This is a genomic window from Nocardia sp. NPDC051832 (genome assembly GCF_040681285.1).
In the GTDB taxonomy this organism is placed as follows: domain Bacteria; phylum Actinomycetota; class Actinomycetes; order Mycobacteriales; family Mycobacteriaceae; genus Nocardia.
The window spans coordinates 1245035-1360377 of sequence record NZ_JBFAYL010000002.1; the positions used below are offsets into that span (position 1 = coordinate 1245035).

Annotated in this window: 97 protein-coding genes (1 of these 97 cut by a window edge); 39 read left to right on the plus strand and 58 right to left on the minus strand. The window is 66.6% G+C overall.

Annotated features, from left to right (window positions below; all coding sequences use genetic code 11):
- The first annotated feature begins 24 nt into the window (after positions 1-24).
- The 4 genes from AB0M14_RS15660 to AB0M14_RS15675 all read left to right on the plus strand — a co-directional run bounded on the left by AB0M14_RS15660 (position 25) and on the right by AB0M14_RS15675 (position 6123).
- Positions 25-1425: a hypothetical protein gene (locus AB0M14_RS15660; protein ID WP_364994582.1), complete on the plus strand. Its 1401-nt coding sequence runs from the start codon at positions 25-27 to the stop codon at positions 1423-1425.
- Between the two features lie 111 nt (positions 1426-1536).
- A complete protein-coding gene (locus AB0M14_RS15665; protein ID WP_364994585.1) occupies positions 1537-3024 on the plus strand; it encodes a hypothetical protein in 1488 nt (495 codons plus the stop codon).
- Between the two features lie 32 nt (positions 3025-3056).
- Entirely contained in the window at positions 3057-4253 is a 1197-nt protein-coding gene (locus AB0M14_RS15670) for a hypothetical protein (RefSeq protein ID WP_364994588.1), read from the plus strand.
- A 481-nt stretch (positions 4254-4734) separates the two neighbouring features.
- Positions 4735-6123 carry a hypothetical protein gene (locus tag AB0M14_RS15675; protein ID WP_364995879.1) on the plus strand — a complete coding sequence of 463 codons (1389 nt, stop codon included), beginning with the start codon at positions 4735-4737 and terminating at the stop codon, positions 6121-6123.
- A gap of 534 nt (positions 6124-6657) precedes the next feature.
- On the opposite strand, the gene AB0M14_RS15680 is transcribed toward AB0M14_RS15675, so the two are convergent.
- Together AB0M14_RS15680 and AB0M14_RS15685 are read right to left on the minus strand one after the other, a co-directional pair.
- Positions 6658-7236 (minus strand): GNAT family N-acetyltransferase, encoded by a 579-nt coding sequence (locus AB0M14_RS15680; protein WP_364994589.1) that lies wholly within the window; start codon positions 7234-7236, stop codon positions 6658-6660.
- A complete protein-coding gene (locus tag AB0M14_RS15685; RefSeq protein WP_364994592.1) occupies positions 7233-8591 on the minus strand; it encodes a helix-turn-helix transcriptional regulator in 1359 nt (452 codons plus the stop codon). The genes AB0M14_RS15680 and AB0M14_RS15685 overlap by 4 nt, the downstream gene beginning before the upstream one ends.
- Before the next feature lie 578 nt (positions 8592-9169).
- On the opposite strand from AB0M14_RS15685, the gene AB0M14_RS15690 reads away from it, so the two are divergent.
- From AB0M14_RS15690 to galE, 4 genes are read left to right on the plus strand one after another with little or no spacing between them, the layout of a single operon-like run.
- On the plus strand, positions 9170-9571 hold the full coding sequence (locus AB0M14_RS15690) for a hypothetical protein (RefSeq protein WP_364994595.1): 402 nt from the start codon (positions 9170-9172) through the stop codon (positions 9569-9571).
- A 23-nt stretch (positions 9572-9594) separates the two neighbouring features.
- A complete protein-coding gene (locus tag AB0M14_RS15695) occupies positions 9595-10962 on the plus strand; it encodes a phosphomethylpyrimidine synthase ThiC (protein ID WP_364994598.1) in 1368 nt (455 codons plus the stop codon).
- 1 nt (position 10963) lies between these two features.
- Complete coding sequence (locus tag AB0M14_RS15700; protein WP_364994601.1) at positions 10964-11998, plus strand: hypothetical protein; 1035 nt, start codon at positions 10964-10966, stop codon at positions 11996-11998.
- Entirely contained in the window at positions 11999-12979 is a 981-nt protein-coding gene (galE, locus tag AB0M14_RS15705) for a UDP-glucose 4-epimerase GalE (protein WP_364994603.1), read from the plus strand. It abuts the gene before it with no gap.
- 132 nt (positions 12980-13111) lie between these two features.
- Here galE and AB0M14_RS15710 read toward each other — a convergent pair whose 3' ends face one another.
- From AB0M14_RS15710 to AB0M14_RS15730, 5 genes are all read right to left on the minus strand, one after another.
- On the minus strand, positions 13112-14887 hold the full coding sequence (locus AB0M14_RS15710; protein ID WP_364994606.1) for a TerD family protein: 1776 nt from the start codon (positions 14885-14887) through the stop codon (positions 13112-13114).
- 325 nt (positions 14888-15212) lie between these two features.
- Positions 15213-15701: a hypothetical protein gene (locus tag AB0M14_RS15715; protein ID WP_364994609.1), complete on the minus strand. Its 489-nt coding sequence runs from the start codon at positions 15699-15701 to the stop codon at positions 15213-15215.
- A 25-nt stretch (positions 15702-15726) separates the two neighbouring features.
- Positions 15727-16125, minus strand: a complete 399-nt coding sequence (locus AB0M14_RS15720; RefSeq protein WP_364994611.1) for a VOC family protein — start codon at positions 16123-16125, stop codon at positions 15727-15729.
- The gene (locus AB0M14_RS15725) at positions 16125-17276 is read right to left on the minus strand and encodes an alcohol dehydrogenase catalytic domain-containing protein (protein WP_364994613.1); all 1152 of its coding nucleotides are present in this window, start codon (positions 17274-17276) and stop codon (positions 16125-16127) included. Before AB0M14_RS15725 ends, AB0M14_RS15720 begins: the two co-directional genes overlap by 1 nt.
- Positions 17269-17700: a tautomerase family protein gene (locus AB0M14_RS15730; protein WP_364994617.1), complete on the minus strand. Its 432-nt coding sequence runs from the start codon at positions 17698-17700 to the stop codon at positions 17269-17271. Before AB0M14_RS15730 ends, AB0M14_RS15725 begins: the two co-directional genes overlap by 8 nt.
- A gap of 66 nt (positions 17701-17766) precedes the next feature.
- On the opposite strand from AB0M14_RS15730, the gene AB0M14_RS15735 reads away from it, so the two are divergent.
- The gene (locus tag AB0M14_RS15735; RefSeq protein WP_364994620.1) at positions 17767-18381 is read left to right on the plus strand and encodes a helix-turn-helix domain-containing protein; all 615 of its coding nucleotides are present in this window, start codon (positions 17767-17769) and stop codon (positions 18379-18381) included.
- A gap of 284 nt (positions 18382-18665) precedes the next feature.
- Here the strand turns inward: AB0M14_RS15735 and AB0M14_RS15740 are convergent, their stop codons facing one another.
- Positions 18666-19229 carry a GNAT family N-acetyltransferase gene (locus tag AB0M14_RS15740; protein WP_364994622.1) on the minus strand — a complete coding sequence of 188 codons (564 nt, stop codon included), beginning with the start codon at positions 19227-19229 and terminating at the stop codon, positions 18666-18668.
- Positions 19230-19539: 310 nt separating this feature from the next.
- On the opposite strand from AB0M14_RS15740, the gene cutA reads away from it, so the two are divergent.
- Positions 19540-19872, plus strand: coding sequence for a divalent cation tolerance protein CutA (cutA, locus tag AB0M14_RS15745; protein ID WP_364994625.1), 333 nt, complete (start codon positions 19540-19542; stop codon positions 19870-19872).
- 228 nt (positions 19873-20100) lie between these two features.
- Here the strand turns inward: cutA and mobF are convergent, their stop codons facing one another.
- The 3 genes from mobF to ssb form a co-directional block, all read right to left on the minus strand.
- Positions 20101-24657 carry a MobF family relaxase gene (gene mobF, locus AB0M14_RS15750; RefSeq protein ID WP_364994628.1) on the minus strand — a complete coding sequence of 1519 codons (4557 nt, stop codon included), beginning with the start codon at positions 24655-24657 and terminating at the stop codon, positions 20101-20103.
- 609 nt (positions 24658-25266) lie between these two features.
- Complete coding sequence (locus AB0M14_RS15755; RefSeq protein ID WP_364994630.1) at positions 25267-25596, minus strand: hypothetical protein; 330 nt, start codon at positions 25594-25596, stop codon at positions 25267-25269.
- A gap of 262 nt (positions 25597-25858) precedes the next feature.
- Positions 25859-26350: a single-stranded DNA-binding protein gene (ssb, locus tag AB0M14_RS15760; protein WP_364994633.1), complete on the minus strand. Its 492-nt coding sequence runs from the start codon at positions 26348-26350 to the stop codon at positions 25859-25861.
- 485 nt (positions 26351-26835) lie between these two features.
- Between ssb and AB0M14_RS15765 the strand changes: the two genes are divergently transcribed.
- Positions 26836-27060, plus strand: coding sequence for a hypothetical protein (locus AB0M14_RS15765; RefSeq protein WP_364994635.1), 225 nt, complete (start codon positions 26836-26838; stop codon positions 27058-27060).
- A gap of 46 nt (positions 27061-27106) precedes the next feature.
- On the opposite strand, the gene AB0M14_RS15770 is transcribed toward AB0M14_RS15765, so the two are convergent.
- The 21 genes from AB0M14_RS15770 to AB0M14_RS15870 all read right to left on the minus strand — a co-directional run bounded on the left by AB0M14_RS15770 (position 27107) and on the right by AB0M14_RS15870 (position 47216).
- The gene (locus AB0M14_RS15770) at positions 27107-28000 is read right to left on the minus strand and encodes a bifunctional DNA primase/polymerase (protein WP_364994638.1); all 894 of its coding nucleotides are present in this window, start codon (positions 27998-28000) and stop codon (positions 27107-27109) included.
- A 145-nt stretch (positions 28001-28145) separates the two neighbouring features.
- Positions 28146-29969: a ParB/RepB/Spo0J family partition protein gene (locus AB0M14_RS15775; RefSeq protein ID WP_364994640.1), complete on the minus strand. Its 1824-nt coding sequence runs from the start codon at positions 29967-29969 to the stop codon at positions 28146-28148.
- 120 nt (positions 29970-30089) lie between these two features.
- Positions 30090-30311: a hypothetical protein gene (locus tag AB0M14_RS15780; protein WP_364994643.1), complete on the minus strand. Its 222-nt coding sequence runs from the start codon at positions 30309-30311 to the stop codon at positions 30090-30092.
- 56 nt (positions 30312-30367) lie between these two features.
- Complete coding sequence (locus AB0M14_RS15785) at positions 30368-31600, minus strand: hypothetical protein (RefSeq protein WP_364994645.1); 1233 nt, start codon at positions 31598-31600, stop codon at positions 30368-30370.
- Positions 31601-31659: 59 nt separating this feature from the next.
- The gene (locus AB0M14_RS15790) at positions 31660-32247 is read right to left on the minus strand and encodes a hypothetical protein (RefSeq protein WP_364994648.1); all 588 of its coding nucleotides are present in this window, start codon (positions 32245-32247) and stop codon (positions 31660-31662) included.
- Between the two features lie 343 nt (positions 32248-32590).
- Positions 32591-33214, minus strand: a complete 624-nt coding sequence (locus tag AB0M14_RS15795; protein ID WP_364994650.1) for a hypothetical protein — start codon at positions 33212-33214, stop codon at positions 32591-32593.
- 155 nt (positions 33215-33369) lie between these two features.
- A complete protein-coding gene (locus AB0M14_RS15800) occupies positions 33370-34809 on the minus strand; it encodes an ATP-binding protein (protein WP_364994652.1) in 1440 nt (479 codons plus the stop codon).
- Positions 34806-35762, minus strand: coding sequence for a DNA-processing protein DprA (dprA, locus tag AB0M14_RS15805; RefSeq protein ID WP_364994655.1), 957 nt, complete (start codon positions 35760-35762; stop codon positions 34806-34808). Before dprA ends, AB0M14_RS15800 begins: the two co-directional genes overlap by 4 nt.
- A complete protein-coding gene (locus AB0M14_RS15810) occupies positions 35759-36856 on the minus strand; it encodes a DUF4192 family protein (RefSeq protein WP_364994658.1) in 1098 nt (365 codons plus the stop codon). The genes dprA and AB0M14_RS15810 overlap by 4 nt, the downstream gene beginning before the upstream one ends.
- A 271-nt stretch (positions 36857-37127) precedes the next feature.
- Positions 37128-37430 (minus strand): hypothetical protein, encoded by a 303-nt coding sequence (locus tag AB0M14_RS15815; protein WP_364994660.1) that lies wholly within the window; start codon positions 37428-37430, stop codon positions 37128-37130.
- Positions 37427-38542, minus strand: coding sequence for a DUF4192 domain-containing protein (locus AB0M14_RS15820; protein WP_364994663.1), 1116 nt, complete (start codon positions 38540-38542; stop codon positions 37427-37429). Before AB0M14_RS15820 ends, AB0M14_RS15815 begins: the two co-directional genes overlap by 4 nt.
- A 191-nt stretch (positions 38543-38733) precedes the next feature.
- Positions 38734-39477: a DUF2637 domain-containing protein gene (locus tag AB0M14_RS15825; RefSeq protein WP_364994666.1), complete on the minus strand. Its 744-nt coding sequence runs from the start codon at positions 39475-39477 to the stop codon at positions 38734-38736.
- A 173-nt stretch (positions 39478-39650) separates the two neighbouring features.
- Positions 39651-40775 carry a site-specific integrase gene (locus AB0M14_RS15830; protein WP_364994668.1) on the minus strand — a complete coding sequence of 375 codons (1125 nt, stop codon included), beginning with the start codon at positions 40773-40775 and terminating at the stop codon, positions 39651-39653.
- Complete coding sequence (locus AB0M14_RS15835; RefSeq protein WP_364994670.1) at positions 40772-41326, minus strand: hypothetical protein; 555 nt, start codon at positions 41324-41326, stop codon at positions 40772-40774. The genes AB0M14_RS15830 and AB0M14_RS15835 overlap by 4 nt, the downstream gene beginning before the upstream one ends.
- Positions 41327-41460: 134 nt before the next feature.
- Complete coding sequence (locus AB0M14_RS15840; protein ID WP_364994672.1) at positions 41461-41907, minus strand: hypothetical protein; 447 nt, start codon at positions 41905-41907, stop codon at positions 41461-41463.
- Between the two features lie 116 nt (positions 41908-42023).
- Positions 42024-42947 carry a hypothetical protein gene (locus AB0M14_RS15845; RefSeq protein WP_364994675.1) on the minus strand — a complete coding sequence of 308 codons (924 nt, stop codon included), beginning with the start codon at positions 42945-42947 and terminating at the stop codon, positions 42024-42026.
- Positions 42934-43317 carry a hypothetical protein gene (locus tag AB0M14_RS15850; RefSeq protein WP_364994677.1) on the minus strand — a complete coding sequence of 128 codons (384 nt, stop codon included), beginning with the start codon at positions 43315-43317 and terminating at the stop codon, positions 42934-42936. The genes AB0M14_RS15845 and AB0M14_RS15850 overlap by 14 nt, the downstream gene beginning before the upstream one ends.
- Positions 43253-44035, minus strand: coding sequence for a hypothetical protein (locus tag AB0M14_RS15855; RefSeq protein WP_364994680.1), 783 nt, complete (start codon positions 44033-44035; stop codon positions 43253-43255). The genes AB0M14_RS15850 and AB0M14_RS15855 overlap by 65 nt, the downstream gene beginning before the upstream one ends.
- Positions 44036-44230: 195 nt before the next feature.
- Positions 44231-44905: a DUF3137 domain-containing protein gene (locus AB0M14_RS15860; protein WP_364994682.1), complete on the minus strand. Its 675-nt coding sequence runs from the start codon at positions 44903-44905 to the stop codon at positions 44231-44233.
- A gap of 18 nt (positions 44906-44923) precedes the next feature.
- Positions 44924-45517, minus strand: a complete 594-nt coding sequence (locus AB0M14_RS15865; RefSeq protein WP_364994685.1) for a LemA family protein — start codon at positions 45515-45517, stop codon at positions 44924-44926.
- A 160-nt stretch (positions 45518-45677) separates the two neighbouring features.
- Positions 45678-47216, minus strand: a complete 1539-nt coding sequence (locus tag AB0M14_RS15870) for an alanine/glycine:cation symporter family protein (protein WP_364994688.1) — start codon at positions 47214-47216, stop codon at positions 45678-45680.
- A 309-nt stretch (positions 47217-47525) separates the two neighbouring features.
- Here AB0M14_RS15870 and AB0M14_RS15875 point away from each other — a divergent pair, with 309 nt between their 5' ends.
- From AB0M14_RS15875 to AB0M14_RS15910, 8 genes are all read left to right on the plus strand, one after another.
- Positions 47526-48452 (plus strand): ABC transporter ATP-binding protein, encoded by a 927-nt coding sequence (locus AB0M14_RS15875; protein ID WP_364994690.1) that lies wholly within the window; start codon positions 47526-47528, stop codon positions 48450-48452.
- Positions 48449-50074, plus strand: a complete 1626-nt coding sequence (locus tag AB0M14_RS15880; protein ID WP_364994692.1) for a polyketide antibiotic transporter — start codon at positions 48449-48451, stop codon at positions 50072-50074. The genes AB0M14_RS15875 and AB0M14_RS15880 overlap by 4 nt, the downstream gene beginning before the upstream one ends.
- Before the next feature lie 34 nt (positions 50075-50108).
- Positions 50109-50552, plus strand: coding sequence for a DUF6653 family protein (locus AB0M14_RS15885; RefSeq protein WP_364994695.1), 444 nt, complete (start codon positions 50109-50111; stop codon positions 50550-50552).
- Positions 50549-50818 (plus strand): TetR/AcrR family transcriptional regulator, encoded by a 270-nt coding sequence (locus AB0M14_RS15890; RefSeq protein WP_364994698.1) that lies wholly within the window; start codon positions 50549-50551, stop codon positions 50816-50818. Before AB0M14_RS15885 ends, AB0M14_RS15890 begins: the two co-directional genes overlap by 4 nt.
- A gap of 166 nt (positions 50819-50984) precedes the next feature.
- Complete coding sequence (locus tag AB0M14_RS15895) at positions 50985-51506, plus strand: hypothetical protein (RefSeq protein WP_364994701.1); 522 nt, start codon at positions 50985-50987, stop codon at positions 51504-51506.
- Positions 51507-51681: 175 nt separating this feature from the next.
- A complete protein-coding gene (gene nhaA, locus AB0M14_RS15900) occupies positions 51682-52989 on the plus strand; it encodes a Na+/H+ antiporter NhaA (protein WP_364994704.1) in 1308 nt (435 codons plus the stop codon).
- A gap of 107 nt (positions 52990-53096) precedes the next feature.
- Positions 53097-53474 carry a hypothetical protein gene (locus AB0M14_RS15905; RefSeq protein WP_364994707.1) on the plus strand — a complete coding sequence of 126 codons (378 nt, stop codon included), beginning with the start codon at positions 53097-53099 and terminating at the stop codon, positions 53472-53474.
- Positions 53390-55051 carry an acyltransferase family protein gene (locus AB0M14_RS15910; protein ID WP_364995831.1) on the plus strand — a complete coding sequence of 554 codons (1662 nt, stop codon included), beginning with the start codon at positions 53390-53392 and terminating at the stop codon, positions 55049-55051. The genes AB0M14_RS15905 and AB0M14_RS15910 overlap by 85 nt, the downstream gene beginning before the upstream one ends.
- A gap of 9 nt (positions 55052-55060) precedes the next feature.
- Here AB0M14_RS15910 and AB0M14_RS15915 read toward each other — a convergent pair whose 3' ends face one another.
- The 5 genes from AB0M14_RS15915 to AB0M14_RS15935 all read right to left on the minus strand — a co-directional run bounded on the left by AB0M14_RS15915 (position 55061) and on the right by AB0M14_RS15935 (position 64337).
- Positions 55061-60076, minus strand: coding sequence for a DNA repair ATPase (locus tag AB0M14_RS15915; protein ID WP_364994709.1), 5016 nt, complete (start codon positions 60074-60076; stop codon positions 55061-55063).
- A complete protein-coding gene (locus AB0M14_RS15920) occupies positions 60073-61935 on the minus strand; it encodes a flotillin family protein (protein WP_364994712.1) in 1863 nt (620 codons plus the stop codon). The genes AB0M14_RS15915 and AB0M14_RS15920 overlap by 4 nt, the downstream gene beginning before the upstream one ends.
- A complete protein-coding gene (locus AB0M14_RS15925; RefSeq protein WP_364994715.1) occupies positions 61935-62564 on the minus strand; it encodes a hypothetical protein in 630 nt (209 codons plus the stop codon). Before AB0M14_RS15925 ends, AB0M14_RS15920 begins: the two co-directional genes overlap by 1 nt.
- A 238-nt stretch (positions 62565-62802) precedes the next feature.
- Complete coding sequence (locus tag AB0M14_RS15930) at positions 62803-63099, minus strand: hypothetical protein (protein ID WP_364994718.1); 297 nt, start codon at positions 63097-63099, stop codon at positions 62803-62805.
- A gap of 2 nt (positions 63100-63101) precedes the next feature.
- On the minus strand, positions 63102-64337 hold the full coding sequence (locus AB0M14_RS15935) for a cation:proton antiporter (protein WP_364994721.1): 1236 nt from the start codon (positions 64335-64337) through the stop codon (positions 63102-63104).
- A gap of 327 nt (positions 64338-64664) precedes the next feature.
- Between AB0M14_RS15935 and AB0M14_RS15940 the strand changes: the two genes are divergently transcribed.
- Both AB0M14_RS15940 and AB0M14_RS15945 read left to right on the plus strand, forming a co-directional pair.
- On the plus strand, positions 64665-67520 hold the full coding sequence (locus AB0M14_RS15940) for a hypothetical protein (RefSeq protein WP_364994724.1): 2856 nt from the start codon (positions 64665-64667) through the stop codon (positions 67518-67520).
- Positions 67513-72471: a hypothetical protein gene (locus tag AB0M14_RS15945; protein WP_364994727.1), complete on the plus strand. Its 4959-nt coding sequence runs from the start codon at positions 67513-67515 to the stop codon at positions 72469-72471. Before AB0M14_RS15940 ends, AB0M14_RS15945 begins: the two co-directional genes overlap by 8 nt.
- Here the strand turns inward: AB0M14_RS15945 and AB0M14_RS15950 are convergent.
- A complete protein-coding gene (locus tag AB0M14_RS15950) occupies positions 72468-73163 on the minus strand; it encodes a hypothetical protein (protein ID WP_364994730.1) in 696 nt (231 codons plus the stop codon). The two genes, AB0M14_RS15945 and AB0M14_RS15950, sit on opposite strands and share 4 nt — an antisense overlap.
- Before the next feature lie 120 nt (positions 73164-73283).
- Positions 73284-73979 carry a hypothetical protein gene (locus tag AB0M14_RS15955; protein WP_364994732.1) on the minus strand — a complete coding sequence of 232 codons (696 nt, stop codon included), beginning with the start codon at positions 73977-73979 and terminating at the stop codon, positions 73284-73286.
- Positions 73980-74158: 179 nt separating this feature from the next.
- Between AB0M14_RS15955 and AB0M14_RS15960 the strand changes: the two genes are divergently transcribed.
- Both AB0M14_RS15960 and AB0M14_RS15965 read left to right on the plus strand, forming a co-directional pair.
- On the plus strand, positions 74159-74806 hold the full coding sequence (locus AB0M14_RS15960) for a response regulator transcription factor (protein ID WP_364994735.1): 648 nt from the start codon (positions 74159-74161) through the stop codon (positions 74804-74806).
- A 1-nt stretch (position 74807) separates the two neighbouring features.
- Positions 74808-76448, plus strand: coding sequence for a GAF domain-containing protein (locus tag AB0M14_RS15965; RefSeq protein ID WP_364994738.1), 1641 nt, complete (start codon positions 74808-74810; stop codon positions 76446-76448).
- Between the two features lie 8 nt (positions 76449-76456).
- Here AB0M14_RS15965 and AB0M14_RS15970 read toward each other — a convergent pair whose 3' ends face one another.
- The 6 genes from AB0M14_RS15970 to AB0M14_RS15995 form a co-directional block, all read right to left on the minus strand.
- On the minus strand, positions 76457-80794 hold the full coding sequence (locus tag AB0M14_RS15970) for a HAMP domain-containing protein (protein ID WP_364994740.1): 4338 nt from the start codon (positions 80792-80794) through the stop codon (positions 76457-76459).
- A 35-nt stretch (positions 80795-80829) separates the two neighbouring features.
- Positions 80830-81246, minus strand: coding sequence for a response regulator transcription factor (locus tag AB0M14_RS15975; protein WP_364994743.1), 417 nt, complete (start codon positions 81244-81246; stop codon positions 80830-80832).
- A gap of 403 nt (positions 81247-81649) precedes the next feature.
- Positions 81650-82327 (minus strand): hypothetical protein, encoded by a 678-nt coding sequence (locus AB0M14_RS15980; RefSeq protein WP_364994745.1) that lies wholly within the window; start codon positions 82325-82327, stop codon positions 81650-81652.
- Between the two features lie 156 nt (positions 82328-82483).
- A complete protein-coding gene (locus AB0M14_RS15985) occupies positions 82484-83449 on the minus strand; it encodes a hypothetical protein (RefSeq protein ID WP_364994748.1) in 966 nt (321 codons plus the stop codon).
- 275 nt (positions 83450-83724) lie between these two features.
- Positions 83725-84555: a SigB/SigF/SigG family RNA polymerase sigma factor gene (locus AB0M14_RS15990; RefSeq protein WP_364994751.1), complete on the minus strand. Its 831-nt coding sequence runs from the start codon at positions 84553-84555 to the stop codon at positions 83725-83727.
- Positions 84556-84676: 121 nt separating this feature from the next.
- Entirely contained in the window at positions 84677-87421 is a 2745-nt protein-coding gene (locus tag AB0M14_RS15995) for a LuxR family transcriptional regulator (protein WP_364994754.1), read from the minus strand.
- Positions 87422-87494: 73 nt separating this feature from the next.
- Between AB0M14_RS15995 and AB0M14_RS16000 the strand changes: the two genes are divergently transcribed.
- The 4 genes from AB0M14_RS16000 (at position 87495) to AB0M14_RS16015 (ending at position 90636) form a co-directional block, all read left to right on the plus strand.
- Positions 87495-87944: an SRPBCC family protein gene (locus AB0M14_RS16000; RefSeq protein ID WP_364994757.1), complete on the plus strand. Its 450-nt coding sequence runs from the start codon at positions 87495-87497 to the stop codon at positions 87942-87944.
- A gap of 25 nt (positions 87945-87969) precedes the next feature.
- Complete coding sequence (locus AB0M14_RS16005) at positions 87970-89172, plus strand: MFS transporter (protein ID WP_364994759.1); 1203 nt, start codon at positions 87970-87972, stop codon at positions 89170-89172.
- A gap of 2 nt (positions 89173-89174) precedes the next feature.
- Positions 89175-89594 carry a Dabb family protein gene (locus AB0M14_RS16010; RefSeq protein WP_364994762.1) on the plus strand — a complete coding sequence of 140 codons (420 nt, stop codon included), beginning with the start codon at positions 89175-89177 and terminating at the stop codon, positions 89592-89594.
- A gap of 172 nt (positions 89595-89766) precedes the next feature.
- Positions 89767-90636, plus strand: a complete 870-nt coding sequence (locus AB0M14_RS16015) for an SDR family NAD(P)-dependent oxidoreductase (RefSeq protein ID WP_364994765.1) — start codon at positions 89767-89769, stop codon at positions 90634-90636.
- Between the two features lie 8 nt (positions 90637-90644).
- Here the strand turns inward: AB0M14_RS16015 and AB0M14_RS16020 are convergent, their stop codons facing one another.
- Positions 90645-91607 carry a methyltransferase gene (locus AB0M14_RS16020; protein ID WP_364994768.1) on the minus strand — a complete coding sequence of 321 codons (963 nt, stop codon included), beginning with the start codon at positions 91605-91607 and terminating at the stop codon, positions 90645-90647.
- A 72-nt stretch (positions 91608-91679) separates the two neighbouring features.
- Here AB0M14_RS16020 and AB0M14_RS16025 point away from each other — a divergent pair, with 72 nt between their 5' ends.
- On the plus strand, positions 91680-92126 hold the full coding sequence (locus tag AB0M14_RS16025) for a MarR family transcriptional regulator (RefSeq protein ID WP_364994771.1): 447 nt from the start codon (positions 91680-91682) through the stop codon (positions 92124-92126).
- Positions 92127-92130: 4 nt separating this feature from the next.
- Here the strand turns inward: AB0M14_RS16025 and AB0M14_RS16030 are convergent, their stop codons facing one another.
- Complete coding sequence (locus AB0M14_RS16030) at positions 92131-92526, minus strand: DUF6223 family protein (RefSeq protein WP_364994774.1); 396 nt, start codon at positions 92524-92526, stop codon at positions 92131-92133.
- Between the two features lie 185 nt (positions 92527-92711).
- Between AB0M14_RS16030 and AB0M14_RS16035 the strand changes: the two genes are divergently transcribed.
- On the plus strand, positions 92712-93812 hold the full coding sequence (locus tag AB0M14_RS16035; RefSeq protein ID WP_364994776.1) for a histidine kinase: 1101 nt from the start codon (positions 92712-92714) through the stop codon (positions 93810-93812).
- On the plus strand, positions 93809-94471 hold the full coding sequence (locus AB0M14_RS16040) for a response regulator transcription factor (protein ID WP_364994779.1): 663 nt from the start codon (positions 93809-93811) through the stop codon (positions 94469-94471). The genes AB0M14_RS16035 and AB0M14_RS16040 overlap by 4 nt, the downstream gene beginning before the upstream one ends.
- A 1-nt stretch (position 94472) precedes the next feature.
- Here AB0M14_RS16040 and AB0M14_RS16045 read toward each other — a convergent pair whose 3' ends face one another.
- Positions 94473-95090, minus strand: a complete 618-nt coding sequence (locus AB0M14_RS16045; protein ID WP_364994782.1) for a TetR/AcrR family transcriptional regulator — start codon at positions 95088-95090, stop codon at positions 94473-94475.
- Between the two features lie 36 nt (positions 95091-95126).
- Here AB0M14_RS16045 and AB0M14_RS16050 point away from each other — a divergent pair, with 36 nt between their 5' ends.
- A complete protein-coding gene (locus tag AB0M14_RS16050) occupies positions 95127-96560 on the plus strand; it encodes a serine hydrolase domain-containing protein (RefSeq protein ID WP_364994785.1) in 1434 nt (477 codons plus the stop codon).
- Here the strand turns inward: AB0M14_RS16050 and AB0M14_RS16055 are convergent.
- The gene (locus tag AB0M14_RS16055) at positions 96544-97500 is read right to left on the minus strand and encodes an alpha/beta hydrolase (protein WP_364994788.1); all 957 of its coding nucleotides are present in this window, start codon (positions 97498-97500) and stop codon (positions 96544-96546) included. The two genes, AB0M14_RS16050 and AB0M14_RS16055, sit on opposite strands and share 17 nt — an antisense overlap.
- 120 nt (positions 97501-97620) lie before the next feature.
- On the minus strand, positions 97621-98250 hold the full coding sequence (locus AB0M14_RS16060; RefSeq protein ID WP_364994791.1) for an NAD(P)H-dependent oxidoreductase: 630 nt from the start codon (positions 98248-98250) through the stop codon (positions 97621-97623).
- A 76-nt stretch (positions 98251-98326) separates the two neighbouring features.
- Between AB0M14_RS16060 and AB0M14_RS16065 the strand changes: the two genes are divergently transcribed.
- Complete coding sequence (locus AB0M14_RS16065) at positions 98327-98689, plus strand: helix-turn-helix domain-containing protein (RefSeq protein ID WP_364994794.1); 363 nt, start codon at positions 98327-98329, stop codon at positions 98687-98689.
- Here the strand turns inward: AB0M14_RS16065 and AB0M14_RS16070 are convergent, their stop codons facing one another.
- From AB0M14_RS16070 to AB0M14_RS16085, 4 genes are all read right to left on the minus strand, one after another.
- Positions 98690-99511: a mycofactocin-coupled SDR family oxidoreductase gene (locus AB0M14_RS16070; RefSeq protein WP_364994797.1), complete on the minus strand. Its 822-nt coding sequence runs from the start codon at positions 99509-99511 to the stop codon at positions 98690-98692.
- Positions 99508-101085, minus strand: a complete 1578-nt coding sequence (locus tag AB0M14_RS16075; protein ID WP_364994800.1) for an NAD(P)/FAD-dependent oxidoreductase — start codon at positions 101083-101085, stop codon at positions 99508-99510. Before AB0M14_RS16075 ends, AB0M14_RS16070 begins: the two co-directional genes overlap by 4 nt.
- A gap of 12 nt (positions 101086-101097) precedes the next feature.
- Positions 101098-101706, minus strand: a complete 609-nt coding sequence (locus AB0M14_RS16080; RefSeq protein ID WP_364994803.1) for a TetR/AcrR family transcriptional regulator — start codon at positions 101704-101706, stop codon at positions 101098-101100.
- Between the two features lie 63 nt (positions 101707-101769).
- Positions 101770-102648, minus strand: coding sequence for a serine hydrolase (locus AB0M14_RS16085; protein ID WP_364994806.1), 879 nt, complete (start codon positions 102646-102648; stop codon positions 101770-101772).
- Between the two features lie 48 nt (positions 102649-102696).
- Between AB0M14_RS16085 and AB0M14_RS16090 the strand changes: the two genes are divergently transcribed.
- On the plus strand, positions 102697-103668 hold the full coding sequence (locus AB0M14_RS16090; protein ID WP_364994809.1) for a LysR family transcriptional regulator: 972 nt from the start codon (positions 102697-102699) through the stop codon (positions 103666-103668).
- 80 nt (positions 103669-103748) lie between these two features.
- Here AB0M14_RS16090 and bla read toward each other — a convergent pair whose 3' ends face one another.
- Complete coding sequence (gene bla, locus AB0M14_RS16095; protein ID WP_364994812.1) at positions 103749-104651, minus strand: class A beta-lactamase; 903 nt, start codon at positions 104649-104651, stop codon at positions 103749-103751.
- Positions 104652-104743: 92 nt separating this feature from the next.
- The gene (locus tag AB0M14_RS16100) at positions 104744-106393 is read right to left on the minus strand and encodes an alkaline phosphatase D family protein (protein ID WP_364994815.1); all 1650 of its coding nucleotides are present in this window, start codon (positions 106391-106393) and stop codon (positions 104744-104746) included.
- A 336-nt stretch (positions 106394-106729) separates the two neighbouring features.
- Here AB0M14_RS16100 and AB0M14_RS16105 point away from each other — a divergent pair, with 336 nt between their 5' ends.
- Entirely contained in the window at positions 106730-107743 is a 1014-nt protein-coding gene (locus AB0M14_RS16105) for an LLM class flavin-dependent oxidoreductase (RefSeq protein WP_364994818.1), read from the plus strand.
- 225 nt (positions 107744-107968) lie between these two features.
- Here AB0M14_RS16105 and AB0M14_RS16110 read toward each other — a convergent pair whose 3' ends face one another.
- The gene (locus AB0M14_RS16110) at positions 107969-108838 is read right to left on the minus strand and encodes an AraC family transcriptional regulator (protein ID WP_364994821.1); all 870 of its coding nucleotides are present in this window, start codon (positions 108836-108838) and stop codon (positions 107969-107971) included.
- 100 nt (positions 108839-108938) lie between these two features.
- Here AB0M14_RS16110 and AB0M14_RS16115 point away from each other — a divergent pair, with 100 nt between their 5' ends.
- The 5 genes from AB0M14_RS16115 (at position 108939) to AB0M14_RS16135 (ending at position 114411) form a co-directional block, all read left to right on the plus strand.
- Complete coding sequence (locus AB0M14_RS16115; RefSeq protein ID WP_364994823.1) at positions 108939-109991, plus strand: saccharopine dehydrogenase NADP-binding domain-containing protein; 1053 nt, start codon at positions 108939-108941, stop codon at positions 109989-109991.
- 900 nt (positions 109992-110891) lie between these two features.
- Positions 110892-111887 carry a hypothetical protein gene (locus tag AB0M14_RS16120; protein ID WP_364994826.1) on the plus strand — a complete coding sequence of 332 codons (996 nt, stop codon included), beginning with the start codon at positions 110892-110894 and terminating at the stop codon, positions 111885-111887.
- 11 nt (positions 111888-111898) lie between these two features.
- Entirely contained in the window at positions 111899-112222 is a 324-nt protein-coding gene (locus AB0M14_RS16125) for a hypothetical protein (RefSeq protein ID WP_364994828.1), read from the plus strand.
- Positions 112223-112462: 240 nt separating this feature from the next.
- Positions 112463-114094, plus strand: coding sequence for an ABC-F family ATP-binding cassette domain-containing protein (locus tag AB0M14_RS16130; RefSeq protein WP_364994830.1), 1632 nt, complete (start codon positions 112463-112465; stop codon positions 114092-114094).
- Between the two features lie 83 nt (positions 114095-114177).
- Positions 114178-114411: a helix-turn-helix domain-containing protein gene (locus tag AB0M14_RS16135; protein WP_364994832.1), complete on the plus strand. Its 234-nt coding sequence runs from the start codon at positions 114178-114180 to the stop codon at positions 114409-114411.
- 3 nt (positions 114412-114414) lie between these two features.
- Here AB0M14_RS16135 and AB0M14_RS16140 read toward each other — a convergent pair whose 3' ends face one another.
- A protein-coding gene (locus tag AB0M14_RS16140; protein ID WP_364994835.1) for a hypothetical protein crosses the window boundary here: on the minus strand, positions 114415-115343 show its 3' portion. Its footprint extends 34 nt past the window's final position; 929 of the gene's 963 nt are visible here — the last part of the coding sequence; its start codon lies beyond the right edge, outside the window; it ends in the stop codon at positions 114415-114417.

Consider the following 115343-nt stretch of genomic DNA (forward strand, 5'->3'; position numbering starts at 1 on the left):
GGAGTCAACGCACAGGAGGACAAAATGGATGATCCAAACGGAACACATTCCGGCACAACGCAATCCGAGATGCGCCGCGACTACGAGACCGTGTACGCGCTGCGGCAAGCAAGCCTGAACACTGTGACCTCACTCGAATACGACCACCTGCGCGATGACGCCGATCGGCACGAACGGCGCTGGCTGGCCCGCACCGACGGATGGGCGGCGGAGTGGGAATTCCTGGACAACGCGGTGCAAGGTTGGGCCGAGAATCCCCCTGCCATGCGCCGCGCACGCTACGAGCTGCTGCGCAAAGTGGTTCTCGGGCGAACCCACCTCGAACAGGTCAAGATCCGGGTCGCGAGTCTGCTGCAGGCCGACCGCCTCACCGGCCGAAGCGGACGCTCACTGCACAGCACTCGGCGAACCTGCGGACCCCTGGCCTATTTCGCGTCCTACCGAGAGCTGTTCTGCCACAACAACGATTCCTTCACACTGCATACCAGCTGGTGGCACGCCCGACGATGGCTGGGACAGCAGGCACAGACGCACCCCGGTAATCGCTACGCCGCAGCAGAAATCGTCGCCGTCGACTGCCTCAGCGGCAAGCATTACCCACTGATCGACGCCAACGCCACCACCAACGCCGAACTGGCCGCGGAAATGGCGCACCTGAACAGGCTCCTGAGCGACTACCCAGCTGCGGATGGCCAATTGCACGCCGCGGTGCGCTACGACGAACTCGCCGCCGCCTACCTCGCAGCGTTCACCGCCGCCAACCATCCCGGCGCGAGTGCGCACCGGATCGAACATCGCTTGCACGCCGACGATCTGCGTGACCAAGCCCTCGATCTCGCAGCCCGCCTCGGTGTTCCCTCCGCCGACCATCTGGCAGCGCTCGACCGTGACATCGCCGAGCGCGCACGAAACACACCCGCACCAGCAAGTGGATGGCTCGACGCGTGCGCCCACAAGTACCGGGCCGACAGACAGCGTCCGGGCCAGGCGGGATTCTTCATCCGGTACCGGATATCGCGCGGTGCCCCCGTCGCCCTCCAAATCGGATGGAACCCGACAAACCCACAGCGCCCATGGCAGGGGCAGGAAATACGGCTGAGTCGTGACGGCACACCGACCGGCCACCGCCGTGCGATCGGTGAATTCTCCAGTCTGAACGAATTGCTGCGCAGCGTCGAACAGCGCTGCCGGTCAACGTACCTCGGTGGATCTGGCGCCGTGCACCCGTATGCGTCCCGCCGGCTGCACGAGTGGAACGACTACCTGGCCGAAATCGAACACGCATCAAAGACCAGCGCGGCGATTCGAGACGCCATACAGGCCGGTAAACCCTACGAGCTGATCCTGACCCGCTGGATCACTTCGACCGACCCGCCCGAGGCCGACATTGCTCGGCCAACCCGCGGGCTCAACGCCATCGACTGAGCACTCGGCCACACCGTCGTCACCGTGACGACTGTCCGTCACCGCAGTCGAATTCCATTTCAGTACAACGCAGTTCGAAGGAGAACGCGTCACAGCCAAGGAGGCGCAGCCATGGACATCAACGGCGATGACACCCCCGCGCCTCTCAACGAAGCAGCGCTACGCGCGGCCTTCAGTCGCCACTACCAACTCTGTCATGACAGCCTGCACGTCAAATCCTTCACCGAATACGCCCGTCTACGCCAAGCAGCCGAGGACATCCAACAACAGTGGGAGAACGCACCCGGCGGCTGGGGCGCCCAGTGGCAGTTCCTCACCAGCGAAGTCCAGCGATTCGCCGACCAGCCGCGCCAGGCCCGAGAAACACTGTATCGACTAGCCCTGGGACAGCCTGCGCCAGGACTGAGCACGATCGAAATCAACAGCGTGACGCAGGCCGCGGAATTGACCAACCATGGTCGTTTGCTCGAACGTGAGACATCCAGCGGCTTAGTCTATTTCGCCTCCTACTACCAGCACGACCCCGAAGAGGTCGCCTTCGGCCAGCTGACCAGTTGGTGGCGGGCACGCAACTGGCTCTATGACCAATCCGTGCAACACCCCGACGGGCTCGTCGACGTCGAGATCGTCGCCCTGGACTACGTCAGCGGCGCCGAATCTCGGCTGCTGTCCGGGCGAGGCGTCACGGACGACGACCTGCGCACCGAGCTCGACCAGCTGACCGAAACCCTCGGTGGCGAACGCGCACCCGACGGCAAACCCTTCGTCGACGACCTGCACTACGACGTCCTCACCGACCTCTACACCGACGCCGTCACCGCAGCCAACCACCGCCACGCCGGCCGGTACCGCTTCGAACACAAACTCCACGCCGACGACCTCCGGGACCAAACCCTCGATTTCGCCGCCCACATCGGCCGCAACGCCACCGACCACCTCGCCACCATCGACAACGCTGCACAACGCCGAGCCGCGACCACTCCCGCCTCCACCACCAGCTGGCTCGACACCGCGGTCCACGACGCACACACCGAACGACACCGCCTCGACGAGCACGCCTTCAGCATCCAATATCCGGCCAGCGCCGAACCCCGATGCGCGGTCCGAGTCGGATGGAACCCCTCCGATCCCGAACGTCCCTGGCAGGCAGAAGAACTGCGCCACACCGGAAACGATGATCACACCGGTGAACTGACCCCTATAGGCCGCTACCGCACACCCGGCGAGCTCGTCGACAACCTCAAACAATGGTCGGCAGGACGCTACGGCGATCACGACGGCGCCCAACTTCACTACGCGGCCCGCCGGCTCTACGACTGGCAACATCGCATCACCAAACACGACACCCAGATCGCCTCGAGCGAGCGCATCCGCGACGCCATCCGCGCAGGCACGCCACACAAAATCCGCCCCATCCGACCATCGCAGTCTGGCGGGGAAACCGAAATCGCATCGCTGCCCAAGGCCCAGCCGCCGGTCCATGACACGCAAACAACCCCGCCCGCAGTACAAGCCGATCACCAACAGGCCGCACGGCAGCGACGCAAGCGCCTACAGCGCCAACCCAGGCGCAACCGCCCCCACGGCCGCCGCATCTAACCCGATCGCTTGTCCCCTGAGGAGGTATGCCAATGGCCGAACCTGCAAGACCGCCGTTGAGCGCAGATGCCGGCGCCCAAACCATCGCAACGATCCGCGCCCTCATCAATGCCCAGAAGTTCAGCGCCGCCAAACAACAGCTGCGCCACGTCCAGAGCCGGGTCGACGAGCCGACCTGGGCAATGATCGTCGAGATCGCCACGACGTTGCGATTCAAAACTCACGAACTGGCGCTAAAGAACCTGCGTACCCTCTGGGCAAACAACGAACCATATCGGCCCCTGATCGAAGCATGCGTACCGAAAACCGATGATCACCAACATGTTCCAGAGACTGAGCTAGCGCCGGTGAAGTCTGCGACCGCCTACCGACTAGCGGCCCCAGTCAACAGCGCCGAAGCCTACGACGACGAACTCGGCAAAGACGAGCGGTCCGACCCCGGAACCCTGCGCGCGGAACTCATCGTCGACCGACGCGACTACGACGAGGACGCAGCCGCCAAAGTTCGCTTCGGCCTCTGTGTTTCATGCCGCCTCGAACGCGCTGGCATGGACCACCTCACCCCCCGCCTCGTAGCCGGCCGAGGCGACGATGGACTCTGCGGCCCCTGCCGCGAAGACGGCCGCCCCTGTGTTCCCGAACTACCTGTCGGCCACAGCATCCGCACAGCGGTCGCAGCCCGCATGCAGTACCTCGCCGAACACCATCCCAGCCCCGGTCTCGGCATCTACCGCCAAGAATGGCGTACCGCCGCGACCCCGCAGGCTCGCGACGCCATCACCTCCTGGGTCAAAGCGCAAGGCCACAAACCTGCATTGCCATCAGGCTCTTCATCCGATCCCGAGTCGGCCGATCTCAACGGCCGATGTGTCAGTTGCGGCGAGAACCGCCAGGTCCGCACCAAGCATGACCCGACGACCGATCGTGACCTCAACTACTGCGTAGATCACTATCCCGGACTGGACGGCAAACCCGTCGCAGCAGGAACAATCGGGCTCGACCGGACATCGCGACTGTTGCGAGCGGACCGAGCAGGCATCTCCGATGCAGGTTCACAGGGAGGCGATGCAAAGCCCGGAGAGCGGCCTCAGCAACGTCCTCCCGCGGGTGCGCCCCAGGCCGGCCAGCCTTGGGTGGAGAAGAGTCGAGTGCGGACCGACCCCAGTGATCGGCGGCGTAAGACGCGGCGGTATCCCATTGCCAAATCCTCGGGCCGTCGGATGGTGTGAAGGGGATCGAGTCGGGTCCGGAGGGCTAGGGTACTCGGGTGTCGTTCGAGAACTGCGACATCACTTTCGCCAACCCCCAGTGGCGGATCGTCGCCTCCACCACGTCACAGATGTTCGTGAATCACGATGCCAGAAGCCACCCGGCGGACATCCACGCCTCCTCGCGCGCTGTCAGAGCCGCCCCCGCGCGGTCCGCAGCGGCTGGCAATACCTAGCTGAGATCAAAGGCCCCTGGGCATCTCGGGGCCGTCGCAGTATCCGCACATGGTTCCCCTCTATTGTCAACCCGCGGACGCGAGGGTGGGGGTTTGCCTGTTGAGTACGTCCGGGTTGCGGCTTGTCCGGAGGGCGGTGTTCGGGTTGGAGCCGGTCGCGCTGGAGTCAGTCGGGTGACTTGATGGATATCGACGTCGAACCCGCCGAACATTTCGAATCGACTGATAACAAGAGCAGAATTGAGTAACAAGAGCAGAATCGAGGCGTGACCGTACCCAACATCCCCGAGGCTGAGGCGTTTATCCACTTCAAGCTCAGCGAGATGGCATCCCGGAACGAGCACCACGAGTTCGAGGAGATCGCGACCCGGATCGCGCGCAAGCGAATCAGCTCAAACATTCTGATTGCCACGGGGCCGGTCAGCTCCGGCGGTGACCAACAGCGCGACGCCGAGACCTTCACAACCCGAATCCCTGACGAGTTGCCGCACTCCGCGGGATTCTCCGCATCTACTTCGACTAAGCCGATCGTTGTCGCATGCACTGTTCAAAGGGATGGGCTCAAGAAGAAAGTCCTCGATGACCTTGCTGGTATCTGTGCCAAGGATGCAGACCCTGTCGGCCATGTCGCGTTCTTCAGCGTGCACCCAATCTCCGAAGGCGTCACCCATGGCTTGAAGACGATCGCCCGCGAAACCTACAACCTTACTCTCGACATCTTCTGTGGGGCTGACATAGCGACGTTCCTCGCGGAAGCCGATCTCATCTGGGTCGCCCAGCACCATCTTGACCTGCCAACTTCAATGATTCCGCTGCCCGAAAGAGACCCCGCACCTGAGTGGTATGCCGATCTATTAGAGGATCTGCGGCGCAACCGCGGGCCAGCGGCCTTGACGCCGGCATCGCAGGGGGAAGTTGCTCGCGGACTGCGGTACGCCACCTGGGATGAGGACACGAACGCTGATTTGCCCGAGTGGCTGGACTTTATGGGGGCTTTCCTTGTCGACCCGGACGGCGGCAAGGAGACGGACCTGGTATTCCGTGCGTGTTATGAGATGGCGATTGCTCGCTTCCGGGGCATGGGGATCGCCATTGGAGCCGAAGACCTTGTTCGACGAGCCGTTGACTATGCCTGTGGAAGCGACCACCCGAACATTGTCGATGACGCCGTCGTCCTGGCGAGTTATTGGAGTGCCATGTGGAGCGTCGGGGTGGGTCAGGCGGCCTCCGCGGAGATCGCGACAGCGCTGAACCGCCTGCAGACACACGTGACCGAGAAACTGGACGCCACAGATCCGATGACTCATCCGATTCGCGCTGCGACACTGACAGGTGCTCTCGCTTATAGCCACCTCGTGCCGGACTGGCGCACGAGGGAACAAGAACACGGCCGACCCGAACCCGTCGACGCAGGGTCGCTGGCTGGTGTGAAGCTCGACGAGTTCAATGTCGACCTCACGGATGACGAATTTGATATTGACTACGGGGATTTTATCGACATCGACTCCGCCATGCGCTACCTTGACGAGCTCGTCGACCTGCTACCGAGAGCACGGGTTGGCACTCCATCTACATACAGTCAAGTTGACTTGGATGCGATCGCCGACGAACTCAACGGCAGGCCTCGACAAACCCTGGGATTCCGCACACCATAAGAAGCACTCGAAGAGGTGTTGCGTTGACCACCTGAGCCCGCGCCGCTTGCGGGTCGCTTCGCGACCGGCGGAGCAGCGGCCTGTCGAGCGTGCTGATCTGCCTGATGATCGTGCGTGTTCTTTGACCGGGGGTGGTCCGTCCGAATGACTGCTCTATGCCGAATTCCGGAAGGCAGCGGGGTCGCCGCCAGACCTCGTGTGCTCGGTCGCGAACCAGGAATGCATCGCCGAGTATCCGGGCAGCTGCGCTTCGGGAGTTCCTTCGGCTCGGAAATGTTCGATGGTCCAAACGCGGGGCAGGGCATTGGTTTCCGAGCGGATGCTGTCGATCCAAACTCGCTTAGCTGGGCGACTGGGCTGACATCGTCCGGCGTCGCGCTGGTGGCCGGTGTAGCGGGGTTCTCCGAGGATCTGGATCCGTGTGAAACTGCTGGGCTTCCTACGGGTTCCGTGCCGAGGAGCTGTCATGGGAAGGTGTCGACCGGATGCGGTCCCCTATCGGCCACCGCGCCGACCCTCATGCCCATCGGGACGCTACTGCCAACGATTTTCGAGAACCAGGACATCGAACTGCGGTGCCGGTCCTGGTCGCAGGTTGCCGACGCGCTCGGCTCCCCAATGCCGGTAGATCGCATAGGCATTCGTGTTAGCTGGATGGACCATCCAGGTCACCCTCGGTTCGGGGCGATCTGTGAGTAGTGCGCGAAACAAGATGCCTCCGATTCCTTGTCCGTGGCGCTTCTTGTCGACCATGAGCTCGCTCAGGGCGAACGTTCTTGTTCCGTCCTCGGCGGTGAACTCGTCGAGGGGCGGCTGTCCTGGTGCGAGCACCAGCCTGGTCCACCAGGAGGTGCCAGCAGCTAACGGCCAGCCGAATGCCTGTCCGACAGCCTCATCGTCAATCACGCCCAGGACCATTGAAAAGCCCGGGTTAAGGGAATACTTCTCGAAGCGCTGCATGAAGGCTTCGGTGGAGTCGAACGGATCTCCGGTCGCGATCGCATCCGCGTACCCGCGGGCGTGCACGTCTGCGATCGTGTCCCGAATTTCCTTGGCCTGTTCTCCGGAGAATCGCTGCAGCACGACATCTTTCGGCACGTCTGTCTCGCTCATACTCGGGACGACAGTCGATCGTATTTTTGCTGAAACTCCAAGTGGTGGAGTTTGGTGGCGGCGGCCCGAACCGGTTCCAGGACGCGAAGCGTTCGACTCGAAGAGATCTTGGCGGTGGCGATGCGGGTCAAGACGTCGTCTGCTTCCTTTACTGCTGTATCGACGTCGCCGACGCCGGCCAGGGAAGTCGCGAACCAGGCTCGATATGTGGCAGCGTTGCGTTGAGCAGCATGTTCGGCCGCAACCTGTTCGAACAGCTGCGTCGATCTGGTCGAGTCGCCGAGGTGCATGGCACCGCTCGCTTCATGGTACCGAACCTCGTTGTGGCACATGAACTTAAGCCAATCAGGGCAGCGATCGAGCGGCTCGTGATCATGAGCACGATCCATCTCGCGCCATGCAGTGGCAATCGCGCGCTCAAATCCCGATCGATCGCCGAGACAGGCGTGCGCGAGAGCCTCGCGCGCAGCGATAAGAGCATGGACTCGCCCCGAGGACTGGCGCCGTGTCAAGTCTGCGGCTCGTTGCGTCAGCCGAAGCGCGACCCGGGGGTGTGCGCTACCGCGCCGAGCCAGGGTGATGGTCTGGAGGGCGCTATTCAGACAGGTGTGGGCCGCCAGCTCGTCGTCACCGACGAAGTTCGCCAGTGCCATCGCATCCCGGTAGCCGGCGGTGGCCTCGCCTTGGTTGTTCGCGTCGTAGAACAGCCACCCAGCGGTGACTGCCATGTTGCCTACCGCAGATGTAAACGTAGGAACGGCCGCGCTTTCGATGTCGGCGGTCTCCAGTATCTGCATGGCGGTTTTGAGCTCAACCCGCGCCGCTTTGGCCAGCACGCCCCCGCCGACTGTCTGGTCGGTAGTGACATAGCCCTCGACTCTGTCCGCTAGGCGCTGAGCATCGAAAAGGCTGACGCGGGCCGGGAGCGGCAGGGTTAGGGCGGTCAGGCCCGCCGCGGTTCCCCCGGCGAGCAACTGTCGCCTCTTCATGTCGTCCTCCTCGTCTGGGTAGTCCCAAGCAACGGAGTGCGCGTTCTGGACCTCCCGCGGCTGCGACTCAGCGACTTCGGCTATGGAGCTAGACGTCAGGCTACTCGGGGAATCCGAGTAGAAGCCCAGAAGTCGAGCAGGAATGCCGAACGATTGCGAGATCTTTGCGATGAGGGTGGCACTGATCAGATGGCGTTCTCCGCGGATGACGGCGGACACGCGAGACTGAGAAAGGTCGACCAGAGCACCTAGATCGGTTTGTGACAGTCCGGTGTGGTCTCGGATTGCGATAAAGACGGTACGGAAATCATGGGCTGCCAGCGCATTTCTGATCGCGGGGGCATCGAAGAAGTCTGTTGGCAGCAATTGCTTAAAGCCTGCCGCACGCGAACATGACACGCAGCGGGGTCCGGCAATGCCCGCCGGAACTGTTGCGCGACAGATATGGCAGGAACGTCCCCCTGCTCCCATGGTCCACCCTTAGTCGGCCGACTTCGCGGTGTCATAAGCCTAAGCGCAGATTCCATGCCCAGGAAGCGAATCAGTGATCTCCGCTAGCCCCGCTGGGACTAGCCCCGTTGGGCGTTGGAACCAACCGATCAATTCGCGACGCTAGTAGCGGCACCCCGACGCCGGGCAGTGGCGATTTCCTCATCTCGGATATGCGAAATCGGCTGGCGGAGAGAGGTTCCGCGCGGTCGATCCGGCGTCGGAGTGCCCCTATCGAGAGGCACCGGCATGGCCGCGATTGTGTGGATCGGTTCAGCTGCCACGGCAGCGGGACTGCTCTTAGCTGCGGCGGTTGTTCTCTGGCCTGAACGGCCGAGAGGCCCCCGCGTATGGGAAATCCAGCAGCGACTCGACAACGAGGAGCGAGGCTGGAGATGAGACCCCTACTGTGCGAGGGTGCCGGCGCTCGGCTGATGTTGCCTAGCGTCCAGGAGTTGATCGACGCCTTCCGTGGTACGCGGGGCGTGCTGCCGGGCGATCACCTGATCCTGCGGTGGGCCGGCGTGTTGGCCCACCTGCACCGGGTCCGCCACATCGATGACACCAGAGGTCGCGTCGACCGTCGCAGGGCTGAAGTTGTTGCGCTGATTGATGATTGGGTCACCACTCACATCTGCCCAGGAGAAGCCGCCGTCGGCCGGGTCGCCGACGAGTTCGCCGAGGCATACGTCAGCGCCGAAATCGGACTCATCTCGCAGGGCGCAACCACAAGCGCAATCCGCGAAGCCTGGGACCACGCTCTGTCGCGCGCCATCGCCTGGGAGAGCCAATGCGCACAAGTGATCGCCAGCTTGTCTCCGATCCCGTGGCCCATCGAAACATCGCAACCGGAATAGCTCCGACCGGAAGGAACCTGGAAATGATCGATCTTGCAACGGATTCCCAGTTCAGGACTATCTGTCACGATGAAGGATTGAATCCCGTCGCTGCGGCTGGTCGGGTCAAGGACGGAACAATGGTGTTCCTTCGATCGATGGCGAGCCGACACATGGGGTCGTTCAGTCCTCTGCTCGTCGGTGCAGACACGCGCCGCAAAGTCACCGCGCTGATCGGGTTGGGCCCGCGTGACAACAATCGCCAGGCCATCGTCGATAGCATGTCGGTCATCTTGGCGGCGGGCCCAGATGCTGTCATGGATCTCACCACAAACCCTGAAGGGGTGGCGCTCCGCAGCGAACTGAAAGAGGTCGTGGGTGTCCCGTTGGGTGCGTGTCTGACCTACGACCTCTTCGCTGATCCGCGAAAGAAGCTGGGCCGTACAGAATTCCTGGATCGCTTCGAACTCGGCCTGACCCCCGGGGTCGACTTCGTGCTGATCCACGCGGGCATCACCCCAACCCTGGCGGAGGCTAGCGAGAAGTCCGGTCGAATCATGCCCACCACCTCACGCGGTGGCGGACTCATCGCCCGATACATGCGCATGCACCACTGCGAGAACCCATTGATCGAATACTTCGACGGCATCCTCGATATCTGCCGCAGCATGGAGGTTGTCCTCGATCTCGGGGACATCTTCCGACCCGGAGCGATCGCCGACGCGGGCGACGAACTGAAATGGCAGGAGATCGAGCTGCTCTCCCTCCTGCGTGCGGAAGCGCTCCGCGCCGAGGTTCAGGTGCTGTGTGAGGCCGGTGGACATATTCCACTGCAACGGATCCCGGAGCTCATCCCCAGCTACAAACTTGCGCTCGGTGGTGCGCCGCTGTGGCTGGCCGGTCCCATGGTGATCGACAACGGTGTCACTCTCGACGACACCGTAAACGTTCTCGGCGTCGCTACCGCAGGGCAGCACGGTGGCGATATGTTTGCCTCGATCACCCACAACGAGCACTACGCCATGCCCACCGCACCGGACACCGCAACGTCGGTACGGATGGTTCGCGTAGCAATCGCAGCTCTGGACGTGGCCCGTCAGTGGGAACCCGAAATCGCCAGGCAGCGCGCGATCAGTGTGGCGCGCCGCGCCAACGACTGGGAGATCCAAACAGGGCACGCTCTCTACCCCGGTCTGGCAGGCAACGTCTTCATCCAGCACGGCCTGCGCAGGGGAGCACCCTGCACCATCTGCGGGCCGCTGTGCCCCCACATCACCGCGAAGAAGGAACATGAAGAGGTGCCGGTGGCGGCCCAACAGTCCGGACCGATCCCGCTGCCCAATCCCGCAATACAAGCCGGCAATCTCGAAGGCGATGAGGCGGCCACGGCGATAACTGCAACGGGGGAGTGAGATGGACGCCGTTGAGTTGGCTGGACGGCTGACCGCTCGACTGTGTGACGCGGTGAAGCTGGAGCAGGTCGCAACTCAGATCGCCCACGATCTGCTCGCTCTAGGCGAGTGCGTCCCTGCGGACGACTGGTTGATCGTCGGTGGGAGCCTCGCGCGGGGCGAGCCCACATTCATCGACAGCCCTTTGAGCGGCGAGAGTCTACTGATCAGCGACGTCGACTTCCTCTACGTCCACTACGGCGACGAACCCTCCACACCGATCGCCGAGCTGCGGGCCAGCGGTGAAAAGATGTTCGCCACTGTCGATCTGATGACCCTGTCCCTCGGCGACTACCGCGCCCTGCAGACATCGCTGGGGTTCGACTTCAAGGACATCGGCCTATCGGTAACGGACCGCGGGCTACCTGATCACGACCCAGTCAAACTCGATGCCCGCGACGCCTATGAGATCTTGCTGTACTACATCCAGGCCTACTTCTGGCTAGGCGTCCACGACCAATGGTGCGCTGGAACCGACACCATCGGCTTCCACCTGATGATCAGCCGACTCTGCATGAAGGTTCTACGCGCAACCGCGATGCTCGACGGAGCCTACGCGGCACACGATTTCGACTGGATGACGCCAGAGCTAGCCACGTCGATGCGCTCCGAACTAGCCTGGCGCCGCGAACCCACACAGCCAGCACTGGATCCCGGTCGCTTCTGGACATACGTACATGAGGCGTTCCAGCGGTTCGACCTTGAGTTCGGCCAACCACGTTCGGACGCAGTCAACTACAGCCGATACGCGACGACCAGCAGCGGTCGAGTAGTGGCACGCCACCATCAATGCGCTCACGATCTCGCACGAGCTATGGCAGCAGCATGGGTCCGTACCCTCGGACCGGCGGATCTGGCTACGGCGAAGCACCGCGCCTGGCACCAGATCACCCGATGGACGGGCACCGGCAAGCAGCCGACACCCGAGGACTACTTTCGGAGGCACAAGCAGGAAATCTACGACCACCTACTCGCCATGAAAGTGCAGGTCAGATAAGTGAAACTGCTGGTTACCGGAGGCGCGGGTTTCGTCGGCGCCACCGTCACGAGGCTGCTGCTGAACGCCGGGCACGAGGTGATCGTGGTGGACGACCTGTCTCGCAACGATGCCAGCCAGATACCCCACGGCGCTGACCTCATCGAGTTACGCGTCCAGGATATTGCGCAAGTTCTCACCCTCGGAGCCGGAATCGACGCCGTGCTGCACTTCGCCGGCCTGATCGCCGCGGGCGAATCGATGGTCCACCCAGAGTGGCACTGGGACAACAATACTCGGGCATCGCTGGCCTTACTTGACGCGATGCGTGCCGCCGAGGTCGACAAGCTCGTGTTCTCCTCGACCGCCGCCGTCTACGGCGAGCCGACCGAACTTCCGCTGATGGAAACAGCCCCGACCGACCCGGTCAATACATACGGCGACACCAAACTCGCAATCGACCGGGCGATCACCACATTCTGTCGCGCGTTCCCGTTCGGCGCTACCTCGTTGCGTTACTTCAACGTTGCGGGCGCACACGACTGCGGCGACGGAACGATGATCGGCGAGCGCCACAACCCGGAAACACACCTGATTCCACTCGTCCTCGATGCCGCCCTCGGCCGGCGCGACAAATTCAGCTTGTTCGGAGACGACTACCCGACTCCCGACGGGACCTGCGTGCGCGACTACATCCACATCACCGACCTCGCACGCGCGCACCTGCTCGCCCTCGATGCGATCCAGCCCGGCGAACACAAGATCTATAACCTCGGCAACGGAATTGGTTTCTCGAATTTGCAAGTGATCCACGCAATTCGGGAGGTGACCCAGATGCCTTTCGAGGTCGAGCACGCCCCGCGACGGCCTGGGGACCCCGCAACGCTGTTCGCGTCGTCCGAGCTCGCCCAGCGGGAACTCGGATGGGCACCGGAGAAGCCTGACATCGTCGACATCGTCCGCGATGCGTGGCGCTTCCATCAGCTGCAAGACCCAACTTAGAGGCTGTGCAGCCGATGCAGACTGCTGAAATGAGTGGCGGGAGGCCGGCCCTACTGCACTGCGCTGTCTTGTCCAGTTGGCTATGAGCACTCGTGGCGGTATCGACCCGTCAGCTCCGCAATGTGATTGAGCCTATTCATCGACGTTCACTCCGTAAGCACAGGCCAGTGCCGCTAAATCAGTCGGGTACCCCTGGCCGACCGCCCGCAGCCGCCAGACATCATTGCGCAGATAGATCTCGGCCAGGACCAGAGTGCGTTCCTCGGTTGCCGCGTCCATCGTCGCCTGGGCGACGATGGCGGCGTCGGCACCTGGTGCTACTTCCAGTTCGAGCGCGCCGACCTCGCCGAAGGTGACACCAGCACCATCCAAAGCCGCGGCCAATACGATCCGACAACAGTGCCGGGGCAAGTGGTCCAGCCTGACTGTTACGGACTGCTCGTCGGGCCCGTCGACGGTCAACCGTGCACCGCTGGATTCGGGCTGGTTGTAGAAAACGAAGTCGCCGTCGGCCTGTACCTGCTCGTCTCCGTCGACGAGGAACGTGACCAGATCCACTGCCCAGCTTTGGTTCTGCACCCAGGACGCGCGGATTGTCCAGGTCGCGCCATGCTCGGCAATCGGCAGATCGATCACTTGGCCGCGAGCGAGCGAGACCGGCTCGATTGCTGATGCGTCGGCTTCTGAAGCTGGTGCGAGCGGCGTCTGCACCGTCAGCAGTCCGGGGCCGTGGATCGGTATCCCCATCTCGGAGGCCTTCTTGGCCCGGCGGTCACCTTCACCGCCCGGCAACGCGAGCACGTCGGTCACTTTGGCGGACATGTTGACAGCTGCCGACCCACCGAGCTCCACTATGCGAATTCGAGCGGCGGCGGCCTGATCATGTGTTCCGCCGACGACCAGGACGCGTCGTCCCACCATTGGACCGGTGGGCGCGACAGGCTGACGCGCTGCCTGTGTGCGCGAAGGGCTGGCCCGCGTTTGCTGACCTTTGCGTGTTCCTGACAGGACGTTGCCGAGGAGCAGCTGGAATCTGGCTTCCGAGATTATGGGGGTGCCGAGCTCAACTGCCTTGCGCGCCTTGGCTGTTGCTGCGTTGGGTGTGTTGGTGACAAGAAGGCTGGTGCGGCTGGTCACCATGCTGGTGACCTCGAGTCCGGCCGCCTCGGCGCGTGAGACCAGGGCTTGTCGCTCAGTCGCGGTGTCACCGGTGAAGGCGACCTTCATGCCCTGTATGAGGACACCGCCGGTCTCGAGCCGCCCCGGGTAAGTATATGGGCAAGGTTGCTTGGGACTGGTGCGCTCGGTCGGCAGACCCCATGCACTCTGGTAGTTCTCTTTCGGAGGACAACGCAGCAGCGGTGGCGCGATACCGAGGCGGGCGGCGTCGGCGACCAGTGCCCGGAGTACGCCAGCCAGAACTCGTGTGTCGTCCAGTGCGTCATGGGCTTTGGATCGTGGCACGCCGTAGTAGGTGGCGAGCGTGTCGAGTTTGCAGTTCGGGGTGGGTGGCGCGACCCGTCGCGCGAGAGCGAGGGTGCAAAGTCGGCGCGCTACCGGAAGGTCGGTGCCGGTCCTGCCGAACTCGCTCGCGAGGAATCCGTAGTCGAACTGTGCGTTATGCGCGACCATCACCCGCCCGGACAGCAATCCCGACAGCGCCTCGTGCACGTGCTCGAATCGCGGTGAGCCGCGCAGTATCTCGGCGGTCAGCCCGTGAATATGCACCGGCCCTGGGTCGCACCCCGGGTCGAGTAGCGTATGGAACTCACTGGCCACTCGACCGTCTGCGTCCAAAGCAAGCGCCGCAACTGAAAGCACCCGATGCTCCGCCGCCCGTAGCCCCGAAGTCTCCACATCGACAATGGTGTAGGCGCTGAAGCCCGCTTCGATAGATTCTGAGCGCACAGTCGAATTCCCTCGCACGGCCTGATGATCGGTGAGCGACCGTGGAACGTTGCATCCAGTGGTCGGCGTGACGCACCACAGCAAGGACTGCCGAAGTTCGTCGTCGTCCTTGGGGTATCAACGGGTCCGGGCATCGACCTCGGTTAGTCCCATCCCGCGAAGCCCCGCGTTGCATCATGTCGGGTGCTCGCGTAGACGGACGTACGGGCTCGCCCACAGCCGGGCAGAAGTGGAACCGGGTTTCGCGCATCTGATTGGGCGGATACCGCGTTTTCCTAACGCCCGCCCAGCGGCGAGAGAGTGCGTGCTGGAAGGGGTTCTTGATTCAGCCCTGTGTGGTCACTGCGATGTGGGCGCGAACGGCTGCGGCTTTCTGCTCGGAGAATACGCCGCTGGCGAGTAGGTCGAGGATGGAGAGTACTCGGCCGCGGGAACCCCAACTGCCGTCGCTGATGACCCGGAAGTTGACCCACCAGGTGGGTGGCGGTGTGCTCGCACCGGTGGCTTCGGTCAGTGCGGCGTAGATGCGTTGGATAACCTCGGCGCGTACCTGCTGGCTCCAGTCGCCGTCCATGACGGCGATATCGATGACTATGAGGTCTTGCGGCGGTTGCTGATCGCTGACCAGCACGCCGCCGATCGCCATCGTGTCGGGTTCGCGTTCGACGAAGTGCACCTGAAACCCGGCACGAGCAGCCTCGAGGAACTGCCCGATCTCCGGTACGAGCACGGCGTCGGTGAGTGAGCGTGCCAGCTCTCGGCGCTGTTCGAGGGACAGACGCTCCTTCTGGCTGGTTACGGTGATGATGGTCATGGCTTCAAATCCTTTGAGACGGAGGCTATTTCAATCCGAAGAACTCGTGTAGTGCAAGCGGGATAGTTCCGGGGTCCGGTTGGAAGATCTCGATGAGTAGGTCGTCGGGTCCCTGGGCCATCGCGTAGGAGGCGGTGGGTTCGGCGCGAATATCGGTGACCGAGTAGCCCATCGCACGTACCCGGTCGACGACCGCGACCAATTCATCGGTCTGGATGCCGACGTGGTGCACGGTGCCCTGCCCAGCCCGCTTCGGCGGTTGGTCGTAGAGGTGGATCCGGCCGGTTCCGACGCGGAGAAAGACATTTCGCGCTCCCGCGAATTCGGCGTCGTAGACGACCGTGCCGCCGAATCCCTCCCGCCAGAAGGCGATGGTTGCTTCGATGTCGGTAGCCATCAGGTGCGTGTGGTGCATGTTGATCATCACGCGTCTCGTTTCACGGCGCTGGCATGCAGGGGTTTGCGGTGCAGGACGAGTTTGGTGGTGTGGGCCTTGTACGCCTCGGGTGCGTCGTCCCAGTCGGTGGTGAGGGTGGTGACCAGTTCTGCGGGGAAGTCTTGGTGGGCAATGAAATCCAGCAGTTCAGGCAGGATCGGCCGGACGTTGGAGACGCCGATCTTCAGGGTGGCATCGTTGGCGTACATGTGCATCAGCGGGACCTTGGTGCCGACCGGCAGGTAGTAGCCGACGGGATGACAGAAACCACCCGGTGCCAGCGAACGCAGAGCGGCATCGACGCCGGCGGCCGAGGAGGTGCCTTCCACGACGATGTCGTAGTCGCCCCGCGGAATGTCGGCGAGCCGTAGCTTGCCCTTCGACGCTGTGGAATGCGGCCGGGCGCCGAGCTTTTCGGCGATATCGAGCCGTTCACGCCGATGATCGACATAGTCGACGACCTCAGCCCCGTGCCGGACCGCCAACCCTGCCGCATACAGTCCGATGCTCTGCGCCGCACCACCCAGGACGAGGACCTTGCCGCCCGGACGCGCCCGCAAGCCCGGTACCACGCACCGCCAGGCATCGGAGAGGTTGTCGCTGGCCGCGGCGACCCGCAACGGATCGACGCCAGCGGGGACCGGGACGAGCATGTGGTCGGCGAACGGGATTCGCAGCAGGTCTGCGACCATCCCGCCCCACGGGCCACTAGCTGGGCCGAATCCGAACGCGGCCAGCGTCGACGTGCGGGTGGTCGAGCATTTCGCGGTGAGTCCGAGACGGCATTCGCGGCAGTCCCCGCACGAGACCGCCCAGGGCACCACGACCACGTCACCACGACGCAGAGTCGTGATGCCCTGGCCGACCTCCACGACCTCGGCGATGCATTCGTGGCCGATACCGAACGGACCTCGGAATGGCACCGGCCCGCAGATGCTTCCCACGACCGGATCGATCAACCCGGCGCGCATACCGAGTTGCATCGCCCGCGACACATGGCGGTGGATAGGCAACGTGTCACCGTCACAGCGCCCCGCGACGAACGGGCGCACGAGCGCGTCTCGGTCTTCCCGCAGCACCGGTTCGGGCTGTTCGCGCCATTCCAGGTGGCCGGTTCGAATGAATTGCAGTTCACGCATTTTCGCGCTGCCCCTGCGCGAGGGCGGCCAACTCCTTGAACTTCACGATGTTGCCGGCGGCGCCCCACGTCCCTTCCGGCTGTTCGTGGATCAGCACCCATACGCGCAGTGCATCGTTTTCGCTGAGTCCCGCGGCGGCGAGGATCTGCGCGGTGACCTCCTCGACGAGTCCGGCCTTGCGGCGCTCCGACAGCCCACCTTCGGGGACGGTCACGTCCACGCGGACCCGCGGTAGGTCGTCAGCCAGGGCAGCGAAGCCACCGTCTGCGACCTCCTCGACCCGGCACCACGCCTGCGCCCGGAAGAACGCGGTATCGGGCGCGCCTTCCCACTTCAACAGGGCCTGCGGGAGCGACTTCAACAGCTCGCCACGCGCCTGATCAGCCAAGACCCCAACTGGCACTGTCAGATGAATCATCGGCATCGACACGCTCCTTCACAGCTCGATCAACGGTCCATAACAGTCGTTATAATCGAGGCACGCTACAGTATGACAGTTGTTATAGACAAGGAGGCGCTGGTGCCGGACTCGCAGGACTCGCGTCGCAAGCTCGTGGCCGGGGCGGCCGACATGATCAGACGCCGCGGCCTCAACGCCACCAGCGTGCGAGAACTGGCCAAGCACGCACGCGCCCCGCTGGGCTCGACCTACCACTACTTCCCCGGCGGCAAGACCCAGCTCGCCACCGAGGCCGTCACCTTCGCCGGTGACCTGACCGCGGCGCTACTCGCCCGTGAGCTCGAGAACGGGCCCGTCGAAGGTCTGCGCGCCTTTCTCGGCATGTGGCGAAAAATAGTGGTGGACACCGACTTCCAGGCCGGCTGCCCGGTGCTGGCAGTCTCCATCGAAGACCTCCCCGCGGGTGACGAAGCCCCCCATCAAGCCGCTGCCGCCGCCTTCACCCACTGGACCGAGTTGCTGACGACGTCGCTGTGCGAGCACGGAGCCGACCCAGCAGATGCCGAGCACACCGCCACATTGATCGTCGCCGCTGTCGAGGGAAGCGTCGCAATCTGCCGCGCCGAGCGCAGCAGCCGAGCACTGGACCACATCAGTCACAAGCTCGAACGGGTCGTCGAAGACGCAATAAGGCGGGACTCGTAACGGGATCGACCGCCGTGAATCACGGGCGCTCGGTAGCTGAGCGGACAAGCTGCTCCGACGGCGTAACCGCTCATCGGTGCGGGCTCGCCGCCGAGATCATCGCTGCCCGTCGATCTTCCGCTGACCCCCGCCAATCGCTTCGAACCGCGTCGCCGTGGTTCGACCAATAGTCCGCATACAGAGGTCAGGCGCGCAGCGTTGTCGTCGGCGACCGTACGGATCAGCATGGAGGTGTGGGCGGGCTCATCGCTGGTGCGCGAGCTCGACACAACCCTGCACCGGTATCAGTTCACGGTGCCGATAGGCCGTGTATAGACATCGAAAACCGGCGCAACCCAGCCCGCATCTGGTGGGCTGTCCTGACGGCCAACCAGACGCCAGCCGGTCGCCGCGTAGAACCGCGCCGAGTCTGTGAGGTCCGGGATCATTCCGAGAGTGGCGCGCTGCTCCTGCCGTTCGGCCAGTAGGGTCTCCATCAAGCGTGCCCCGATTCCGTTGCGTCGCCATCGGCGGCGGACCCCGATGTCGATCACGGCGAACGAACGCCCTTGCCATTCGGCGGTGAACCCGGCCGGAAGCGGGTCACGCATCCCCTGCCACCATCGTGCGGACTTCAACCCGTACCCGTACACGAACCCCGCCAGTTCCCCTAAGCATTCGGCGATCGCACACCCGAAACTCGGGTCCGACAACATCCTCAGCATCGCGGCACGATGATGCTCGGGGGACTCCGCGATATTCGGAGGTTCGGAGAACACCTCGGAGTAGAGGGCGCAGACCTCGTCCAGGCGCGCTTCAGCCTCTGCGGCGGTGACTACACGGACCGACACCTTCTGACTGATGGCCATACTTGCCGACGATAATCGCGGTCGCGGGGGTCAGTGTCGGTTAGTCCACGGACTTGTGTGCGGTGCGGATTCGCTTGGCGTGCTCCCGAGCTTCCGTGGATGGAGTCGATCCGTACAGCATTTCAAGAGCCAGCTCGATGATCTGCGCGATCTCAAGGAGTTCCTTCGCCGTCAGGCTGTCAGCATGAGCTCCCCGCCACTCTCGACGTGTCCAGCAACTCGGCGACTGCCGGGTTAACGGGTTTGTCGGCTTTGAGGTAGCGAGCTCGGATCACCTCCCGCCCAGCGGAATTCTCCTAGGCTGACCGCCATGGCATCCACCCCCGTTTGGACCGTGACCACCACAACGCCCACCGAGCAGGCCGCCGAGGAGATCGCGAAAACCGTCGTCGCCGAACAGCTCGCCGCCGCCGCATGGATCAGCGGCCCCATGAAATCGGTGTGGTGGCATCTCGGAGAATCCGGCACCGGACAGGAATGGCGTGTCGAACTCCGGACACCCGCCGGGATCGTGGACCGGCTGATGCACCGGATCAAGGATTTGCATCCATGGGACAACCCAGAATTGATCGGCGTCCCGATCGGTGCGTGCGCGGACGCCTATATCGAGTGGGCCCAGAAATCTACAATCGCTGCGGAATAGAGGCTCGCGCCCCTGCCACCCGCGTGTGCAGGGCCACCGCGCTCGCGAAGCCGGCCGTCCCACGACGCTGCGCAGTCGAAATCGTCTGCGTTCCTAGAGAATAAACGGCGAGCGGCCGTTATCCGGTTGTGCGAGGGTCGTTGTCGGGGCGATCGCGGTTCAGAGCTCAGGTGTTGTCCTAAATCCGGTGAAACCGGACACGGTAAGCAGTTCCGGGACTGGCGCAGTTCACCGGAGTGGGCGACGTGGTTGCTGCGTCGGAACCGTCCCGCGACGGTAGCGGCGCTGTAAGCGGGATGTCCGTGCCTGCGTGCCGACGCCTTCTCGTTCGTTCTGAGCAGGATGAGGATGGTCCGGGTGCGTCCGTGGTGGAGCAGCTGTGGGTGAGTCGACAGCTGCAAGTTGCGCCTGTCCCACCTCGATTCGGCGGTGTAGTTCGCAGACGAAGTCCAGCAGGCTCGCGTCTCGGCTCGGATAGTCGGGAATGTGATGGTGGCGTAGTGAGGTGTGGGGGATGCTGAGGCTGAGTGTCGCCGTGCCGAGCTGGCCGACGAGTTGCTGGCTGGTTTCGTCTCCGTCGGACTGGTTCGGGTTGGGAAGCATGTGCGCTGTCCGGTAGATGGGTTGGTTGTAGTTGCTGATCCATTCGTCGGTGCGTCGTCGGAGTTCGAGGGCTGGGTCTCGGGTTTCGGCGAGGGATTCACCGTCGTCGGTGTAGTTGTTGGTCGCGATCGCGGTGAGCAGGGTTGTGGTGTCGAGGTTTTCGGCGTGTGCGGCTGCCAGGTCATCGAGGAGTCCTCGCCAGTGTCTTGAGGTGGTCGCGAGCCGGTAAAGCGCCGCGGGCAGCGCCCGGTAGAGGTGGTGTTCGGTGTGGCCGTCGATGAGTTGCTTGATGTAGTACTGGTAGTCGCGGTGCATTCGTTCGATCCAGGCCGGACTGGGCAAATCCGAATCCGATGTAACCGCACCAGCTTCGTCATCGCTGGTGGTGATGACCCCGGAGAGCTCGGCGGGCGTTCCAGTGTCTTCGGCTGTCGCGGATCCAGGTAGAACGGCATCGGCGGTAGGTGTCAGGATGCGGCGCCTAAGCTCACGCGCGTAGGTGTCGAGTTCGATGTCGGTCCCGGGGCACGTGCTTGGGACCGGCGGGCAGGCCGCCTCGCACGGGGCATCGCGCAACGCGCGGAATCGTGAGGGCAAAGCCAGCACCGCAGCGGAGTTCGTGTCCAGGAATGAACGCAGCACGACGGAGTGCTCGGCGCGGCCGAGCGTTTCCACGGCGGTGAGGACCATGGGGGTCGGGGTCACGGGAAGGTGCTGACGGACCCAAAGGTCAGCTCGTGCGCGCAGGACCGCGGCCGGATCGTGGGCGCTGGCCAGGGTCTCTCCCAGGTCTTGATAATTGTTGGTGGCAATCGCGGTCGCGAGTGCGCCGGTGTCGAGCCGATGGGCGTCGGCCAGGGCCAGAGTGTCGCGGAGTTCGCGATATTTCGACGACTGTTTCGCGAGGTGGAACAGGTAGACCGGTAGCGCGCGCTCGAGGTGATAGTCGACAAAGTTGTCGGCCAAGACCTCGTGGGTCTGGCGGTAGGCGGCGTGGGTGCGGAGGTCGGCGGCGGCTTGCTCGACGCGCATGACGTCGTGGGCGGAGAGGTTGTCGTCGTCGCGGGACAGGACGCGTGCGAAGCAGCGAAAGGGTTCGCTGGGGTCGTCGGGCTGCTGGTCACCGGAAATATCGACCAAGGTGTCGGTGGCCAGGAACAGGTGGTTGTGCTCGGTCGCGCGGGTCAGACCGACGTAAGCCAGGGCGCGGCCGAGGGTTTCGTTGAGCAGGGTGTAGGCGCGGCGCACGGTCATGCCTTGGGCGCGGTGCACGGTGGTCGCGTAGCCGAGTTCGACGTGTTCACGAATGTAGTCCGGCGGCAGCACGACTCGGCCGCGGTGGGTGGTGCCGGTGGCGGTGATCGAGCCGTCGTGATGGACGCGGTGGATCCGCCACAGGTCACCGTTGTCGATCTGGGTGCCTTTTCGCCGTCCGCCCATGACGCGCAGATGGGGATTGTTGCATCGGGTGACGATCATGTCGCCGCGATATCCACGGTGCCCGTCCGACAACACCACTCGGCCCCCGCTGTCACGGACTGTACCGGTGGCCAGGTGGGCGGCTTGGGCGGCGGCATTGAGGACCGAGACGTCGGCGAGGGTGGCCGCGATCATGATCGCTGGGATTCCGGCGCGAGTGTCGGTGAGGTAGCGGTCGAGAATCTCAGTGCGCAGTTGGTCGCTCATGCCGTGGGTGACGCGGCCGTTCGATTCGTAGAACTCCCATGCTTTTTCGGCGTTGCCGGCGCGTACGGCGAGGGTGGCGGCGGCTTCTTGCGGATCTTCGAACCGCACCAGGGCCGTGAGTTCGGGGGAGCAGTTGTCGCGGGCGATGGTGCGGATGATGCCGCCGGCTTCGACGGCGGCTAGTTGTTCGGGGTCACCGACACACCGGATGACCGCGCCGTGTTCGGTGGCGAAGGCGAGGAGTTCGTCGAGGTCGGCGGTGGCGGCCATGGCGGCTTCGTCGACGAGCAGCATCGTGCCCGGCACAGCTCCGGTGGGCCAGTTGTAGCGGGCTTGGACGAGGAGTTTGCGGATGGTGTGGGCTGGAGCGTTGATCGCTTTGCCCAGTTCGCGGGCCGCCGCGGCGGAGGGGGCGAGGGCGATAATGTTGCGGCCGCTGCGTGCCCAGGCGTCGGCGACGGCGGCCATCATGGTCGTCTTACCGCTACCGGCCGGGCCGATCGCGACCGTGAATTGCGTTCCCGTCGTGCACAAGTAGTGCACGATCGCCTGCTGGCCGGCGTTGAGTTCGCGTCGCTGACGGCGGGAACGGGCGAGCGCTCGGCGGACGGTGCGGTCAGGCAGGATTTCGGCGGTCGGTGTTCGGGCCGCGTCCATGAGTCGCTTTTCGGCGTCGAGGACGGCTTGGCTGGTCCAGCGGTTGGCGCCGGTGACGGTGAAAACGGACTCCCCGTTCGAGCGTGCGAGTGCGGTCGGGGTGGGGTCAGGGTCGATGCTGAGCTGCAGGCTGTGCTCGTCCCGGATGAGCCCGGTCGTGGCTTCGACGGCGTCGCGCAAGCCGGTGTCGTCGTCGAACACGCAGACCGCGAGCCGGTCCTCGACCGCGGAACGAATGTTGGCTTCGGTCCAGGTGGCGCGGCGGCGGGCGATGATCTCGCAGACCTCGACCGCGATCGTCTCCGGTTCATAGATTTCGCGCCGGCGCGCGGTGCAGGTCTGCTCGATCCTGGCCAGCACGCTGTCGTCGGGCCCGTTCACCAGGGTGGCTCGCAGCGCGGTCACCGCGCGGGTACGCGCGCCGGGTGTGTCGAAGACGCAGCGACGCAGTCGATTTGCGAGGGCGTCATCGAGGCCGGCAGGGGGAGCGGCCAGCAGCTGTTCGGCGCCACCGAGCTCGACGCCGACAGCAACCAGGATCTCGTCGTGGTCGAACGGTCGCGGAGCCTCCGGGTCGGTGTGTAGCTGACGGAGACGGTCGACGAAGTGGGCACCGCGACGGCCGAAGACCGCGGCGAAACGGGTCTCCCATTCGTCGAGCATCGCCCCCAGCGTTTTCTGCAAGGGTTTCGCCGAGCGGGTCTCGAGCGTCGCTTGCTGGGCGAGCCGGTACTGGGTGACGGTGCCGGGGTTGCGGCCGTTGTGGGTGGCTCGATAGTCGGCGACGAGCTGTTCCAGGCGTGCAACGATGGTGGGGCGGCGGGAGAATTCGTCGACCATCGCTGCGGTGACTCCGACGACTTCCAAGACGGGTTGTTTGCCGCGACCCCGGGCGCGTTCTTCGAATCGGAATCCGAGCCGGCGGCGGATCTTGGCGGCGACGGTGGCGTTGTAGCGCGAGGACAGCGACACCGCCGCGGCATAGAGTGAGCGCGCGTCCAGCGCCGACCAGGTGCCGTCGACACCGCAGACCTTGCCTGAAATGACCGCGTGCGTATGTGGATTCGGGTCACCGGCGCGGTTGTCGAAATGATGGAACGCGGCGACGATCAGCCCGGTCGCGTCGATTTGCATGACCCCGTTGTGACCGCGCCGGGTCACCGCGTAACGGGTTTCGGCGAAGGCCAGGACCTCCTGGACGGCTTCGAGATGGCACGCCCAGATCTGTTCGCGGATCTCCGGCGAGGCCAATCCCCACAGGATCGAGATCGATTTGGCCGGTGTGAAGACGCAATCGAATCCGGCGACAGCCTTGCGCGAGTTGGCCTTCTCAGCAGTCAGTGCGGCCTGGACCTCTGCCGTGTGCGGTGGCCGGCCGAGTTCGGCGGCGAGGTGCTGATGGGTGGCGTCGGTGCGCAGGACGGTGCGTTCGTCCCAGGACGGGCGGCGGTGTTCGGTCGCGACGAATCGATCGACCGCGAGGTTGTAGAGGTCGGCGATCGGTGACGGTTTGCTGGAGAATTCATAGAACATGCGCCCGAGTTGCGAATCCGCGATCGCTTGCTTCGCAGATTTCCCGGAAGCGATCGCGGCGGCGATTATGGCGTCGGCGTCCGGATGTAATCCCTCGCCGAACAATGCCTGCATTTGTGCTTCGGTGATGGTCCCGGACAAACCGAGCTGCGCCGCACCGCGTCCCATCCACTTCCCGGCAGGGGTGCCGTGTTCGGTGTAGTAGGCGGTGAGGTCGCGGGTGCGATCACGCAGCCGATCACCGCTGGCCACCTGCATGGTCAGGTACTCGTAGCCGTCGCCGGCGTGGAGGCGGTGAAGGGTCATCACCCTTTCCGGAATAGCGCGGAAAACGCCGCCGGTAAATCATTACTCCGGAGTAGGCATGGTGATGCAAGAGGTGTGATCGGTAAATGAAAGGAACCCCATATGGGGAGTGGCGCAACCGATCCGGACAGGATTGCTGAGGTGACGGAATGAATGCGATCGTGGAACGAGAACACGAAATGGAACCAGCAGAGCTGGGAACGAGAGTGAATTCCTGGCACACGCTCAGCCGCGCGGACGCGCGGCGATGAAGGAGGTGGCGGAATGGAGAAGGTAACCGCACGGAAATGGGCACGCGCTGCGGTGGCCCGGCAGCTGGCCGAGGCGACCCGAGTGGCGCGCGCCAACGAAGCCGACCTGGTGGAGTTCGGCCGCCATCAGACGAAGCTGGAGCGGGCCGCGAAGCGACGGGACACAGTGATCGACGCGGCGGCAACACGATACGAACAGACCGCCGCGGACGCGCGCGCCGCGCAAGGTGCGGCGCTGGCGCGCCTACGGGAACGGGGGATGGCGGATCAGCGGATCCGCGAGATCACCGGTGTCGACCGAAAACAGCTGCGCGCGCTGCTCGAGGCGGGCGCAGCCACTTCGAGCCGACAGGCTCGTTCACGGCAGGGTGCGTCGTCGGCGAACGACGATGAGACTGCGGCGGGGCCGCGTCCAGGCCAGGCCGGGCAGGCTGAAGAACCGCAACGCGATCACCGAGGCCCACGCCCCGTGCTTGAACGCCCACGCCCAATGCCCGGCCAGCCACACCACGACACCGAAACCTAACCACGCCAGCTTGTCCGGCAGAGCACGCTCGGGCAGGAACGCGATCGCAGCCAGCGAGTCCACGGTCAGCAGGAACCCGGCGATACGGGCCAGACCCGGAAACCCCCACCACAAGACCAGGCAGGCCAACACAGCGAAAGCGATGAGGCTGAACAAACCCATGACCGAACTCCTTCTGGACGTGAAACGGCTTGCGGGAAGAGAGGATCGTCCGGGCGCGGGCCAGCGCCGTTGCTGGCCCTGCCGACCTCGTTGTCGGTGCCGGACGTTCGGGTGGACAACCCCGCCGTGGACCCCGGGTCACGAGGTGACAGCGGGGCCGTGACCCCGAGACGAATGAGTGGAGGAAAACGAGTGGCGCGCAGTCTCACGGGGTGGATCGGGGGTGCCGGGCGTGACCTGGACGCCCGGCACCCCTGATGCTCTAGAACGGAGCCACGGCCCCCGTCCCGGCGAGCGCGGGCTCGGACTTGGGGCTGCGGGGCCGCTTGCGGGCGCTGGTGCCGGTGGCCTTGGCGGGGGTCCGCTGCTTGTCCGGTTCGGGCGCGGCGGCGCTGGCGGGCTCGCCCATGGTCGCCGTGGCGTAACGCAGCGAGGGCGCGATCTCATCGGCGATCACCTCGGTCGAGGTACGGCGCACGTCCTCGCGGTCGGTGTACTCGCGCTGCTGTATCCGCCCGTACACGATCACCCGATCCCCGCGGTCGAGGCTGGCCGCCATGTTCGCGGCCAACTCACCGAACGCGGTGCAGCGCATGAAGACCGTGTTCCCGTCGCGCCATTCACCGTTGCGGAACACGCGAGTGTTCTGGGCGACGGTGAAGGCGATGAACGCGGACTTCTCCGGGGTGCCCGCGTAGTAGTCCGGCTTCGCGGTGAGGTTGCCCATGACGGTGATGAAGATTTCTCCGGCCATGACTGATCACTCCTTGAGATCGAGGATTTATTGGTCTCGACCGACCCCCCGTTTCCCCACCCAGAATGGGTGGTTCTGTGGGGCTGTCGATCTGGGCACGGGTTATCGGGGGTGTGCCGGGCTCGCCGGCGGGGGTTCTGCGGCGCGGGGTGGGGGCGGCCTGAGCGCCAGCGAAGGCGCGTCCCCACGCGGTGGCGCAGGTTCATCGGCGGTTCACCCGGCATGCCCCTGATCCGCTGGCAACAGATCGACCGACCCACAGGAACGCCCGAATCTTCTCCTCATCCCCACTGCACAGGCCCGGAACTGAAAGGTCGTCGCAAACTCCGGCCAAATCTCATTCGCACGCCGAGGTTGAACGGCGGTCCAGGGGTTTGCGGATAAAGAAGTGGAATCGAGATCGCCGCTGCAGAGCGCGCTCAATAAAATGGAGTCGCGTTCGCTAATTCCATCCATGCAGTCTCTGACAAGCGGAGGTGGTCGATATGCGTTCACGGCACTACTGCGCGGCACTCGCGTCAGCTCTCACCTGCACTGCCCTGATGTTCGCCGGTGGCCCCGCGCAGGCCCAGCCCCCACCCCGCCCGGGACAAGCGTGCTCGGTCGAGGGAGCCACGACCCGCGACGCGCAGGGTCGCACGATGTGGTGCAACCCGATGATGACCGGAACCCGCGATCTGGTCTGGCAGTTGCGACCCGCCACCGGCTGACCACGCAGCGCTACGGCCTCAGGTTGACGCGAAACCCGGACGGTCCTCAGACCTGGGCCGGGTCGGAGCTGATGGCTGAGGAATCGATCCGCCGGGGCCGGTCGGCTCCGAGCTTGAATGCACTGGTGATGGTGCGCTCGACCTCGACTGCGGTGAACCCGTCGGTGCCGATGTGTCGGGCTGCCGCCGTTACCAGCGCTCGGCGGGTGTCGTGTTCGTCGAGTTCCCCACCTGCCACCAGGCGGCCCAGCGTGAACGCGGCCCGAAACAGGCTGTGGTTGCGGGTGCCGACGCGCGCGGCGGTGACGGTGTGGAGCTCGCTGGTGAGGATGGCCGTGAGGTATCTACCCGGCTGATGTGGCGGTTCGACCGGGCCGTGGGCGGGCGGAGATGGTGAGGATTGGAGCTGGTGGCGCAGCCAGGCGGGGAGCTGGCGGGCAGGGCGCGGGTCGAGTATCCGGTAGCTGCCCGCGGTGGTGCGGGATTCGGCTGCCACGATGTAGCCGCCTCTGCCACGGGAATCGATTCCCGCACCGAGGCGACCCACGGTGCAAGAGGGTGCCTCACCGTCACCCACCCGGTAATACAGGTGCCGGCCGCCCGAGGGTGTGGCCACGGTGTAGGTGAACAGCGAGCGCGTGGCGTGGGCGGCGGCGGCCAGGTCAGCGAGCAGCTGCCAGCTCGCAGGGTCCGCGCCGCGCGCGGCGCGGTGGTCGAGGGTGTCGAGGTCGATGACCAGCAGCCCGCTGGGCTCGGTCGCGACCGCGATGTTGTAGGCCGGGTTGTGCGCCCACCACTCGCGGATCTCGATTGGATCGGTGCTCGCCTGCTGAGGCCAGTGCTCGACGGCCGGGGTCTTGGCCCCGGGACGCAGCGGAAAGACGAACCAACCACGCGCGGCGGCGGCCAACGCCGCGTCGCGAAGTTCCTGAGCGGGCATGATCGAAACCTCTCATTTACGGACTGGGCCGCCGCCGGAGAAAGCCAGCGAGAGGCGGCGAGGAATTCGAGCACCTACTGACATTCGCACCCAGGGCGGCAGATGAAGGCGCGTGATCATCTGCCGCCAGGGTGCGAAGGATGCTCTACTTCGGTGTGATGTCGATGGCGTCGGCGGAGATCTGGCCGCAGGCCGCGCGCTCGACCCCGTGCAGTTCGTAGCCGAGCTCGGGCAGGAACTCCAGGTAGTGCTTGACCCGGCGGTCGACGTAGCCCCAGCAGCTCTTGCTGGTGGTCGACTCGTAGGTGCCCAGGATCAGGCCGAGCAGCAGGACCTGGCAGCGTGCGGGTTTGGCCGATTCGATCGCCTTCTCGAACTCCGGTCGCCAGCCCTTGATCCCCAGCAGAACCATGGCGGTTTTGAACGCGTCATGGGTGTCGAGCAACGAGGCATCGGTGCTCATCGACTGCAACACGAACTTGATGGCCGCCGCGAACGAACTCTGCCGTGCCAGCCATTTGGTCAAGAACTCCATGCGCGCCGCCTTCGCAGCCGCGCCTTGCTTGTCGAGCTCTTCGCGCCGCTGCTCGGCCCGGCGGAGCGCTTCCTTCTTGGCCGCAGCGGCCTCCTCGGCCAACCGCGCCGCCTCGACCCGCCTGGCCTCGGCCTGGGCGCGGGCCGCTTCGGCCTCGACGCGGGCGGCCTCTGCGGCTTCCGGATCTATCTCGGGCTCGGGGTGCTCGGGGACGCCCTCGGTCTGCGCCGGGTCCACGATGCTCGTACCGCCCGGCACTATCACCTGGCCGGAGTCCTCGTCATCACCAGTCGAGGCCAGGTCGGGGTCGGGCTCCTCCACCACCGGGGTGGGGAAGTGCAGGCCGGCGGCTTCGAGTTCGTTGGCGGGCAGGAAGAACTCGGGTTGCCACCGATCGCGGCGCTCGACCTCGCGGGCGTGCCGTTTGCCTTCGGCGGGTGTGGAGTCGGGCTTGCGCTCGGTGCTCCAATCCACTGTTGCCTCATCGACGGTTTCGCCGGTTTCACGATCGACCACCTCACCGTCTTCGACCGAGTCGCAGAAGACGATCCACCGCGTCGGGTCGGCCATCACCTGCTCGACCCCGACCGGCTGATCGTCGGCGGTGAGCAGGTCCTCGTAGTAGATGTAATCCGGATCGGGTTCGGAGCCGTCGGGCCACTCGGTGACCACGCCGAGGCCCGCGAGCGCGTAGGGCAGCGCGGCCGCGAGCATGGCGCGGGCCGCTTCACGATCCTGGGCGATCCGATGGGCTTGGAAGGAGAAGTCGCTGCGCTGGCAGCTGGTGAGCCGGTTGACGGCCTCGGTGTCGCCGACGCTGTCGTATTCGGCGATCAGCGCGGCCTGCTCGAAGTCGAGCTGATCGGCATCGACCAGATTCCGGGCAGTTCGGGATGCGCCGACCTTGCCGGCCAGTTTGATCGCCCCGGTCTTGGTTTGCAGCTCCTCGGCCAGCCGCGTCGCCGAGGCCCCCAAGTCCAGAGCCAGCGCGATTCCCGCGGCCCGGTCACCATCGGTGAGCGCGATACGCCGGTCGTTGATGGTGATCTGGGAGATCACGCGCTTGATCTCGGCTTCCTTTTTCGCCAGCTCGGCCGCCGGTGCGATCCAGACCGGGATCTGCGCGCAATCCAACGCCAACGCGGTCAGGGTGCGGACCTGGCCGTCGATGACATAGATGCCGTCGGGTTTGCGTTCGGCCAGGATCGGCACCAGCACACCGTGGCGGCTGATGGATTCCAAGTACTCCGGGTAATCACCCAGATCAAAGGACTCACGGACATTGTCGTCCACCCGCAACTCGGCAGGGCTCAGAAACAGCGCCTCGACCCCGGCCGTCACGGCGGAGGTCGGCGGCTGGCTGGGAGTGGGTTGTGCTGTCGCAACGGTGGCTTCGAGGTCGGACACCGCGACGGTGTCGGTTGCAGTCGACATAGGTTGCTCCTCAACGAAAGTCGGGCAGGAACCCGCGCAGCCCACGCTGCTCGAGTTCCTGCCCGGGATGGGAAGGGGATCGCTGCCCAGGCGAGCCGGACAGCGGGAGAACGATTGCTGCTAGCGGGTCTTGCGGGGCCGGGGCGCGACGTTGACCGGGTCGAAGCGCAGCACGCCTTCGACGGTGAGCAGGGTCCAGAACTTGCCCTGCCAGTCGCGGCGGCGCTTGCGCCAGTCCGCCAGCGCCTTCTTGTCCAGGCCGGTGGTTTCCCCGGCGCTGCCGAGATGCTGACGCCGGTCGAACTCGGCGCGGGTGATGGTGTCGGTGACGGGTTCGGACATGAGGTGAGAATCCTTTCCTGCGAACGGAATCCGGGAAGCGAAGAACCGAGATGTGATCAGGCCATGGCCATCGCGCTGAGCGCGAGATCGTCGAGCAAGTCAGCGCGGTCGGGGTCGGGCAGGGTCTGGGAGTAGCTGGTGACCGCGTTGGCGATCCCGGCGCCGGTGAGCTGCCCGCCGGCCACGAAATGCGCCAGAATCCCAGAACGCTCGGACTCGCTGAACCCGAGATTCTTGGCGATGACCTCGATGGTCTTGTCCGGCTGCGAAATCGGTGTCGTGGCGGCGTCTTCGAGTTCGGCGACCCGCTCGCCCAGGAACTGCGGCGAGAGCCACTCACCGACCTTGTCGCGGGTCTCGGCGGTGATCACCGCCAGCCGTTTACGTAGCGTGTCCTGCGACCACCCCACCGCCCCGAGCTCGAGCTTGTCGCCGAGATGACGCTTGGTGAACGCGAACATCGGCAACGTGAGCCCGTTGCCGCAGATCTGGATGACCAGCTCAGGCTTCAATGTCAGTGCGTGATGGCCGGTTTCGCTGTTGGAGAACCGGAACCCGGCGAAGACCACCGGCTCACTGCCCGGCGCGTAGCCTTGGCCTTCGCCAGCGGCCAGTGACCGCAGCGACCCGATGCTGCCCGCAACGCGCTGGCGTTCGGCCTCGAGGTCGGGATTGGCGAACGGGTTGCGGTAGTCACGCAGGAAATGCGGGGCCAGCGCCGCCACACCGGGGGAGTAGACCTTGCACCGCAGCGCGGTCTCGCTGAGATCACATGAGCGGAACTGGGCCTGGTCATCGGCTTGGCGGATCCCGTCCATGACCGCGGTGAGCAGATCGAGATTGTCGACGATGCCGTAACGGTCGGACAGAAACGCCCGCACCACCCCGGCCTGCCCCGGAGTGTTGGAGGTGAACAGGCGCAGCAGAAACTGCCGGGTATCCGGCTCGGCGGGGGTGTCCGGGTGCGGTCGGCCGTGCAGCCAGCCGTTGACGTTGGCGTCGTAGAGGTCGAGACGGTCCTGCTCGCGCAGCTTGCGCAGGTAGCGGACCGGGATATCGAGTTTGGCGGCAACCTGGGAATCGGCCGCCGCGGTCGGCAGGTAGAGGCCGTCGATCGGGGTGACTCCGCGTTCGTCGACGGCGGGCTCGACACCGGACAACTCGATCAAACCCTCGCGGGCGTGCACCGCCGTGGCGGGCGCGACGACATCGATCTTGGTGGCCTGCTGGGATTCGAGCAGGGTGAGCATGTCACGCAGCGTGGCGTGACGGACAGTCGTAACAGACATCGAAAATCCTTTCTGTGCAATGGATTACGAGCAGAAGACACCTGTTCGTGGCGGCGGGGTTATTCGCTAGCTCCGGCCTGGTTGCGCAGGGAGGTGAGCAGTGCGTAGGCGGCTTCCTCGGCCGCCTTGGCGGTGCGCAGCCGCTGGTAGTGAGCGCTGCGGCGGATGGCCATCACCTGGTCGCGGTGGGTGAGGCGCTCGCTGTGCCGGCTGGCGCGCTCGTAGCGGTATTCCGCGACCCGCAGGTCGGTGAAGAACTCGGCCGCGATCGCCTGCACCAGATCGCAGACCGCCTCCCGGGTGTCCTGCGGTTTGCGGATGAGTTCGCGGCTGTAGTCGGTGATCAGATAGCCCGATTCGCCGAGCAACTCGATCTGGTGGCCGAAACGCAGCCCGATCCAGTCCGGGTAGAACGCGACTGCGCACTCCACCGTGCCCAGCCATTCGCGGTCCACGGTCAGCCCGAAGCACCGGAACCTGGCCGCCGGACGCGCCTCACGGTGCCCGTCGACCAGGATGTGATGCTCACGCAGGTCCACGAACACCTGCCCCTGCATCGGGAAATCGTCCGTGCGGAACAGCTGATACGTCGCACCGTGATCGGTGGAATGCTTGCGGGGGAACTCGGTGAAAGCGGGAACGGACATGAGAAGTCCTCTCTGAGGGATGAATTGGGATGGACGCATCCCATGCATGAGCAGCCGCGCGAAATCGGCTCGGCTGTAACTGGATTCAGCACGTTCGATAGCGCTGTGGCCGGGGTCGGTGGGGCGCACCACGCACACTGCGGCGAAAGCGGGGACGGTCAAGCCGAACCGGATGAATCCCGCCCCAGTGGCGAGGGGAAATGCGAATGAGCGGGGCCGCGAACGGCTTGACCGTGCCCGCTGCCGGGGTAGCGTGTGCCCGCCCCACCGACCCGGCCGCACGCCTTGCCCTCGCCCCGCTTGGACTAGATAGTCCTGACGGGGCCGTTGGCAACGATGGGTGTCAGCCCAGGTCGAGTGTCAGTTGGCTGCTGGCTCGGGAGTAGAGGCAGTCGACAGCTTCGCTGTGATGTAGTCCGGCGCAGATGATTTCGGAGAGCCGGCGCTCGGCGACCTTGAGCTGGTTGCGGGCGAAGCGCTCATTGTCATCGATGCGGGACTTCTCCAGGGCTTCGTGATTTGCGCTGGCCTGCGCCAGCTCAGGCCAGCCCGGGAACCCGGCGACCCGCCACATCCGCAGATACAAGCCCACCGCCGAAGACCGCAACGGGCTCAACTGACTGACTTGCAGTAGCGCGCAACAGATCTCGGCTGCCGTGCCCGGGCGGGTGTCCTCGCCGGCGGCGACCCGGTCGAGCAGCTCGCGGCAGTGCGATCGATACACGAACTCGGTCTCCATCCGCTGATGCGTCGAAGCAAGCAATGAGAAGCTGTGGAAAAGACGATCGGAATGCTCGGGATGCCGCGCGCGGGTCTTGTCGATCTCTTCCTCGGCCCACGCCATGGTCTCGAAGCTCATGCCCAGAGCGCTACCGAAATTCTCGCCCAGCAGGGCAGAACAGGCGGCGAGGCCCTTCGCGAAAGCCGCAGTGTCAACGAATCTCACGGCAGGGTCAGTCGTGGTCATCGAAAGATTTCCTTCCTCTTGAGAAATCGCCGCCCCGACGCCGGACGCCCTGCCCCGGAGACAGAAAGGCTCGCCGGCCGCGAAAGCGGCAAACGGGCCTATACCGGACGACGATTGGTTTGGACGTCGAGATTGCGCTCGGGGTGGCTGGTAAGTCAGCTGGTCGCGGAGTGACGCAGTCCGAGGGCCGTGTCGAGATCACCGGTGCTCGGTATGGTCGCACCGCGTAGATCGCATACCGTCCACGCCACCGCCAGCAGCCGTGCGGCCTGGTGCGTGGTGCAGATCGCGTGCTCGATCAGAGAGTCGAGATATCGCAGCACCTCGGAATCGGGCCCAGTCGCTTCCCGCAAAACCGCCACTGGCACTTCGGCATTCGACGCTGCGCCGAGCCTTGACCAGCGTTGGCGTGCCACCTCCCGCGCTTCAGTCACCCGGGCGCGGCCGGGTACCTGGCTGCCTTGGTATGGCCACACCGCGGCGGGTTCGATCCACACCCGAAGATCGACCCGTGTCTCGATCTCCGAAGGCCAGGCCCATCTCCTGGAACCGCAGCGGTGACCGATCTGGTCGCGCTGGCGCGCAGAACAGGTGCACACATGGTCGGTCAAGACCAGGTTGAGCGAGGCGGGGTAGATCGGGCGCAGCGTCTGGCCGCGGTAGTCCTGGCTGAGCTCGATACTGTGGTGATCGATCAGGTGCGCCAGCACGGGGGTGGCTTTGACGGGGAAGTGGGCGAGCTCGGTGCACACCAGTACGCCGCGGTGTGCCCGGATCATCGTTTCCCGTAGGGCTTTCGGCGAGATCGAGTGATGAGCGTGCACCAGCGGAGCCGCCGTCGGCAACGGCGCGACCCGGGTGACCTCTCGCTGCGTTCGCCACATCACCGCATCCAGTGCCTCTGAGGATCGAAGCGGCTCCAGCAGTGCGTGCAGATAGCCCGCGACCGCCTGCGTCGGCGCGTCCGCGCCACCGGACACCGCCAGCACGTGGCCACCGGCCGCCGCGATGACGGCGGCCTCACGAACCTTCGGATCGGCCGGTACCTGTACCCAACCTCTGCCTGGGGAGTAGTCGGGGCAGGAGCGGCGCAGCCATCGCACCACCGCGGCCAGGTTCGATGCCAGAAACACTTCGATGTCGGTGAACGCCGACAGGACACCGGCGTAGGCGGCTGGGACTACGACCCGCGCGAGTCCGGTCCGCTTGGCCGCCCACACCGCTTCGAGAAGGTCACCGCCGTGCAAGCGCCCATCGACATCGAACTGGCCGATGAACACCGTCTCGGCCAGCAGCGCCGAGGGCACCACCCCATCGGCGGCCAGGATAGTGACGGCCAGCGCGAGATCGTGTAGGCCGCTGCGCGCAACGGAGGTGTTGAGACCGGTCACCTGGGTTCGCTGGTGCGGATATCGCACGCCGCTGCCGGCGATCGCGGAGCGGACACGGTCGCACTGCTCGGGTCCGATCGCGATCATTGACGGCTCGCGGTCGTCGTCGGCGCGCGCGGTGATCACCGCGACGTCGTACTCCTCACCGGTGGCGACGATCGTCCACGTCCACACGCGCGGTCGGGCAGAGCTGGTGGCGGTCATCGGCTCGCCGCCGTGACCTCGGCGGCCACACCCCGAAGGCAGGAAAGCTCCGGGGCCGCAACCCCTCCCAGAGCCTCGATGATGTCGTAGGCGCTGGTGACCAGTCGCGCCTCTCCTTCGGCGATGAATCGGTGACACCCCTTCGACGCCTCGGAGTTGACTCGGCCGGGCACCGCGAAGACCAATGCACCGCAGCGCCCAGCCCAGCGCAGCGTGGACGCAGACCCCGAACGCAACCCGGCCTCCACCACCACGACCCCCGCACTGAACGCGGCGATCAACCGGTTGCGGTTCAAGAATTTGGAGCGGGTCACCCGCACCCCCGGCGGATACTCACTGACCACCAACCCCTGCTCGGCGATCCGGTCCAGCAGGTCCGCGTGCTGATTCGGGTAGGGCCGATCCAGCCCGCACGGCATCACCGCGATCGTCGGTCCCCCGGCCGCCAACGCGGCCTGATGAGCGCGCGCATCGATACCCAGCGCGGCACCGGAGATAACCGTCCACCCGTTCTCCGCCAGGCCGCCGGCGATCTCGGTCGCGACCCAGTTGCCGTAGTCGGTGCTGGCCCGCGCACCGACCACCCCGACCGAACTCGCGGTCAGAGCGTGCAACGAGCCGGTGCCACGGACCCACAACGCCAACGGTCGGGCATCGCCCGGGCTTTCCGAACCCGCCGGCAGACACGCCAGCGCCTCGCACGGCCATTCCTCGTCGTCGGGGGTTATCAAGCGGCCACCGAGACGCTCGACCTCCTCCAGCGCGCGGGCCGCGGACTCGAAACTGGCTGCCGTGAAATCGGATTCGCCGACTGGGATCCGCCCCGTCGCGATCCGGGTGGCGGCGTTGATCACGCCGATCTCGGCGACCAGGTCGGCCAACACGATCGAAGGGCCCGCCGCCGCACACGACAGCAACGCCCACGCCATTCGGCGATTATCCGCAGAACTCATGACAGTGCTCCCTTCACATCGCCGTCTTCGATATCCAGCTCCACACCCAGTTCCCTGGCCACCTCCACTCCTTCGCGGCAGATCTCCCGCATCTCCGCGCCGGTCATCGGCACCGTCCACGCGGCCTCGAGCAGCGGCACGATCCTCAAATGCGGGTTGGCGGCTTTCGCAGTCCGCAGCGCCCGCTGAGCCAACTCTCGATCGCCACGCACGTAAGCGGCCACCGCCAGCAAGACCGCGGCCTCGGCGCGCGCCAGATCCGGCAGCACCGGCACCAGCTGCGTCCACAACCGCTCGGATGCCTCGGCGTGGATGCTCAGCGGCAGCGCCACCAACGCATCCGACACCTGCGAAACAAGCAGGGCCACACCGATTTCCGCCATCGCGGTCACGTCGAGCATGTGCTCGGCGGGCTGGGTGACGACTTGCACCACGCGTTCGAGCTCGGCGCGGCGATGCTCAGTCATCAACCCTGCCTCCTCGGCGGTGCGGGCCCTTCGAATCACTTCGTTGAGAGCGATAAGAAAGGCGCTACCCACCCGTTCGAGGGTGCTGATATCGGCAACCGGCAGTGCCTGTACGACCCTCGAGTCCGCCAACCGCACCATCTGTACGTCCGCCGCGCCGTCCGGGGCGGGCAGGGCCGATCGAACCTGACCGCTGCGGACCGGCCCGAGCAGACTCCACCACTGGATGTCGGGCTCGATCCGCGCCACGGCCCACGCCCCGGCCAGGTCGGTGTCGATGGTGCGGCAATGCTGGTGGATCGAAGCCAGCAACAGTCTCGGCCAGCCGTGCTTGTTGGCCGCTGCGGTCGACCAGGTGGGGTAGGGGTCGACCAAGATGGCGAGTGCGGCTTTCACCTCGTCCTCGGCGCAGGCGCGGCTGATCAAGTGGGCCAGGTTGTTCTCGCATTGATAGATCGGGGTCGGCGGCAGCTCGACGGAGAAAGCCTTGATCACCAATCCGCCCAGCTTCGGACGGTCTCGCATTGTCACCATCAGCAAAGCTCGTTCAGGAATCGGATGTCCCAGCAGTTCGGGCACTATGGCGATCAGGTGGCCGGGGCTCTGGAAATGTCTCGTCGGATCCATGCGCTCTCACTCCTCGAATCAGGAAGGAAAACCCCGAAAACCGACCGACGCAGTAGATGTCGTGGTCTCGGGGTGGTGGGCGCAGCGCGTCGACATCGGCGGCGTGGTGGCCGGTCAACCGATACACCGGCGGCGGGAAGCCGGATCGGGGACTGTGTTCGCCGGACAGGGTGGTCTCGGGGCGGTTGACCGGTCGCGCCGCCGATGTAGCGTTGCGCCGGGCCACCACCCCGAGAACACGACCGCCCTTACTCTTCCAGCCTCGGTGCTCTCAGCCGAAGGCGTCGATCGCCTGGCCGTTTCGCCAGTTCTCCCATGCCCGGAAGATGGCGGGCCGTGACCGTCCCTGGGCGACGACGGCGGCATAGGCTTTTCCGAAGTCAACTGCGTCACCGGATCCAATACCAGCGTGATCGCACCAGCCGCGCGCGTATCCGATTGCCTCCCAGCACATCACCCGCGCGTCCATCGAACCGTCGATCGCTCGCTGCCACTCCTCGAAGCTGGGCACGCGAGCCGAATCCGGTGTGGGGTGCGACGAGGTGGTCATCTCGGGCTTGTCGAGATCGCTCACCGTGACACCTCCGAGCTCCGGCGCAATGGCCCCAGATCGACTCCGAGGTCGGTGGCCACGTCGTGACCGCTACGAGCTACGCGTCGCAACGGCCCGGGGCGCATCCCCGTACGCAGACCCGTCTCCAGCTGTCCGGCCATGAAGTGGCTCGGCTCTACCGCCAGCGCCGCATCGAAGGCCATCCCGGCGAACGGTCCATCACCGCGCACATAGGCACTGAAGCCCAGCACGGCCGCTGCGTCGGCACGTTCGGCACCGGGCAACGCTTGCACCATTCGCAGCCAGAGCTGTTCAGCGGGACCGGCGTATGTGGTGTACGGCAGGGCATACAACGTTCCGCGAACCGTTGGCTCTCGCAGTGCCCCAACGAGCTCGGCGATGGCCGCCGGGCTAGGTATTTCGCCGCAGGCTACATCCGCGATCCTCCACAGCACCATCTCCAGCAGAGCGCGGTGGTACCCGGCCAGCTCGTTGTGCCGGAGGGCGCGGAGATACCGAGCTTGGCGGCGTCGCTCCGCGGCAGCGAGTTCGACCGATACGACCTCGGCCTGGACAAGATTGGGATACAGCAGCGATTCGAGATCGGCGCGAGAGCGGTAAATCGGTCGACCATCCAGAGCGCGTGCCATAGCGATCGAGGACACGCCCGGGTCAGGGACGACCCCGCCGTCAGGTCTGGTCAACAGCGACCACCACAGCTGGTCGCCGTCCGTCGCCGGAACAGCCCAGGCTCCCGCGAGCAGGACCTCGTGCACGGCCAAAGAGCTGTCCAACGCAGAGGCGAGTATGGAGTACTGCGCGGTCCAATGATGGGGTGGCTCTGCGGGATCGGGAACTCCGAGGCGATCGTCGATGACCACTGCTAGCACTCGATCGGCCTGGTCGGCCGTGCAGATCCGGGCAACATTGAGCGCGATCGCTCTGAGCTGTTCACGCTGGTCGCCCGTCGGTTTCAGATTGAACCGAACAACTGAGCTCAGGGTCGGACTGGCATCCGCGGAACCGGGCCTGACAGCGGCTACGACCAGCGAGCGATGGGGAACGAACCCGAGCAGTGCGGGGATCGAGCTGATCAATTCGGCAGGGTCGGTGATGTGAAGGGAATCGGTCATGGTGGCTGCTCCTCGAGGTCAGAACCCGGGAACACGGATGGAAGTGACAGGAAACCCGTGCGCCCTGGGTCGGTGGGCGCAGCGCGTGAACACCGGTGACGCACAGGGGGCGTCAAGCCGCATGCTTTTCGCGGCTTGACCCCACGCGTCACCGGTGTAGCGTGCACACGCCCACCGACTCGGGGCGCATGTCATACAAGGCTCAGAGGCCGCCCCTTTGACATCGCGCGGGATCGCGAATCCTGAATATTTCGTGCGTCGCGGATAATTCGACTGACGGTGGAGCGACTGGGGTCGATAACCTCAGCAATCCGGGTAGGGCTCCAGCCGTCGTCGAAGTGACGGGTGAGAATCTCGGCGACCTGTTTCTCATCGCGACGTCCCGACGGGTCCTTGGCGCAGACGAGGGCGGCTAACGACGACCACCGTTCTGGACTCTCGGCCGAGACCGGTGCGAGCGTCGTAGCTCGTACCGTGTCCGACGAGCGGGAGTCGAGGACGATCTGTGCGTCTACTCCTGCTGCGGTGCCGGGTGCCGCATGTGCGCAGGTAGCCTCCTGCGTGCGCACGGTTTCAGCCTTCGTGCGCACGTACTTTTCAGCCGGGGTGTGTGCCAGAGCGAGTAGCGCGACCGTGGCCTGTGCTGCCGAGCCCTCGATGATCACCGGAAACAGCCATGCAATTTCGGTGGGCACAGCTGCTAGCACCGCGAGCGCACGTAGAGCGGTGAACGAAAGCCAGAACGCCGCAACGGTCAGGGCAACCGTCATCGTGGTGGCGATCGCAGGGACGATCCGCCCAGCGGTCTCGGCGCGCAAGAGAATGCCGACACCGTGGACCGCGGCGAGCAGAACCAGGGGCGGGACCGCGGCCACAGCGGCCGCGATCACGAGATAACCCGCAGCGTGCAGTACCGCGTGCGTTGCGTTGCCCACGACGCTGACACAGGATGCCGCTGCCAGCACCCGCCAGAAGAAGCGGTGTGCACGGTCTCGCCCGCCAGGGCTGGACGCGGCTCCTACGCCGGCAGTAGACGTGACCATCTCACTGACCCCGACCGGCCTGTGCGCACAGGCGGTGAGTAGCCGTACAGAGGATTTATGACTCATCACGCGGCGACTCCCATCGGGTCGAATGGAATCTGGTCAGCCTGATGCCAGAGAAGGCCAGGATTCGCCGCGAGGGGATGAGGCTCACAGGTCAATGCGGCGAGCGCTGCGGCGACCTCTTCTATACCCGCTCGGGTATAGATCGTCGTAGCGCCACGGCTGTGCTCATGGGCATGTCCGGCATACGTTTTCGCAACCGAGTGGCCGAAATTTCGTTCCACCCAGCGGAGCGTTGTATGCCGAAGCCAGTGCGACGAAATCCGATGGGTTGCCACCGCGGGTATTTCACGGCCGATGCGTTCCCACATGACGTCGTAACGGCGTTTGCTAATGGGCATGCCGTCTTGGTAACGCAGGAGCTGTCGAGCAGCATCAGGCTTGAGCGGGCGCCCGTTCCGAGTCTTCCTGCGGCCTGGGTCGTACCGCTCAACCCGCTCGCTGTAGTGGTTCTGCAACGCGACCATCAAGGTGGGAGAAACGGGTTGCCACCGCTCGGTCTGGCCCTTTTCTCTAAGGAGTACGAGGCACTGCGCGGGGTCGAGGTCTTGGCTTCGCAACGCCAGCGCGCCGCTGAGACGGCAGGCGGTTTCGATGTGCAGCCGGATCAGGAGGGTGTCGAGATCTGGGTCGGTGCCGCCTTGGTTTGCGACCTGGTTGATTTGTGCGAGCAACGGGTTGGGGATTGCTCGGCGATTCGATGGCAAAGGCCGAGGGCGCTCCAAGCAAGCCGAGGGGTCGTTGGTTTTGGAGATGTACCGGTCATCCACGGCGAATCGATAGAGGCAGCGCAGTGCGTGGTAAAAGTGCTCGACGGCGTACCTGCCGCCGCGATCTGATCGACAGATCCGCCGCTGTTGCCGAGCTGATTCGATAAGAGCCTTGAACTCGCTGACTGTCGGTTCATCAAGCCGCTTGTCTGGCCAGATCTTCTTCCAGTAGGTCATATATATGTCTCGGGTGACCGTATCGGGCATCGCGGCGTACACGACCGGGATGTACTCGGCAAACGTCGGAACCTGCCGTCGAATCGGAGCTGCATCGCGCAGATCGTCGACACTGACGCCGAGCCGATCGATCAGCATGATCGCGGTGGCGATATCCGAATTCGTCGCGGGGATGGTCATTTCTCGCCTCCGTTCTCTCGGTTTACGAGACGGTCGATGACCATGGCGTCGAGTACGTACAGAGGAAACACGACCAGGCGGCCATGTTCAGTGTCGGCTGTCATGAGCACTCGATCACCGGCCCGGATGCCGGTGCTCCTGCGGATTTCCGAGGTGATCCGCAGGTTGCCGTCGTTATGAACACGCAATCGGCGGGACCCCGGCCGCCCGATCACGACCAGGCCATCGCGAATTCGGTAATCGAGCTCATCGCCACGCTGCCAACCGAGCAATGAAAGCAGCTGCTTTTGGATGACACGGCCATCGCTGTCGACCGTGCTCATTCCATGGAACGACGAGCGCCGCTGCTCCGGTCTGATCCGCGGGACGGAAGCGAGAGGCAACCCGGCGGGTTTGCGCGGGGATGCCGCGACTCCGATACAGGAGGCGTCAATCGAGGTCGGGTTGAGGACGCCCGGGTTCACGGGCATCAGCGGTGTTTGTGCAGTTCGCGGATTCCGGATGTTCGGCGGATTCGCCTCAGAAGCGTGACCGACCGGTACTTCAGTCACCTGATCTGCGCGAATTCGCCCTGTTTCAGGGCCCATACCGTCACATCTTGCAGGACACACTCGTAACACCGACAACCGCCCGGCGGCGGGTGGCATTCGAGTCATCGGCGCCGTTGTTACGTGTGTCGTGTCGGCTATTCGGGGATGGCGGCCAGCTTTCGAGTCAGCTCGACGAGGAACCGAGCAGCCTTGTTCATGTCCGAATCGTCCAGGTGCAGGGTGCCGGTCGTGGTTCGTATTCCGGAGGTCGTGTAGATCTTGAACCGCGCATTCCACTGCTCGACCCGAGTCGCGAAGCGGACAAAGTCTGAACCATCCGCCCGCTTATCGCGGACCCAAACGGGCGGATCGAACTCTGTCGACTTCTTGAAACCGTCAACGCCTTCGGTCGGGTCAGGGTCGGATGGCGCACGACGAGATTCCCAATGACCAACCGGCTCTTCCCCCTGCGCCAGGTTACAAACCGCGCCGACAGACACAACGGTTTCCGGCTTCATAAGCGATGAGACATGCAAGTCCACCACATGTAACTCGTCTCTGAAAAAGCTGATCAGCGTGTCACATAGCTGACCTTGCGTCATCGCAGTGCGGGTTCCAGTCGCAGCGGGGGTTGCTTCGGATTGTGTGGATCGCGTGGTGGAACACCCTGTCCCGCATGCCAATACGCCGACCGCGAGAACGGCCAGGAGGGTCTTTCTCACTGGGCGACCACCACGGGGGCTGGGCCCAGCTCCCATTCGGATTTGTCGCCGTCGGCCGTCGTCCCGTCTCCGATCGCGTTCTTGATCCCTTCGAGCCCGTTGCCGTAGGCGCCCTTCACGCCCGGTGGCCACTTGTTGTCCGGGAGGCCCCTCTGGTACCCCTCGTTCTGCTCGATCTTGTTGCTCTCGATCATATTCGTAGCGGCGCTCTCTGCCATCGACCCGATCACTCCCACTATCAACGTCCTTGCGGCTTCCACGACATTTGCTAGCTCGCCTACACTGCTCACGGGGCCCCAGGGGAGGTCGAAGAGTCCGGAGATCACATTTCCTGTTGCCTCGACAACCTTGTTTTCCAGATCCTGAACCTTATTGGCCAGGTCGACGTAGAGCAGCAGTTCCGCCTCTGCGATGGTTTCGAGGCTTACCGCGATTTCTTCGAAGGTGTCAATCAATGAGTTCAGTGGTTTCGCCTGCGTGGTGCGCATCCCGCCGTACCGGCTTGCCGCGTCGCCGTGCCACTCGGTACTGAGGTTGGTTTTTTCGAAATCTGATTCCGCTTGCTGTACATAGGTTTTCAAGTTACGCCATTCGTTGGCGACCCTGATGAAGGTGACGGGAACTTCGAGGTCTGGATCAACCTTCTTCAGGTCGTTCTCGGAATTCCTAAGTGCTTCGTTGACCCTGTCGCGCTCCTCCCAAATCCTGGGAACAACTTGCGTCTCGATGATGACGGTCTGCAAGCCAAGGCTGGTGATGCTGGAGACATGTCCGACGCGAACCAATTTAACCAGGTGTCCGCACCAAGTTTGGACCTTCTCCGGCAGGTCGCCGATCTTCTCTATCTTCTCGCGGATGAATGCGATCTTTTCGAGGAGCGCTGCCTCTTCGGCGGTAGGTTCTTTTTTAGGCGTTGTCAACTTGCCCCTCCAGCTGCCGCAGCTTGCCCTGGTTGACGATATCCTGATCTTCATACGCGCGACGCGCGTAGTTGAGGGCCGTACTGATGTCGTTGTAGACGGTGACGCCTTCGTTGAGCCGGTCGCGGAAGTAACCCGGCACCGTCTTGTACTTCTCCAAGGCTTTATTGAATGTTCCTGCCTCGGTCGGTGCGATCTCGAGGCTGGGTGTGAGCGCGCTGCCCTGTTGGAGGTGGTCGGCCGCAAGTTGCCAGTGGGTAGCGGCTGTATTCATTGCTGTCAGTGCCACTCTCAACTCTGACATATCAGGCGATCCGTTCCTGTAGTAGTTGGAGTCGATGCCGATCCAGGTGATATTGGAGATCGTCATCGGAGTAGCGGGAGTAGTCGTACTGGACTGTGAACTTGGGACGCAGCGAGCGAATCTGGTCGGCGCACACCAGGATTTCATCGCCGATATCATCGGGATGTGCGGTCGCCGCCCAATCGCTCGAAATCGAGATCGAGCACAAATAACGTCGGTCAGCTTCTACGGTTACCGGGTGCTGCGAGCCGACCTCGATGCGGCCGCGCACGGTGTAGGTGCCGACGCCGATCATGCTGCTGGACACTGCGCAGTACTGATCCCAACTGTGTGTTTCGAGCAGAATCATCAGTAGGGTTCGCCGGCTCGGGGTAGCCGTGTCCGAAACCTCTTGCGGAGTGGGTAGACGCTCCGCCGCGGACGAATACGCCTCGTTGAGCCGGTCGACCACTGCTCCTCTGTACGCAGCCAAGAGTTCGTTCCCGGCCTCATTCGGCGCCACATAGCGGTTCCAGCCCGGGGTGAACCGGACGCGAATGGGAAGGAATCCGCGATCGACTTCTATCGAAGCGAACGACGACCCGGCCTTGGGAGGCTCCGGCAGATCCGCCCGTGCCATTGGCACAGCGATCGGTTCCGGGGGAGGGCTTGACGGAATTGGAGTCGAGCGAGCCGGCGGTGGCGACTGGCGGGCAGCGACAGCGGGCCGATTTCTGACAATGGGCTCGTCGTCCCAGAATTCGTCTGGATCGTCGAAGTGATTGAAGAATGGCTGGTTCGTCACAGCATCACCTTGAGGCGGTGTCGGCCGCTGACGTGCGGCTGAGTGTTGTACGGCGGAACTTGAATCAACCCCCCACAGCCGGTTTTCACGCTGTGCCGGGTCTGACCCGGCTCGCCCCAAGACTGGTCGCCCCGTGTCGATCTGTCAAACCAAACGATCTGAATACTGTGTGGGACGCGTTGTCGGCAGCGTGGTTCACCACCGCCACACGAAGTCCGGAACGAGTCTGATCACGGCGTCGAGGAAGTCGGCGTAGCGGTGCACTTCGTCGAGTCGCAGCTCGCCGGAACGGACAGTGATTGCCCAGTGGGCGTCGAATCGGAAGCCGACGGTGTTGGCGTGGGCGTCGGCCAGCAGCCACTCCATGGTGCGAGGGTTGAGGACGTCGTAGGCGAACCGCTCGCTGGTGGTCTGGATCTTGAATCGGTCGTTGAACTCCTGGCTTTCCAACTGCAGGCCGCGGTCCCCGAACAGGGACGACAGCAGGCCATTGTTCGCGCGACTGATCGACAGGTAGGGGCGCGGTGCCGGCAGCTCCAGGGCGACGAATTGCCATTGGTGCAGCTCGGTCTTATCGCGGTTGCGGGTGGTGTACTGGTACTCCCCGAATACCAGGGACCGGCCATTGTGACTGCCGCGGAAGATATCTCGTCCGATTCGGTCGGCGCCGACGTTGAACGGCGCGCGACTCGACAGCCGCGCCACACTGAGGTCGTTGGGCGTGTACCGCAGGCCGTGGTGGTGGGCCCACTGGTGCAGCCACGCCATCCGCGCCTGGCGCGCCTTCGTTCTCCGCCACGAAGCCGATATCGTGACGATGCTGAGGAAGATGACGACCACGCCCAGGGCGAGCAGCAGCGTGAACTCCATGCTTGTGTTCGACGGAGGTCAGTGCGCCGGCGGGAACAGCTGGCCGGGCTGCGGTGGCTGATTCGCCTGCCACAGTCCGCGGATCTGCGGAGTCGCGCCCACTTGCTCATCGGCGACGACGAAGTACTCCATCGTCTCGAAGGAGCACAACGCGGCGATCATGTTGGAGGGCACTGTCTCCAGGCGCGCGTTGTATTGCCGGACGTTGCCGTTGTAGAAGCGGCGGCCGGCGGCGATACGGTTCTCGGTCTCTGCCAGCTGGTACTGCAACTGGGCGAAGTTTTGGTTCGACCGCAGCTGGGGATAGTTCTCCGCCAGCCCGAAGAACCCGCGCACCGTAGTGCTGAGCTGTGCTTCCAACTCGCCTTGGCGGGCATGGCCGACATCATGAGCGTGTCGGCCATGCATCGCCGCAGCGCGCGCATTCAGCACCGCCAACAGCGCTTGCTGCTCGAAACCCGCGGCGATACGGGCAGTTTCGACAAGGTTGGAGATCAGGTCGTGCCGCCGCTGCAACTCGACATCGATCTGACGCCATGATTCCTCGATGGTGTGCCGCTGCCGGACGAAAGTGTTGTACGAAACGAACCCCCCGAGTACCAGAACGATCATGATGAGCACAAATACGAGTACGACAACCAGGTACACAGTCCAGGACCCTACCTGCTCCGCACCCGTCAGAGGTGTCCCGTCAGTTCGAAGGGGTGATGTGAATTCGGCTTGGCGCGAACCCGTGGGACGCGCGGCGGCGGCCCGGCTTCGACGGGCCCGTTCACGACGTGCTGTGTGTCCGCTCCTTGGCAGGCTTGTACGTCTCCCAGAAGGTGGCGCCGGTGATGTCGAGCGCACGCGGGTCGAAGACGGGATCCGAGCCGGATTTCCGCTGCCGTTCGAAGTCGCGCAGCGCTTTGAGGGCTGGTCGCTGGAGCACGATGATGCCGATGATATTGAGCCAGGCCATCAGGCCGACGCCGATATCGCCCAGCGCCCACGCGTCTTTGGCGGTGGAGACCGCGCCGACCGCGACCGAGATCAGAATCAGCGCCTGGAGCACCATGGTGGTGTTGGAGCCGAGGGTGCCGCGCAGGAACGGGACCGGTGTGCGTGCGTATTTGCCGAGCAGGAAGCGCAGGTTGGTTTCGGCCATGTAGTAGTAGGCGATGATCGTGGTCAAGCAGAAGAAGGCCAGCGAGATCGCGACGAAGCTGGAACCCGCGCCGCTCCACAGGGTGTCGAAACCCGCCTGGGCGTAGCCGGGACCGACGGCCACATCCGAGGGCAGCGCGCCGCCGTCGGCCCGCACCGCGCCGCTGGCGGATTCCCCGTCGAACACCCGGTAAGCGCCGGTGGACAGGATCAGGAAGCCGGTAGCGCTACAGACGAACAGGGTGTCGATGTAGACCGCGAACGCTTGCACAAGGCCCTGCTTGGCCGGGTGTGAAACCTCGGCCGCGGCGGCGGAATGCGGGCCGGTGCCCTGCCCGGCCTCGTTGGAGTAGACGCCGCGTTTGACGCCCCACATGACCGCCGAGCCGATGATCGCCCCGAACGCCGAGTGCACTCCGAAAGCGCTCGAGAACACCATGCTCAGTACACCGGGAATGGCCGAGGCGTTGGCGAAGACGATGACCAGCGAGACCGCGATGTAGCCGATGGCCATGAACGGCACCACGACGCCCGCGAACGCCGCGATGCGCTTGACGCCGCCGATGATCACGAACGCCAGCACGATGATGGTGCCGACCGCGACGCCCCACTGCGGCAGATCCCACGCCGAGTGCATGGCCGAGGCCATCGAGTTGGATTGCACGCTGGGCATCAGCACACCGCAGGCGAGGATGGTGACCGCCGCGAAAACGATGCCGTAGACCTTGAACGCCGAGGCGGCCCGGGTGTGGGCCATGGCCCGGCTGAAGTAGTAGGCGGGCCCGCCGCGGTACTCGCCGCTCTGCGGATCCTTGGTCTTGTAGATCTGACCGAGGGTGCATTCGACGAACGAAGTGGACGCGCCCAGGAACGCCACCACCCACATCCAGAACAGCGCACCCGGTCCACCGAACGCGATCGCGGTGGCCACGCCTGCGATGTTGCCGGTGCCGATACGGCCGGACAGCGACATGGCCAGCGCCTGGAACGAGGACACGCCCGAGGGGGATTTCTCACCCTGGAGCATCAACCGGACCATCTCCGGGACCTGCCGGATCTGGACGAATCTGGTTCTGATGGAGAAATAGACTCCGGCGGCCAGACATAGATAGATCAGGCCCTTGCTCCAGATATAGCTGTTGGCCGTATCGAGAAACGCGCTCACTGACAAACTCCGTTCGAGGGATCACCTTCGTCGGGGATCCTTGCACTAGTTTGTTAACCCGTGTTACCGACTGCGCACGGAGTTGTAATATTTTCGACTGCGCTGGGCATTGGGCGACGAAGTGTCGGCAGTTGGCCGTGCCTGCGGTCGGTTCGTTCGGAGGGCGCCGCCGACTCGAATCGGCCCGCGGAGACTCGGGCCGTCGGTTGCCGAAAGCCCGCGCCGGGAATTCATGCGGAGTAACCTTTCGGTAGGTGCGCCGGGAAGTCTGGTCGGCAGGGCATATCCGCCGACCCCGAAGGACTCCCGATGTCCACTGTTACGGCGCCGTCCGCGCGCGCCCGCGATCTCAACGCGCCCATTGCCATCGAGCATCTGTCAAAACGTTTCGGCCGCACCGTCGCCGTCGACGACCTCAGCTTGGGCGTCGGCCACGGCGAGGTGTTCGGGTTCCTCGGACCCAACGGCGCGGGGAAGTCGACGACAATCCGGCTGCTGCTCGGATTGATCCGCCCCACCACCGGAACGGCGCGGATCTTCGGTCACGACGCCGGTGATGTCCGGACCGCGCACCGGCACCTCGCCTATGTTCCGGCCGATGTCGCGCTGTGGCCGGCACTGACCGGCGCGGAGATGCTCGAGTTGCTCGCCCGCCTCGGCCCGGGCGTCGACCTCGCCTATCGCGCCGAGCTGATCGATCAGTTCGCGCTCGATCCGAACAAGCTCGGCAAGACCTACTCGACCGGCAATCGGCAGAAGGTTGCGTTGATCGCGGCATTCGCCACCCGCGCGCCACTGCTGGTGCTCGACGAGCCGACCAGCGGACTGGATCCGCTGATGGAGCACGAATTCCGGCGATGCGTCGCCGAAGCCCGTAATCGAGGGCAGACGGTGTTTCTGAGTTCGCACCAGTTGGGTGAGGTCGAAGCGCTGTGTGATCGGGTCGCGATCCTGCGCGCGGGCCGGCTCGTCGAGATCGCGACCTTGGCAGATCTGCGCCGACTGCATCGCACCCTTGTCGAGGTTTCCTACGACGGCGCGATGCCGGCGCTGGCCGATGTGGAAGGCGTCGTTGGCGTCGAAGCACTCGGCGAGGGCCGGGTGCGGTTCACGCTGTCCGGGTCGCCCGCTCCGGCGCTGCGGGTTCTGGCCGCCGCGCGGGTGACGGCGTTGTCGTTGCGCGAGCCGTCCTTGGAGGAGATCTTCCTCGACTACTACGGCGAGACAGTCCGATGACCGCCACTACCCCCAGGCCGGAGCGGCTGAACACAGCCGAGCCCGGGCGGGCGGTGCTCTGGCTGACCAGTCGTCAGGTACTGCGCGGCGCCGCCCTCATTGCGCTCACGGTCACCGGGATGTCGGCTCTGGTCGCCGCGCAATATCAGACGACCTTCGCCGGCGCTTTCGACGCCGGCGCGTTGCACGCGCTCGCCGAGAACCCCGCCATCCGAATCCTTTTCGGCGCTCCCCAGGCACTCGACAACGCCGGAGGTTTCACCGTCTGGCGTACCGGAACCCCGGTTCTGGTGCTCTGCGGGGCCTGGGCGCTACTTGCCGCTACTCGGATCACCCGCGGGGAGGAAGACGCTGGGCGCTGGGAACTACTGCTCGGCGGACGAGTACGCATGCTGGACCTGGTCTCGCGCGCAGCCGTCACGCTAGCGCTCGCCGCGGTTCTGCTCGCCACAGCGGTCGGAGCGGGACTGCTCGTGGCCGGCACCGACCCCATTGGCGCATTGCTGCACGCGCTGTGTGTACTGGGCACAACGATCACATTCGCGAACCTGGGATTGCTGGCCGCGCAGCTGTTTCCGTCGCGAGCCGCAGCCACCGGACTCGCTGCGGCGGCCTTGGGGTCGGCCTTGCTGCTGCGGATGCTCTCCGACGGTGTGGGCGTCTTGGCTTGGACCGCCTGGCTCACCCCCTTCGGCCTCGCGGCCCGCGCCGCCCCCTACGCCGAGGATCGGGTGGGACCCGTCCTTGTCCTGCTCGCGCTGGCCGCCGCTCCCGGCGCGGCTGCGCTCGTCGCCGCCCGCCGCCGCGATCTCGGCGGCGGTTTGATCGTGTTGAATGGCACGCGGTCCGCCAGGACTCGGCTCCTGGGTTCGGTGTCCGGCTTCGCTGTGCGACGGGCGCTGGCGCCCACCCTGGGATGGCTCGTCGGGATCGTGACCTATTTCTTGCTGATCGGCGCGCTCATCGCCTCGATTCTCGAATTCCTCGGCAAGAATCCGCGCTTCGCCGAGGTCGCCGCGACAGCAGGATTCGGCGGCCTCGGATCGGCTACCGGGTTCGCCGCCGCGATGTTCGCGGTGCTCGCCATGCCCGTCGGAGGCTACGCCGCCATCCGCATAGCGGCCTTGGCCGCCGACGAGCGAGCACGGCTCTGGAGCATGCTGCACGCCCTGCCGCTGTCCCGATATCGGTGGGCGGGAACCGAAATCGTGGTTACCGCAGCGGGATCTGCGGTCCTGCTGGGCGCGGCCGCGACGGCGATGTGGGTCGGCGCGGTGCTCGCCGGCGCGCCGCTGGGCTGGGGGCAGGCTCTCGCGGGCGCGTTCAATGTGGTTCCGGTGGTGCTGCTGTCCTTGGGTGCGGCTGTGCTGGCGCTGGGCTGGCGTCCGGCGGCCATCGGGGTCATCGGTGCCATCCCGGCTACCGGCGGCTTCTTCTTGGATGTCATCGCCCAGAGTGCCGGCGCACCGGCCTGGGTGCGTGAGTTATCTCCGTTCGCGCATCTGGCCGCGGTTCCCGCCACCGCACCGGACTGGTTCGCGAGTGCGGTGATGACGGCCGTCGCGATCGCCCTGACCGCGATCGGCCTCTACAGGTACAACCGTCGCGATCTAGATGACTGACCGAACAATCGAAACTGACAGGGACACAACGAAGATGGGCAACAACATGACCTTCGCCCGCGTCCGCCACACGATTTTTGCCCGGCACTCCAACCCTTGGAGCGCGTGGTCTCGCTGGGCGACCGCACCCTTGCTTCTGGTTCCGGTGTGGCGGCGTAGCTGGTCGCAGGGGATGCTCCTCGGCGCTTGGTTCGCGGTGAACCCGGTGCTCTTCCCCGCACCCGCCGACCAACGGGCCTGGGCAACCAGAGCGATTCTCGGAGAGGAACTGTGGGTCGTCGACCACCCCCGGGGTGCGGCCTTGGCCGTGGACGCCGCGGCCGCCGGTGCGGGGCTGCTCGCGGTGCTCGGGGCCTGGCATCGCCGCCCGGTTCCCACCGTCGTCGCCGCCGGAGCGTCGATGCTGCTGCTGATGGGGTACTGGGAGCTGATGGCTCGCTACTACGAAACGCATCGGACCGCCGACACCGGCGGGTGAGACGCCCAGGGCCACGGACCCGCGGTCGTGCCTCGAAGGCCCGCCGCGGCATCTCGAAAGGCGCCCTGTACCACTACTTCGGCTCGAAGCGGGAGCTGCTCACCGGCATCGTGGAACGAACCGCCGACACGGTGCATGCCCGGCTCGCTGTGGTGACCCCGGATCCAGACGTGGACGCGATCGGCAAGCTCGGCCGGCTGTTCATGACGGCGCTGTTGATCTGGGGGCTGTACGCCCTGATCAAGGAAAGCCTGCCCGCGAGCTGATATTCCGCTCGACCGGAGCGGGATGGGGTTTCGCACGGCGGTCGGCGCGTCGGCTTGCTGTATCGGAGGCTTTGCGGCACCTTCGAGATGGTGCGCCGGGAAGTCTGGTCGGCATAACCCGATCCTGTCCGGGGTCGGGTTGGACCGGCGATCGGCGGAAATCCGAGTGCACCCCCAGGCACGGCCCGCGAGGACGAGCGCACGAATCGGGCGGATCGTCTGTGCGGTTCTGCTCGCGGCCATTGTCGCGGGATGTGTCCCCCGCGGGACCGACGAGCCCGGTCGCGCAGACGCTGCGCCGACCCTGGATTGGCTGGCTATCGAACGGGATCGCCCCGACTGCTCCGATCACATCGCGTTGTTCCCGGGCCGGTTTCTCGATGAAGGCCGTATCCCGGACCCGCAGCGGAGTCCGGTCCTCAGCTTCCTGTACAAGATCTCCAACTCCACCTGGTGCGCGTCGGTCACCAGCGAAGATCTGGTCGAAACCGCCCGCGCCCTAGTCATTTCGTATCCGGCTGTCTGTGCGGGGTCCGCGCCGGGCCTGGATCCGGAGGTGATCGCCTTCATCGACGCCCGCACCGCCGGAGGACCGGTCGCCGCCGCGTACAACGGCATGGAGATGGGCATGGGTCGTTCCGGTGTCTATCTGCAGTTCCTCGCCGCCGTCGGCGCGGTCTTCTGTTGACCGAGGCCCTGGCGACCATGGCGCTGAGGGGATACCCAGGCGTGCCGAGTTTGCCTCCGCGTGCCTCTTTACGGCATCTTTACAGGAGGAGCGCCGGGAAGTCTGGTCGGCACAGCCTGCCCTGGGTTAGTCGCGGGGTAGGTGGCGGTGTGCACCCCAGGAAAGGCTCCGCTGGATGAATTCCCCCGATAACAGGCCCCGACTATTCGGCCCCGGTAGCTGGCCGGAGACTCGGCGTCTCGCCGAGGTCTTGCGGGGGGAGACCGTCGGGGGAATGTTGCTGATCATCGCCGCCGCGATCGGCCTGATCTGGGCGAACACGCCGTGGTCGAGCGCTTACGACACGCTACGCGAATTCCGCATCGGCCCGGAGAGCCTGCATCTGAACCTGTCGCTGGGCACCTGGGCGGCCGACGGGCTGCTCGCGATCTTCTTCTTCGTGGTCGGGCTCGAACTCAAACGGGAATTCGTCGCCGGTGATCTGCGCGATCCGCGCCGGGCGGCGCTGCCCGTGGTGGCGGCGGTCGGCGGAATGATCGGCCCAGCAGTGATTTTCGTCGCCTTCAACCTCGGTGGCGATGGCTTGCGGGGGTGGGCGATTCCCACCGCGACCGATATCGCTTTCGCGCTCGCGGTGCTGGCGGTAGTCAGCTCACACCTGCCGACGGCGCTTCGCACCTTCCTGCTCACCCTGGCCGTGGTCGACGACCTGCTCGCAGTGACTGTGATCGCCATCTTCTACACCGACGAACTGCACCTGAATTACCTGCTGCTCGCGGTGCTTCCGCTGGCGCTGTTCGCGTGGGCCGTGCAGAAACGGGTCAGCTCACCGTTCGTGCTTGTGCCGCTGGCGGTGCTCACCTGGTGGCTGATCCATCAGTCGGGCGTGCATGCCACCGTCGCGGGCGCGCTGCTCGGATTCACCGTGCCGGTCGCGCTGCGGGCGTCCAGGGGTATCGGTCCCGCGGCCGGCGACGAGGGTCTGGCCGAACGTTTCGAGCACCGGATCCGCCCGCTGTCCGCCGGATTCGCGGTGCCGGTGTTCGCGTTCACCGCGGCCGGCGTCACCGTGGGCGGGCTGGACGGGCTCGTCGACTCCCTTGGCGACCGGGTCACCCTCGGCATCATCGTCGGGCTGGTGTGCGGCAAGGCGCTCGGTATCACAGCGACGACGTTCCTGACGGCGAAATTGACCCGCGCCCAGCTGGACCGCGAACTCGGCTGGATTGATGTGTTCGGTGTCGCGCTGCTGGGCGGTATCGGCTTCACCGTCTCGCTGCTGATCGGTGAGCTCGCCTTCGCGGGAGATCCGCTGCGCACCGACCATGGGCGGATCGGTGTCCTGCTCGGCACCCTCACCGCGGCACTGTTCGCGGCGGCCGTGCTGCGGTTGCGCAATCGCAAGTACCGGCTGATCTCGGAAGCCGAAGCTCGCGACGACGACAACGACGGAATCCCCGACATCTATCAGAAGCACAGCTGAGCGGGATGGGGCTGGAACGAGGAGCCGAGGCGCCGGCCGGTTCCGCGAGTCCGGTTGTGCCGTCGGCGTATCGGCATGATCTGGACGGGTTGCGTGGTCTGGCGATAGTGCTGGTCGTGGTCTTCCACGTGTGGCTGGGCCGGGTGTCCGGCGGCGTGGATGTGTTCCTGGTGCTGTCGGGATTCTTCTTCACCGGAATGCTGTTGCGGCGCGACGAGGTCGATATCGGGCAAACCCTGCGCCGTACCGGACGCCGGTTGCTGCCCGCGCTGATGGTGGTGCTCGCCGCGGTGGCCGGTGCGACAGTGCTCGCGCGGCCCTACACCCAGGGGGCGATATCTCGGCGCAGACACTGGCCTCGGCGTTCTACTACCAGAATTGGTATCTGGCGGACGCCGAGCTGGATTACCTCGCACCCGATCCGTCGGTCAGTCCACTGCAGCACATGTGGTCGATGGCGGTGCAGGGTCAGTTCTACCTTGTGATGCTGGCCGTGATCGCGCTCTGGGCGCGCTGGACGGGCCGGCGACCAGGGGCTCGAATGGGGCTGCTGACCGGGCTGATCGCGCTGGCCGTGCTGTCGTTCTGGTACGCCGCGCAGGGCGCTGCCCAGCACCAGGCCTGGACCTACTACGACAGCGCGGCCCGAGCCTGGGAGCTGCTGGCCGGCGCTGCCCTCGCGGTCGCGGCGCCGTGGATAAGGCTCCCGCACCCGGTGCGGTCGGTGCTGGCGATCGCCGGTCTGGTCATGGTGATTTCCTGCGGAACGCTGATCGATGGAGCGACCCGATTTCCGGGTCCTGCCGCGCTGTTCCCGGTCGCGGCCGCCGCCGCCCTGATCGTTTCCGGGATGGGCGCGGCGACAAGGGTCAACCGGTTGCTGGCCACGCCGTTGCCGGTGTGGGCCGGTGGGCTGGCCTATGCGCTGTACCTGTGGCATTGGCCGGTACTGATCTTCTATCTGGCCGAATTCGGCAAGGTGACACCCGGTGTCGAGGGCGGACTCCTGGTGCTGGCGGCCTCGCTCGGGCTGGCGGTCCTGACCCGGCGGTTCATCGAAACCCCGGTGCGCCAGCATTTCTCGGCGAATCCGGCGCACGCCGATCTCGGCGTGTCGCGATGGCCGCGCTGGGCCGGGATGGTGACCGCGTTGACGGGCGTCGCGGTGCTGGGCTCCGCGCTCGGCTGGCAGCTAGTGCTTCATGCCAACCCGCCCCATCCGCCCGCCACGCTGGACGCGGCACGATATCCCGGTGCGGCAGTGCTTTTCGCGGGTGCGGCCGCCGAGCCCGCGCGGCTGCGCCCCACCGTGTTCGAAGCACAGCGGGATGCGCCCAGCCCGACCTTCGACGGTTGCATCACCTCGAACCGCGAGGTTCGCGAATGCGTCTACGGCGATGAGAATTCCGCGCGGACTATCGCTCTGGTCGGTGGCTCGCATTCCGAGCACTGGCTGCCCGCGCTGGAAGTCCTTGCCGACGAACACCGTTTCCGTATCGTCACCTATCTCAAGGAGGGCTGCCCGCTCACCCTCGCCGACGAGCCCTCCTACGCCGTGGCCCCGTTCCCCGAATGCCGCGAATGGTCCGCTGAGGTCCTGGACCGGCTCGCCGCCGACCGCCCGGACTGGGTGTTCCTCACCGCGACCCGCCCGCGCACCGACGACGGCGACCATGTGCCACCCGAATACCTCGACGTCTGGACCGAGCTGTCCGAGCGAAGCCTGAACGTGCTCGCCGTCCGCGACACCCCGTGGCCGCGCCGCGACGGCGTGAACTACCGCGCCCTGGATTGCCTGGCCTACCGGGGCACCGCCTACAGCTGCGGCATGCCGCGCCGCGCTGCCCTCGACGCGGACAATCCCGCCCTGGAACCCGCGTCGGCCTACCCCAACGTGTTCCCCTTCGACCTGACCGACGCCCTCTGCCGGCCGGAGCGTTGCCTAGCCGCCGAAGGCAACATCCTCGTCTACCGCGACGAACACCACATCTCCGCCAGCTACGCCCGCACCCTCGCCCCCGAGCTCGGCCGGCAGGTCGGCGAGATCACGCGGTGGTGGTGACCGGGCCGCTCACAATGACCACCGCGCCGGGAGCGATGAGTTGTCGTGGGCGGCATGGTTTCCGGTGGGCGGGCCGGCGTGGAGGGCACGGATAGCCGATTCGATCGCGCCGATGCGGTCGGCGAGCAGACTCAGGCCGCCGATCGCGCGCGCCAGCGGGTCGTCCGTGCCGCCGCCGAGGGCCTGATCGCGCAGGTAGGCGGATTTGACGGCCGTCCAGCGTTCGGCCTGGGCCGGGGTGAGGCGGTCGCGGAGCTCGGCGAGTTTGAGCAGGTTAGCCTCCGCGCCACCGGCGAGGGTTTGGGCTTCGCCGGTGTAGTGGTCGTCGATCAGGGCCTCCAGTTCCTCGTCGTCCATGACCGGGATGATGCGTTCGGTCAGGGCGTTCATGTTGCGGTAGGAGCCTTGTAGTTGGAACGGCGGTTCGGTGCGGCCGGCGTCGGCGGTGGCCGCGGACGCGATGTAGGCCTGGTTGACGGTCAGGACCACCTGCTGGACCCGCAGCATCTTGCCCAGCACCGAGCGCAGGTCGGACAGCTCCGCCGCCGAATACGGGTGCCGGAGTTGGTCGGTGCGAGCGGTCTCGTCGCCCCGGGCCAGGCGTATCAGCAGTTCGAGATCGGCACGATCACGCGAAGACAGCGGGGCGAGCACCGGATTCGCGGTGAGCGCGTTCTCCAGGTAGCTCAGCGCGAACAGCTCCTCGCGGCCGGACAGGACATCGCCCAGGTTCCAGACGTCGGCGCGGTTGGCGAGCATGTCGGGGATGCGGAACCGCCTGCCCTGCTCGGTGTACGGGTTACCGGCCATGCAGACCGCGAAGCGTTTGCCGCGTAGATCGTAAGTGCGGGAACGGTTCTCCCGGACACCCTCGATCCGGCGCTGACCATCGCAGAGCGAGATGAACTTCTGCAACAGTTCGGGGGAGGTGTGCTGGATATCGTCGAGGTAGAGCAGGACGTTGTTGCCCAACTCGAGTGCGAAGTTGATCTTCTCGACTTCCTGGCGGGCGGTGGCGTCGGGGGCTTGCCGCGGGTCGAGCGAGCGCACTCCGTGGCCGAGGGCAGGTCCGTTCACCTTGACCAGCACCAGGCCCAGGCGGGCGGCCACGTACTCCACCAGCGTGGTCTTGCCATAGCCCGGCGGGGAGATCAGCAGCAGCAGACCGGACTGGTCGATGCGTTTCGCGGCGCCGGTCGCGCCGAGCTGCTTGGCCAGGTTGTCGCCGATCAGCGGCAGATACACCTCGTCGAGCAGCCGGTTGCGCACGAATCCGTTCGGCACCGTCGGCTGGAACTCGGCCAACCGCAGGCGGTGTCGTTCAGTGGCGAGGAGTTCGTTGCGGCGATGCAGGTAGGCCCGGAAACCGGGCACCCGCTCGCTGCGGAAACGGTGACAGCGGGCTGCGAGTTCATCGAGCCGGAATGTCAGCTCCCGGTGGGTGATTCGGGGGTGGACGCCGAGCAGGCCGGGCACGGTGGCGGACAGTTCGGCCGACGAGTCGTGCCGGGGGAGCGCGGGGCCGCACAGTTCGATCGCCACCGCCTCGGGCAGCACCGGGCGATAGGCATCGAGCTCGCCGACCTGCTCGAGGAACGCGGTCAGCCACGCTGAGATCAGCTGATGGCGCAGGATCAGTTGACTGTCGAGGATCTTCAGGTCGCGTTCGTACTCGGAGCGCGCGGTGCGCAACGCGCGGTGGAAACGGTCAACCAGTGTGCGTGCGACGGTGCTGGTGGCGAATCCCGCGGGCTCCCCGGCGATCTCCTCGAACAGGTATGCCGCGGCCACGGTGTGATCGATCTCGGCCAGGCCGAATTCGGCGGTGTATTCGCCGATGCCAGTGGCGATTTCGGTGCGCAACTGATCGATCGCGGCGGAGCCGCCGAACATGGCTCGTACTCGGGCCAGCGCGGTGATCCGGGTGCCCCACTGTTGTGCGGCGTCCGCCGTGCCGAACTGCCACCACAGTTGGGCGGCCGCGCGTTCGGCGGGCGGGAAGCGCAGCAGTCCCGCCCCGGCGTGCACGCGCAGCGCGGCGGTCAGGATGGCGGTGGCGTCGTGGTCGTGCACGCCGCGCTCATATCCTTCGTCGTAGCGCTGTTCGGCGCTGCGGGTGATGATCGTGGCGAGTGCGCCGTCGGTGACCGCCTGGTGCAGCGCGGGCAGCGTGCCCGCGGATTCCGCGGCGGCCAGGATGGACATGGCGAGATGTTCGGCGCGGTACACCTCGGTGGTCTCCGACGCCAGCCGTTGTGACCAGTACGGCGCGGTGTCCGCGAAATCACTGTCCCGCAGTGGCATTCGGTAGTCGGTCCCGGTGATCACGTAGTCGATCGAATCGTCGTGCGGCACCAAGGCAAGATCGACGTTCTGGGTGTTGACCGCGAACAGATGCCGGCCCAGCCGAATCGTCTCGCCGTCGTCGGCATACAGATCGAGCCGATCCCGCAGCGCGCGCCCGGCCTCCTGGCGCGCGGCGGTGATCCGGCCGTCGAGTTCCTCGGCGCGCACCACCTCGCCCAGCGCGCGCAGCTCCGCCACGGCTTTGCGCAACCGCTTCACCAGGGGGTCCGTGGCGAAGTAGGTGTTCACCTCGTCCAGCGACGCCAACGCCGTACACCGGTGTTGCACACTGGACAGGATGCGCCGCGTCGACTCCGTCAGCCGGTCGGCTCGCCGGGAACGCTCGTCGAGCAAGGCTTGCTTGCGGGTGGCGAACGCTTCATAGACGTCCTCGCGCGTCCCGGCCAGCTGTTCGGTGTAGTCGTCGAACTCACCGAATCGCGTTTCCAGATTCTCCACTGCCAGTAGCAGTTTCGCCAGCTGCTCATCGCAGGCGTCCGGAGTGGTCGCCGCCGCGAGCGCCCCGGGGATCGCCTGCCCGAGCAACCCGAACTCGGCGGCGAACTCGGCGCGGCCCTCGGCGGCGGCGAGTTCGGTGCGCCGGGTCTCCAGAATGGCCCGAGCCCGGTTCACCCCGCCGAGGACCGTGCTGATCTGCGCCAAGATGCGGGTCCGCTCGGTCGCGTCCGCGATGTCGAGAGTCGCGACCACCTCGGTCACGGTGTGCAGGCCCTCGGTCTGCTCGGCCAGCCACTGCCGGATCGGATCGGCCCCGGCCACCGTGGTGAGCTGTCCGGCCCGCTCGGTCGCGGCGTCGATTTCCGCTCGGTATCCGGCGAACGCATCGGTGCCGCCGAGGAATCGAACAGCGCGGCGGCCGGTTTCGGTGACTGCGCCGTCCAGCGTCGTGGTGAGCTGTCCGAGGCGGTCGGCGTCGGCGTAGCGCAGCTCCCGTAGCGACGCGAGATGGCCTCGAGCCTGGTGTAGTTCGGCGAGGTTGTGCACCCAGCCGTCGGCGGTGCTGTGGGCGGCCGACCGGCTGGCGCGGACCAGCGCGTCCACCTGCCGCGCGGCTTCGTCCAGTGCCGTCGCGGCCTGCGCGGTGCGGGCGGCGACCTTCTCGAACTCCGCCAGGACCTGCTCGGTGCTCTCGCGCAGGGCGGCCAAGGGTTCGGCCAGCGCCTCCAGTTCGGGGTCGGCGAGCCAATGGTGGTGGTCGGCCGCGCGCGTGCAGGCCGCGATCATCGCCTCGAAAACCGGTGTCGCCGGAGCCATGTCGTCGACCATGCGGGCCACCGACAGGCAGTCGGAGATCCCGCGCACGAGCTCGGCGTTGCCGACGCGGGCCAGCGGCCCGGTCTCGGCCGGTTGGCGGGCGGCGTGCAGGTCGGAGACGAACGGTGTCTGCCACACCTGCATCGGATGCACGCGCGCCGGTTCGTCGGACAGGGACCGGAACACCACCATCGTGCCGTCGTCGAACAGTGAATAGCCGTGGCAGGTAATGGGATTGGCTACCTGTTTGCGGATCACGTTGTAGGGCAGCAGCAGGGTGCGGCCCTCGGCGCGGGCGTGGAACACATACAGCACATCCTCGCCGTTGGTCGCGCGGACGGTGCGTTCGTACTCCAGATCGGCGACGGCGGTGTCGAAGGTCTTGTGCACGCCGGTGCTCAGGTAGTAGCCGCCGGGAAAGATGATGCCCTGGTCTTCGGGCAGCAGCCGGCACGACAGGCCGATTCCGTCCAGTCGCACCACCGTTTTGGTTTTCGTATTGAAAACCAGGTACCGCCAGTCGGTTTCGTTGTACGGGCGGATGCGCAGCAGGATCAGCGCACCCACCCGGACATAGTGCACGTCCGCGTCGGCGAGACTCTGCAGCGGTTCGGCGACCGGTTCGGCGTAGATGCCCGCACCGGTCTCGGTGTTGTTCTCGATCTTGATGGTGAGGGTGCCGCCCAGCGTCTCGACGAACACCTCCCCGAGGATCGACAGATGCGGGTGGCGGCCGAGGACCTGGTCTTCGCGGGTGGATTCGGTCCAGTCGAATTCGTGGGCGGGTGGGAACACGTGATCCCGCTCGCCGCGATTGTCCTGGTAGGCCACCGTCCCGTCGGGACCGGTCCGCCAGCGCAGTACCTTGATGTCGTCGGTGCGCTGACCGGTCTGGAAGACCGCCAGCAGTCTGCCTTCCACCCGCCGCAACTGCAGCAGCCGAGTTTGGCTGTAGTAGCGATACAGCTCGGCGAAGTCGCGGCAGAACTGGTCGGCGTCCAGAAGCGCTGCCGGATCGGCTGTTTCGAACGAGAATCGCGCACCGTCGCGGTGGAACCGGTGTACCGCGAACACATCCTCGACCGCGGTCTCCGGTTTCATGCCGAGGAAGACGTTGTATCCGAACATCATTCGGCCGTCCGGGAGCCCGGCGATGTCGCGGGGTACACAGTTGTGTTCGGTGCGGATCCGCTCGGTGCCCAACAGAGTCAACTCGGTACCGCCGAACCCCTCGATGCGGCGGTCGTTGAGTTGTTCGCAGCGCCGGGTCAATTCGGCCGCCTGGGTGCGCAGCCGGGCGCGCAGCACGTCGTAGGTGCCGCCGTCGAGGGCGGTATCTACGGACGGTGCGGACTCGGCCGCCCCGTCCGTGGCCTCGGTGTGCCGCGCCGTGGCGGCGCTCATTTGCTCAGGGTGACGTCGCCGGCGGCCTCACCCGTCGTGTCGTGCCCATTGCGTACGAGCAGCGAACCCACCAACGCCGTCGCGGCCGCGCCGGTGTCGGAGTGCAGCAGCTTGTCCATGCCTTTGCCGAGCCCGATCGAGCCGACCAGGCGGTCCAGGAACATCGACTCCCCTCCAACGATGTCGATGTTCGCCTGCCGCAGTCCCGCTGCCAGCACCTCCGCCTGCGCGTGCGCGACCTCGCGATGCGCGTCGATCTTGGCCAGCTCCACCTCCTTGTTCAGTTCCAACCGCAGCCGGTACTCCTCGTGCTGACGGGTGGCGTCGTCGAGTGCCGCCATCGCCGCCGCCTTGTCCTGCAGGCCCGCGGCCTCGCCCTTGAGCTTCTCGCGCAGCCCCTCGGCTTCGGCCAGTGTCTTCTCCCGCAGCGCGGTGGCTTCGGCCCGGCCGACCTTCTCGATGGCATCGGCCTCGCGTTCGCGCACCTGTGCCTGCCCGAGCCCCGGAGCCGCCGCCTCCGCCTGCACGGCCTCGGCGAGCCGAATCTTGGCCCGCGCCCGTAGATCCGACGCCTGCTGTTCGGACTCGGCCAGCGTCAGCGCCTCCTTGGCCCGGAACTTCGACGCCGCCTCGGCGGCCTCGGCCGCCTTGATGTCCTTGACCAGGTGTTCCTGGGCTTCGGCTTCGGCGCGAATGATGATCGCCTGGCGCTGCCGCTCGGCCGCCTCGACCGCCCGCAGCCGGTTGATCTGCTCCTCCTGCTCGGCGACGGTCTTGTCGACCGCGACCCGCTCGCGCACCACCTCCGCGACCGTGCGCCGCTCGGTCTCCACCTCGCGTTCGGCGGCCATGCGGGCCAGCTCCACCTCGCGGTCGCGGGCGGTCACCTCCAGCAGCCGGTCCTTCTCGATGCGTTCGGATTCGATCGCGATGACCCGCTCCCGATTCTTCTCCGCGACCGCGATCTCCCGGTCCTTGTTGCGGTCCTGGATGCCGAGCGCTTCCTCGGTGCGCAGCACGGCGGTCTCCGCCTTGAGGCGCTGCTCGGCCTGTACCAGCGCGATTTCGGCTTCCTCACGCGCACGCAAGGTTTCGACCTCACGCCGCTGCCGGTTCTCCGCGTCGGCCTGCTGGCGTTCCAGTTCCAGCACCGCCTCCCGGGCTTCGACGTTCTGGCGGGTGATCTCCTTCTCTTCCCGGCGGCGGAACTCGTTGGTGCGCACGTGCTCGATCGCGGTGAGCTCGGTGATCTTGCGAATACCCTGCGCGTCCAGGATGTTCTGCGAGTCCAGCTGCATCAGCGGGGTCTGCTCGAGGTAGTCGATCGCCGCGTCCTCGAGGCTGTAGCCATTGAGGTCGGTGCCGATCACCGCGATGATCCGGTCCCGGAATTCGTCGCGCTTGGTGTAGAGATCGACGAAATCCAGATGTTTGCCAACGGTTTTCAGCGCCTCGGAGAACTTCGCGCTGAACAGATCTTGCAAGGTCGCCTGATCGCTGGCGCGTTCGGTGCCGATGGCCTGCGCCACCTTGATCACGTCCTCGACGGTTTTGTTGACTCGCACGAAGAACGTGATCCGGATATCGGCGCGGATATTGTCTTGACAGATCAGCCCGTCCCGGCCGAGCCGGGCGACCTCGATGGTCTTCACCGAAATGTCCATGTATTCGGCTTTGTGCAGGACCGGCAGCACCACCGCGCCGGTGAAGGTGACATCCACCTGTCGAATTTTCGAAATGATCAGCGCCCGGCCCTGGCTCACTTTTCGGAACAGGCGGCCGACCAGGAACACGCCGGCGAGCGCGACAAGCAGGACGAGGGCGATAAGTACGCCGAGTCCGATAGCGATGGTAGACATCAGATCCCCTCCAATGAAGCCACCCAGAATGTTTCGGTGGCTTGGTCGTAGTCGTAGACGACTGCGGAATTCCCCTGCGTCAGAGGCGTGGTCACGGCGTGCTCGGTGCTCTGCCGGACCTGGATGATCGCCGACGAACCGTCGGCGGAAACTAGTTCGGCTTGGCCGAATTCGGAATCGACCCGGCCGGTGCGGATTACGCAGATCCGCCCGACGAAATCAGTGTGCGATGGCGCGGCGGCGGTACGGAACAACCGGCGCAGCGGAAGTACCAGCACCCGAGTCCCCGCCACGGCTGCCACCAGCGCCGCTGCCGGCGTGAGGACGGTGAGGAAGAATTCGGCGTAGCCACCGATTCCGCTGGCCGCCAACGCGGTAGCGCCACCGAGGGTGCAGAACCACGCCAGCGCGATCACCCCGGTCAACGCTACGGTCACCGGGACGCCGCCGAGCCCGAGCGCTTCGAAACGAATTGTGATGCCGTCGGATTCGGCGTCGTTCCAATGATCGAACTGATCACTCTGCGCATACCCGGCAAGAACGAGCAGCCAGTACCCGAAGACGACGATCAGTGCGAAAGTGAAAAGCGCGGTGGGGAAACTCAGCGTGGTGGCAACGAACTCACCCATGCCGCGGTGAAGGCGTTAGCCGCATCCCGAAACCGGAATGGCGCCAACGAATCTCACCGCGCGAACTATTGTGCTCGACCCTGCGACCGCAGAAAAAACGCCCCTGAACAAACACCGTGAACTCCCTCATCGGGCCAACCCCCGACCCAATTGAGTCAGGTTCTGCCGACCAGACTTCCCGGCGCTCCTACTCGTAAGGATGCCGTAAATATCGTGGATTTGCAACTCGAATTATGGTTCATTCCAACGAAGTACGCGATGTGCCCGGCTGCCGCCGCCCCGCCCGGCGGCGAAGTTCCGCGACGGAAACGGTGCGGGCGCCGCCCTCGAGCAGCATCCGGTGACCTCGGCCGGCACCGGCGACCCGCCCTTCGCCGGGCTCGCTGCCGCGGCCGAAGCTCGAACCAGACGAGCCTTTGGTGACTTCGACCGGCATGCTCTCGCCATAGCCGAGCGAGTAGGCGAACACGTTGACCGACTGCATGATCGAGAACAGCGCCGCGGCGCCGAGGCAGAGGCCGAAGAGCCCAGGCACATTCAGTCCATTGCCGATTGCCGGGTCTGCGGGTCTGCCGGGCTGATCTTGGCCTCCGGCGCTCCCGTGGGCAGGTTGTCCGGTGGTTCCACCCGCAGTGCTTTCGCGACCGGGACGTCGGTGGAGGAGTGCAGGATGATCGACAGGGCGATGGTGACGGCGACGAGGTCGAAGATGTTGTCGGCCTCCGGGATTCCGGATTGCAGCACCAGCAGGCCGTACACCACCGAGGCGAAGCCCTTGGGGCCGAACCAGGCGGCGGTGGCGCGTTCGGCGGTGGTCAGCGGGGTGCGCATCAGCGAAAGCATCATGGCGGCCGGGCGGACCAGGAGGATCGCCAGCAGCGCGACGACCCAGGCTCCCGCGCCGAGTTCGCCGAGGCGTTCCGGGGTGATCAGCGCGCCGAACACCAGCAGGGCGGCGAATTTGGTGATCTCGGAGAGCAGTTCACCGAACGGTTCGTACTGTTCGGCGGCGACCTTGTCGAGGGTGGCCAGCGTCGATCCGGCGGCGAACGCGGCCAGGTACGGATTGGCGTGGGTGAGATGGCATGCGCCGTACAGGGATACCGCGATGGCCAGCGGCCCCAGCGCTTGCAGGCGCGGCTCGACGGTGAGGATCCGGGTGCGCCAGGCCAGGACGACGAGCGCCGGGACCACGATGCCGAGAATCAGCCCGAGCGCCAATTCCCAGGCGATGGTGCCGATCCCGGAATCCTTGTGCTGCGCGGTCGCCAGGAAGATCAGGACGAACGGCAGCGCCAGGCCGTCATTGAGTCCGGACTCGACATTGAGCAAACGGCGCAGCCGCAACGGGATGTCGCTGCGCCCGACGATGGCCGCGGCGAACACCGGGTCGGTGGGGGAGAGGATCGCGCCGACGAGCAGGGCGGTCGGCCAGTCCAATCCGGCCAGGAAGTGGGCCGGGACGGCGATCAGCACCATGGTGATCGGCATGGCGATGCCCAGCGCGCGACCCGAGAGTTGCCAGCCGTCGCGCAGGGCGCGCACATTGGCGCGCTGGCCATCAGTGAAAAGGACTGTGAACAAGGCGATGTCGGCGAGCATCACCACCAGCGGATCCGACGGTGCGATGCTGACCAGGCCGAGTCCACCGTCGCCGATCAGGGCCCCGGCCAGTAAGAACAGCAGTGCCGTCGACAACACAGTCCGGGCCGCCACACCGGACAGCGAGACGCTGACCAGCAGCACTACCCCAAAAGCCAATACCAGCGCCATGATCCCCGCCCGTCGACAATCGAGCACAGCCGATATTTCGGACTATGCTGCCGACCAGACTTCCCGGCACACCGCCCATAAAGATGCCGTAAAGATCGCTGCAAGTGCAAGCCGATTCCCAGAGGTTGGTCGCCGGCCCGCAGTCGTCATCTGATCTCAAAGATCGTTCGAACGTTGCAAAGAGCTGGTCACCTCAGGACGGCAGGTGGTGGCACGGTTCGCTGAGCCGACCGGCATCTATCGCGCGGCCGGGGATCGGCCGCATTCTCGAGGCTCGAGCTTCGGCTCATCGCACCCGCCGATAACCCGACTTCGGGAGGTTTCGACATGACTGAGCTCTTTCGCTTCATCCAGCAAGCTTTTGTCGTCCCGGGGGACGAAGCCACCATCGATGTCACTTCACAGTCGGCGTTCCAGGTCGATCTGCGCGACCTGATCCTCGGGCCGCCGCCCGCGGAATACGACCGCGTCCGGGCCTTCGCGCTGAACTTCCTGGATCCGCGACCCCAGAGCAACGGCTTCGCCGTCGGGGGCCTGGGCCGGATGCGCAAGTACCTCGCCCTGCGGGAGAAACTGCTCGCGATCGGCGATCCGGTCACCGCGCTGAAGGTGAACGAGGCGGTCAAGAGTGTCTTCGGGGTCGTCGATGCCCGCACCCTGGCGGCGAGCGAGGAGTACGAGGACGAGCGCAACGCGTCGAGCGACATTCCGCTCGCGGTCAAGATCACCACCAGGTTCGATCTGGCCGATGGTCCGTCGGTCACCTCGATGCGCCAGGTCATCGGGTTCATCGATGATTTCGTGGCCGGGCGGGCGGAACCCTTGTCGGCCCGCCGGATTCGCTCGCTGCTCGATCGGCCGTTGCACGTGCCGCAGCTCTATATGCCGCCGAAGGTCACCTCGCCGGGTGAGCGCACCGAGCCGACGGGCGGAAGTCCCTCGCCCCGCGAGCTTCTCGTGGCCGAAGGGCAGATCTATCGTCAAGCCTACGACACTCTGATGGCGACCCGGCCGAGTCGGTTCACCGTCAGCGCGAGCGCTGCTCCCGAGGCGCGGCAAACCCCGGCGCCGGGGCGCGCCGAAGCCGCACCCTCCGCGATCGGCCTCGCGCCGGAGGTGCTCGCCGACCTGGATCCGGTTGTCCAGGAACGTCTTCGGGAGCAACTGGGCGATCCCGGAGCCGCGTCCCTGACCGACATCGTCGATGTCGTGAAGCGGCGCTGGCTGGAGGTGGCGCGCGAGACCGAGTCCCGGGAGCCCGCCCGCCTGCGCACCTTCCGGCTCGGGATGAATATCTTCGCGGTACAGGACAATCCGGCGGCCGAGGACGAGCAGCCGGTACCGGATTTCAGCCACGCCATCACCCGCCCGGTGGGCATCGGCGATCTGCAGGTGGTCCGTCAGGAGCTGATCGGCTATGTGCCCGCGGAGATCTCGCATATCGAGAACGTGCTGCCCGGTGAGCTGATGAGCCGGACCACCACGCGCGAGGAGACCACCGAACTCACGATCACCGACGAAACCGAGACCACCCAGACCGACGAGCGCGACACGCAATCCACCGAGCGCAACGAACTCTCCAGCGAGGCGCAGAAGGAGGCGGGCGAGCAGTCCAGCGCCACCTCCGATCAGACCTCCACGTCGAGTTACGGCCGTCTGGTGGAGAACAGCAAGACCAATTACGCGCGCAGCGTGACCGATCGCGCGGTGAACAAGCTGACCCGCACCGTGCGCCAGCAGCGGGTGCAACGCGAGAAGAAGGTTTATACGGAAAAGGCGCTGCACCAGTTCGACAACAGCAATGGCCTGCGCCAGATCCGCGGCATCTATCAGTGGGTCGACAAGAAGTACAAGACGAAGGTCTTCAACTATGGCAAGCGCCTGCTCTACGACGTGGTGCTGCCCGAGCCCGCCTCGTTCCTGATCGAGTCGCTGAAGTCGGCGGCCCAGCCGGAGAACTATCAGTTGACCCGGCCGCTGGAACCGCCGCTGCTGCCCACCGACCTCGACGCCGGCAATTACGCCTTCTGGGCGGCGAAATACGGTGTCAGCGGGGCGGTTACGCCGCCACCGGAAGAATTCAAGACCGTGGTCGCGCACACCGATCTCGGCAAGGTCACCGAGAAGAAGGACGCCTACGGCGAAGAGCGGTACTACCAGTACTTCGGCCACTTCACGCTGCAGGTGCCCGCGGACTACGCGGCGGTCGGCGGCTACGTCCAGCGGGTCAACATACAGGTCGCGAAGGATCATGAACCGACCGAGAACCGGGAACTCGAATTCTTCGTCGGCGAGGAGACCTTCCTGCGATTCACCTACACCCCCGAGCCCGGCGGCATCGAATTCCTGAACAAATCCTTTGTACTCAAAGAGCAGACCGGCGATATCCCGGTCACCGTGCGGACCTTCCCGTACGCGATGCAGGCGGCGTTCGCTGTCGGGTTGGTCTGCCGCCGCACCGACCACGCCTACGCGCAATGGCAGCTCAAGACGCACGCCCAGATCGTGGCCGGATACGAACGACTGCGCACCGAATTCCTGGACCAGCTCACGCGCTACCAGCAGGCGGTCCGGGTGCAACTGGCCAGTGCGCACAACTTCGCGCATGACAGCACTATGGAGCGCCAGGAGCTGAAGAAGGCGTTCATCCATCTGCTGATGAGCGAACATTTCGGGCAGGTGTACTACCCGACCCCGGTACCGGGCCAATTCCCACCGGACCCGCGCTATATCAAGCAGTGGGGCGCCGTGGTCGCATTCTTCGAGCGAGCCTTCGAATGGGAACATCTGATGTTCGTCTACTACCCGTACTTCTGGGGCCGGAAGGCGAAGTGGGGCGAGTTGGTCTCGATCCAGGATCTCGACCCGAATTTCGAGGCGTTCCTGAAAGCCGGCGCGGCGCGGGTGGTTATCCCGGTACGCCCGGGATTCGAGGCGGCGCTGGCGCACTTCCACGAAACCGGCGACGTGTGGATGGGCGAGGAGATCCCGGACATGTTCAGCGACAACTACGTCACGATCATCGCCGAGATCAAGGCCCGCAATGCCGAACCGGACGAGGAAGTCTGCGTCGCCGAATGGGAGGTGCGGCTGCCGACCACGCTCGTGATGCTGAAGGAGGAGGCCGAACTGCCGGAGTTCAGGGTGACACCGTGCCTGCCCGCTGGGGCCGATCATGAGTGACCTGCCCGCGGAGCTGGAGCGGCGCCGCAGCTGGTTCTTCGAGACCCAGCTGCGGCGGCTGAACCTCCAATCGCTGCGGGCCGTCCCGGCGGACTCGGCCGATCCGGTGGACGCGGCGCTGCTCGAACTGATCAGCGCTCCGGCGGCGGCGCCGCCACCGGGCACACCCGCCGATGCGCCGGCGACCCGTACCTACCTCGACAGCGAGCAGCCGGTGTGGACCAAGGCGGAACGGGAACGCCGGGAGAAGTACACCGATTTCATCGGCGCGCTGGGCAACTGGCTCGACTTCGAGGAGCCGTTTCTGCTGCGCGAACGAGTGGCCGAGCTGGCCGCGGCCTTCGAGCAGGACAGATTCGGCTCCGATCAGGAGAAGTCGCTGCTCGCCGGATTCCGGCGGCGGAAACCGACCGAGGACGGACGGGGGGTCGCGATCAGTCGCGCGGTCACCGCGGCGGCGAAACCGTGGCTGCTCGGTGAGCTGTACTGCCTGGCCGACCTGGACACGGTGAACCCGGCGACGTGGTTCGCGAATCTGGAGCGGTTCCTGACCGAGTACGAGGCGGAGTTGAGAATCGCGGTGGGCGAGCGGCTCCCGGCCTTCGATCCGGCGGACGAGGAGCGCTACCGCGCCGGTGTCCGTGCGGCGCTGGCCGATCCCAAGGCCTTCGAGAAGGTCGGGGTGCAGCTGGGGAAGATCCCGAATCCGTACGCCGACAGCCCTTCTCATCGCTTCAACGCCAAGGTGACCGTGCCGCCCGCCGCGGACCCGGTGGACGCCGAGGCGTTCTCGGGGCGGATGCGGTACTGGTCCCTGGCGGTGCACTACCCGCTGGCCGAGGTCTACGTCAGCAAAGAGAACTCCGATATGGGGCTGTGTCAGTTGATCCGGATGCTCTACTTGTTCGGAACCATGCCGGCGCACATTCCGCTGGAGAAACACAAGCGCTGGCGCGAGCGCAGTTTCCCGGTCGCGGAGTTCGACGAGTTCTTCGGCTCGCGCGCGGGCAGCACCTACTTCACCGAGGCGAACACCGAAAACCGGGCAGCGCGGCTGGATTCGGCGCGCCGGCGGCTGCGGATCATCATGGCGGAGAGCGTGCAGGCGCCGGGCAGTGCGGCGGTGGCGTTCTCGCCGATCGCGCAGGAAATACTGCGCCAGGGCATTCGCGGCTACAAGTTCTGGTTGGACGAACCGTTCCACACGCTCGACAGTGGCCGTCTCGTCCAGCTCAATCCGATCGCCGCCATCACCGCACTACAGGAGACGCGCATCCAGCTCGGCTACGGCGGCGACATCTACAACACCGAGATGGAGTACTGGTCGGAGAATCACTACATCATGTTCGCGTCCTCGGAATATCTGGCCGGTCAACTCTGGGAGCACGACGAATTCCAGGCGGCCGCGCCCTTTCTCGAGCCCGGCAGCAGGGACGGGGTGTTCACCGGCGCGCAGCGCCGGGACCGCGGCAAGGCGCGGGTGCTGAAGTGGCTCAACCATCGACTGCTGTTCGGCTGGACCGAATTCAATTCCTCCGGCTATTACCGCGAGCACCTGTGGTCGCTGCTGAACCTCGTCGACTTCGCCCTCGACGAGGAGGTCCGTGACAAGGCCACGTTGGCGGCCGATCTGCTGCTGTTCGACGTGGCCCGGTATCTGCACAAGGGCGCGATGGGCGCGGTCGGCGGGCGCAGCCAATTCAAGTCGAAGTGCAGTGGCGTGGACAACGGGATGGGCGATGCCATCGAGATCATGTTCGGGACCCGGGGGCTTTTCGCCGATGGCGATTCCGAAATCGGCGCCGCCTTCGCCACCTCCACCTATCAGGTGCCCGAGGTATTGCAGGAGATAGCCGTGCACCCACCTGCGCACGGTTTCACCGACCGGTCCCGGGTGTCCATCGACTTCGGCGAGGCCCCGAAGTACGGTCTGGTCTTCTCCCAGCAGAGCGACGAAATCGACTCGCTGCGCGCCGGCTACGCGCAGAAGCTGGCCGACCATTTCAAGTTCATCGACGAGGTGAACACCGAGATCGAGAACACCCATCCCGGCTACAGCCGCGAGGACGACAGTTTCGTCTTCTGGTGGAGCACCTCGGCGTTCTTCAACAAGCAGGTGATCACCGGCACCTACTCCCGAGTCGAACGCTGGGGCCTGGAGAAGAACGAGGTGTTCTCGAAACTGAGCGGCCTGCTCAGTTTCCTGGCGGTCATCGAGGGCCTCGGCGATGCCTCGGTCGGCGCGATCGCCGCCGGTCCGGCGGGGGCCGTATACGGCTTGTTCGAAGGGGAGAAAAAGGAAGACATCGCCGATTCGCTGTCGCTGTTCCTGGAAGGCTCGACCCGCACCCGCGCCAACATCATGACCTACAAGAGTCCCGACATCATGCTGTCCAGCATCCAGAGTTTCCGGGTGGGACAGATGAACGTCCAGTCCAATGTCAGCCAGGCCACCGTCAACGGCGCGGTGAATGTCTTCAGCACCTCCGGTTTCGAGGGCTTCGACATCTCGCCGCTCCTCGCCGGCCTCGTCGGCGGGCTCGCGGGCCTCGCGATCGGCGGCGTGCCCGGGGCGGTGCTGGGCGCGGCCGGTGGGGTGATCGGCAACGAACTGGCGGTCACCGGCAGCACCCTCGGCAACGAGCACGACGGTCTCGGCTGGCTGACCGGCTACTGGGCGCTGCCGATGGTGGCGCAGGGCGGGAACGCGGCCATCGTCGCCTACGACTTCACCGACGTGCAGCACAATCTGACCGACTGCGGCTCGCATTTCTGGTTTCCGCGCCGCGGTTTCGATCAGACCGACGAGGTCCGTTGCTCCAACTACCAGGACGCGAATTCGCCGCTGTTCGAGATCTTCGACGTATTCCACTACGGCCCCAAGGGTTTCTGGGTGTTCGGCAAGTATGTGCATCCGGTGCCGGGGGTGCCGGCGGCGGACCGGCCGGAGGCCTATATCGGCGTCTTCTCCAACCAGCGCCCCACCTGGATGGACACCGAGGAAGGCCCGAGCGTCTACGACAACGCCGTCGGCGACGCGGCGGACCGGGATATCGCGGCCACCTATTTCAAGGATCAGGACTGGTACGTCGAGGCCAAGAACATCTGGATCATGCAGGTGGGCACCAAGGCCGACTACGGCGACTACGAAACCTTCAAGCAGCGCGTCAGCAGCGCCCGCGTATACCTGGACGACAACCAGGACATGGAGGTCAACTACCACATGCCCGTGCCGGGCGGCGGCAGCCAGGTGCTGGCGCTGAAATACGAAGAGCGCGAGGCGTTTTTCCAGAACAAGCCCTTGCCGATGGATCTGTATCCGCGCTTCGAGAATCCGTTCGTGCGCGGCGGCACCGTGGAATGGGGGCAGCGCGGGTACGTCATCGAGTACAACGGGAAGCTGCTGCGGCACGACTACTTCGATTATCGGCATCCGGTGCGCGACGACGACTTCACGGCCTCGGAGACCGAGCAGGATCAGGTGAAGGCGCTGGTGGTTCACGTTCGCACCACCGACGAGGACATGGACGAGAAGACCGTCGGCGCGGCCACCGTCCGGATCGGATGTAGCGCTGTCGCAACAGATCAGGTCATCGCGGTCGGTCCGGCCGACGACCACACCAGCCACGACGCGGAGTGGGTGTTCTTCAGCGGATCGGCCCAGGCCGCACCGGATTCCACCATCGAGCTGCGACACCGCGCGGTCGACGACGGCGACGACGAGGCGGACTGGAATATGAGTTTCAGTGTCAAGGCCCTGATGGGCGACTACACGCTGCGGGAATGCGCGCTGAGCGACGGCGGGATGGATTTCGACGAGGACCATCGCAGCACCGGCATCCGGCCGTTCTCGATTCGCACCGATCGGTGGCGTAGCTGGGAGGCTATGCCCAACAGCACAGTCTCCGGCCAGGTGACGCTAGCGACTCGTCCGCCCTACCAGCAGGCGTATTACGATTACATCGATCTGCTTGTGGCGGAGCCCAATCGGCCGCTGCGGCATCGAAAGATCAAAGCGTGTTTGTCGGAACCGGCGGAGACCGCCGAGGTGCCGGGCAGCGGGCCCAGCTTCCCCGACACCTGTACGGTGCGCGGCGTATCCCGGGCGCCGGGTCGGCTCGTCGCCGTCGTATTGGACTCGGGCGCACTGTATCTCGCGCATCTGGACGGCGGGCGGTGGACGCCGTGGCAAGCCCGGACGGTCTCGGTCGAGGGCGGGTCCAGTGTGCCCCTGGCGACCCCGGGCACCCTCTACGCCGGGCCCACCGGGTATTCCGCCGATGGCATCGAGGTCGTGACAGCGGGCGCAGACGGCCACCTGTACGCCGATTTCGACTGGCGTCCAGGCGATTCCGGAGCGTGGTACCAGCTCGCGGTGCAGGGATTCACCCTGCGCACGGACGGCGACATCGCCCTCACCGACAAGCTCTTGTTCGCCTTGGATACGGGCGGTGCACTGTGGAGCACACCGATTGTGCGGGGGCAGGTAGCGCCGAGCTGGACGAGGGTCTCGCCCGACGGATTGTCGATACGCACCTTCACCACCACCGCCACCGAGGGCGGCACGGTCCGGGTGCTGGCCAACGTCGCGGACGGCAATGTGTGGGACGGCCTGTTCGCCGAGGGTAAGGAGCCGCAATGGACCGGCCTCGGATTGGCCGGACAGCCCACCGCTTCCCGCGGCGCCGGCGTCCCGGCCGGGATCCACATCGCCACCGCCGTCCCCTACCCGAAGCACCTCGACGCCTTCACCGTCGCCAACGACGGTGTCGTACAACGCAACTCCTGGGCGGACGATCGTGGCTGGAGCGGCTGGACCCCGATCGTCGCCAAGCCACAGCCGTTCGCGGCTGCCGCACGCACCCCGCTGGTCGTGCACCGGGTAAACCGCCAACTGGAGCTCTATGCCCAGTCGGCTCAGGGCGACCTCTACCGAGCCTGGTGGTCCTAGCGTGCGAGAACAATCGCGAGGTCGCCGTCGTAGCGGCGGTACAGCAGCCTGCCGCGACCGCAGGCGGGGTCGGTGAAGTAGAGGACCGGCAGGCCGAGGGCGCAGAGCCGGGCCGCGGCGGCGGACTCGTCCAGACAGGGGATCGATGGCGGAGCCGCCGTGTCCTGCAAGGCATTTTCGCCCGCGCGGTAGACGATCGCGTCGGTCTTCAGTTCGGCGTCGACATAGAGATGCGCGTCGTAGTCCATCGCCTCCAGTATCGCGGTCGCTTTCGCCGCCGTGATGTTGTGTAAGCGCGACTCCTTGCGGCGCACGATCGGATGGGCGCCCGTCACCCGCGTGAGCGCTGGACGGCACTGATTCGGCCACGTGCCGCCCGCCGCCACCTTGTCGAGTTGCAGGTCGAGCCGTTCGATGGCGAAGGTCACCGCGAACCCGATCGGCCCGGTGACCTGCACCCGGACGGGTCCACCGGGCAGGCGGAGATTCGCCTGCACCAGCATCGGCGCGCCGGAGCCGCGCGGTGCGGTCAGGCGAACTCGGGCCGGCGCCGCGATGTGGTGCCGTTGCAGCACCCGGTCGATCCCGCGCCTGGCTCGCGCGATCTGCGTTTCCGAGACCACGCCCTGCGTCATCACCACTATCGGGTTCGGATCGAGCTGCCGCCGGCGCGGTTCGGCCATCAACACCATGTCGGACTCCACTTCCCTCCTGATCTCGAAATCGGCTGTCTCATGTCACCATCACGGCCCGGCGGTCGACAGTGCCGAACGGCCCTCACCCCTGGGCGCCGGGGCCATGCCCACCGGCATTCAGCTGATCGCGAGAACGGCCTGCGGGTACGCGCAGCCGTCGAAGGCCTCGCGCCGGATCCGGTTCCGCACCCGCGCATCCCGCAGCGGCGTGCTGAGCAGGCCGGCGGTCAGCCCCACGTTGGCCGCGGTCAGCAGTACCGCGCTGAGGGCCTCACCCGCCCGCAATCTGGACTCCCGGTCATCGGAGCTGGTGCCGATCGCCAGCACTTCCGCGTAGCCGGACAGCGGCGGCCCCGGCACCCGGCGCACAGCCGCACCCAGCGTGGCCGCGCGTTCGTCGGCCAGCCCGAGGAATCCGGGCGGGATCGGCTGCGCCCGGCGGAATTCGCACTCGGTGCGCCGGGTGATCGCCCGGTACAGCGCGGCGTCCAGGGGGGTGGCCCGGCGGCGCACCAGCCCGACCGTCGCCACATGGTCCGGGTCGGCCGGGTCGGGCAGCCGGTGCACGATGGCCGACCAGCCCCGCGCCCGGAACGCGGTGCACAGGTGATGCACGGCGAGTCCGCAGCCGAGCAGCAGTGCCCGCTGTTCGGCATCGACCGGAGGACCCGCCCTGGCCGGATCGAGAAACAGCTGCAGCGCGGAGGTCTCGACCCGCCACTGCCACCGCTGCTCGCCATGCACCGAAGCCGCTTGCGCCGCAAGCGACAGCGCGGTCCCGACGATGTCGCCGTCGGGAAGTGCGTTGTGCATGGTCATCTCGCCTTCGCTCTCGTCTGCCCACGATCGCACCTCGACCGCAGGACGGGCAGGTGCCGGATGGGCACCGCCGTAGGGACTTCGGGCGGTGTCCTGCCGGATGTCCTGTGCCAATACGGCACGTCGGCGTCGGCGGCTTCGTAGGCTGAAACGATGGAAAGGGGCCGTATTCGATGATCACCGTGTTTCTCGTCGACGACCACGCCATCGTGCGGCGTGGCCTGCATGATCTGATCACCGTCGAAGCGGACCTGGACGTGATCGGCGAAGCGGGCACCGTCGCACAGGCTTTGGCGCGCATTCCCGCGCTGCGCCCCGACGTGGTGATCATGGATGTGCGCCTACCCGACGGCAGCGGTATCGAACTGTGCCGCGAGCTGCTGTCCGAATTCCCTGCTCTGCGCTGCCTGATCCTGACCTCGTTCACCGACGAGGAGGCCATGCTCGACGCCATCCTGGCCGGCGCCAGCGGCTACGCCGTCAAAGACATCGGGACCCTCGAGCTGATCGCCGCGATTCGTACGGTGGGCGCGGGCGATTCCCTGCTGGACAATCGGGCCGCCGCCGCCGTCATGGCGAAACTGCGGGCCGAGGCCAAGAGCGCGAACGGGCCGCTGGCCAGCCTCACCGACCAGGAGCGAACGCTGCTCGGGCTGCTCAGCGACGGGTTGACCAATCGCGAGATCGCGGCCCGGATGTTCCTGTCGGAGAAGACCGTGAAGAACTATGTGTCACGCCTGCTGAGCAAGCTGGGGGTCGAACGGCGTACGCAGGCCGCGGTATTCGCCGCGAAACTGGAGAAGCCCGTGCGGAAAGACTGACATGTCTCCCTTCGAAGGCGAGTCGTCGCTGGTCGAGGCGATGCTGGTCATCACCGCCGGGCTGGACCTGGACAACACGCTGCGCACCATCGTGCACACCGCCGTCGAATTGGTCGGGTCCAGGTACGGGGCGCTCGGGGTGTGGGAGGACACCGCGGCCGGGTCTCAGCTCGGCGAGTTCGTCTACGAGGGGATCGACGACCGCACCCGGGTCATGGTCGGTGCGCTGCCGCGTGGCCACGGCGTGCTCGGCCTGCACCTCGAGCGGCCCGAACCCCTTCGGCTGAAAGACCTTTCGGCCCATCCGGCCTCGACCGGCTTCCCCGCGCACCACCCGGCCATGCACACCTTCGTCGGTGTTCCGGTCAAGGTGCGCGGTGTCGTCCTCGGCAGTCTGTATCTCACCGAGAAGGCCGGCGGGCACGAGTTCACCGAGCACGACCAGGCCGTCGTGCAGGCGCTGGCGGCGGCCGCGGGCATCGCGATCGAGAACGCTCGCCTCTACGCCCAATCGCGGGTCCGGCAGCGGTGGCTGGAGGCGACCAGCGAGGTGGCCACCCAGCTGCTGGGCGGCGCCGAGCCCGCCGCGGTGCTCGAACTGATCGCGGACCGGGCGATGACGCTGACGGGTTCGGCGCGCGCGTTCCTGGCCCTGCCCGAGGATCCGGACCTGGCCCCGGACGAGGTCACCCAGCTGGTGGTGGTGGCGGCCACCGGCGTCGATTCGGAAACCTTGGCGGACCGCAGGATTCCGATCTATGACCCCTATTCGGGGACGGCGTTCCGGGACGGCCTGGCCGTCTCGACCGGCCCGCTGGCAGGCGACCCGCTCTTCGGCTCCCCGACCGGACTCGGTGCGGCGCTGATCCTGCCGCTGCGGGCGGGGCAGGTCGTCATCGGCGTGCTCGCGGTGGTGCGGCCCGCCGGGGTGGCGCACCTGGACGCGGCGACCCGGTCGATGATGTCGGCCTTCTCCGATCAGGCCGCGCTCGCACTGCATCTCGCGGACGCCCAGCAGCGGATGCGCGAGTTCGACGTGCTCGCCGATCGCGCCCGGATCGCCCACAACCTGCACGATCACGTCATCCAGCAGCTGTTCGCGGTCGGTCTGTCGTTGCAGAGCGCGGTCCGGCAGGCGCAGCCGCCCGAGGTGCGCGAGCGGTTGGCCGTCACCTTGAAAGACGTGGAGGCGGTCACCCGGGACATCCGGCACTCGATCTCCGAGTTGCAGAGCAAGGCCACCGCCGACGCCCCCCGGTTCCGGCGGCGGCTGCACGATTTGGTGGCCGGCCTGACCGCCGACAGCGGGCTGCACACGACGGTGCGTCTGGCCGGCCCGGTCTCGGTGCTGGCCGCGCCGCTGCTGCATGATGTCGAGACGGTGCTGCGCGAGGGGGTGGGCAATGTCGTCCGGCACGCGGCCGCGACCTGGGTGTCGGTCGGTCTGCGCGTGAACGACGACGTCGTCGTCGAGATCAAGGACGACGGCGCAGGCCGCGCCGAGGTCGAATTCCGTGGCGGGCTGGTCGATCTGGCCGCCCGTGCCGAACGGGCGGGCGGCAGCCTCACGGTCGGCCGGAACCCGGCGGGCGGCACCGTGCTGCGGTGGTCCGCCCCGCTGCCGCCGGCCGAGGACGCCTGAGCCGCGGCTCAGCCGCCGGCGTGCAGCCAGCGGTCGATGCAGTCCAGGAGTTCGCTGGCGTCAACGGGTTTGGTGATGTAATCGCTGGCGCCGGAGGCCAGGCTCTTCTCCCGATCGCCCGCCATGGCCTTGGCCGTGACCATGATGATCGGAAGCTTGTCGAAACGGGGCATCTTCCGGATCGCCGAGGTGGTGGCGTGCCCGTCCATCTCCGGCATCATCACGTCCATCAGGATCACCTCGATGTCCGGATGTGCTTGCAGCGCTTCGATGCCCTTGCGGCCGTTCGGCGCGTGGTCGACCGACAGGCCGTTCATCTCCAGCACCCCCGCGATCGCGAGCACATTGCGCGGATCGTCGTCGATCAGCAGGACCCGATGCCCTTTCAGGCCGGGCTGACCCGATCGTTTGGCCGGTGTCTCGAACCCCAGCCGGTGTGATTGGGTCAAGAGCAGGATGAACCGGTCGCGGAACTCGTCGGGTGAGGCCAGCAGTTCGAAATGCGAATCCCGGGCCTCCGCCTCGGTGATCGCCTCCTCGACCGCCGCGGCGCCGACCGGATGCGCGAGGATCGGAATCCCGCGGGCCACAGTGCCTTCGCGCAAGGCCCGCAGGAACTCCACCGCCGCTACGCCCGGCAGGTTCGCGTCCAGCAGGACGCACTGATGCGGCGATTCCGGCAGCAGGACGAGGGCTTCGTTCGGCGTGCCGACGGAGGCGATCTGGACCGACCCGGTCGTGCCCGCGATGACCTCGCCGATCAGCGCGGTCAGCGGTCTGGTCTCGGGATCTTCCACGACGAGCACCGAACGGTCTGTCGGTTTCGGCGCGATCCGCAGGTCGGTGGTGAGTTCGGCCGGCGGCGTCACCGGCAGGTAGAGCGTGAAGGTGCTGCCCGCGCCCAACTCGCTCTCGGCCCGGAGTTCGCCGCCGAGCAGGTTCGCCACCTGCCTGCTGATCGACAGGCCGAGACCGGAACCGCCGTAGCGCCGGCTGGTGGTGCCGTCGGCCTGCTGGAACGCGGCGAAGATGGTGTCCAGGTTCTGGTCGGCGATGCCGATTCCGGTGTCGCTGACCGAGAACGCGATACGGTCGCCGACCAGCTGCGTGCGGAGCCGGATGGTGCCCTGGTCGGTGAATTTGACCGCGTTGGACAGTAAGTTGCGCAGCACCTGGCGCAGTCGTTGCTCGTCGGTGTCGAGATGTGCCGGCACCGACGGCTCGACGGTGATCTCGAACTGGAGTCCCTTCTGGACGGTGAGCGGCCGGAACGTGGTCTGCACGTACTCCAGCAACTGCCGCAGCGGAACAGGTTCGGTACGAATGTCCATCTTTCCGGCCTCGACCTTCGACAGATCGAGGATGTCGTCGATGAGCTGCTGGAGGTCCTTGCCCGCGGACTGGATCACCTGCGCGAACTCGACCTGTTTCGGGCTCAGGTTCCGGCCCACGTTCTGGGCGAGCACGCCGGCGAGGATGAGCAGGCTGGTCAGCGGGGTGCGCAGCTCGTGCGACATATTCGCGAGGAACTCCGACTTGTACTTCGAGGCGAGCGCGAGCTGCTGTGCGCGTTCCTCGATCTCCTGCCGGGCCTGCTCGATCTCGAAATTCTTCATCTCGATGTCGCGGTTCTGCCGGACCAGCAGCTCGGCCTTCTCCTCGAGATCCGCGTTCGACTGCCGGAGCTCCCCGGCGAGTCGCTGGGATTCCTCGAGCAGGGAGTCGGTGCGCGCGTTGGCGATGATCGTATTGACGTTCACGCCGATGCTTTCCATCAGCTGTTCGAGAAAGTCCTGTTGCACCGGCGTGAACCGATTGAACGACGCCAGTTCGATGACGCCGAGCACCTGGTCCTCGAATACGATCGGCAGCACGATCAGGTTGACCGGCTGCGCGGTACCCAGACCTGAGGAGATCCGGACATAGCCCGGCGGAGTCTGATCCACCACGATCGTCTTCTTGGTCAGCGCGACCTGACCGACCAGCGACTGACCGAGATCGAACGCGGTGCCGTATTCGGCGCGGCCGTACCCGGCGATCAACCGCAGCTGTACCCGGTCCCCCTCGGTCTCCATGAAGAAGAACGTGCCGAACTGCGCGCCGACCAGCGGGGTGAGTTGGTTCATGATCTGCTGGGCGACCGCGCCGAGATCCCGGTGGCCTTGCAGGCGGCCCGATATCCGGGCCAGATTGGTGTTGAGCCAGGCCTGTTCCTCGTTGGCCCGGGTGGTCTCGCGCAGCGACTGCACCATGGCGTTGATGTTGTTCTTCAGCTCGGCGACTTCGCCTTTCGCCTCCACGGAGATGGAGCGGGTGAGGTCTCCGGTGGCCACCGCGCTGGTCACCTCCGCGATGGCGCGCACCTGGCGGGTCAGGTTGCCGGCCAGTTCGTTCACGTTCTCCGTCAACCGCTTCCAGGTGCCGGACACACCCTCGACCTCGGCCTGGCCGCCGAGCTGTCCTTCCTTGCCGACCTCGCGGGCCACGCGGGTGACCTCGGCCGCGAACGCGGACAAGGTGTCGACCATGGTGTTGATCGTGGTCTTGAGTTCCAGGATCTCGCCGCGCGCGTCGACGTCGATCTTCTGCGACATGTCACCCCGGGCGACCGCCGTGGTGACCTGCGCGATGGAACGGACCTGGCTGGTCAGGTTGCCCGCCATCGAGTTGACGTTGTCGGTGAGGTTCTTCCAGGTGCCCGCGACATTGGGAACGCGTGCCTGGCCGCCGAGTTGACCTTCGGTGCCGACCTCGCGGGCGACGCGGGTGACCTCGTCGGCGAAGGAGGACAGGGTGTCGACCATGGTGTTGATGGTCTGCGCGAGCGCGGCGACCTCGCCCTTGGCCTCGACGGTGATCTTCTGGGAGAGGTCGCCTTTCGCGACGGCGGTGGCGACCTGGGCGATGGAACGCACTTGATCGGTCAGGTTGTCGGCCATGACGTTGACCGATTCGGTGAGGCCCTTCCAGGTGCCGGATACGCCCTTCACGTCGGCTTGCCCGCCGAGCCGTCCCTGCGTGCCGACCTCGCGGGCGACGCGGGTGACTTCGTCGGCGAAGGAGGACAGAGTGTCGACCATCGTGTTGATGGTGTCCTTCAGCTCCAGGATCTCCCCGCGCGCGTCGACCCGGATCTTCTGCGACAGATCGCCACGAGCGACGGCGGTGGCGACCTGGGCGATGGAACGCACTTGATCGGTCAGGTTGTCGGCCATGACGTTGACCGATTCGGTGAGGCCCTTCCAGGTGCCGGATACGCCCTTCACGTCGGCCTGCCCGCCGAGGCGGCCTTCGGTGCCGACTTCGCGGGCGACGCGGGTGACTTCGTCGGCGAAGGAGGACAGAGTGTCGACCATCGTGTTGATGGTGTCCTTCAGCTCCAGGATCTCCCCGCGCGCGTCGACCCGGATCTTCTGCGACAGATCGCCTTTCGCGACCGCGGTTGTGACCTGGGCGATGGAACGCACCTGATCGGTCAGGTTGTCGGCCATGAAGTTCACCGATTCGGTGAGGCTCTTCCACGTGCCCGAAACCCCCAGCACCTGCGCCTGCCCGCCGAGGCGGCCTTCGGTGCCGACCTCGCGAGCCACCCGGGTGACCTCGTCCGCGAACGAGGACAACGTGTCGACCATCGTGTTGATCGTCGACTTCAGTTCCAGGATCTCGCCGCGGGCGTCCACGGTGATCTTCTGGGAGAGATCGCCTTTCGCGACCGCCGTGGTCACCTCCGCGATCGAGCGGACCTGCGCGGTGAGGTTGCCCGCCATGATGTTCACCGATTCGGTGAGGTCGCGCCAGGTGCCCGAGACCTCGGGGACCTTCGCCTGGCCGCCCAGTCGTCCTTCGCTGCCCACCTCGCGGGCAACGCGGGTGACCTCGTCGGCGAAGGCGGAGAGCTGGTCCACCATCGTGTTGATGGTGTTCTTGAGCTCCAGCAGCTCGCCCTTGACGTCCACCGTGATCTTCTGGGACAGATCGCCTTTCGCCACGGCGGCGGACACACCGGCGATATCACGCACCTGGGAGGTGAGGTTGTCGGCCATCGCGTTCACCGAATCGGTGAGGTCCTTCCAGGTCCCCGAAACCCCGGGCACCGAGGCCTGGCCACCGAGTTTGCCCTCGGTGCCGACCTCGCGGGCGACGCGGGTGACCTCGGTGGTGAACACCGCGAGCTGATCCACCATGCCGTTGAAGACGACCGAGATCTCGTCCAGCAGCGGGTCCCCGACTTCGGGCAGCGACCGCCGGAAATCCCCGTCGCGCACCGCCTTGAGCCCGTCCAGCAAGGGCCGCAGTCGTTCGTCGTTGCCGCTCACCCGATCCGTGGCCACGTTGTCCTGCCTCATCGCGATACCTGCCTTCGATCATGTGCGGATCGGCGTCATCCGAGCTCGACGTCGAAGCAGTCCTGGCCGGCCGCGACGCGCCGGACGGCGTCCAAAATGTGGTCGAACAAACCCGTTTTCAGCACCAGTCCGGCGCCGCCGGCGGCGAGCACCCGGTCGGCCACCTCCCGGTTCGCGTCTCCGGTGAAGACCAGCACCCTGGCCTGCGGAGACACCTCGCGCAGCCGGTGGATCGCGGCGACGCCGTCACCGTCGGGCATGCGCCGGTCGAGCAGGATCACGTGCGGTTGATGCCGGCCCGCGGCGGCGATCGCGGTCTCGAGGGAGCCCGCCGTTTCGACCACCTCGATGTCGTCGACGAGTTCGAAGGCAGACTGCAACGCCATGGCCACCATGGGGTGGTCCTCCGCTACCAGAAGCCGGGTGCCCGTAGCGTCGCCGTGACTCGGCATAGAGCGAATTTTAGGCAGGTCCCGGGTGGTTACCGCCGGGTATCGAGGAGTTGGGGTCCGGCCCCGGCCGATAGGGTAACTTCGGCCTGCCCGACGGGCGACGGAAGTCACCGGACTCGGGTACCGTTCGGCCCTGCTGCCGGGTCGATGCGCTGTGCGAGGGTTATAGGTGCCGGTCACCGCCGGTCGGAGCACGGCCCACCAGCTACCCGAGGGACGCCAACCGCGATACCCGAATCGCATTGCCCAGCACTCTGTTTCGCCGCCTCACCCCCGTTTCGCTGCCGGAAGGCAGTGAGAGGCGACGGAACCCGCCGGGCAAGCGAACCGGGATCGCGGAGCAGGTTTGCCGAGCTCGAACGCACCGCGGCGGCCGGCATTGACCTGTGCGCCGTCTGCGGTCCTAGGTCGAAACCCGTTTGAGATCGCTGACGAGCCAGCGTCCGTCGGGCTGTTCCTCGGCGGTGATGATCGTGGCGATCAGCGAAATACTCGGGCTGGGGCTGAGATTGCTGGTGGTCGATTGTTTGACATAACCGACCCCGAGCGCGGTGGTTCCGGTGACCGCGCGCAGTCCGCAGTTGAATTCGAGAACTTCGCTGCGATTGTTGGTGGCGAGCAGATAATCGCGAGTCGCGCGCTGGGTGTCGATCAGCTGTTGCCGGTAGGGGCCGGTCGTCGCCGTGATCGCTCCCGCGAAATACTGATCGAGCGTTTGCGGGTCGTACGTCCAATTGTGGCTCATGTAATTGTGAATGGCGTGCAACGCGGCGATGTGCCGATTGCCGATGCGCGCGATTTCCGGAGCCAGGACGGCGGGGGCCGCGGTCTGTGTCGTGATGGCTCCGTTGGTCGCGGCGGCGGCGCGGGGGGCGGTGGTTTCCACTGCCCCGGCGGCGGGGTCGTCTCCGGCGTTGCGCAGGTAATGCGCCGAACCGAGCGCGACGACGCCGAGGGGCAGGACGCCGGCGATCGCGGCAAGCTTGCGCCGGTTGACAACTCGCGGTGCGGGCTGAACCTCAGGAAATGGCGGCGGCGCAGCCGGGGCGAAGGGTGGCGGCTCGTCTTCAGGTCTGGTCACCGAGTGTTCCTCTCTGTTGGTCAGCCGCTGCGAAACGCTACCCCCAGCAGCGATAGCCAGTGCGAGAATCCCCAGACTTTCCGCCCCACAACCCAATTCGGTCAGATAAATGAGTAATGCCGCTTTAGCGCCATTTGTCTGAATTCGCGCGCTGGATCAACGAATGGTGACTCGGTTCCATGAATCTCCGCCATCGCGCGTCAGGTACAAATGATCCTCGCTGTCCGGAGCTTGTCCGCTGTACGGCAGGATCGCGAAACCGACGGTGGGCGTGAAGAATTGGCCACGGGTGAGGCTCGAGTTGGCGCGCATCGTCGAGGGGGCGGGTGGGCTGGCGGTCTTGCGCCAGGTGCGGCCGCCATCGTGGGAGGTGAGCAAGGCGGTCTTGTCGTCCTCGTCGGGGACCGCCACGAGTAGATCGCCGGCGCTCGCCGCGGCCGTCAGGCTGCCCGGCAGGACGCCGTGATCGGTGAAAGTGGTTCCGGCATCGGAGGAGTAGAAGAGGTGGTGAGTGCTGGGATCGGTTTCCGGCGCGGGGACGCACGTCGCCAGCAGTTCGGATTCGGAGAGTGCCACCAGCTTCGGTCCCGGCCGGCCCGAACAGGGCAGTGCCCAGGTCGACCATCGGCCATCGACCAGGCGGGCGTCTCGGCCCGGGGACGCGAGGCGGGTCGGGGAGGATTCGCTGCCGCCGAACCAGGTGGTCGATCCGGAACGCGCCACCCCGAATTCATGTGATGTCGTGCGGTACTCGGCGGCGTCGACGGAGACGCGGAAGGGGTCGGACGTCGTAAAAGCATCGGTCTCGACCGGACTACTGGCGATCCGCATCTCGCCCGCATAGGGATGGAAGGCCGCCACCTGCACGGTCCCGTTCGCGACGACCGGTTCGACGGAGTATTCGCGTACCCGGATGCCCGGCAGCGCGACCCGTCGCCAGGTCGAGCCGCCATCGTGCGTGGACCACAGTTCGGGCCCGGTCGAGGTCCAGTCGGCGGGACGATGGGACGCGAACCAGTTCCTGGAATCGGCGAACACCACCCGATCCAGCGTGACGGGCGGGACCGGCGCCTTGCGCCAGCCGCGACCGCCATCGGTGGTGTGGTGAATCTCGGTGCACACGCCACCGCAATTGCTCCGGGAACCGACTACCCAGCCCTCGTCGCCGGTGAGGAAGAAGGCAGATCGCGGCTGGAAGCTCGACTGCGGCTCAAATGAACCACACCCCATCGCAGCCGCCGTCGCGACCAAGACGATCGCGAGTAACCAGCGATGAAACGCCGTGCGCCCCTGACTCATCCAACCCCCACCGTCGAGCAATCGAACCGGCGGAAAGCATATCGAGGGGGATCACCCGAGTTGTGGAGATGGTGTGCGGATTACGCGTCGGTGCGGGTTCATGCGACCGACCGCCGGCGGATGGGCGGCGGTTCGGCCATGGCCTGCGTCCGCAGGCTGTCGAGGGTGGCGGTCAGAATTCGCGACACCTGCATCTGGGAGCAGCCGATCAGCCGGCCGATCTCGGCCTGGGAACGGTTCTCCCAGAACCGCATGATCAGGACCCGGCGCTCCCGGTCGGGCAGGGCGGCGATCAGCGGACGGACCGTCATCGCGTCCTCGAGCAATCCGTAGAGCGGCTCGACGCCGCCGAGGGTGTCCCGGATCGAGGGCGACGATCCCTGCTCGTCCGACGGGTATTGGGCGTCCAGCGAATCGGCGGCGTAGGCGTTGCGGGCGACCAGCGCCTGGGTGACCTCGGTCAGTTCCAGGTCGAGTTCGGCGGCGATCTCGCGGGCGGTCGGCCCCCGCCCGAGCCGGTGGGTCAGGTCGTCGATGGCCGGACCCAGTCGCTGCTGTAGTTCTTTGAGTCCTCTGGGCACTCGCACGGCCCAGCTGTGGTCCCGGAAGTGCCGGCGCACTTCACCCATGATGGTGGGAATGGCGAAGGCGAGAAACGGCCGGCCCTGGGATATATCGAAGCGGTCCACCGCGTTCATCAAACCCAGCCGCGCGATCTGCGTCAGATCCTCGAGCTCCTGCCCGCGGTTGGCGAACCGGCGCGCGATGTTCGCGGCCAGCGGCAGGCAGCGGTGCACGATCTCCGCGCGCAGCGCGGCCCGCTCCGGGTCCTCGGCCGCCAGCGCCGCCAACTGCTCGAACCACGGCTCGATGTTCTCGTAGGCGGCCTGGCCGGGCTCGGACGCACTACCTGCCGTGGACTTGCTCATCTGAACTCCTCGTTCCGCCAACCGATTCGGGCTCGGTTCTGATACCCGGCCGCGGCGGCCCCAAACGGTGGCTCCGCACCCGGATCCGTCAGGCCCGCCCCCCCCGGGCCGGCGAAACCGCCTAGCCCACGGTCGCCGCGCTGCCGATATCGGGCAGCGTCCGCAGCTGTCTGCGTGAGGTGACGCCGAGCTTGCGGAAGATGTTGCGCAGGTGGGCGTCCACGGTGCGCGGGCTCAGGAAAAGCTGTGCGGCAACCTCTTTGGAGGTGGCACCGGTGGCGACCAGGCGGGCGATGTGCAGTTCCTGCATGGTGAGCTGTTCGTAGCTGGGCTGGGTCCGGCTGCGAGCCTGTTCGCCGGTGGCGCGCAGTTCGTCGGCGGCGCGTTTGGCGAAACCCGCCATGCCGATGGCGGTGCACGATTCGTGGGCGATGCGCAGCTGGTCGCGGGATTCGCGGCGCCGGCCCTGGCGGCGCAGCCACTCGCCGTAGAGCAGGTGGGCGCGGGCGCGGCTGGGCCGGATCGTGCACTGCGCCAGGTGGTCGAGGGATTCTCGATAGTCGTTCTCGTTGTCCGAGACCAGCGCTCGTGCGGCGGCGGCGACCCCGAGACTCCAGGGGGTGCCGGCGGCCTCGGCTCGTTCGGTCAGCTCCGCGGCCGCGGCCCCGGCGAGATCGCGCTCGCCCGTGCGCACGGCGGCCTCGACCACCTCCGGCAGAGTGACCGCGGTGAGGAACAGCGCACGGTGCTCGAGGACCCGGCGGGCCGCGGTGAGCGCCGCGGCGTAGTTGCCCGTCGCGACAGCTGAGATCGCCTGCGCCCAATGCACATTGGCGATCAGGTCTTCCTCGCCCCGGGCCTTGGCCGCGGACAGCGATTGTTCGGCGAGTTCGGCGACGGTCGCCTGCTGCCCGGCCAGCGCCGCCAGATGTAGTCGCGGATAGAACTGCGGTTCGGCCCCGAACGCGTCGGCGATCGCTTCCTCCTCCGCGATGGCCGCGGCCGCCGCGGCGAAATCGCCGCTGTGCACACCGGTGACCGCGACCTGGGCCAGCCCGAGCCGCAGCAGCAGTGGCGAACCGGATTCCCGGCCGGCGCGCATCAGCCCTTCGGTGATCCGGCCGTGCGCGTCGAGATCCCACAGCTCGCCCGCCAGGATCACGCCCAGCGCGGGCCGGCGGGTCCACAGCTCGTTGCCGCTGTCGGCGAGGATCGGCCGGAGGGCGGCGGCCGCGCCGCGATGATCGTCGGCGGCCAGCAGGAGCATGGCGTCGAGCAGGACATCGGCGCTGCGAGCGGGTACGGGGGCGGGCGGGGCGAACCGGGCCGCGGCCACCACCAGGTCCATCACGCCGCTGGAGCGGCCGACGTTCAGCGCCATTTCCAGTGCTTCCAGAAAGCTGTCCCGCGATCGGCTCGCGTCTACCTCGATCAATCGCCGCGCGGCGCGCAGCATGAAAGCCGGGCCGTCGCCGTCGGTCTGGCGCACGAAGGCGAGCTGGCCGCGCAGCTGATCTACTCGGGCCGAATGCAATTCGTCGAGCGCACCGTCGGCGACGGTGGTCAGCAGGTCCGCGGCGGCTTCGGTGGCGCCCGCCGTCAGCTGGGCGCGTACCGCGGTCAGACTGCGCTCGACCCGGAGCGCGGGGTCACGGGTGAGCGCGGCGGCGCGTGCGAGGAACGCCGCCGACGCGGGAACTCCGCCGCGCACCTCGGCGCGGGCGGCCGAGCGTTCCAGCTCCGCGGCGATCTCGTCGTCGGGCCCCGCGCAGGACAGGGCCAGATGCCACGCCCGCCGATCCGGGTCGGCGGCCGCGTCGGTGGCCGCGGCCAGCCAGCGGTGCGCCGCGCGCCGCTGCGCGGGCTCGGCGGCGCGATACACCACCGATCGGGCCAGCGGATGGCAGAAGCGCACGCGCGCACCGAATTCCGCCAGGCCCGCGGAATCCACGGCATTCCGCAGCTCGGCTTCGGAATGCGACACGGCCCCCGGCGGATCGGCTTCGGCGTGCGTCACGGCCTGCCACAGCAACCCGGCATCGCCGGTCGGATCGGCGCTGGCGAGGGTCAGCAGCAGCCGGTTCGGCGCGGGCAGGGTCGCCAGCCGGGACCGGAAGCTGTCCTCGATGGCGGCGGTCACCGGATACTCGTCCGGCCGGGCGAAGCCGCCCGCCAGACCCGCACTGCGCGGCAACTCCAGCAGCGCCAGCGGGTTTCCCCGCGCCTCGGCCAGAATGCGTTCGCGGACACGGCCGTCCAGGGGCGTCCGGACGGTGGCGGCGAACAGGGCGCGCGCCTCGGCGTCGGTCAGGCCGGCCAGATCGATACCGGGCAGCGGATCCAAAGCCGAAGCGCCCTCCGGCTTCCGGGCCGCGATCACGATCGCGATCGACTCCGAGCCGATCCGGCGGCTCAGGAAGGACAGCGCCAGCGCCGACGCGTGATCGAGCCAGTGCGCGTCATCGACGACACATAGCAACGGCTGGTCTCGAGTCGCGGCGACGAGCAGTTCCAGCACGCCGACCCCGATCGCGAACTGATCGGGTGCGGCGTCGGTCAGGCCGAACGCGCCCTCCAGTGCGCGACGATGCGCGGGGGAGAGGCCGTCCAGTCGCCCGAGCATCGGCCGGCACAGCTGGTGCAGGACGGCGAACGGCAGCTCCCGCTCGAACTCCGACCCGGCCGCATGCAGCACACGGAACCCGGTGGCGACCCGCTCGGTGTGCGCGAGCAGGGCGGACTTGCCGATCCCGGGCGCACCGCGCAGCACCAGCGCCCCGCCCCAGCCGTCGCGTGCCGAGCCGACCAACTCCGCGAGGCAGCGAACGGGCTCCGCCCGGCCCACCAGATCGATATCCGCCGTCATGCCCGGAGTGTAGGCAGAAGTAGGTGATTTCTACCGACGCGACCGTCGGTTCCCCGCTGCGACTGTTGACCTCATGAGCGGAACAATTACCGAGATCGACACCACCGCCCCGGTGGTCGCCCGGCACGAGATCGTCATCGCGGCATCGCTGCGGCGAGTGTGGGACTTGCACACCGACATCGACGCCTGGACCGGCTGGCAACCCGATATCACCGCCGCGGCAATCGACGGGCCGGTCCAGCCCGGCACCGTATTCCGGTGGAGCACTTTCGGACTCGACATCGAATCCACCATCTACTCGGTCCAGTATCCGCACCGCATCGTGTGGGGCGGTCCGGCGCACGGCATCACCGGAGTCCACGTCTGGACCTTCACCGAACTCGACGGCGCGGTGCTTGTTCGCACCGCGGAGTCGTGGGACGGCGAGCCCATCCGCGCCGACATCGACGGCATGCGCGCCGCGCTGGACAGCGCGCTGATCTCGTGGCTCGGCCACCTCCAGCGGACCGCTGAATCCAGCTGAATCTCATCGACGAGAGGAGACGCACATGAGCGCGACACCTGGCGCGGCGGCGCGACGGGACGCGGTCACGCCGACGCGCGCCGCCCGCGGCGCGGTGCTGGCGGCGGCGATGCTGACCCTGATGGCGCCGGCGGTCATCGCTCCGAGCCTGCCCGCGATGCGCGCGGTCTTCTCGGACGTGGCCGGAGCCGATGTGCTGGTGCGGCTGGTGCTGACCATCACCTCGCTGGCGATCGGCCTCACCGCGCCGCTGGCCGGCCTGGCCGCGGACCGGATCGGGCGCAAGCCGCTGCTGGTCGGCAGTCTCGTGCTGTTCGCCGTCGCCGGCGTGGCCGGATACTTCGCCGAGACGATCGGCGTCCTACTGGCGACGCGAGCCCTGCTGGGTGTCGCGGTCGGCGGGATCATGACGGCGGTCGGCGCCATCGTCACCGACTGGTTCGACGGGCCGGAGCGCGCGTCCTTTCTCGGACTGCAACAGGCTTTCGCGAGTCTCGGCGGCGTGGTCTTCCTCCCGCTGGCGGGCCTGCTCGCCGCAATCCACTGGAAGTCGCCGTTCTGGATCTATGCCGCCGCCGCGGTCGTCCTGCCGTTCGCGGTGCTCGCGGTGCGAGAAGGGCCGCGAGACAACGCTTCCCGGACGATCGGCAGCGAGGGCGGGCCGAGACCGGGCATCCTCCGGCCGGTCGCGGGCCTCTACCTGCTTGCCTTCCTGGTGACGCTCGCGTTCTATATGGCGCCCACCCAGCTGCCGTTCCTGCTCGCGGAATTGGGTACCGGGCCCGCCGTGGCCGGCGCGGTGATCGCCGCGACCACACTCAGCAGTGCCGCTGGCGCACTGGCCTTTCCACGGCTGCGGGCCCGCTGGACCCCGAGCGTTATCACCGCGGCCAGCGTCGCGTTGCTCGGCCTGGGCTGGGTGCTGGTCGGTACCGCGCACACCGTGGCGCAAGTGGTGGCGGGCCTCCTCGTCGGCGGCTTCGGCGTCGGCCTCGCCGTCCCCAACCTGAATCTGCGACTGAGCGACCTCGCTCCGGCCGCCCACCGCGGCCGCATCCTCAGCGGTCTGGTCACCGGAATCTTCCTGGGCCAGTTCCTGTCTCCGCTGATCGTCCAGCCCCTCATCCGGACCACCGATATCGGCGGCGCGTTCCTCTGGACCGGCCTCGCCATGACCACGGCCGCGGCGCTCACTGTGCCGCTGCTCAAATCCCGAGAGAAGGAATGACAATGATCTACCACGGCAACCGCTTCACCCTCCGCGCCGACGCCACCCCCGAGGCGATCGAGGAAGCCCTCGAGAGCCTGCGCAATCAGGGCCGGGTCATCCCCTCGGTCAAGTCCTTCGTGGTCGGCCGTGACTTCGGCGGCGAATACGAGTGGGGCGCGGTCTTCGCCCTGGAGGACCTGGCGGGCTACTGGGAGTACCTGATCCATCCGGCGCACCGCAACACCGACCGCGTCGGCCTGCCCCTGGTGGACAAGTTCGCCTCCTTCGACATCACCGACGATCCGGATCCGGAGATGAGCGCCAAGATCGCCGCCCTGCATCAGCGCCGGTACGACAGCGATCCGGAACTGACGAAGCTGGTTTCCGACCTCGGCGAGTACAGCGGCAGCGCCGCGCCGGGCCCGCACGGCGAGAAGTAGTCCCGCACAACCGAACACCGCGAACCCCTGCCGGAACCACTCTCCGGCAGGGGTTTCGCGGTACCGATGCGGCGGCGATCAGGAATACCCAGTCCCGTGTAGTGGGAAGCCTTGGGATGGCATCGATTTCAGCACTATACGGCGTCAGATCTATAAATTAGCATTGCTCACTATGTTTGGAATCGCCGCGGAGTGGGCAAACAAGATCGTTCGGTGTCTCGACACCGAGCTGAGCCTCACGCGATTGCGCCGCACGCAGACGCTCGAAGAAGTGGCCGCCGGACGGACGGTGCTGATCACCGGGGCTTCCTCCGGGATCGGGCGGGCCACGGCGCTCCGGATCGGCGCCGCGGGGGCGACTGTCGCGCTGGTGGCCCGTCGGGAGCCGGAACTGCGCGCGGTCGCGGCGGAGATCGAAGCGCTCGGCGGCAAGCCGTACGTATACCCGTGTGATCTCACCGATTTCGCGGCAGTGGACGCACTGACGAAGCAGGTGCTCGCCGATCACGGCGGCGTGGATGTGCTGATCAACAACGCGGGCAGGTCGATTCGGCGCCGGCTCGACGAATCCTATGACCGCTTCCATGATTACGACCGCACGATGCGGCTGAACTACCTGGCCCCGGTGCGACTCATGCTCGCGCTGGTGCCCGGGATGCGCGAGCGCGGCTACGGCTCGATCATCAACGTGCTCTCGATCGCCAACCTGGCCGGCGCACCGGGCTACTCCGCCTACACTGCGTCCAAAGCGGCCCTGGACGCGCTCTGCGCCAACCTCCAAGTCGAAACCCGTTCGGACAACGTGCGATTCACCTCGGTGTTCATGCCGATGGTACGCACGGCGATGATCGCCCCGAACGAGATCTACAAGAACGCCCAGGCCCTGACCCCGGAACAGGCCGCAGAAGCCATCGCCGACGGCGTCATCGACCGCCCCCGCCGCATCGCCCCCATCCTCGGCCGCTTCACCGTCGTCCTGGACCACCTCATCCCCGAGACCCTGGACGACCTCCGCGCCAAGCTCTTCGAGAAGGGCGTGTAGTCGGCACGTCAGCACGGCTCGGCGACCAGCAGGGAGAAGCGTTCGTCGCAGCGCCGCACCGGGGCCGGCCGGAATCCGGCCGCCGCGGCGAGCGCGCTCCACTCGTGTTCGGTGCGGTCGGCGCCCCCGGCTACGGCCATCATCTCGATGTCGTCGAACTTCGCGTAATGCGGCTCGTTGCCCGCCGGGATCATCGTTTCCACGATCAGTACCGGTGCGGATCTCTTGCGCAGCACTGTCAGGACGGCGATCACGTCGTCGTCCGGCAGCGTGTGCAGACAACTCTTGATCACGTACACGTCCCCGGCCGGGACCTCCGCGAAGTAGTCGCCCGCCACTAACTGCACCCGCCCGGCGAACTCCGCCAGCGTCTCGCGCGCGACCGGCAACACCGGCTCCTGGTCGAACAAGATTCCGCGCGCGTCCGGATTGCGGCGCAGCACTGCGGCGAGCAGTGCCCCGGATCCGCCGCCCACGTCGACAATCGTGCCGTGCGGCGGGAATTCGTACGCGCCGGCGATCGGGACCATCGCCTGCCCGTGGAACGCGCTCGCGGCCTGCCCGAAGATCGCGGCGACCTCCGGATTCTCGTGCAGGTACTGGTGGATGCCCTGACCGTAGACGGCGTCGAACGCGGGCTCGCCGGTCCGCACGGTATGGGTGAGCCGCGCGTACGGCGCCCAGAACGGCTCCAGCGCGAACATCCGCGCCGCGAACCGCAGGGATCCGGGCACATCCGAGCGCAACCAGCGCGCGGTCTCGGTCAGCCCGAATCGGCCCGCGGCGTCCTCGGCGAATACCCCTATGCTCGCCGCGGCGCGCAGCACCCGGTACAACTCCCGCGGCCGCACGTCCAGCCGATCGGCCAATTCCGCGGGCGTCAGGGGTTTCTCGGCGACCGCATCGGCCACGCCCAACTCGGCCAAGGTCGCCAGCACCGGCGGAATCCACTTGCCCGTCAGGTACGTCATCAACTGATCTCTGGACATCGCATTCCCTTCGGTCAGGTTGCCTGACCAAAACGGTAAGGTAGCCTGACCCTCATGTCAACGCCGCGCTACTTCGGTCTCCTGCGTCTCGCCTTCGATCAGGCCATCGACGCCCTGCTGGCGGAGATCGGGCCCCGGCATCCCGATCTCCGCCCGGCGCACCTGCTGCTGTTCCGCTACGGCGGGATCGACGGTTCGCACACCGCCGAACTCGCCGCGCACGCCGGAATGACGAAGCAGTCCATGCACGAACTGGTCCGCCACCTGGAGCGGCACGGCTACCTGGTGCGCGAAACCGATCCACAGGACACCCGCGCGCGCCGGGTCCGGCTGACTCCGGCGGGCCGAAAATTGGAGCGACAGCTCACCCAGGGCATCGCCGCGGTCCTGGACGACTGGGAACGCAGGCTCGGCACCGAGCGGTTCGACCAGCTGTGGGCGACTTTGCAGGAGCTCACCGGTGACACCGGTCCGCTGCCCGATCGCGCGGCACTGTCCTGACCGCTCAGTGCCGGACGCCGCGGCGATGGGATCGGATCGCCGTCGCTCCGAGGATCATTGCGATCAGGCCGAGTGCGATGGCCGCCCACGCGCCCACGATTCCGTTGCCGGTGCCGGGGCCGCCCTCGGCGGTGCGGGCGAACAGCGTGCCGACGATAGCGCTGATCAGGCCTGATGCGAGCGCTGTTACCGCCGTGCGGTAGGTCGGCGACCGGAGCGCGAGGACGCCGACGGCGACAGCGGTCAGCGCCACCAGCGCGGTGAGGGTAGGGCCGAGTCGGCCGGAGGTCATGCCGGACGGGGCCGCGACGAGCGTGACCTGTGCCGCCGCCGGGGCGGCGAGTGCTACGCCCGCTAGCAGGAAAGTCGTTGTCGCGGTGCATAGCTGACGGATGGACATCGGATGCTCCTTCTTCGGAATGGGGCCATCATGTCCGCCGGACCACCTTCCGGTCGTCGTGCCGGAGAAGACACTTTCCCCTGCCGCCGGCGGCGCAGCGCGGTGTGTCACTACCGCGTTCGCGGTAGTCCGAGATCATCCGTGCACAGGTGTTGCCGGGGTACGGGGCGGGCTAGGGTTCATCCATGAAGGGCTGGCTCGGAGACTGGGCGATAGCTGCCGCGGTCGCCGCGGTCGTGCTGGTGGCCGGAGTGGCCGCAGAGCCGGCGCCGGCCGGTCCGGCCCCGCTGGGCTATCTGTTGCTGATCGTGAGCGGCCTGGCGCTGGCCGCGCGTCGCCGGGCCCCGATCCTGGTCCTGGCGGCAACGGGGTTGTGTGCGCTGGGGTATCAAGCCATCGGCATCGATGTGCCTGCCGTCGCGTTCGTTTTCGCGGTGTATGCCGGGGTGCGGGCGGGCCATCGCATGCTCACGGTGGTGGTGGCGGTGCTGGTGCTGGCCGCGCTCCCGCTCGCGGCCTGGGCGTCGGTGCACGACGCCGGTGAAGCGTTCGCGCAGGCGCGCGGGGCCCTCGAGATCGCCTGGCTGATCGCGGCCGGTGCGGCGGGGGAGGCGCTGCGGCAGGCCGAGCGGCGCGCGGACGAGGCCGAGCGCACCCGCGAGGAAACCGCGCGCCGTCGCGCCGACGAGGAACGCCTGCACATCGCTCGCGAACTGCATGACTCACTCACGCACCAGATTTCGGTGATCAAGGTGCAGTCCGAAGCCGCCGTGCACGTGGCGACCAGACGCGGCGAGGCGGTACCGGAGCATCTGCTGGCGATCCGAGAGGCCGGCCGGGAGGCGGCCCGGGAACTCCGCGCCACCCTGGAGGCCCTGCGCGACGACGGGGCCGCGCCCCGCCCCGGGCTCGACCACGTCCCGGAACTCGTAGCGCGTGCCCGCACAACAGGTTTGGACGCGACCCTGACGATCGAAGGCGAACCGCAGGACGTCCCCCTCGCGGTGGATCGGACCGGCTACCGGATCGTCCAGGAATCGCTGACCAACATCGCCCGGCACGCGTCCGCCGCGTCCGCTTCGGTCCGGATCGACTACCGCCCGGAGGCATTGGTCATCCGAGTCGAGGACGACGGCACGGCGCGACCCGGCACTACGCCGGTACCCGGCGTCGGCCTGCTCGGTATGCGGGAACGCGTGACCGCGCTGGGCGGGCGCCTGCGGACGGCGCCACGCGGCGCCGGCGGTTTCGCCGTGCACGCCGAACTACCGGTGGATCCAGCATGATTCGCGTCCTGCTCGTCGACGACCAGCCGCTCATCCGCAGCGGATTCCGCGCACTGCTGGAGCTGGAGGACGACATCGAGGTGGTCGCCGAGGCCGCCGACGGGAGCGCGGGCCTGGACCTGGCCCGGCGGCACCGTCCCGACATCGCACTCGTCGACATCCAGATGCCGGTCCTCGACGGCATCGAGACGACCCGCCGCATCGCCGCCGATCCGGCCCTCGCGGACGTGCACGTCGTCATCCTGACCAACTACGGCCTGGACGAATACGTCTTCCACGCCCTGCGCGCCGGCGCGGCCGGCTTCCTCGTGAAAGACATTCAGCCCGAGGACTTCCTGCACGCCGTCCGGGTCGCGGCCCGCGGCGACGCCTTGCTCGCCCCCTCGATTACCCGCCGCCTGATCGACCGCTACGTCGCCCAGCCCCTCGACACCGGCGCGTGCCCCGGCCTGGAAGAACTCACCACCCGCGAACGCGAAGCCGTCACCCTCGTCGCCCAGGGCCGGTCCAACGACGAGATCGCCGCCCATATGGTCATCAGCCCGCTCACCGCGAAAACCCACATCAACCGCGCGATGACCAAACTGCACGCCCGCGACCGCGCCCAATTGGTCGTTCTCGCCTATGAATCCGGCTTGGTGACGCCGCGCCCGCGGTGAGTCACGCGTCGTGGTGCCGGCAGCGCCCGGTGAAGACCGTGGCGAGGACCGGCCGCAGCAGGTCATCAGGCTTTGCGGCGATGCCGAGAGCCAGGGTGTCGGCGAGGCCGCGAGTGGTGGCGAGGATGAGCGCCGCGGCGGCGTCGGTGTCGATCCCGGATTCGACTTCGCCGCAGCGCTTGCCGTTGTCGATGGCCCGTGCGACGCGGCGATGGGTGTCCAGGCTCGCGTGCCGGGCGATCTGGGCGAGGGCCGGGTCGTGGCAGGCCGAGGTCCAGAGGCTGCGTTCGACCCGGAACTCGACGGTGCGCTCGGCGTCGACCGGCAGCAGCTCGTGCAGGCAGGACAGCAGCATGGTCGAGATGGGCGCGTGCGCGGCCTCGCCGGCGTCGACGTGGGCGGCGATGCGCGCGTCGATCCGGCGCAGGCAGTGCTCGTAGGAAAACCGCAGCAGCGCGGCCTTGTTCGCGAAGTAGTGCTGGATGAGACCCACCGAGATGCCCGCCTCGGCGGCGACGCGGGCGAAGGTGACCTGGGCCAGGCCCTCGGCGGCGAGGAGCCGCTGGAAGGCCTGGGCCATGAGCTCCCGGCGTTGATCATGGTCGGCGGTTCGTGGCACGTGACAACAATACCGCCATATGGTTATCGTTCCAATATGGCGGTACTTTTATTACGTCTGATGGTGGTGGTCGGTGTGCTGATGCTCGGATCACCCACTGCCGCAGCGCAACCCGCGCCGTACGCGGAGCTCGACCGGTTCGTCCGCGATCGGATGCGGGCGCTGGACATTCCCGGCGTGGCGTACGCCGTCGTGGAACCGGCGGGCATCGTGCACACCGGTACGGCCGGCGTCGACGGTGCCGGTGCCGCGGTGACGGATTTGACGCCGTTCCTCTGGGGGTCGGCCGCGAAGCCGGTGACAGCCACCCTGATCACGGCACTTGCCGAACAAGGGCGGATTCAGCTCGACGCGCCGGTCGTCCGGTATCTGCCCGCGTTCCGGACCCGCGACGAGGCGCGCTCGGCGCGCATCACGATTCGGCACTTGCTCGCTCAGACCAGCGGCTTCGCCACCAGCACCCGGTACACCGACCGCACCGATTCCGGACGTAAGCCCGCGGACGTGCTCCCCGAGCTGGCCGACGCCGAGTTGGTGAGCGAACCCGGTGCGGTGCACCACTATTCGAGTACGAACTATCTGATCCTCAGTGCCGTGGTGGAGGCGATCACGGGCCGGGCCTTTCCCGACGTGCTCACCGAAATGGTGCTGGCTCCGCTCGGAATGCACTCGGCGGTCACCGATCCGGAAGGGGCGCAACGGGTTTCCCGCGGCCACCGGTTCGTCTTCGGTCAGGCCGTTCCCTTCGCGGCCCCGTTCGACCCGGTCGGTGTCGGCTACGGCTACCTCGGCGGCACGGTGCGCGACGCCGCGGCCTTCGCCGCCGCCGGGCTCGGGGGCGTGCTCACCGAGGCGCAGCGCGCCCAGAAATTCGAGGGCGAGGCGCGCACCAGCGCGGGCAACTTCTACGGACTCGGTTGGCGTCGCGGGACACTCCCGGACACGGAGTCGCCGATGGTCTGGCACGGCGGCGCCGCGCCCGGGTACTTCGCGCACGTCGTCCTGTTGCCCGATCGATCCCGCGCCGTGGTGCTGCTCGCGAATGCGTACGGCACTTTCCACGAGCCACAGTTGCTGGCAACAGGTTTCGGCCTGGCCCAGCTGGCGGACGGCGTGGCGGCGAAGCCGGACGAAGCCGGGTACGTCTACTGGTCGATACTCGCCGGATTGCTCACCCTGGCACTGCTGTTGGTCGCGGCGAACGTCTTCGGGTTCCGGTCGCTCCGGCGCGAGCCGGGCGCACCGATGCGCGCCGTGATCATCGCGGCAGCCTGGTCGGTGGGGCTGGGCGCACTGCTCTACGCGATGTCGGTGCTCGTTCCCGGGCATTTCGGCGTTTCGCTCGGCCAGATCGTGCTGTGGGCGCCGGATATCGCCTGGTTGCTCTATGGCTCCGTCGGCCTGGCGGTTTCCCTGGCGTTGCTGCGCGTCGCGATCGGGATCCGCGGCGTCGTCACGCGACGAGGGTGAGGTGCGCGCCCGTGCGCTCGTTCCGGGCGCCGGCCCGGGTCATCAGCCGGGCGAGTGCGCCTGCGACCTGTGTCGGCTGCTCGAGAATCACCGAGTGACCGGCGCCGTCGACGAGCACGAGATCGGAATATTCGACGGCGTTCGCCATCGCGACCGAATGCGATTGCGGCGTCATGAGATCCGCGGAGCCGCACAGCACCAGCGTCGGGATCCGGGACAGCAGCGGCAGGGCGTCGGTGCGGTCGAAGGTCATGAAGGCGCTCAGGAAGCTCGCCATGGTGACGATCGGGGTCTGGTTGTGCATCGCGTTGGCCAGGGCGAGGACGCGCGGGCTCACCTTGCGATTGCCGAACTCGGCGGTCCGGATGACCGGCGCGAAGACCTTGGCGGCCAGCAGTTTCGCGTGCCGCATCAGGGTGGGTGCGCGGCGGACCGCGGCCTGGAAGACCGAGATGGCGGGGTTGCGGAGCAGGCGGCCGAAGCCCGCGTCGGCCAGGCCGTCGGCGGCGGTCGCGATGAGGGCGACACCGGTGATCCGGGTGCCGATCTGCTGCGGCTGCTGGGCGGCGTAGGTGAGCACGGTCATCCCGCCCATCGAATGTCCCACCAGGACAACGGGACCGGTGGGCGCGACCGCGTCGAGCACGTCGCGTAGATCGTGACCGAGCTGTTCGAGGTTGTAGGTCTGACGCGGTGCGGCGGCGGAGTCGCCGTGGCCGCGGTGATCGTAGGAGACGATCCGGGCCGCGGGGTAGTGCCGGCGCAGCGCGTCCCGGACGTAGGTCCAGGACGCGGTGCGCAGGCAGTGCCCGTGCAGCAGCACGACGGTCAGGTCCGCGTGGCGCGGACCGTATTCGCGCACCGAGAGCAGCACGCCGTCCGCCGCCGGCACCGTGACACGCCGTTCCGCCGAGTCGGCGATCGTGCTGCGGTTCGACATGGGGTGCTCCGGGTTCGCTGGTGTTTCCTCCACTTTCCGCCGCGCGGGCCGTCGAGCACAGCACCCCGAGAGCTGAGGCTCGGCACCTGGAGGGGGAGCGGATCCCCACCCAGGGTGGGCTCAGACCGCGAGTTCGGCGACCCGATCGCGGGCCGCCGCCAGCGACGCGCTCAGGCGCTCGCCCCCGAACTCGTCGTTGCCGACGTAGACGAACTGGAGATCCTCGATCCCGATGAAGCCGAACACGGTGCGCAGGTAGGGCTCCACCTGATTGAGCGCCGCCAGGGGACCGTCCGCCTGGTATCCGCTGTCCCCGGTGGAAACGATGAAGAACGCGCGCTTGCCCGGCGGCAGCAGCGGCGCGTAGGGATTGTCGAGTTCCGGGTCGAAGGAGAAGGTGCGCCCGACCCGGACGATCTGATCGATATAGGCCTTGAACATGGCCGGAATGCCGAAGTTGTACATCGGGACGCCGGCCACCAGCACGTCGGTGGCCAGCAGTTCGTCGACCAGCTCGTCGCTCACCGCCAGGTCCGCACGCATCCGCGGCGTCCGCTTCGCGGGATCGGTGAACGCCGCCGCGATCCAGCCTTCGGTGACGTGCGGCGGCGGCTGGACCCCGAGGTCGCGGTGCGCGACGGTGACCTCGGAATGCTGTCCGGCCCACCGGGTTACGAAATCCTCGGTGAGGCTGCGGGTGTGCGAGCGGGCACCGCGCGGGCTGGCGTCGAGATGAAGCAACGTGGTCATACCGGGAAGCGTGCCGCAGCCGCGGGCGCCCGCGTAAGAGCGCACAATTCTGTAACTCGGTACCATTTTTGTCACCATGACTCGACGCAAAGACGATGTGCACCTGGACTGCCCGATCGAGGTCACCCTCGACGTGATCGGCGGCAAATGGAAGGGAATGGTGCTGTATCAGCTGGTCCGGGGTACCGCCCGCTTCAACGAACTGCGCCGCGTCATCCCCGCCGCCACCCAGCGCATGCTGACCCTGCAACTGCGGGAACTCGAACGCGACGGTGTGATCACCCGCACCGTCTACCCGGAGGTCCCGCCGCGGGTGGAGTACGAGATCACCGAGTTCGGCCGCAGCCTCGCCCCGCTGCTGGAGTTGATGGAGCACTGGGGCGAGCGCTACCTCGCCGAGGTCCGCGATGCTCCCGGCCAGGTCGCCGAGGCCGGCTAGTCACCGGGCCAGGAAGCCCTTGTCGACCGGAACCTGCGCGCCGGTGACGACGCGCGCCTGATCGCCCGCCAGCCACACGACCACGTCGGAGATCTCGTCCGGTTCGACGAGCCCGTCGGTCTTCAGCAGATTCGGCGGGAAGCTGTAGACGAACGCCGGGTGCTCCTCGAACAGCTTGTACATCGAGGTGTCGGTGCCGAGCGGGGTGTTGGTGCCGTAGGGCAGCAGGACGTTGGCGCGGATGCCGTATTCGCCGAGCTCGACGGCCAACGCCTTGGTCAGGCCGACCACGCCGAATTTGCTTGCCGCGTAATGGCCGCAGCCCGGCGGCGCCTTGACGCCCGCCGTGGAGCTGATGGTCATGATGGAGCCGCCGTTGCCTGCTTCGATCATGGCCGGGACCACGGCTTTGATGGTGTTCCAGACGCCGGTCAGGTTGATGTCGACGGACTCTCGGAACTGCTCGGGGGAGATCTCCCACAGCCGCCCCCAGCTACAGACGCCGGCGTTGGCGACGACAATGTCCAGGCGGCCGAACGTCGCGATGGTGTCGGCGATGACGCGCTCCTGCGCCGCCAGATCGCGGACGTCGAGCTGCTGGGTCAAGACTTTGCGACCCTCGGACTCGACCAGGCGCGCGGTTTCGGCGAGGTCCTCCGGTTCGGCCATCGGATAGCCGCTGAACTCGGCGATCTGCGCGCAGACGTCGACCGCGACGATATCCGCGCCCGCGCGGGCCAGCCGGACCGCGTGCGAACGGCCTTGGCCGCGTGCGGCTCCGGTGATGTAGGCGACCTTGCCCGCCAGCGTTTGTTCGGTCATAGTGCTGCCTCGATTCTTTCGATACCGGCGCTGCGGGGCGTCGGCGCTCCGCTGTCACGGAGGAACCAGTAGTCGTTCAGCGCGGAACAGCGGCTGAACCACAGTGCGCCGCTGATGGTTTGCGGCCGGTAATAGAGGGCTTCGCCCTGGGAGTTGACGAAGTAGGTCCGCAGATCGGGGTTGCAGTCGACGACATAGGTGCTGATCAGCTTGTCGTGGCGGCGCATCTTGGCGACCCAGCGGTCGAAGGCGTCGGCGCGCACCCGGGCGACCGAGGCGCGCCGGCGGCGGGTCTCGCCGATGATCCGAACGGCATGGCGGGCAGTGAGATCCACGAAGGTGTGCCAGGCGACGCCGACATAGCCCTGCGGTCCGACCAGCGACCAGCGGTTGGGCAGCCCCGGATGGGCGCTGCCGCCGTAGCTGCGCACACCATTGTGCCGGTAGTCCTCCGCGAGGTCGAATCCGTTGGGGCCCAGCACCGTTCCCGGGCGATAGGTCTCGGGATCGGTGAACAGTTCGTAGCCGGTGGCCAGGACGAGCAGATCGTAGGGGCGCTCGGTTCCGTCGGCGGTGCGGATGCCGTCCGGAGTGATGCGCTCGATGCTGTCGGTGATCAGGGCGACCGAGGGCGAGCCCAGCGCGGTCAGGAAGCCGCTGGACAGGATGGGCCGCTTGGCGAGGATGCCGTAGGAGGGCACCAGCGCCCGGCGATCGGCGGGGTCCTCGATCTTGGCGCGCAGCAGCAGCCGGTAGAGGCCGCGCCAGATCTTGTCGTAGTGCGGCAGCACCTTCGCCAGGACCGCGCGGGGCAGGATCGGCAGCACATTGCAGATCAGTTGCAGCGGCAATTCCATTGCGGCCAAAGCGAAGCCATTGATGAAGGCGCTGACGCCGGGCAACCGGAGGATGCGGTGCGTGCGTGCGGACAGCTCGGCGTCCGGCTTGGGCAGGATCCAGGACGGCGTGCGCTGATAGACGTCCACCTGCCGCGCGGTCTGGTAGATCGCCGAGACGATCTGCACCGAGCTGGATCCGGTGCCGATCACCGCGACGCGCTTGCCGCGATGGTCATAGCCGGGATCCCAGGAGTTCGGGCGCAGGATCGTGCCCGAAAACGTGTCGGCGCCCGGTATTTCGACGGGCTTGGTGTTGATGTAGCCGCCGACCGCGTTGATGACGAACCGCGCCCGGATCGGCTCGCGGCCGGCCAAGTGCAGCACCCAGACCCGCGCGTCCTCGTCCCAGACTTCGCGCCGGATCTCGCTGCCGCCCCGGAAGTGCTTGTGTAAGCCCAGATCCGCGGCGACCTGCTGGTTGTACCGCTGGATCTCCGGCCCTTCGGGAAAGAGCCGGGACCAGTCGAACTTGCGCGCGAACGGGAATTGATAGAACAAGGTCGGCACATCGACGAACAGGCCGGGATAGACGTTGTCGCGCCAGCTGCCGCCGAAATCGCCGGCGCGCTCCAGGATCAGGAAATCGGTGATACCGGCGCGTTGCAGATGGTGCGCGGCGGTGATGCCGCCGGGCCCGGCTCCGATGATCGCGACCTCGACGTATTCACTTGTCATACCGCTTACTTCCTAGGAATCACGTTGCGGCGCAAGGCCGTTGAGTAGCAGATCGCCCGTACGCCGCCGCACGTCGTCGGCTCCGGTGAACCCGGCGACGGTGAACGGCAGCAGTTCCAGGCTGAGCAGCACCCGGACTATCCAGTCGCCCGCGTGCAGGGGTTCGATGCCCGCGTCGACTTCGCCGCGCTCCTGCGCCTGGGCGACCAGGCCCGCCCAGAACGCGGCCCAGCTGTGGCTCAGCTGATCGCCGTAGTGCTCGAGCAGCGTGGCGATGATGCTGTCGGTGCGCAGCGGCGGGGCGAGCATCGGTGGGGTGCTGGCGTGCTGGTAGATCATGGCCGCGGCCTCGCCTACCTGATCGCGCAAAGTCGGCTGCGGGGCGACGGTCCGGGCCAGGCCGTCGATGAAGGCGTCGCACAGGTAGCCGAGACCCGCGTTGACGGCGGTGTCCTTGTCACCGAAGCAGTTGTAGACCGTGCCGCGCGAGACGCCCGCGGCCTTCGCGACGTCGGTCAGGCGAAATCCGCGCACGCCGGCCCGGCGGACGCATTCGGCCGCGGCCAGGACCAGTTCGATCGGCGGGTTCGCCGGGCGGGCCTGTGCCGCCGCGTTGTTCATGTTGAACATATTGCGTCAAAGTGTTCAACCGTGCGGTACTTTCGGCGAAATCGACTGCGGCGCTCAGTCTCTCAGCGCGTCGACGGCCAGCCGGGCGGCCCGCGACATTGCCAGGTCGACATCGATTCGGCGCGAACCCAATTCGCCGGTGCGGGCGAAGAGCGCCAGCGCGTACCGGCCGCCGTCCGGGTACTCCACCACGCCGGCCTCCATGTGCAGCCCGGGCAGGGTTCCGGTTTTCGAGGCGACGCGCACGTCATCGGGGAAGCCCGCGGCGATCCGGGTCCAGAAGATCTGGTGCCGCAGCAGGTTTCGGGTCGCCGCGCAGGCCGCCGGGGTGCCGGCCGCGTCCCGCCAGATCAGGGCGAGCAGCCGGGTGATCTCCCGGGCGGTGCTGGAAGTGGTGTGCTCCGGCTGGAAAACTCGCATCTCGGCGACGCGCTCGCGGGTCAGCGTCGGGTAGATCGCCGCGAACTCGCCGCCGTCCCGTGCGCCCACGTCGGCGAGCATCGATTCGAGCAGCTGCCGCGGCCCGCCGATCACCCGGGTGCGGTCCAGCCCGAGCTCGGCCGCGAGCAGACCCGGTGTGTCCCGGCCGATCCGGTGCAGCAGCAGATCGGCGGCGGTGTTGTCGCTGACCGACATCGAGAAGTACGCCAGATCGCGCAGCGACAGCTCGACATCGTCCGCGCACCCCGCGGTGCCCCAGCCGCCGAGCCGGTCCGCGGCCCGGATCAGCACCCGTTCGGCCGGATCCACCTGTCCCGCGTCCACCTGCCGGCAGAACTCCAGCACCAGCAGGATCTTGAAGATCGACGCGATGACCACCTGCTCGTCGGCGCCGAGCGTGATCTCCCGGCCGTCGGCGATATCGATCGCGTGCAGCGTGCCCCGCACCGGCACCTCGTCGAAGATCTGCTGAATGCGTTCCGATACGGCCATCCCGCCACGATAACCGGCACTCATACGCGATCGAATATCGTGGGCCGCGTGGACCTCGCCCGGCATTTGCACTACTTCCTCACCGTCGCGGGTGCCTTGCATTTCGGGCGGGCCGCCGAGACGCTCGGCATCGCACAGCCGCCGCTGAGCCAATCGATCCAGCGGCTGGAACGGGAACTCGGGGTGCGGCTCTTCGATCGGTCACGGCGGACCATCGCCCTCACCACGGCCGGAGAACTGCTGGTCGAGGAGGCGCGGGCGCTGCTGGCCGCCGAGCAGCGGCTGCGCACGGTGATGCGCAAGGCGGGGGAGGGGGACCTCGGCACGTTGCGGGTCGGCGTGCTCTCGGAAACGCCCGCGCCGACCTTGCAAGCGCTGCTCCGCTTGCTCGCCGAGCAGGCCCCCGCGCTGACCGTCGACCTCCAAGAACTCACCACCGCCGAACAACTTCGACTGCTCGCCACCGCCGAACTCGATGTGGGACTGGTCCTGGAGCCGATCGACGCACCGGATCTGGTGCACGGTCCCACCGCCGCGGTCCCGCTCGGCGTGGCGCTGCCGCGCACCTCGCCGCTGGCCCGGCTACCCGAAGTGGCCTTGGCCGATCTCGCGGGCCACGACCTCGTGCTGCCGCCCAGGGCGGCCGCGCCGGGCTGGCACGACCACGTGCTCGGGGTATGCCGGGCCCGCGGTTTCGATCCGGCGCGCCTCCGGCATGCCCGCGACCAGGAATTCGCGCTCGGCCTTGTACTGGCAGGCAACGGCGTGGCGTTCTTGCAGGAGACGCTGGCCCGCCGCGAACCACGAGTAGCTTGGCGACCGCTCACCGACCGGCCCCTGATGCGCCGCGTCGTAGCGGTGTGGGCCACCACCGCCGTACACCCGGCAGTGCCGCGCTTCGCTCAGGCCGCGACAGCCGTACTGGCGGCCGACGACGGTCCCGCGCCGTTGCGCACCCCCGGCGTAAACCAACCCTGGTCGGTCGTCTACTCGAGCAACCCCGTCGATCCGCTGCGCTGATCAGGCGGGGGGATCGACGAACCGCAGCCCCTGGCGCGCTGATCAGGGGGCGGATCGACAAACCGCAGAGCCGGCTGGGCTCAGCGCACCGCCGCGACAACCTCTTTCGTCGCCGCCGCGACCAATGTGTTGTCGGGCTGGGCGGTCGCGTCGGCGTGGGTGGACAGCACCGCGATCACCAGTGGTGCGCCGCCGCCGGCGGGCCAGGTGATGGCGACATCGTTGGCTGAGCCGTAGGCGCTGGAAGTGCCGGTCTTGTCGCCGGTCGTCCAGTCGGCGGGCAGGCCGGCCCGAATTCGGCTGCCGCCGGTGGTGTTCGCTTTCAACCAGGCCACCAGTTGGTCCCGCTCCGGTGCCGGCAGCGCGTCGCCGAGGGTCAGGGCCTGGTAGTCGCGGACGATCGCGGCCGGGGTGGTGGTGTCGCGTTCGTCGCCGGGGATGGCGGTATTGACCTCGGGTTCCCAGCGGTCCAGGCGGGAGACCTGATCGCCGATGCCGCGCAGGAACGTCGTGACGGCCTGCGGTCCGCCGAGCAGCTTCAGGATCTCGTTGGCGGCGGCGTTGTCGCTGTAAGTGATTGCGGCGTCGCATAATTCGCGGACCGTCATGCCGGTGGCGATGCGCCCTCCGGTCACCGCTGAGCCTTCGGCCTTGGCGACGTCCGCCTCGGTGAAATGGATGACCTGATCCCAGTAGCCCCCGGCCAGCGGCTGCGCTTTCAGCAGTGCCGCGCAGGCGAGCGTCTTGAAGGTGGAGAGCATCGCGAACCGTTCGTCCGCGCGGTGCCCGGCGGTCTTTCCGGAGCCGGTATCGAGGGCGAATACGCCGAGGCGAGCCTGATGGCGGCTCTCGATGTCGGTCAGCTGAGTGGCGGCCACGGGCGTGGCGGAGACGGTGGCCGGTTCGGTCGCGGCGGTCCCGCACGCACTGGCCAGCGGGACGAGCACCGCCGCCAGGATCGCGAACTTCTTGGTCTTGATCATGAACACACGACAACACGCGATCGGCACGGCTGTCCAAGACCAATCCGTGTGTCGGTTGATATCCGATCGAATATCACCCCAGCGTGAGCGGGTCAGCCGGGCGGGTTCGCGGCGGGTGCGGCAAGTGCGCCGGACTGCGTGTCGCCCACCGGCGGCGCGGGCCGCCAGGCTTCCCGCACCCCGGGAACCGCGTCCTCGACGACATACGCGGCCCGGGTCGAAATGGGTGCGCCGCGCCGCGTCACATACGGCATGACGCGAAAGTCGCCGCGCAGTACGTGCTGATCGAGTTCGACCCGGACATACCCGCGCTGAGCGTTGAAGAACTTCAGGTCCTGGTTGGCGGCGAGCAGCGCCCGGCCGGTATCGGTCATGTCGGCGCCGTCGCCGTTGCTGCTGATCGAGGTCCCGGTGAATTCCGTGGCGACCACCGGGGATTCGAGATCGCTGAAGTCGCGCCGCAGATCGGCGGCATAGTTCTGGTGCCGATCGCCGGTGAGCACCACCAGGTTCCGGACGTCCTGGTCGGTGGCCGCGCCGAGCAAGGTGTTCCGGTCGGCGATATAGCCGTCCCAGGCGTCGGTGCCCAGCGACTCACCGGGACCCGGATCGTAATCCGAGCGCGCCATCGCTACCTGATTGCCCAGCAGCTGCCAGCGGGCCGGGGAGTTCGTCAGCCCCGACAGCAGCCAATCCCGTTGCCGCGCACCGAGTAACGTGCGATCGGGCGCGAAGCGGTCCGCGCAGGACCGGACCAGGCCGCCGTCACCGCAGGCTTGGTCGGATCGGTACTGCCGGGTGTCGAGCATGGTGATCTCGGCCAGGTCCCCGAACCGATACCGCCTGTGCAGCAAGATATTCGGCCCGGACGGAAGCTGCGCGATCCGCAACGGCTGATGTTCGTACCAGGCTTGGAACGCCGCCGCGCGCCGGGACCGGAACACCGCCGGAATCTTGTAGATGTCGTTGCCGTCCCCGCCGTTCGGCCCGGCCCAGTTGTTGTCGACCTCGTGATCGTCCATGGTGACCAGCCAGGGGAACGCCGCGTGCGCGTCCCGCAGCGGCTGCTCGGCCTTGGCCTGGCCGTAGCGCAACCGGTAGCTACGCAGATCGACGGCTTCACCGCTCAGGTCGGGCGTGTGGACGCCGCGGTTGCGGGTCCACGCGGCCTCGTAGACGTAATCACCCAAATGCACGACCAGATCGAGATCCTCGGCGCTCATGTGCTCATAGGCGGTGAAATAACCCGAGCTCCACGACTGGCAGGACGCGAACGCGAACCGCAGCCGCGCGAACGCGCTGCCCGGTGCCGGCGCGGTCCGGGTCCGCCCGATCGGCGACACCGCGGTCCCCGCCCGGAATCGATAGAAGTACCACCGATCCGGTTCCAGCCCGTGAATCTCCGGATGCACGCTGTGCGCCAGTTCCCGGGTGGCCACCGCGCTGCCGCGCGCCACCACCTGCCGGAACCCGGCATCGTGGGCCACCTCGTAGTCCACGCTCACCGGCGCCAGTCCCATTCCGCCGTGCCCGTCCTCGGCCAGCGGGTCCGGCGCCAGCCGCGTCCACAGCACGACCCCGTCCGGCAGCGGATCACCGGAAGCGACACCCAAGCTGAACGGGTCCTGCCCGCGCCACCGCGGTGCGGCGTACCGCACACTTCCGGCAGCCGCCGCGCCCACCAGCACCGCCGCCGATCCCACGCCCGCGAACCGCAGCAATCCCCGTCGTGACAGGTCCATAAGCCACGGTAGGAATACCAAGGGTGGTCCCCGGTGAACACGCCGCGCGTAGCGCGGGAACTTCCGGTGACACCTCAGCGCACCGTTCCGCTGACCAACGCCCCAGGTTCGCGACGACCTGCGCCGAAGCCCTTGTTCGCCCGGACTCCCCGTGCTCGGCAGCCGGGTCCCGGCAACGGCGATGACTATCAGCTGTCGGACTGGCTCGTCCGTGCGGTCACGGCTATTTCGACGGCTAGGGCTTGCGGCGGCACCGCGTGGTAGCCAGGCCTGTGTGACCAGGTAGTCGGCGGTGGGATGAAATAACGGCTGCGGGTGTGGGCGTTGCACACCCGTATGCCCTTCGCACTCTCCATCCTCGACCTGGCGACCGTCTCCCGTGGTCAGACCGCGCGCGACAGTTTCCAGAACAGTGTCGCGCTGGCTCAGGCCGCCGAGCGCAATGGTTACCGCCGCGTTTGGTACGCCGAGCACCACAACATGCGGTCGATCGCCTCGAGTGCGACGAGCGTGCTGATCGGTCACGTCGCGAACCACACCGAATCCATTCGGCTCGGCGCGGGCGGCATCATGCTGCCCAACCACTCGCCGCTGGTGATCGCCGAACAATTCGGGACCCTGGAGTCGCTGTTCCCGGGCCGGATCGACCTCGGCTTGGGCCGTGCGCCCGGCAGTGACCAGAAGACCCTGTACGCCCTGCGCCGGGATCCGTCCACCGCCGACAACTTCCCCCGCGACGTCCTCGAACTCCAGGGCTTTCTCAGCGGCGACTCCCGCGTGGCCGGAGTTCAGGCCGTCCCGCGCGCGGAAACCGTTGTCCCGCTCTACATCCTGGGTTCCTCCCTATTCGGGGCTCAGCTCGCCGCCCACCTCGGCCTGCCCTACGCTTTCGCCTCACACTTCGCTCCGGACGCGCTGCACGAAGCCGTCGCCGTCTACCGCGACACCTTCAAACCGTCCGAACAACTCGCCGAGCCCTACGTCATGGCAGGCATCAACGTGTTCGCCGCCGACTCCCACGATGAGGCCGTCGAGCAGAAAACCATCGCCTACCGCGCCCGAGCCCGCGCCATGATCGCCCGCGGCCCCGCCGCAGGCGACTTCACCGACGAGGAAATCGACGCTTTCCTCGCGTCCCCCAACGGTCGGCAACTCTCGGGCATGACGCGCTACACCGCCACCGGCACTCCCGCCGAAGTCCGCACGTACCTGGAGGAATTCGCGACCTCGATCGGCGCCGACGAACTGATCACCGCCCACCACGCCAGTGACATCGAAGACCGCCTGCGCTCGGTCGAACTCACCGGCCAGGCACTGGCGGCGCACTCGGACGTGTCGGCCTCGATCTAAGCCCTGGACCTACGCGTACTCGGTTCAGCCAACCCGTCGAGTGAGGCCGGCCCGCCTCCTCGGCGGGAGCGCCGCATTTCGTGGAGCATCCATCCAGCGGGGGATGGCTGCTGGGTGGCGCCGTAGCGGGTGACCATCGCGCAGATTTTGTCGGCGATCTGGCAGCAGACGGGGCCCACCGCTGTGAGGTGACGGCTGGGCCTGTGCAGTCACAAACAGCGCGCCTCATTTCGTCGCTGTGCGAAGGCTACGTTCGGGAATGACTCGGTAGCGGCCTGGCGCGAGGCCGTGCTGTCGTTTGAAGGCGGCGGAGAAGGCGTATTCCGAGCCGTACCCGACCTGGGCGGCGATGGCAGCCACGGTGGCTTCGGAGTCGCGCAGCAGGCGGGCGGCGGTGGTCAGCCGCCACCAGGTCAGGTAGGCGAGGGGTGCGCGCTCGACCAGGGCGGTGAAGCGGCGGGTCAGCGTCGCGCGGGACATTCCCGCTACCGCCGCCAGCTCCGGGATCGTCCAGGGCCGGGCGATGTCTTCGTGCATCGTGCGCAGCGCCGTCGCGATCCCTGGATCCTGTAGGGCCGCAGCCCAACTCGTCGCCGGGTGGCTGGTTTCACCCAGCCAGGTGCGCAGGATCAGCAGTAGCAGGACATCGAGCAGCGCGATCACGGTGCTGCTGCTGCCGGGCAGGTTCTGTTCCAGCTCGGAGGCCAGCAGATCGACGGTCGCGCGGACCGCCGCGTCGTGGCCGAGCCGGGCGGGCAGGTGCAACACCTGGGGGAGTCCGTCCAGCAATGGGTGCGTCCGGCTCGGGTCGAGTTGGTAAGCGCCGCAAAGCAATACCGTTTCGGCTTCGATCTCGCCGGAGACCGCCGTCAGTGCGTGACCGACGCCGCGCGTCAGGAAAGCCACGTCGCCGACGCGCAGCGTGAGGGGTGCGCCGTCGTCCGGGACCAGCAGACAGGAGCCGGCGAGCACGATATGGAACCCCGCGCCCGGCGCGGCCGGGAAATGGTCCTGCCACGGCGCGATCCGCCGGGTGTGGGAGGAGTGCGGCACGCCGATCCGCATCGCCGAAATCACGTCACTGAGCACGTCCACGAGACCCAGTGTGGCACAACACGCGGCAGTGAGCGTTTCACGTATCAATGTGAGCCATAGGATCATTGGCTGGCTCAACGAGACTTCCTACGGTGAGTTCATGTCGAATCACACCTTTGCCGTCTACGGCGCGAGCGGTTTCCAGGGCATCCTCGTACTCGCCGAACTCGCTCGCCGCAACCTCACCCCCGTCCTGGTCGGCCGCGACGCGGGCAAACTGAAAGCCGCTGCCGCCCAAGCGGGTATGCCCGACGCGGACCTACGGGTGGCTACCCTCGACGATCACACGGCCCTGGTGGCTGCCTTCCAGGACGCCGACGTGGTCATCAACTGCGCGGGCCCGTTCACGTCCACCGGCGACCGCGTCATCGCCGCCGCCCTCGCCGCCGGATCCCACTACACCGACACCTGCGGCGAGCAGCCGTTCCTGCAGCACGTCTACGAGACCTACCCTGCCGCGGCCGAATCCGCCGGCGTCACGATCGTGCCCGCGGCCACCGACGGCGGCATCCCGGGCGACCTGCTCGCCCACCTGCTCGGCGAACGCCTCGGCCCCCTCGCCGAACTCACCTCCATTCACCGTTTCGGCGGCGAGACCGCCATGTCCCGCGGCTCGCTGCGCACCATGCTCGGCATCGCGGACGCGATGACCGACGGCGGCCTCGCCTACCTCGACAACGCCTGGCGGCCCGGTCCTTTCGACCCGCCCGCACCCGTCACCCTGCCGGGCGCGGCGGAACCGGTCGCCGTGGCCCCCTTCCCGCTCCAGGAACCCGTCTCCGTACCCCGCCACGTCTCCGTGCGCACCGTCCGGGGCATGGTCGAGGACTCGACCCGCGCCCTGTTCGCGACCCCGCTCACGAACGAGATGATCGAATCCCTCCCGGTCGGTCCGAACGACGCACAACGAGCCGCCGGAACCTGGACGATCGTGCTCGACGCCGTCGCGGAATCCGGCCGCCGAGCCCGCGGCGTCATCTCTGGCCCCGACACCTACGGCACCACCGCCCGGACCGCCGTAGAAGCCGCGGCCCGGCTCGCCACTACCCCTGCATCAGCCGGCGTCCTCGCCCCCGCCCAAGCCTTCGACCCAGCCGACTTCCTCGCCGCATTGGCCCCGTTCGGCGTGCACTGGACCATCGAGGACCACTGAGGACGTGAGCTGCCGGCTCGCGAGGAGGGGGCGACAGTTGGCCTTCAGTCGCCCGAGGCGTCAGATCATCAGGTCTATGTCCTGGGTGAACTCACTCTGCCGGTGCCTTTTCGCTGCCGATGTGGAAGTTACCGGGAGATCGGCTGATACGTCTGAGGATCGGCCGGGCAGTCGGAGGCACTCGGCGCACTGCTGACGCGGGCAGGACGGCTTCGGAAGACGAGCCGACCTGCCCGATGTCGGCTGGACGGTATACGGCGGTCTGAATAACCCGCCACAACGGTGCAGTTGTTCACGCCTCTGAGAGTCCCTGCGGCACAGCGGGTGTGGCGACCAGCCTCTAGGATCGGGTCCATGTCCGGAGATAGAGAAGATGGTCCAGGGCTGCACGGGGCGGATCAGTATGCGGATGCCACTGACGTTCCAGGTGGGCCCGAACAGCCTGATCGGGGGCGTGCCCGTGAGATCGGTAGGGCAGCGGGATCCTTCGCCGAAGGCTTCTTGCGGGAACGAGCGACTGTTGGAGCGGGGCTGGCTTCGGTCATCGTCGGTTTGATTGGCCTTACGGCAGATAGCCGCGTGTGGGTCGTGGTCTACACAGCGTTGGGGCTGCTTGGAGTGGTTCTGGTACTCCTCGCGTTTCGGCGGCGCATGTCCGTTGCCTGGCATTGGGCGGTGATTTTGGGGGTTTTGGTGGCGGATGCGACATTGATGGCGGCTTACTGGCGGATTCACTGAACCGATCTTGGAGCTGAGAACCTCATCAGGTGACCGAGCGGCGCAGCTCAGCGGGAAACCCTGTAGGACAACACATTCGGCAATCCAGGTCTGTTGCCCCCGTGGCGGCGACGTGGTTCACTGTGCACAGTTTTATGATTGAATGTTGTTGGAGGGGATGAGATGTCGCAGTTCTCGGTTGAGGTAGCTGACCTCGGGGGATGGGCGGAGCAGGTGGGGCGCGGAGGGAGGGCCCTCGGCAAGGTGCATAGCTACGCAACCAGCGAAATTGCGGATGCAAATTTCGGGCGGATCCTCGAAAAATTATCAGGTGACTATTCCAAATTTCTCCCCGTCGTCCATACCGCCCTTCAGTTGGACGGGGATAGAATCAGTGATGCCGAGTCCGCTCTGATTTATGCCGGCGACGAATATCGAAGGACTGACAGAGACTTCGCCACTGCGATCGCAAAGCTTGACGATACGCCGATCACTGTCGTTGACGATAAGTCGGTCGACGGCTTCAAGGATACCGCATCCGCCACGGAAAAGCTGGTGGCGCCGACTGTCGACACTCGAACGTTGCCTATTATCACTTTCGGATTGATCTTCGACAGAGTTGTTGGAGTCATCAAAACGGTTAGTGACTTCGATTGCCGCGCGGAAGTCACCGATCTGATCGCGGGGGATATCGGCAAGGCGGGTACGCAAGTATCTGCGTGGCGCAATGTCGCGGCGGCGATGGAAGTGGTCCGAGTCAATCTCAAGCAAGGCCAGAGTGAAATTCAAAAGACCTGGATAGGAAAGGCGGCGACATCGCAGACCGAATATTTCGGTAAGTGGGATACGTCGTTGTCGAATCAGCAACAGTTCCTTGCGAAACTGGCTGATCATCTGCGGCATGCGGTTGATGAGGCCGTCGCGATGGCGCAGATCATCGTCGATGCGATCCTCATCGCTTTCCAGACCCTTATGGGCGCCTGGACTGCGGCCACGATACCGGGTTGGGGGCAGTGGAAACTGGTCAAATCGGTTAAGAATACATTGACTCTGCTCAATGAACTCAGGCTTGCGCTGACATTGTTCGCCACCCTCCTGGCAACAATTGTACATTTCATTAATCTGGGAATGGCAATGTTCATGCCGGATGCTCTGCCGCCCGCTCCCGCCACTGCATAAGGACTATAAAGATGGCCGCTGTCACACCCGATGACTCAGTATCCGGGGCACTGACCAAGCTCCAGTCGCACCTTTCGGGGCTAGCAGGAAAAGCTGCTGCCTACCAGCAGGAGAATCAACTATCCGCAGCCGAACTCCAGCAGCTATCAGAATCGGCGTCGAGCGGCGAACTCGGCGCGGATATGCAGGCAGCCGCGAATTTGGTTGCATCTGGACAAGATACCTGGCAGGCGATGTTCGCTGGTGATTCATCCAACGCCGGTTTGTTGGTAAGCAATTTCGACCGATCGGCGTCGGAGAACAGCGCAGCTGTACGCGCCGGACTGGGCACCTAGGTGCTCCCAACGTCGCTGTAGGTCTGTACGGGGACTCTGGTGCGGAACCACGCTCGCGAGTCCCAAGGTGCGACTGGGGCATGCGGACGGAGCGCGGTGGGATGCCGTGGCCGTGTGATGTATGCCCCATGACCTCGGTGTCCTGGGCCACACGGGTAAAATCGGTGGTTCTTGTGCTCGATTCGCCGGACAATCGAGCAGCAACCGCCCAGCACCGCTGAATCCGTGAGGAGCCCGTCTGTGATCACCGCGACCGACCTGGAGGTCCGGGCCGGAGTCCGCACCCTGTTGACGGCCCCCGGGCCGGCGCTGCGGGTGCAGGCGGGCGACCGGATCGGTCTCGTCGGGCGCAACGGCGCGGGCAAGACCACCACGCTGCGGATCCTGGCGGGCGAGGGCGAGCCGTACGCCGGAAAGATCCTGCGCTCCAGCGATATCGGCTATCTGCCACAGGACCCGAAGGAAGGCGACCTGGACGTGCTGGCGCGCGATCGGGTGCTCTCCGCGCGTGGCCTGGACACCCTCTTGCACGACATGGAGAAGCAGCAGGCCCTGATGGCCGAGGTCGCCGACGAGGACGCGCGCGACAAGGCGATCCGCAAGTACGGCCGCCTGGAGGAACGGTTCTCCTCCCTCGGCGGCTATGTCGCCGAGAGTGAAGCCGCCCGCATCTGCAACAGCCTGGGTCTGCCCGAGCGCGTGCTCGGCCAATCGCTGCGCACGCTCTCCGGTGGTCAGCGCCGTCGAATCGAGTTGGCACGCATCCTGTTCGCCGCGTCCGACGGTAGCGGTGGGCGTTCGGACACCGTGCTGCTGCTGGACGAGCCGACCAACCACCTCGACGCCGACTCCATCACCTGGCTCCGCGGCTTTCTGCAGAGCCACGACGGCGGCCTGATCGTCATCAGCCACGACGTCGAACTGCTCGGCGACGTGGTCAACAAGGTCTGGTTCCTCGATGCCGTGCGCGGCGAGGCCGACGTCTACAACATGGGCTGGAAAAAGTACCTCGACGCCCGCGCCACCGACGAACAGCGCCGGGTGCGGGAGCGCGCCAACGCCGAGAAGAAGGCGAGCGCGCTGAAGGCGCAGGCCGCGAAGCTGGGCGCGAAGGCCACCAAGGCCGCCGCGGCCCATCAGATGACCAAGCGCGCCGACAAGCTGATGGCGAGCCTGGACGACATCCGGGTCGCCGACAAGGTCGCGCGGATCAAGTTCCCCGAACCCGCACCCTGCAGCAAGACGCCCTTGATGGTCAAAGACCTGACCAAGCTGTACGGCTCGCTGGAGATCTTCACCGGCGTCAACTTCGCCATCGACAAGGGCAGCCGCGTCGTCATCCTGGGCCTCAACGGCGCGGGTAAGACCACGATGCTCAAGCTGCTCGCCGGGGTGGAGACGCCGACCGCGGGCGGCCTGGAGCCGGGCCGCGGCCTCAAGGTCGGCTATTTCGCCCAGGAGCACGACACTCTCGACGACAACGCCACCGTCTGGGAGAACATCCGCCACGCCTCGCCGGACGCGGGGGAGCAGGAGCTGCGCAGCCTGCTGGGCGCGTTCATGTTCTCCGGGCCGCAGCTGGAGCAGCCCGCGGGCACCCTCTCCGGCGGTGAGAAGACCCGCCTGGCTTTGGCGGGCCTGGTGTCCTCCTCGGCCAACGTGCTGCTGCTCGACGAACCCACCAACAACTTGGACCCGGTTTCCCGCGAACAGGTGCTCGATGCGCTGCGCACCTACGCGGGGGCGGTGGTGCTGGTGACCCACGATCCCGGTGCGGCAGAGGCTTTGTCGCCGGAGCGGGTCATTCTACTGCCGGATGGCACGGAGGATCACTGGTCGGCCGAATACTTGGAACTTATTCAGCTTGCGTGATTTTCATCACAAACACCCGTTGATCACGGCGTGTTTGTTGCTTAGCCTGGAATGACGCGCTGCTCGGCGACTCGGAGGAAGCCATGAGCGATCGGCCATCATCAGGCAAGTCCACACTGGGTAAGGGCACACGCGTCACGGGCAAGTCACGTGACCGTCTGCAAACTCAGCTCAAGAAGCAGTACGAGGCGGGTGCCAGCATCCGGTCATTGGCGCGGGCGACGGGGCGCTCCTACGGCTTCATCCACAATGTGCTGGTGGAGTCGCATGTGCAGCTCCGCAGCCGCGGTGGCGCCAACCGGCGCAAGGCCACCTAGGCGCTAGTACCCCGGCACCGTCCCGTCGCCCTCGACCAGCAGGTTGGCGAGGCTGCGGAACATCGGCAGGCCCGTCTTGATCTCCAGGTAGGCGAACTGGCCCTGCGGATTGACCTCGAGGAAGTAGTACTCGCCGTCGAGGCCGAGTCGCAGGTCCAGAACGCCGAAACTCAGGCCCAGCGCGCCCATCAGGGTGGCCAGAGACTTGCTGACCGAGGCGGGCAGCTGTTCCCGGCTGAACTCGACCGAGGTGTCGAGGCGCGAGTCCACGCGCCCGACGCCGGCCTGGGAATCGATGCGCACGGTCCACTCGACACCGTCGACCCAGACCACGCGCAGATCGCAGTCGGCATCGATGTAGTCCTGGAACGTGGTCGGGGCGGATCGGATGCCCGCCAGCTTCCCGAAGTCGGCGCGGGTGATGATCCTGGTCTCGGCGAATTCGCCGCGGCCGGTCCCGGTGCGCTTGTAAACCACTGCGCCGGGCCGGGATTCGGTGAAACTGCGGGCTTCGTCCGGGTCGTTGGTGATCAGCGTCTCCGGCACCGAGAAGCCGGCCCGCCGTGCGGTCTCCAGCTGCACGATCTTGCGGCTCGCGGTGCGGTCGGCGCCGGGGTCGTTGATCCAGGCGGCCGGAATGGACCACAGCAGGCCCTGGAGGAAACCGTCGCATTCGGCCTGACGGAACGCGTCGTCGGAGGCACGGAGGCCGGCGGGCACCTGGGCTGGATGCGGTCGCCGCCACCACACCGAGCGGACGTCGTCCAGGCCCAGCAGGTGCGACATGGAGCGGGAGGTGCCGTCGCGGTCCAAGCGGAAACTGCCGGACTCACGCGGGAAATCGCGCAGATCGAGATGAATCGGGTTGAGCCCGTGGTGTTCCCGCAACGTCGCCGCCATCGCGGTGGCGTGCAGATCATCGGTTTCGGAGA

What these genes read in the sequence shown, in the direction of transcription:
- AB0M14_RS15660 (WP_364994582.1), top strand. Translation starts at nt 25, where the DNA reads ATGGATGATCCAAACGGAACACATTCCGGCACAACGCAATCCGAGATG.
- AB0M14_RS15665 (WP_364994585.1), top strand. Translation starts at nt 1,537, where the DNA reads ATGGACATCAACGGCGATGACACCCCCGCGCCTCTCAACGAAGCAGCG.
- AB0M14_RS15670 (WP_364994588.1), top strand. Translation starts at nt 3,057, where the DNA reads ATGGCCGAACCTGCAAGACCGCCGTTGAGCGCAGATGCCGGCGCCCAA.
- AB0M14_RS15680 (WP_364994589.1), bottom strand. Translation starts at nt 7,236, where the DNA reads ATGAGCGAGACAGACGTGCCGAAAGATGTCGTGCTGCAGCGATTCTCC.
- AB0M14_RS15695 (WP_364994598.1), top strand. Translation starts at nt 9,595, where the DNA reads ATGATCGATCTTGCAACGGATTCCCAGTTCAGGACTATCTGTCACGAT.
- AB0M14_RS15700 (WP_364994601.1), top strand. Translation starts at nt 10,964, where the DNA reads ATGGACGCCGTTGAGTTGGCTGGACGGCTGACCGCTCGACTGTGTGAC.
- AB0M14_RS15715 (WP_364994609.1), bottom strand. Translation starts at nt 15,701, where the DNA reads ATGACCATCATCACCGTAACCAGCCAGAAGGAGCGTCTGTCCCTCGAA.
- AB0M14_RS15720 (WP_364994611.1), bottom strand. Translation starts at nt 16,125, where the DNA reads ATGATCAACATGCACCACACGCACCTGATGGCTACCGACATCGAAGCA.
- AB0M14_RS15725 (WP_364994613.1), bottom strand. Translation starts at nt 17,276, where the DNA reads ATGCGTGAACTGCAATTCATTCGAACCGGCCACCTGGAATGGCGCGAA.
- AB0M14_RS15730 (WP_364994617.1), bottom strand. Translation starts at nt 17,700, where the DNA reads ATGCCGATGATTCATCTGACAGTGCCAGTTGGGGTCTTGGCTGATCAG.
- AB0M14_RS15735 (WP_364994620.1), top strand. Translation starts at nt 17,767, where the DNA reads ATGACAGTTGTTATAGACAAGGAGGCGCTGGTGCCGGACTCGCAGGAC.
- AB0M14_RS15740 (WP_364994622.1), bottom strand. Translation starts at nt 19,229, where the DNA reads ATGGCCATCAGTCAGAAGGTGTCGGTCCGTGTAGTCACCGCCGCAGAG.
- cutA (WP_364994625.1), top strand. Translation starts at nt 19,540, where the DNA reads ATGGCATCCACCCCCGTTTGGACCGTGACCACCACAACGCCCACCGAG.
- mobF (WP_364994628.1), bottom strand. Translation starts at nt 24,657, where the DNA reads ATGACCCTTCACCGCCTCCACGCCGGCGACGGCTACGAGTACCTGACC.
- AB0M14_RS15755 (WP_364994630.1), bottom strand. Translation starts at nt 25,596, where the DNA reads ATGGGTTTGTTCAGCCTCATCGCTTTCGCTGTGTTGGCCTGCCTGGTC.
- ssb (WP_364994633.1), bottom strand. Translation starts at nt 26,350, where the DNA reads ATGGCCGGAGAAATCTTCATCACCGTCATGGGCAACCTCACCGCGAAG.
- AB0M14_RS15765 (WP_364994635.1), top strand. Translation starts at nt 26,836, where the DNA reads ATGCGTTCACGGCACTACTGCGCGGCACTCGCGTCAGCTCTCACCTGC.
- AB0M14_RS15770 (WP_364994638.1), bottom strand. Translation starts at nt 28,000, where the DNA reads ATGCCCGCTCAGGAACTTCGCGACGCGGCGTTGGCCGCCGCCGCGCGT.
- AB0M14_RS15775 (WP_364994640.1), bottom strand. Translation starts at nt 29,969, where the DNA reads ATGTCGACTGCAACCGACACCGTCGCGGTGTCCGACCTCGAAGCCACC.
- AB0M14_RS15780 (WP_364994643.1), bottom strand. Translation starts at nt 30,311, where the DNA reads ATGTCCGAACCCGTCACCGACACCATCACCCGCGCCGAGTTCGACCGG.
- AB0M14_RS15785 (WP_364994645.1), bottom strand. Translation starts at nt 31,600, where the DNA reads ATGTCTGTTACGACTGTCCGTCACGCCACGCTGCGTGACATGCTCACC.
- AB0M14_RS15790 (WP_364994648.1), bottom strand. Translation starts at nt 32,247, where the DNA reads ATGTCCGTTCCCGCTTTCACCGAGTTCCCCCGCAAGCATTCCACCGAT.
- AB0M14_RS15795 (WP_364994650.1), bottom strand. Translation starts at nt 33,214, where the DNA reads ATGACCACGACTGACCCTGCCGTGAGATTCGTTGACACTGCGGCTTTC.
- AB0M14_RS15800 (WP_364994652.1), bottom strand. Translation starts at nt 34,809, where the DNA reads ATGACCGCCACCAGCTCTGCCCGACCGCGCGTGTGGACGTGGACGATC.
- dprA (WP_364994655.1), bottom strand. Translation starts at nt 35,762, where the DNA reads ATGAGTTCTGCGGATAATCGCCGAATGGCGTGGGCGTTGCTGTCGTGT.
- AB0M14_RS15810 (WP_364994658.1), bottom strand. Translation starts at nt 36,856, where the DNA reads ATGGATCCGACGAGACATTTCCAGAGCCCCGGCCACCTGATCGCCATA.
- AB0M14_RS15820 (WP_364994663.1), bottom strand. Translation starts at nt 38,542, where the DNA reads ATGACCGATTCCCTTCACATCACCGACCCTGCCGAATTGATCAGCTCG.
- AB0M14_RS15830 (WP_364994668.1), bottom strand. Translation starts at nt 40,775, where the DNA reads ATGACCATCCCCGCGACGAATTCGGATATCGCCACCGCGATCATGCTG.
- AB0M14_RS15840 (WP_364994672.1), bottom strand. Translation starts at nt 41,907, where the DNA reads ATGACGCAAGGTCAGCTATGTGACACGCTGATCAGCTTTTTCAGAGAC.
- AB0M14_RS15850 (WP_364994677.1), bottom strand. Translation starts at nt 43,317, where the DNA reads ATGACGATCTCCAATATCACCTGGATCGGCATCGACTCCAACTACTAC.
- AB0M14_RS15860 (WP_364994682.1), bottom strand. Translation starts at nt 44,905, where the DNA reads ATGGAGTTCACGCTGCTGCTCGCCCTGGGCGTGGTCGTCATCTTCCTC.
- AB0M14_RS15865 (WP_364994685.1), bottom strand. Translation starts at nt 45,517, where the DNA reads ATGATCGTTCTGGTACTCGGGGGGTTCGTTTCGTACAACACTTTCGTC.
- AB0M14_RS15875 (WP_364994690.1), top strand. Translation starts at nt 47,526, where the DNA reads ATGTCCACTGTTACGGCGCCGTCCGCGCGCGCCCGCGATCTCAACGCG.
- AB0M14_RS15880 (WP_364994692.1), top strand. Translation starts at nt 48,449, where the DNA reads ATGACCGCCACTACCCCCAGGCCGGAGCGGCTGAACACAGCCGAGCCC.
- AB0M14_RS15885 (WP_364994695.1), top strand. Translation starts at nt 50,109, where the DNA reads ATGGGCAACAACATGACCTTCGCCCGCGTCCGCCACACGATTTTTGCC.
- nhaA (WP_364994704.1), top strand. Translation starts at nt 51,682, where the DNA reads ATGAATTCCCCCGATAACAGGCCCCGACTATTCGGCCCCGGTAGCTGG.
- AB0M14_RS15915 (WP_364994709.1), bottom strand. Translation starts at nt 60,076, where the DNA reads ATGAGCGCCGCCACGGCGCGGCACACCGAGGCCACGGACGGGGCGGCC.
- AB0M14_RS15920 (WP_364994712.1), bottom strand. Translation starts at nt 61,935, where the DNA reads ATGTCTACCATCGCTATCGGACTCGGCGTACTTATCGCCCTCGTCCTG.
- AB0M14_RS15925 (WP_364994715.1), bottom strand. Translation starts at nt 62,564, where the DNA reads ATGGGTGAGTTCGTTGCCACCACGCTGAGTTTCCCCACCGCGCTTTTC.
- AB0M14_RS15935 (WP_364994721.1), bottom strand. Translation starts at nt 64,337, where the DNA reads ATGGCGCTGGTATTGGCTTTTGGGGTAGTGCTGCTGGTCAGCGTCTCG.
- AB0M14_RS15940 (WP_364994724.1), top strand. Translation starts at nt 64,665, where the DNA reads ATGACTGAGCTCTTTCGCTTCATCCAGCAAGCTTTTGTCGTCCCGGGG.
- AB0M14_RS15945 (WP_364994727.1), top strand. Translation starts at nt 67,513, where the DNA reads ATGAGTGACCTGCCCGCGGAGCTGGAGCGGCGCCGCAGCTGGTTCTTC.
- AB0M14_RS15950 (WP_364994730.1), bottom strand. Translation starts at nt 73,163, where the DNA reads ATGGTGTTGATGGCCGAACCGCGCCGGCGGCAGCTCGATCCGAACCCG.
- AB0M14_RS15955 (WP_364994732.1), bottom strand. Translation starts at nt 73,979, where the DNA reads ATGCACAACGCACTTCCCGACGGCGACATCGTCGGGACCGCGCTGTCG.
- AB0M14_RS15960 (WP_364994735.1), top strand. Translation starts at nt 74,159, where the DNA reads ATGATCACCGTGTTTCTCGTCGACGACCACGCCATCGTGCGGCGTGGC.
- AB0M14_RS15965 (WP_364994738.1), top strand. Translation starts at nt 74,808, where the DNA reads ATGTCTCCCTTCGAAGGCGAGTCGTCGCTGGTCGAGGCGATGCTGGTC.
- AB0M14_RS15970 (WP_364994740.1), bottom strand. Translation starts at nt 80,794, where the DNA reads ATGAGGCAGGACAACGTGGCCACGGATCGGGTGAGCGGCAACGACGAA.
- AB0M14_RS15975 (WP_364994743.1), bottom strand. Translation starts at nt 81,246, where the DNA reads ATGCCGAGTCACGGCGACGCTACGGGCACCCGGCTTCTGGTAGCGGAG.
- AB0M14_RS15990 (WP_364994751.1), bottom strand. Translation starts at nt 84,555, where the DNA reads ATGAGCAAGTCCACGGCAGGTAGTGCGTCCGAGCCCGGCCAGGCCGCC.
- AB0M14_RS15995 (WP_364994754.1), bottom strand. Translation starts at nt 87,421, where the DNA reads ATGACGGCGGATATCGATCTGGTGGGCCGGGCGGAGCCCGTTCGCTGC.
- AB0M14_RS16000 (WP_364994757.1), top strand. Translation starts at nt 87,495, where the DNA reads ATGAGCGGAACAATTACCGAGATCGACACCACCGCCCCGGTGGTCGCC.
- AB0M14_RS16005 (WP_364994759.1), top strand. Translation starts at nt 87,970, where the DNA reads ATGAGCGCGACACCTGGCGCGGCGGCGCGACGGGACGCGGTCACGCCG.
- AB0M14_RS16010 (WP_364994762.1), top strand. Translation starts at nt 89,175, where the DNA reads ATGATCTACCACGGCAACCGCTTCACCCTCCGCGCCGACGCCACCCCC.
- AB0M14_RS16015 (WP_364994765.1), top strand. Translation starts at nt 89,767, where the DNA reads ATGTTTGGAATCGCCGCGGAGTGGGCAAACAAGATCGTTCGGTGTCTC.
- AB0M14_RS16020 (WP_364994768.1), bottom strand. Translation starts at nt 91,607, where the DNA reads ATGACGTACCTGACGGGCAAGTGGATTCCGCCGGTGCTGGCGACCTTG.
- AB0M14_RS16025 (WP_364994771.1), top strand. Translation starts at nt 91,680, where the DNA reads ATGTCAACGCCGCGCTACTTCGGTCTCCTGCGTCTCGCCTTCGATCAG.
- AB0M14_RS16030 (WP_364994774.1), bottom strand. Translation starts at nt 92,526, where the DNA reads ATGTCCATCCGTCAGCTATGCACCGCGACAACGACTTTCCTGCTAGCG.
- AB0M14_RS16035 (WP_364994776.1), top strand. Translation starts at nt 92,712, where the DNA reads ATGAAGGGCTGGCTCGGAGACTGGGCGATAGCTGCCGCGGTCGCCGCG.
- AB0M14_RS16040 (WP_364994779.1), top strand. Translation starts at nt 93,809, where the DNA reads ATGATTCGCGTCCTGCTCGTCGACGACCAGCCGCTCATCCGCAGCGGA.
- AB0M14_RS16050 (WP_364994785.1), top strand. Translation starts at nt 95,127, where the DNA reads ATGGCGGTACTTTTATTACGTCTGATGGTGGTGGTCGGTGTGCTGATG.
- AB0M14_RS16055 (WP_364994788.1), bottom strand. Translation starts at nt 97,500, where the DNA reads ATGTCGAACCGCAGCACGATCGCCGACTCGGCGGAACGGCGTGTCACG.
- AB0M14_RS16060 (WP_364994791.1), bottom strand. Translation starts at nt 98,250, where the DNA reads ATGACCACGTTGCTTCATCTCGACGCCAGCCCGCGCGGTGCCCGCTCG.
- AB0M14_RS16065 (WP_364994794.1), top strand. Translation starts at nt 98,327, where the DNA reads ATGACTCGACGCAAAGACGATGTGCACCTGGACTGCCCGATCGAGGTC.
- AB0M14_RS16070 (WP_364994797.1), bottom strand. Translation starts at nt 99,511, where the DNA reads ATGACCGAACAAACGCTGGCGGGCAAGGTCGCCTACATCACCGGAGCC.
- AB0M14_RS16075 (WP_364994800.1), bottom strand. Translation starts at nt 101,085, where the DNA reads ATGACAAGTGAATACGTCGAGGTCGCGATCATCGGAGCCGGGCCCGGC.
- AB0M14_RS16080 (WP_364994803.1), bottom strand. Translation starts at nt 101,706, where the DNA reads ATGAACAACGCGGCGGCACAGGCCCGCCCGGCGAACCCGCCGATCGAA.
- AB0M14_RS16085 (WP_364994806.1), bottom strand. Translation starts at nt 102,648, where the DNA reads ATGGCCGTATCGGAACGCATTCAGCAGATCTTCGACGAGGTGCCGGTG.
- bla (WP_364994812.1), bottom strand. Translation starts at nt 104,651, where the DNA reads ATGATCAAGACCAAGAAGTTCGCGATCCTGGCGGCGGTGCTCGTCCCG.
- AB0M14_RS16100 (WP_364994815.1), bottom strand. Translation starts at nt 106,393, where the DNA reads ATGGACCTGTCACGACGGGGATTGCTGCGGTTCGCGGGCGTGGGATCG.
- AB0M14_RS16105 (WP_364994818.1), top strand. Translation starts at nt 106,730, where the DNA reads ATGCCCTTCGCACTCTCCATCCTCGACCTGGCGACCGTCTCCCGTGGT.
- AB0M14_RS16115 (WP_364994823.1), top strand. Translation starts at nt 108,939, where the DNA reads ATGTCGAATCACACCTTTGCCGTCTACGGCGCGAGCGGTTTCCAGGGC.
- AB0M14_RS16120 (WP_364994826.1), top strand. Translation starts at nt 110,892, where the DNA reads ATGTCGCAGTTCTCGGTTGAGGTAGCTGACCTCGGGGGATGGGCGGAG.
- AB0M14_RS16125 (WP_364994828.1), top strand. Translation starts at nt 111,899, where the DNA reads ATGGCCGCTGTCACACCCGATGACTCAGTATCCGGGGCACTGACCAAG.
- AB0M14_RS16135 (WP_364994832.1), top strand. Translation starts at nt 114,178, where the DNA reads ATGAGCGATCGGCCATCATCAGGCAAGTCCACACTGGGTAAGGGCACA.